The sequence below is a fragment of the Rhizobium sp. 10N414 genome, assembly GCF_056394785.1.
Genome location: NZ_JBFTIN010000009.1, coordinates 57,672 through 169,020 on the forward strand (window position 1 = coordinate 57,672; position 111,349 = coordinate 169,020).

At 60.7% G+C, this 111,349-nt stretch carries 107 protein-coding genes, 2 tRNA genes and 2 pseudogenes (2 of these 111 only partly in view); 65 read left to right on the top strand and 46 right to left on the bottom strand.

The annotated features are described in order from the left end of the window. Positions 1 to 229: the 3' end of an acetoacetate--CoA ligase gene (locus AC1DE4_RS11040; protein ID WP_025659497.1), read on the top strand. The gene continues 1,724 nt to the left of window position 1, outside the view; only the last 229 of its 1,953 coding nucleotides appear in the window; the start codon falls outside the window, past its left edge; its stop codon occupies positions 227 to 229. A gap of 223 nt (positions 230 to 452) precedes the next feature. Here the strand turns inward: AC1DE4_RS11040 and AC1DE4_RS11045 are convergent, their stop codons facing one another. Next, entirely contained in the window at positions 453 to 4,127 is a 3,675-nt protein-coding gene (locus tag AC1DE4_RS11045) for a PAS domain-containing sensor histidine kinase (RefSeq protein WP_025659496.1), read from the bottom strand. Positions 4,128 to 4,342: 215 nt separating this feature from the next. Between AC1DE4_RS11045 and AC1DE4_RS11050 the strand changes: the two genes are divergently transcribed. Then, positions 4,343 to 4,792 (top strand): phasin, encoded by a 450-nt coding sequence (locus tag AC1DE4_RS11050; protein WP_018856846.1) that lies wholly within the window; start codon positions 4,343 to 4,345, stop codon positions 4,790 to 4,792. A 127-nt stretch (positions 4,793 to 4,919) separates the two neighbouring features. Continuing rightward, a tRNA-His gene (locus tag AC1DE4_RS11055) sits at positions 4,920 to 4,996 on the top strand. A 152-nt stretch (positions 4,997 to 5,148) separates the two neighbouring features. Here AC1DE4_RS11055 and AC1DE4_RS11060 read toward each other — a convergent pair. Then, positions 5,149 to 5,892 (bottom strand): hypothetical protein, encoded by a 744-nt coding sequence (locus tag AC1DE4_RS11060; protein ID WP_037215587.1) that lies wholly within the window; start codon positions 5,890 to 5,892, stop codon positions 5,149 to 5,151. Between the two features lie 352 nt (positions 5,893 to 6,244). Here AC1DE4_RS11060 and AC1DE4_RS11065 point away from each other — a divergent pair, with 352 nt between their 5' ends. Further along, the gene (locus AC1DE4_RS11065) at positions 6,245 to 6,979 is read left to right on the top strand and encodes a polysaccharide pyruvyl transferase family protein (RefSeq protein WP_477881347.1); all 735 of its coding nucleotides are present in this window, start codon (positions 6,245 to 6,247) and stop codon (positions 6,977 to 6,979) included. Positions 6,980 to 7,136: 157 nt separating this feature from the next. Here the strand turns inward: AC1DE4_RS11065 and ppk2 are convergent, their stop codons facing one another. After that, positions 7,137 to 8,054, bottom strand: coding sequence for a polyphosphate kinase 2 (ppk2, locus tag AC1DE4_RS11070; RefSeq protein WP_477881349.1), 918 nt, complete (start codon positions 8,052 to 8,054; stop codon positions 7,137 to 7,139). 582 nt (positions 8,055 to 8,636) lie between these two features. Between ppk2 and AC1DE4_RS11075 the strand changes: the two genes are divergently transcribed. From AC1DE4_RS11075 to AC1DE4_RS11085, 3 genes are all read left to right on the top strand, one after another. Beyond that, positions 8,637 to 8,882 (top strand): helix-turn-helix domain-containing protein, encoded by a 246-nt coding sequence (locus AC1DE4_RS11075; protein WP_018856850.1) that lies wholly within the window; start codon positions 8,637 to 8,639, stop codon positions 8,880 to 8,882. A 245-nt stretch (positions 8,883 to 9,127) separates the two neighbouring features. Then, on the top strand, positions 9,128 to 9,400 hold the full coding sequence (locus AC1DE4_RS11080; RefSeq protein WP_245271654.1) for a hypothetical protein: 273 nt from the start codon (positions 9,128 to 9,130) through the stop codon (positions 9,398 to 9,400). A 221-nt stretch (positions 9,401 to 9,621) separates the two neighbouring features. Next, positions 9,622 to 10,056, top strand: coding sequence for a DUF4174 domain-containing protein (locus AC1DE4_RS11085; RefSeq protein ID WP_025659492.1), 435 nt, complete (start codon positions 9,622 to 9,624; stop codon positions 10,054 to 10,056). Positions 10,057 to 10,110: 54 nt separating this feature from the next. On the opposite strand, the gene AC1DE4_RS11090 is transcribed toward AC1DE4_RS11085, so the two are convergent. Both AC1DE4_RS11090 and AC1DE4_RS11095 read right to left on the bottom strand, forming a co-directional pair. Continuing rightward, positions 10,111 to 10,992, bottom strand: a complete 882-nt coding sequence (locus tag AC1DE4_RS11090) for a LysR family transcriptional regulator (RefSeq protein WP_477881351.1) — start codon at positions 10,990 to 10,992, stop codon at positions 10,111 to 10,113. Then, on the bottom strand, positions 10,989 to 11,303 hold the full coding sequence (locus AC1DE4_RS11095; protein WP_025659490.1) for a putative quinol monooxygenase: 315 nt from the start codon (positions 11,301 to 11,303) through the stop codon (positions 10,989 to 10,991). Before AC1DE4_RS11095 ends, AC1DE4_RS11090 begins: the two co-directional genes overlap by 4 nt. Positions 11,304 to 11,494: 191 nt before the next feature. Between AC1DE4_RS11095 and AC1DE4_RS11100 the strand changes: the two genes are divergently transcribed. From AC1DE4_RS11100 to AC1DE4_RS11135, 8 genes are all read left to right on the top strand, one after another. Further along, a complete protein-coding gene (locus AC1DE4_RS11100) occupies positions 11,495 to 12,991 on the top strand; it encodes a CoA-acylating methylmalonate-semialdehyde dehydrogenase (protein ID WP_018856855.1) in 1,497 nt (498 codons plus the stop codon). Between the two features lie 229 nt (positions 12,992 to 13,220). Then, positions 13,221 to 13,703, top strand: coding sequence for an iron-responsive transcriptional regulator RirA (gene rirA / locus AC1DE4_RS11105; RefSeq protein WP_018856856.1), 483 nt, complete (start codon positions 13,221 to 13,223; stop codon positions 13,701 to 13,703). 332 nt (positions 13,704 to 14,035) lie between these two features. After that, positions 14,036 to 15,631 (top strand): ABC transporter substrate-binding protein, encoded by a 1,596-nt coding sequence (locus AC1DE4_RS11110; RefSeq protein ID WP_477881353.1) that lies wholly within the window; start codon positions 14,036 to 14,038, stop codon positions 15,629 to 15,631. 90 nt (positions 15,632 to 15,721) lie between these two features. Beyond that, complete coding sequence (locus AC1DE4_RS11115; protein WP_016552833.1) at positions 15,722 to 16,726, top strand: ABC transporter permease subunit; 1,005 nt, start codon at positions 15,722 to 15,724, stop codon at positions 16,724 to 16,726. 9 nt (positions 16,727 to 16,735) lie between these two features. Beyond that, on the top strand, positions 16,736 to 17,626 hold the full coding sequence (locus tag AC1DE4_RS11120) for an ABC transporter permease subunit (RefSeq protein ID WP_018856858.1): 891 nt from the start codon (positions 16,736 to 16,738) through the stop codon (positions 17,624 to 17,626). Position 17,627: 1 nt separating this feature from the next. Further along, entirely contained in the window at positions 17,628 to 18,464 is an 837-nt protein-coding gene (locus AC1DE4_RS11125) for an ABC transporter ATP-binding protein (protein ID WP_018856859.1), read from the top strand. Further along, a complete protein-coding gene (locus tag AC1DE4_RS11130; protein ID WP_025659489.1) occupies positions 18,461 to 19,300 on the top strand; it encodes a dipeptide ABC transporter ATP-binding protein in 840 nt (279 codons plus the stop codon). The genes AC1DE4_RS11125 and AC1DE4_RS11130 overlap by 4 nt, the downstream gene beginning before the upstream one ends. A 52-nt stretch (positions 19,301 to 19,352) precedes the next feature. Beyond that, the gene (locus AC1DE4_RS11135) at positions 19,353 to 19,886 is read left to right on the top strand and encodes a gluconokinase (protein WP_025659488.1); all 534 of its coding nucleotides are present in this window, start codon (positions 19,353 to 19,355) and stop codon (positions 19,884 to 19,886) included. Here the strand turns inward: AC1DE4_RS11135 and AC1DE4_RS11140 are convergent. The 4 genes from AC1DE4_RS11140 to AC1DE4_RS11155 form a co-directional block, all read right to left on the bottom strand. Then, the gene (locus AC1DE4_RS11140; RefSeq protein WP_025659487.1) at positions 19,883 to 21,103 is read right to left on the bottom strand and encodes a YeeE/YedE family protein; all 1,221 of its coding nucleotides are present in this window, start codon (positions 21,101 to 21,103) and stop codon (positions 19,883 to 19,885) included. The genes AC1DE4_RS11135 and AC1DE4_RS11140 overlap by 4 nt on opposite strands. A gap of 131 nt (positions 21,104 to 21,234) precedes the next feature. Beyond that, the gene (locus AC1DE4_RS11145) at positions 21,235 to 22,482 is read right to left on the bottom strand and encodes an NAD(P)/FAD-dependent oxidoreductase (RefSeq protein ID WP_025659486.1); all 1,248 of its coding nucleotides are present in this window, start codon (positions 22,480 to 22,482) and stop codon (positions 21,235 to 21,237) included. A gap of 74 nt (positions 22,483 to 22,556) precedes the next feature. Beyond that, positions 22,557 to 23,057 (bottom strand): isoprenylcysteine carboxyl methyltransferase family protein, encoded by a 501-nt coding sequence (locus AC1DE4_RS11150; protein WP_025659485.1) that lies wholly within the window; start codon positions 23,055 to 23,057, stop codon positions 22,557 to 22,559. Position 23,058: 1 nt separating this feature from the next. After that, positions 23,059 to 24,111, bottom strand: a complete 1,053-nt coding sequence (locus AC1DE4_RS11155; protein WP_018856865.1) for a type III polyketide synthase — start codon at positions 24,109 to 24,111, stop codon at positions 23,059 to 23,061. A gap of 165 nt (positions 24,112 to 24,276) precedes the next feature. Between AC1DE4_RS11155 and AC1DE4_RS11160 the strand changes: the two genes are divergently transcribed. The 5 genes from AC1DE4_RS11160 (at position 24,277) to AC1DE4_RS11180 (ending at position 28,593) form a co-directional block, all read left to right on the top strand. Beyond that, positions 24,277 to 24,867: a tetratricopeptide repeat protein gene (locus AC1DE4_RS11160; RefSeq protein ID WP_025659484.1), complete on the top strand. Its 591-nt coding sequence runs from the start codon at positions 24,277 to 24,279 to the stop codon at positions 24,865 to 24,867. A gap of 51 nt (positions 24,868 to 24,918) precedes the next feature. Then, positions 24,919 to 25,524 (top strand): RNA polymerase sigma factor, encoded by a 606-nt coding sequence (locus AC1DE4_RS11165; RefSeq protein ID WP_025659483.1) that lies wholly within the window; start codon positions 24,919 to 24,921, stop codon positions 25,522 to 25,524. Continuing rightward, complete coding sequence (locus AC1DE4_RS11170; protein WP_025659482.1) at positions 25,521 to 26,303, top strand: anti-sigma factor family protein; 783 nt, start codon at positions 25,521 to 25,523, stop codon at positions 26,301 to 26,303. Before AC1DE4_RS11165 ends, AC1DE4_RS11170 begins: the two co-directional genes overlap by 4 nt. Positions 26,304 to 26,536: 233 nt before the next feature. Further along, entirely contained in the window at positions 26,537 to 27,931 is a 1,395-nt protein-coding gene (locus tag AC1DE4_RS11175; protein WP_025659481.1) for a selenium-binding family protein, read from the top strand. A gap of 29 nt (positions 27,932 to 27,960) precedes the next feature. Then, complete coding sequence (locus AC1DE4_RS11180; protein WP_025659480.1) at positions 27,961 to 28,593, top strand: hypothetical protein; 633 nt, start codon at positions 27,961 to 27,963, stop codon at positions 28,591 to 28,593. A gap of 142 nt (positions 28,594 to 28,735) precedes the next feature. Here the strand turns inward: AC1DE4_RS11180 and AC1DE4_RS11185 are convergent, their stop codons facing one another. The 5 genes and pseudogenes from AC1DE4_RS11185 to AC1DE4_RS11205 form a co-directional block, all read right to left on the bottom strand. After that, positions 28,736 to 28,954: a DUF982 domain-containing protein gene (locus AC1DE4_RS11185; protein WP_025659479.1), complete on the bottom strand. Its 219-nt coding sequence runs from the start codon at positions 28,952 to 28,954 to the stop codon at positions 28,736 to 28,738. A gap of 472 nt (positions 28,955 to 29,426) precedes the next feature. Further along, the gene (locus tag AC1DE4_RS11190; RefSeq protein ID WP_156932686.1) at positions 29,427 to 29,564 is read right to left on the bottom strand and encodes a hypothetical protein; all 138 of its coding nucleotides are present in this window, start codon (positions 29,562 to 29,564) and stop codon (positions 29,427 to 29,429) included. 1,007 nt (positions 29,565 to 30,571) lie between these two features. Beyond that, positions 30,572 to 30,670 (bottom strand): annotated as a pseudogene (locus AC1DE4_RS11195) (LysR family transcriptional regulator); the annotation flags it as partial. A gap of 223 nt (positions 30,671 to 30,893) precedes the next feature. After that, the gene (locus AC1DE4_RS11200; RefSeq protein WP_245271653.1) at positions 30,894 to 31,070 is read right to left on the bottom strand and encodes a hypothetical protein; all 177 of its coding nucleotides are present in this window, start codon (positions 31,068 to 31,070) and stop codon (positions 30,894 to 30,896) included. Positions 31,071 to 31,388: 318 nt separating this feature from the next. Beyond that, positions 31,389 to 31,462 (bottom strand) — tRNA-Gln (locus tag AC1DE4_RS11205). A gap of 256 nt (positions 31,463 to 31,718) precedes the next feature. On the opposite strand from AC1DE4_RS11205, the gene AC1DE4_RS11210 reads away from it, so the two are divergent. The 3 genes from AC1DE4_RS11210 to AC1DE4_RS11220 are packed head-to-tail and all read left to right on the top strand — an operon-like array spanning position 31,719 to position 34,426. Beyond that, entirely contained in the window at positions 31,719 to 33,254 is a 1,536-nt protein-coding gene (locus AC1DE4_RS11210) for a Ppx/GppA phosphatase family protein (protein ID WP_025659477.1), read from the top strand. A 9-nt stretch (positions 33,255 to 33,263) separates the two neighbouring features. Then, entirely contained in the window at positions 33,264 to 33,983 is a 720-nt protein-coding gene (locus tag AC1DE4_RS11215) for an RlmE family RNA methyltransferase (protein ID WP_018856877.1), read from the top strand. A gap of 59 nt (positions 33,984 to 34,042) precedes the next feature. Further along, the gene (locus AC1DE4_RS11220; protein WP_018856878.1) at positions 34,043 to 34,426 is read left to right on the top strand and encodes a VOC family protein; all 384 of its coding nucleotides are present in this window, start codon (positions 34,043 to 34,045) and stop codon (positions 34,424 to 34,426) included. 3 nt (positions 34,427 to 34,429) lie between these two features. On the opposite strand, the gene AC1DE4_RS11225 is transcribed toward AC1DE4_RS11220, so the two are convergent. After that, positions 34,430 to 35,854, bottom strand: a complete 1,425-nt coding sequence (locus AC1DE4_RS11225) for a DHA2 family efflux MFS transporter permease subunit (protein WP_025659476.1) — start codon at positions 35,852 to 35,854, stop codon at positions 34,430 to 34,432. Between the two features lie 251 nt (positions 35,855 to 36,105). Here AC1DE4_RS11225 and AC1DE4_RS11230 point away from each other — a divergent pair, with 251 nt between their 5' ends. From AC1DE4_RS11230 to AC1DE4_RS11240, 3 genes are all read left to right on the top strand, one after another. Beyond that, complete coding sequence (locus AC1DE4_RS11230) at positions 36,106 to 37,095, top strand: MBL fold metallo-hydrolase (RefSeq protein ID WP_025659475.1); 990 nt, start codon at positions 36,106 to 36,108, stop codon at positions 37,093 to 37,095. Between the two features lie 178 nt (positions 37,096 to 37,273). Next, positions 37,274 to 38,758 (top strand): IMP dehydrogenase, encoded by a 1,485-nt coding sequence (gene guaB, locus AC1DE4_RS11235; RefSeq protein ID WP_477881361.1) that lies wholly within the window; start codon positions 37,274 to 37,276, stop codon positions 38,756 to 38,758. A 2-nt stretch (positions 38,759 to 38,760) separates the two neighbouring features. Continuing rightward, a complete protein-coding gene (locus AC1DE4_RS11240) occupies positions 38,761 to 39,321 on the top strand; it encodes a hypothetical protein (RefSeq protein WP_477881363.1) in 561 nt (186 codons plus the stop codon). A 1-nt stretch (position 39,322) separates the two neighbouring features. Here AC1DE4_RS11240 and AC1DE4_RS11245 read toward each other — a convergent pair whose 3' ends face one another. Next, on the bottom strand, positions 39,323 to 40,240 hold the full coding sequence (locus AC1DE4_RS11245) for a LysR family transcriptional regulator (protein WP_025659473.1): 918 nt from the start codon (positions 40,238 to 40,240) through the stop codon (positions 39,323 to 39,325). Between the two features lie 95 nt (positions 40,241 to 40,335). Between AC1DE4_RS11245 and AC1DE4_RS11250 the strand changes: the two genes are divergently transcribed. The 3 genes from AC1DE4_RS11250 (at position 40,336) to AC1DE4_RS11260 (ending at position 42,593) form a co-directional block, all read left to right on the top strand. Further along, positions 40,336 to 41,091, top strand: coding sequence for an SDR family oxidoreductase (locus AC1DE4_RS11250; RefSeq protein ID WP_025659472.1), 756 nt, complete (start codon positions 40,336 to 40,338; stop codon positions 41,089 to 41,091). A 105-nt stretch (positions 41,092 to 41,196) separates the two neighbouring features. Further along, the gene (locus tag AC1DE4_RS11255) at positions 41,197 to 41,619 is read left to right on the top strand and encodes an MAPEG family protein (RefSeq protein ID WP_018116127.1); all 423 of its coding nucleotides are present in this window, start codon (positions 41,197 to 41,199) and stop codon (positions 41,617 to 41,619) included. Between the two features lie 98 nt (positions 41,620 to 41,717). Then, complete coding sequence (locus tag AC1DE4_RS11260) at positions 41,718 to 42,593, top strand: dienelactone hydrolase family protein (RefSeq protein WP_025659471.1); 876 nt, start codon at positions 41,718 to 41,720, stop codon at positions 42,591 to 42,593. Here AC1DE4_RS11260 and AC1DE4_RS11265 read toward each other — a convergent pair whose 3' ends face one another. Then, the gene (locus tag AC1DE4_RS11265) at positions 42,594 to 43,499 is read right to left on the bottom strand and encodes a hydrogen peroxide-inducible genes activator (protein WP_025659470.1); all 906 of its coding nucleotides are present in this window, start codon (positions 43,497 to 43,499) and stop codon (positions 42,594 to 42,596) included. A 389-nt stretch (positions 43,500 to 43,888) separates the two neighbouring features. Here AC1DE4_RS11265 and AC1DE4_RS11270 point away from each other — a divergent pair, with 389 nt between their 5' ends. Next, a complete protein-coding gene (locus AC1DE4_RS11270) occupies positions 43,889 to 44,521 on the top strand; it encodes a TetR family transcriptional regulator (protein ID WP_018856887.1) in 633 nt (210 codons plus the stop codon). A gap of 2 nt (positions 44,522 to 44,523) precedes the next feature. On the opposite strand, the gene AC1DE4_RS11275 is transcribed toward AC1DE4_RS11270, so the two are convergent. After that, positions 44,524 to 45,480, bottom strand: a complete 957-nt coding sequence (locus AC1DE4_RS11275) for a LysR substrate-binding domain-containing protein (RefSeq protein WP_018856888.1) — start codon at positions 45,478 to 45,480, stop codon at positions 44,524 to 44,526. A 202-nt stretch (positions 45,481 to 45,682) separates the two neighbouring features. On the opposite strand from AC1DE4_RS11275, the gene AC1DE4_RS11280 reads away from it, so the two are divergent. Further along, positions 45,683 to 45,982: a DUF1127 domain-containing protein gene (locus tag AC1DE4_RS11280; RefSeq protein WP_025659469.1), complete on the top strand. Its 300-nt coding sequence runs from the start codon at positions 45,683 to 45,685 to the stop codon at positions 45,980 to 45,982. Between the two features lie 87 nt (positions 45,983 to 46,069). On the opposite strand, the gene AC1DE4_RS11285 is transcribed toward AC1DE4_RS11280, so the two are convergent. From AC1DE4_RS11285 to AC1DE4_RS11305, 5 genes are all read right to left on the bottom strand, one after another. Next, complete coding sequence (locus AC1DE4_RS11285) at positions 46,070 to 46,930, bottom strand: DUF937 domain-containing protein (protein ID WP_018856890.1); 861 nt, start codon at positions 46,928 to 46,930, stop codon at positions 46,070 to 46,072. A gap of 98 nt (positions 46,931 to 47,028) precedes the next feature. Continuing rightward, positions 47,029 to 48,402 (bottom strand): glutamate--cysteine ligase, encoded by a 1,374-nt coding sequence (locus tag AC1DE4_RS11290; protein WP_018856891.1) that lies wholly within the window; start codon positions 48,400 to 48,402, stop codon positions 47,029 to 47,031. A 149-nt stretch (positions 48,403 to 48,551) separates the two neighbouring features. Further along, positions 48,552 to 49,289, bottom strand: coding sequence for a 16S rRNA (uracil(1498)-N(3))-methyltransferase (locus AC1DE4_RS11295; protein WP_025659468.1), 738 nt, complete (start codon positions 49,287 to 49,289; stop codon positions 48,552 to 48,554). 13 nt (positions 49,290 to 49,302) lie between these two features. Then, positions 49,303 to 50,802 (bottom strand): inorganic phosphate transporter, encoded by a 1,500-nt coding sequence (locus AC1DE4_RS11300; RefSeq protein ID WP_018116693.1) that lies wholly within the window; start codon positions 50,800 to 50,802, stop codon positions 49,303 to 49,305. Positions 50,803 to 50,864: 62 nt separating this feature from the next. Then, positions 50,865 to 51,377: an NUDIX hydrolase gene (locus AC1DE4_RS11305; protein WP_025659467.1), complete on the bottom strand. Its 513-nt coding sequence runs from the start codon at positions 51,375 to 51,377 to the stop codon at positions 50,865 to 50,867. A 255-nt stretch (positions 51,378 to 51,632) separates the two neighbouring features. Here AC1DE4_RS11305 and AC1DE4_RS11310 point away from each other — a divergent pair, with 255 nt between their 5' ends. Together AC1DE4_RS11310 and AC1DE4_RS11315 are read left to right on the top strand one after the other, a co-directional pair. Beyond that, the gene (locus tag AC1DE4_RS11310; protein WP_018856895.1) at positions 51,633 to 52,523 is read left to right on the top strand and encodes a LysR substrate-binding domain-containing protein; all 891 of its coding nucleotides are present in this window, start codon (positions 51,633 to 51,635) and stop codon (positions 52,521 to 52,523) included. Positions 52,524 to 52,615: 92 nt separating this feature from the next. Then, positions 52,616 to 53,773 (top strand): adenosylhomocysteinase, encoded by a 1,158-nt coding sequence (locus AC1DE4_RS11315; protein WP_025659465.1) that lies wholly within the window; start codon positions 52,616 to 52,618, stop codon positions 53,771 to 53,773. A 40-nt stretch (positions 53,774 to 53,813) separates the two neighbouring features. Here the strand turns inward: AC1DE4_RS11315 and AC1DE4_RS11320 are convergent, their stop codons facing one another. Continuing rightward, entirely contained in the window at positions 53,814 to 54,812 is a 999-nt protein-coding gene (locus AC1DE4_RS11320; RefSeq protein ID WP_018116689.1) for a zinc-dependent alcohol dehydrogenase family protein, read from the bottom strand. 106 nt (positions 54,813 to 54,918) lie between these two features. Here AC1DE4_RS11320 and AC1DE4_RS11325 point away from each other — a divergent pair, with 106 nt between their 5' ends. Then, on the top strand, positions 54,919 to 55,770 hold the full coding sequence (locus AC1DE4_RS11325; protein ID WP_025659464.1) for a LysR family transcriptional regulator: 852 nt from the start codon (positions 54,919 to 54,921) through the stop codon (positions 55,768 to 55,770). Positions 55,771 to 55,783: 13 nt separating this feature from the next. Here AC1DE4_RS11325 and AC1DE4_RS11330 read toward each other — a convergent pair. Continuing rightward, positions 55,784 to 55,888 (bottom strand): annotated as a pseudogene (locus AC1DE4_RS11330) (LysR family transcriptional regulator); the annotation flags it as partial. Between the two features lie 282 nt (positions 55,889 to 56,170). On the opposite strand from AC1DE4_RS11330, the gene AC1DE4_RS11335 reads away from it, so the two are divergent. Further along, positions 56,171 to 57,307, top strand: a complete 1,137-nt coding sequence (locus tag AC1DE4_RS11335) for a site-2 protease family protein (protein WP_025659463.1) — start codon at positions 56,171 to 56,173, stop codon at positions 57,305 to 57,307. Positions 57,308 to 57,513: 206 nt separating this feature from the next. Here the strand turns inward: AC1DE4_RS11335 and AC1DE4_RS11340 are convergent, their stop codons facing one another. Then, positions 57,514 to 58,410 carry a LysR family transcriptional regulator gene (locus AC1DE4_RS11340; RefSeq protein ID WP_018856900.1) on the bottom strand — a complete coding sequence of 299 codons (897 nt, stop codon included), beginning with the start codon at positions 58,408 to 58,410 and terminating at the stop codon, positions 57,514 to 57,516. Between the two features lie 132 nt (positions 58,411 to 58,542). Between AC1DE4_RS11340 and AC1DE4_RS11345 the strand changes: the two genes are divergently transcribed. From AC1DE4_RS11345 to glcF, 3 genes are read left to right on the top strand one after another with little or no spacing between them, the layout of a single operon-like run. Beyond that, complete coding sequence (locus AC1DE4_RS11345) at positions 58,543 to 59,982, top strand: FAD-linked oxidase C-terminal domain-containing protein (protein ID WP_018856901.1); 1,440 nt, start codon at positions 58,543 to 58,545, stop codon at positions 59,980 to 59,982. Then, entirely contained in the window at positions 59,979 to 61,184 is a 1,206-nt protein-coding gene (gene glcE / locus AC1DE4_RS11350; protein ID WP_025659462.1) for a glycolate oxidase subunit GlcE, read from the top strand. The genes AC1DE4_RS11345 and glcE overlap by 4 nt, the downstream gene beginning before the upstream one ends. 3 nt (positions 61,185 to 61,187) lie before the next feature. Beyond that, complete coding sequence (glcF, locus tag AC1DE4_RS11355) at positions 61,188 to 62,501, top strand: glycolate oxidase subunit GlcF (RefSeq protein ID WP_018116683.1); 1,314 nt, start codon at positions 61,188 to 61,190, stop codon at positions 62,499 to 62,501. A 118-nt stretch (positions 62,502 to 62,619) separates the two neighbouring features. Here the strand turns inward: glcF and AC1DE4_RS11360 are convergent, their stop codons facing one another. Together AC1DE4_RS11360 and AC1DE4_RS11365 are read right to left on the bottom strand one after the other, a co-directional pair. Then, a complete protein-coding gene (locus AC1DE4_RS11360) occupies positions 62,620 to 63,300 on the bottom strand; it encodes a L,D-transpeptidase (RefSeq protein ID WP_112667577.1) in 681 nt (226 codons plus the stop codon). Positions 63,301 to 63,435: 135 nt separating this feature from the next. Further along, positions 63,436 to 64,176: a L,D-transpeptidase gene (locus AC1DE4_RS11365; RefSeq protein WP_018116681.1), complete on the bottom strand. Its 741-nt coding sequence runs from the start codon at positions 64,174 to 64,176 to the stop codon at positions 63,436 to 63,438. A 210-nt stretch (positions 64,177 to 64,386) separates the two neighbouring features. Here AC1DE4_RS11365 and AC1DE4_RS11370 point away from each other — a divergent pair, with 210 nt between their 5' ends. Next, positions 64,387 to 65,016 carry a DNA-3-methyladenine glycosylase I gene (locus tag AC1DE4_RS11370; RefSeq protein ID WP_018116680.1) on the top strand — a complete coding sequence of 210 codons (630 nt, stop codon included), beginning with the start codon at positions 64,387 to 64,389 and terminating at the stop codon, positions 65,014 to 65,016. Next, positions 65,013 to 65,492: a hypothetical protein gene (locus tag AC1DE4_RS11375; RefSeq protein ID WP_025659460.1), complete on the top strand. Its 480-nt coding sequence runs from the start codon at positions 65,013 to 65,015 to the stop codon at positions 65,490 to 65,492. The genes AC1DE4_RS11370 and AC1DE4_RS11375 overlap by 4 nt, the downstream gene beginning before the upstream one ends. A 7-nt stretch (positions 65,493 to 65,499) precedes the next feature. Here AC1DE4_RS11375 and AC1DE4_RS11380 read toward each other — a convergent pair whose 3' ends face one another. Continuing rightward, the gene (locus AC1DE4_RS11380; RefSeq protein ID WP_018116678.1) at positions 65,500 to 66,204 is read right to left on the bottom strand and encodes an HAD family hydrolase; all 705 of its coding nucleotides are present in this window, start codon (positions 66,202 to 66,204) and stop codon (positions 65,500 to 65,502) included. Positions 66,205 to 66,441: 237 nt separating this feature from the next. Between AC1DE4_RS11380 and AC1DE4_RS11385 the strand changes: the two genes are divergently transcribed. After that, positions 66,442 to 67,491, top strand: coding sequence for an aldo/keto reductase (locus tag AC1DE4_RS11385; protein ID WP_025659459.1), 1,050 nt, complete (start codon positions 66,442 to 66,444; stop codon positions 67,489 to 67,491). A 54-nt stretch (positions 67,492 to 67,545) separates the two neighbouring features. On the opposite strand, the gene copM is transcribed toward AC1DE4_RS11385, so the two are convergent. The 3 genes from copM to AC1DE4_RS11400 all read right to left on the bottom strand — a co-directional run bounded on the left by copM (position 67,546) and on the right by AC1DE4_RS11400 (position 69,189). Beyond that, entirely contained in the window at positions 67,546 to 67,905 is a 360-nt protein-coding gene (copM, locus tag AC1DE4_RS11390; RefSeq protein ID WP_025659458.1) for a CopM family metallochaperone, read from the bottom strand. A 69-nt stretch (positions 67,906 to 67,974) separates the two neighbouring features. Then, the gene (locus AC1DE4_RS11395; protein WP_025659457.1) at positions 67,975 to 68,340 is read right to left on the bottom strand and encodes a hypothetical protein; all 366 of its coding nucleotides are present in this window, start codon (positions 68,338 to 68,340) and stop codon (positions 67,975 to 67,977) included. Between the two features lie 90 nt (positions 68,341 to 68,430). Beyond that, complete coding sequence (locus tag AC1DE4_RS11400) at positions 68,431 to 69,189, bottom strand: hypothetical protein (RefSeq protein WP_025659456.1); 759 nt, start codon at positions 69,187 to 69,189, stop codon at positions 68,431 to 68,433. A gap of 138 nt (positions 69,190 to 69,327) precedes the next feature. Here AC1DE4_RS11400 and hisS point away from each other — a divergent pair, with 138 nt between their 5' ends. From hisS to hisG, 3 genes are read left to right on the top strand one after another with little or no spacing between them, the layout of a single operon-like run. Beyond that, positions 69,328 to 70,842, top strand: coding sequence for a histidine--tRNA ligase (gene hisS, locus AC1DE4_RS11405; RefSeq protein WP_025659455.1), 1,515 nt, complete (start codon positions 69,328 to 69,330; stop codon positions 70,840 to 70,842). Position 70,843: 1 nt separating this feature from the next. Continuing rightward, positions 70,844 to 71,962 (top strand): ATP phosphoribosyltransferase regulatory subunit, encoded by a 1,119-nt coding sequence (locus AC1DE4_RS11410; protein WP_025659454.1) that lies wholly within the window; start codon positions 70,844 to 70,846, stop codon positions 71,960 to 71,962. Continuing rightward, a complete protein-coding gene (gene hisG / locus AC1DE4_RS11415) occupies positions 71,962 to 72,657 on the top strand; it encodes an ATP phosphoribosyltransferase (RefSeq protein ID WP_025659453.1) in 696 nt (231 codons plus the stop codon). The genes AC1DE4_RS11410 and hisG overlap by 1 nt, the downstream gene beginning before the upstream one ends. Before the next feature lie 79 nt (positions 72,658 to 72,736). Here hisG and AC1DE4_RS11420 read toward each other — a convergent pair whose 3' ends face one another. Further along, on the bottom strand, positions 72,737 to 73,180 hold the full coding sequence (locus tag AC1DE4_RS11420) for a DoxX family protein (protein ID WP_025659452.1): 444 nt from the start codon (positions 73,178 to 73,180) through the stop codon (positions 72,737 to 72,739). Positions 73,181 to 73,393: 213 nt separating this feature from the next. Here AC1DE4_RS11420 and AC1DE4_RS11425 point away from each other — a divergent pair, with 213 nt between their 5' ends. Beyond that, positions 73,394 to 74,104, top strand: a complete 711-nt coding sequence (locus AC1DE4_RS11425) for a glutathione binding-like protein (protein ID WP_018856915.1) — start codon at positions 73,394 to 73,396, stop codon at positions 74,102 to 74,104. Positions 74,105 to 74,166: 62 nt separating this feature from the next. Here the strand turns inward: AC1DE4_RS11425 and AC1DE4_RS11430 are convergent, their stop codons facing one another. The 3 genes from AC1DE4_RS11430 to groES form a co-directional block, all read right to left on the bottom strand. Then, positions 74,167 to 74,613 carry a hypothetical protein gene (locus AC1DE4_RS11430; protein ID WP_025659451.1) on the bottom strand — a complete coding sequence of 149 codons (447 nt, stop codon included), beginning with the start codon at positions 74,611 to 74,613 and terminating at the stop codon, positions 74,167 to 74,169. A gap of 701 nt (positions 74,614 to 75,314) precedes the next feature. Next, positions 75,315 to 76,955, bottom strand: a complete 1,641-nt coding sequence (groL, locus tag AC1DE4_RS11435) for a chaperonin GroEL (protein ID WP_018116667.1) — start codon at positions 76,953 to 76,955, stop codon at positions 75,315 to 75,317. A gap of 74 nt (positions 76,956 to 77,029) precedes the next feature. Further along, the gene (groES, locus tag AC1DE4_RS11440; RefSeq protein WP_004675403.1) at positions 77,030 to 77,326 is read right to left on the bottom strand and encodes a co-chaperone GroES; all 297 of its coding nucleotides are present in this window, start codon (positions 77,324 to 77,326) and stop codon (positions 77,030 to 77,032) included. Between the two features lie 345 nt (positions 77,327 to 77,671). On the opposite strand from groES, the gene chrA reads away from it, so the two are divergent. The 7 genes from chrA to AC1DE4_RS11475 all read left to right on the top strand — a co-directional run bounded on the left by chrA (position 77,672) and on the right by AC1DE4_RS11475 (position 86,786). Beyond that, positions 77,672 to 79,081, top strand: a complete 1,410-nt coding sequence (gene chrA, locus AC1DE4_RS11445; RefSeq protein ID WP_025659450.1) for a chromate efflux transporter — start codon at positions 77,672 to 77,674, stop codon at positions 79,079 to 79,081. Between the two features lie 101 nt (positions 79,082 to 79,182). Continuing rightward, positions 79,183 to 80,031 (top strand): TIGR01459 family HAD-type hydrolase, encoded by an 849-nt coding sequence (locus AC1DE4_RS11450; protein WP_025659449.1) that lies wholly within the window; start codon positions 79,183 to 79,185, stop codon positions 80,029 to 80,031. A gap of 27 nt (positions 80,032 to 80,058) precedes the next feature. Further along, entirely contained in the window at positions 80,059 to 81,042 is a 984-nt protein-coding gene (locus AC1DE4_RS11455; RefSeq protein ID WP_025659448.1) for a bifunctional riboflavin kinase/FAD synthetase, read from the top strand. Between the two features lie 133 nt (positions 81,043 to 81,175). Next, complete coding sequence (locus AC1DE4_RS11460) at positions 81,176 to 81,373, top strand: DUF3311 domain-containing protein (protein ID WP_018856919.1); 198 nt, start codon at positions 81,176 to 81,178, stop codon at positions 81,371 to 81,373. Continuing rightward, positions 81,363 to 82,838, top strand: coding sequence for a monocarboxylate uptake permease MctP (gene mctP, locus AC1DE4_RS11465; protein ID WP_025659447.1), 1,476 nt, complete (start codon positions 81,363 to 81,365; stop codon positions 82,836 to 82,838). The genes AC1DE4_RS11460 and mctP overlap by 11 nt, the downstream gene beginning before the upstream one ends. Positions 82,839 to 83,119: 281 nt before the next feature. Beyond that, positions 83,120 to 86,026, top strand: a complete 2,907-nt coding sequence (gene ileS, locus AC1DE4_RS11470; RefSeq protein ID WP_025659446.1) for an isoleucine--tRNA ligase — start codon at positions 83,120 to 83,122, stop codon at positions 86,024 to 86,026. A gap of 133 nt (positions 86,027 to 86,159) precedes the next feature. Continuing rightward, positions 86,160 to 86,786: a hypothetical protein gene (locus AC1DE4_RS11475; RefSeq protein ID WP_018856922.1), complete on the top strand. Its 627-nt coding sequence runs from the start codon at positions 86,160 to 86,162 to the stop codon at positions 86,784 to 86,786. A gap of 116 nt (positions 86,787 to 86,902) precedes the next feature. On the opposite strand, the gene AC1DE4_RS11480 is transcribed toward AC1DE4_RS11475, so the two are convergent. Continuing rightward, positions 86,903 to 87,340, bottom strand: coding sequence for a nucleoside deaminase (locus tag AC1DE4_RS11480; protein ID WP_025659444.1), 438 nt, complete (start codon positions 87,338 to 87,340; stop codon positions 86,903 to 86,905). 90 nt (positions 87,341 to 87,430) lie between these two features. Between AC1DE4_RS11480 and AC1DE4_RS11485 the strand changes: the two genes are divergently transcribed. The 3 genes from AC1DE4_RS11485 to AC1DE4_RS11495 are packed head-to-tail and all read left to right on the top strand — an operon-like array spanning position 87,431 to position 90,869. Then, positions 87,431 to 89,410, top strand: coding sequence for a pseudouridine synthase (locus AC1DE4_RS11485; protein WP_025659443.1), 1,980 nt, complete (start codon positions 87,431 to 87,433; stop codon positions 89,408 to 89,410). Then, positions 89,391 to 89,951, top strand: coding sequence for a 16S rRNA (guanine(966)-N(2))-methyltransferase RsmD (rsmD, locus tag AC1DE4_RS11490; protein ID WP_018116136.1), 561 nt, complete (start codon positions 89,391 to 89,393; stop codon positions 89,949 to 89,951). The genes AC1DE4_RS11485 and rsmD overlap by 20 nt, the downstream gene beginning before the upstream one ends. Positions 89,952 to 89,993: 42 nt before the next feature. Then, on the top strand, positions 89,994 to 90,869 hold the full coding sequence (locus AC1DE4_RS11495) for a patatin-like phospholipase family protein (RefSeq protein ID WP_100248240.1): 876 nt from the start codon (positions 89,994 to 89,996) through the stop codon (positions 90,867 to 90,869). A gap of 15 nt (positions 90,870 to 90,884) precedes the next feature. On the opposite strand, the gene AC1DE4_RS11500 is transcribed toward AC1DE4_RS11495, so the two are convergent. Together AC1DE4_RS11500 and AC1DE4_RS11505 are read right to left on the bottom strand one after the other, a co-directional pair. Next, complete coding sequence (locus AC1DE4_RS11500; RefSeq protein WP_167354932.1) at positions 90,885 to 91,034, bottom strand: hypothetical protein; 150 nt, start codon at positions 91,032 to 91,034, stop codon at positions 90,885 to 90,887. A gap of 1,563 nt (positions 91,035 to 92,597) precedes the next feature. Beyond that, positions 92,598 to 94,406 carry a monovalent cation:proton antiporter-2 (CPA2) family protein gene (locus AC1DE4_RS11505; RefSeq protein ID WP_025659439.1) on the bottom strand — a complete coding sequence of 603 codons (1,809 nt, stop codon included), beginning with the start codon at positions 94,404 to 94,406 and terminating at the stop codon, positions 92,598 to 92,600. A gap of 118 nt (positions 94,407 to 94,524) precedes the next feature. Here AC1DE4_RS11505 and AC1DE4_RS11510 point away from each other — a divergent pair, with 118 nt between their 5' ends. The 6 genes from AC1DE4_RS11510 (at position 94,525) to lpxK (ending at position 100,340) form a co-directional block, all read left to right on the top strand. Then, positions 94,525 to 95,871: a TldD/PmbA family protein gene (locus AC1DE4_RS11510; RefSeq protein ID WP_025659438.1), complete on the top strand. Its 1,347-nt coding sequence runs from the start codon at positions 94,525 to 94,527 to the stop codon at positions 95,869 to 95,871. 17 nt (positions 95,872 to 95,888) lie between these two features. Then, positions 95,889 to 96,698, top strand: a complete 810-nt coding sequence (locus AC1DE4_RS11515) for a 3'(2'),5'-bisphosphate nucleotidase CysQ (protein ID WP_025659437.1) — start codon at positions 95,889 to 95,891, stop codon at positions 96,696 to 96,698. 61 nt (positions 96,699 to 96,759) lie between these two features. Next, positions 96,760 to 97,005 (top strand): DUF4170 domain-containing protein, encoded by a 246-nt coding sequence (locus tag AC1DE4_RS11520; protein ID WP_018856931.1) that lies wholly within the window; start codon positions 96,760 to 96,762, stop codon positions 97,003 to 97,005. Positions 97,006 to 97,146: 141 nt separating this feature from the next. Then, the gene (gene waaA, locus AC1DE4_RS11525; RefSeq protein WP_025659436.1) at positions 97,147 to 98,466 is read left to right on the top strand and encodes a lipid IV(A) 3-deoxy-D-manno-octulosonic acid transferase; all 1,320 of its coding nucleotides are present in this window, start codon (positions 97,147 to 97,149) and stop codon (positions 98,464 to 98,466) included. A gap of 13 nt (positions 98,467 to 98,479) precedes the next feature. Then, the gene (locus tag AC1DE4_RS11530) at positions 98,480 to 99,193 is read left to right on the top strand and encodes an HAD family hydrolase (RefSeq protein WP_025659435.1); all 714 of its coding nucleotides are present in this window, start codon (positions 98,480 to 98,482) and stop codon (positions 99,191 to 99,193) included. A gap of 106 nt (positions 99,194 to 99,299) precedes the next feature. After that, positions 99,300 to 100,340: a tetraacyldisaccharide 4'-kinase gene (gene lpxK / locus AC1DE4_RS11535; RefSeq protein WP_025659434.1), complete on the top strand. Its 1,041-nt coding sequence runs from the start codon at positions 99,300 to 99,302 to the stop codon at positions 100,338 to 100,340. Between the two features lie 31 nt (positions 100,341 to 100,371). Here the strand turns inward: lpxK and AC1DE4_RS11540 are convergent, their stop codons facing one another. After that, positions 100,372 to 100,602 carry a DUF2093 domain-containing protein gene (locus AC1DE4_RS11540; RefSeq protein WP_007530431.1) on the bottom strand — a complete coding sequence of 77 codons (231 nt, stop codon included), beginning with the start codon at positions 100,600 to 100,602 and terminating at the stop codon, positions 100,372 to 100,374. A gap of 67 nt (positions 100,603 to 100,669) precedes the next feature. Further along, positions 100,670 to 102,484, bottom strand: coding sequence for a DNA mismatch repair endonuclease MutL (gene mutL, locus AC1DE4_RS11545; protein ID WP_025659433.1), 1,815 nt, complete (start codon positions 102,482 to 102,484; stop codon positions 100,670 to 100,672). A 176-nt stretch (positions 102,485 to 102,660) separates the two neighbouring features. Between mutL and AC1DE4_RS11550 the strand changes: the two genes are divergently transcribed. Continuing rightward, a complete protein-coding gene (locus AC1DE4_RS11550; RefSeq protein WP_477881379.1) occupies positions 102,661 to 104,382 on the top strand; it encodes a response regulator in 1,722 nt (573 codons plus the stop codon). 123 nt (positions 104,383 to 104,505) lie between these two features. Then, positions 104,506 to 105,864, top strand: coding sequence for a putative bifunctional diguanylate cyclase/phosphodiesterase (locus AC1DE4_RS11555; RefSeq protein WP_025659431.1), 1,359 nt, complete (start codon positions 104,506 to 104,508; stop codon positions 105,862 to 105,864). Positions 105,865 to 105,922: 58 nt separating this feature from the next. Here AC1DE4_RS11555 and AC1DE4_RS11560 read toward each other — a convergent pair whose 3' ends face one another. The 5 genes from AC1DE4_RS11560 to AC1DE4_RS11580 all read right to left on the bottom strand — a co-directional run bounded on the left by AC1DE4_RS11560 (position 105,923) and on the right by AC1DE4_RS11580 (position 109,990). Then, positions 105,923 to 106,531 carry a PRC-barrel domain-containing protein gene (locus AC1DE4_RS11560; protein ID WP_025659430.1) on the bottom strand — a complete coding sequence of 203 codons (609 nt, stop codon included), beginning with the start codon at positions 106,529 to 106,531 and terminating at the stop codon, positions 105,923 to 105,925. Between the two features lie 230 nt (positions 106,532 to 106,761). After that, entirely contained in the window at positions 106,762 to 107,649 is an 888-nt protein-coding gene (locus AC1DE4_RS11565) for an SMP-30/gluconolactonase/LRE family protein (RefSeq protein ID WP_025659429.1), read from the bottom strand. Between the two features lie 5 nt (positions 107,650 to 107,654). Further along, a complete protein-coding gene (locus AC1DE4_RS11570) occupies positions 107,655 to 108,287 on the bottom strand; it encodes a 2-dehydro-3-deoxy-6-phosphogalactonate aldolase (RefSeq protein ID WP_018856940.1) in 633 nt (210 codons plus the stop codon). Positions 108,288 to 108,302: 15 nt separating this feature from the next. Then, positions 108,303 to 109,220, bottom strand: a complete 918-nt coding sequence (locus AC1DE4_RS11575) for a 2-dehydro-3-deoxygalactonokinase (protein ID WP_025659428.1) — start codon at positions 109,218 to 109,220, stop codon at positions 108,303 to 108,305. Continuing rightward, the gene (locus AC1DE4_RS11580; RefSeq protein WP_018856942.1) at positions 109,220 to 109,990 is read right to left on the bottom strand and encodes an SDR family NAD(P)-dependent oxidoreductase; all 771 of its coding nucleotides are present in this window, start codon (positions 109,988 to 109,990) and stop codon (positions 109,220 to 109,222) included. The genes AC1DE4_RS11575 and AC1DE4_RS11580 overlap by 1 nt, the downstream gene beginning before the upstream one ends. A 103-nt stretch (positions 109,991 to 110,093) precedes the next feature. Here AC1DE4_RS11580 and AC1DE4_RS11585 point away from each other — a divergent pair, with 103 nt between their 5' ends. Beyond that, the gene (locus tag AC1DE4_RS11585) at positions 110,094 to 110,888 is read left to right on the top strand and encodes an IclR family transcriptional regulator (protein WP_025659427.1); all 795 of its coding nucleotides are present in this window, start codon (positions 110,094 to 110,096) and stop codon (positions 110,886 to 110,888) included. 190 nt (positions 110,889 to 111,078) lie between these two features. Further along, on the top strand, positions 111,079 to 111,349 hold the beginning of the coding sequence (locus AC1DE4_RS11590; protein WP_025659426.1) for a LuxR family transcriptional regulator. It continues 461 nt past the right edge of the window; only the first 271 of its 732 coding nucleotides appear in the window; the start codon lies at positions 111,079 to 111,081; the stop codon falls past the right edge of the window.

The following is a 111,349-nucleotide window of genomic DNA, read 5'->3' on the forward strand; positions in this document are numbered from 1 at the left end:
CGATGACCTGACGAAGGCGATCAAGAGCCGCATTCGCACAGGCGCCTCGCCACGGCATGTGCCGGCAAAGATCATTGCCGTCAGCGATATTCCTCGCACCAAATCGGGGAAAATCGTTGAACTTGCGGTGCGCGAGGTCGTCCACGGTCGGCCGGTCAAGAACAAGGAGGCGCTTGCCAATCCGGAGGCGTTGGATCTCTTCGCGGGGCTTGCCGAACTGCGCGCGTGAGCAACGGGTGCAACCGGCCACTACAAGCTTTCACCGTTAACAGATTGAAGGCGGCGGCAACTTTTCGTTAAGAAACGTTGGTCATGAATGAATTTAACTTGGGGCTGCAGATGAACGAGGCAGCCGGAGCCTTGGGCTCCTGAAACATGATGTTGCTTAACTAAGCCCTTGTTGAACAGCACACCCCAACTCTCAGGCAGCCCCTCCGGCTGCCTTTTTTGGTTCAGCCTGCAAGGACCCGCTGTGACGGGAAGGCGATCTCTACCAGCGTGCCTTCGTTGGGTGCGGAACTGATCGCGAAAATGGCCCGGTTGGCATCGACCATCGCCTTGGTCAGCGGCAGGCCGAGTCCCGTACCTTCGCCACGCGGCCGAGACTGTGCGGACACCTGACGGAACGGCTTCATGGCTTGGTCCAGTTCGCTCCGTGTCATGCCGACGCCGGTATCGCGCACCCGCAAGACGACGCTGCCGTTTGCCTCATAGGAGGTGGAGACGACAATCTGTCCGCCCGCCGGCGTGAACCGTATCGAGTTCGACAGGATGTTGAGTGCAATCTGCTTGACCGAACGGAGGTCGGCGACGACGTCAGGCACGGCCTGGGATAGGGCTGTGCGGATGATGACTCGCTGGCTGTTGGCCTGCGGCTGGAGGAGGGAGACCGCCTCCGAAACCGCCTCGTTCAGGTCGATGGCGCCGAAATCGAGGTCCATTTCGCCGGCCTCGATCTTCGAGATATCCAGCAGGTCGTTGACGATATCGAGGACATGGCGTCCGGAACGACCGATGTCGTTGGCATACTCGACATAGCGCGGATGCCCGATCGGGCCGAAGCGCTCGCTAGCCATCATGTCGGAAAAGCCGATGATCGCATTGAGGGGCGTACGGATCTCATGGCTGACGCGCGCGAGGAAGTCGGTCTTGTGTTCGCTCGCCGTCTCCGCTGCGCTCTTGGCGCTGCGCAGTTCATCCTCGGTACGCTTCCACTGGGTGATATCGCGGATGACCGCGCAATAGCCGCTCGAGGAGGTGAGGCGTCCCATCGTCATGAACAGCGGCACGAAGCCGCCGCCGGCTTCGCGTCCGATGACTTCACGGCCATCGTTAAGCACGCTTGCGACGCCGTGGCCCGAGAGGCCGCCGAGGTAATCGAGCACAGCTCTTTGGCTCTCATGCGCAAACAGCATGACGAAGGGCTTTCCGCGGGTCTCGTCCTCATCGTAGTTGAACAGCGCGCTTGCCGAGCGGTTCATCGAGCGGATGTCGCCTTCAGCGCCGATCACCACGACGCCGTCGGTCGCCGTTTCCAGGATCGAGCGCAGTTCTTCGACTTCCACCTGCAGCTTGGCGACCTTCTCCAGCATCCTTTCGAACGAACGAGGCTCTGCGGGCGGCGCAGGGCGCGCGCGAACTGCCGCGTCGCTTGCCGCCGGCATCAACGCCAGCATCAAGGCGCTGCTTTCCTCCCAGCGAATGGACTGCAGCCGCGCCGTGACCGGAACGAGACTATCATCGACCGTTACCAGCATCATCGAACCGGAGCGGCCGGCACTTCCTTCGAGCTCCGAGCGCTGCAGCAGCGCATCGATGCCACCGACCTCGCCCAGGGCTTCCAGCGACTTGTAGCCGGTCAGTCGCATGAATTCCGGGTTGGCGTGGATCAACTGGTCGCCCGCATGCACGAGGACGGCGACAGGCAGCTGGTCGATGGCAGCCGCGGACAGGCCGGCGCCCATCTTTGCGCGCGGCGGAATGAAGCTCGCCAGCATATCCATCTGGCTGACGGTTTCTTCCAACCCCTCGGTCACACCGTCGTCGGGTGCGGAGGCCGAAGTGACCGTCTCGGGTTCGTTGACAGAAGGCTGTGCCTCGTCACCCTCTTTCTGTTCAGGCGAGGCGTCTACCGAATCGTCCTCGAATGCGGAGGATCGATCATCATGCATACTGGCCTTCGGCGTTTCCGCTGCCGCGATGTCGCGCTTCCCGGTTTCGCTTACCCGAGGCTCGTCGTCGCTGTGCGGCTCGCGAACGCCGAAGGCTTCGAGACGCTTGGCGATCTCGCGGAAATTTGCCTGCTCGGCGGAGGTGAGCTGCGGCCCGGCCCCGTGGAGCTGTACGATCTTGTCGGTCAGGCGGCGGCTCGGACTTTCGACGATCCGCAGGGCCGGCGGCTCTGCTGATGGTTGTGGTTTCGTCGGCTCGGGTGTCGCCTCAATGTCAGCTTCGGTGGTTGCGGCCTCTTCTGCAGCCGGCTCGAAAGCCGGGGCGGCCGTCTCCACCACCGTCGGCTCGCTGGTCGCCACTTCATCGGCGAGCGCCGACAACGCTGCGTCTTCAGAGGTTTCCGCCTGCTGCTCGAGCGCTGCCGCGTCGATGCCGTTCGGGCCAAGTGTCAGGCCTAGCGCCAAAGGATCTTCGGCGGCATCGGACAGGCGCACGACACCGAAGCCGCGAAAACCGTCGAATTCCCGGCTTCGGGTGTAGGTGGGCAGGGCCGCGAGGTCGACCGGGACCGCCAGACTCGTCCCTTCGATCGGCCAGTTGATTGTCTTGCCCGACCATGTGTCGCGCCGCGCCAGAGCTTCGCTGATCTTGCCATCGGGATCGAGATTGAAGAGTGCCGAAATATCGCTGAAGGGCGTGCCGACGACGTCAGCCGCATGTGGTCCGACCGCCTCGGCAAATTCGCTCGACACCTCGCTGAACCGTCCCGCCGCGTCGATTTTCCAAACAAATCGGGTCGCGCGGCTATTTGGATTGAACACAAAGGTACCCGCCTTGGCGGCCCGGGCTGGCTCCGACTGCTCTATCTCAGGGGCGACGGCGGCATCCTGATCGGCGGCGGCTCCGACATGTTCGGTTGCTGGTGCTTCCGCAGGACTGTATGCGACGGCAGCGGCCACAGCGGGTTCATCCGTCACGCGTTCCGGCGTTGTCTCGGTTGCGTTCGGTTCCTCGGCAGCCTCGTCCGTCGGAGCCGGCAGCGGTTCGGCTTCCTGGCCCATCGCTTCAGCGCCGATCGCCTCCTCGGCGATTGCGGCAGCTTCCGTGGTCATGGCTTCGGGTTCGCCCTCATGATTGTTCTCCTCGGGAAGCTCTTCCATGTCCTCGATGCCAGCAATGGCATCGATCGCGTCGACAAAGCTCGCGACCTGCGGTGCCTCCTTATGGTTAACGGCGGCTGTGGAAAAGTCCTCTGCGGGCGCCTGAGAGTCGATCGGGTCGAGATGCCCGATGACGGTTTCAACGGCGAATAGGAGATTGAGGGCCGGCTCGTCACTCAGTCGTCCGACGGCGGCCGGAAGGAGGCCCTTGCCGGTGGCAACGGGCCGTTTCACCAATCGGTCCGCGTGGCCGCCCGCAAGCGTCGTCATGGCCTTGGCGGTTTGCTCCGTGACGCCCAGCGCGGCAAAACCGGGCGACGCGGCGATGATTTCGCCGTCGGCGCCGATCACAGCCATATGCGTATCCGGATCGTCGAGTCCCTTGAGCATCCGTTCGGCGGATGCCTTGATCGACAGGGCGTTGGTCGCAACCGGCAGGGACAGAAGAACCGCGCGCTCCCCGGAGGAAAGGCGGATCAGTTCGACAGTTGCCTGAACGGCAACACGTTGGAAGCCCCGGGCAATGCGGATCATAAAGTTGCGGCTGTCGCCGACATTCACGAGCTGCCGGGCTGTGGCTTCCAGCTGGCGAAAGGTGATGTCAGCCGCATTTATGCCTTGGTCGAGCAGATCGTAGACCGCCGATTGCCCGAAGAGCTCGGCGCCGGCGCCGTTCGCCCAGAGCGCGCGGCCGAGATCCGCCGACAGCAGCACCATCGCTTCGCCACGCGAAAAGCGTTCCCGTACCCGGGCATGCACGGCGATGTCGATGAACGGGTACTGCACTGCGGGCATGATCGAACCTTCGGCTTCGGTCATCGTGAAAATTAATAGTCTATTAATAACGATAGCCCGGAACGGGGTCCAGAACGGCGTCCGGCTTTCGGCTGGAAAGGTTAACGCATTGTGCGTCGCACAAGCATGTTGCAATGCACAAAAATCTGCGCTATATAATGGACATCTAACCTACGAGGCCATCACGCATGCCGAGGCAAAAGGAGCGCAAACCAATGGCTAACATAAAGATGGACGACGTTTTTTCAATGTCGTCGTTTGATCCTTCCAAGTTCACTGAATCTTTCCGCGACTTCGCGGAAAAGGGCGCACAGCAGTCGCGTGAAGCCTATGCCAAGATGAAGAGCGCCGGCGAAGAAGCGAGCAAGACGCTCGAAGTCACGGTTCAGACTGCCCAGGCCGGCGCTGTTGAAATCGGCCACAAGGCGATCGACGCTCTGCGCACGAACGCGGAAAACTCGCTGACCCACATGGAAGCGCTGCTTGCAGTCAAGTCGGTCGCCGAGCTCGTCGAACTCCAGACGACTTTCCTGCGCAAGCAGGTCGAGCTGACGATCGAGCAGGCGAAGACCATGCAGGAAACCTCCAAGCAGGTTGCCGAAAAGCTTGCGAAGCCTTCCAAGGAAGCAGCTGAAAAGGTCATGGCCTCCTTCAAGGCGGCCTGATTCTTTAACAGGACACACGAAGAGGCTGGACCATCTGTCCGGCCTTTTTGTATATTGGGGCGAGATAGGGCTTGAATTAATTTCCAAGTCCTCGTATGTGACCCCCGTCGCGTCGGACGCGACTTGTGCGGTTGTAGCTCAGTTGGTTAGAGCGCAGGTTTGTGGCACCTGAGGTCGGAGGTTCGAGACCCCCCAACCGTACCATTCTTCCACAATGAAATCAGAGTACAACCGACCCTGCCCGCCCGGGAACCATGTTCCGGGAATGCTACTTGGAACTTGTCTCGAACATCTGGCGCGTTGAAGGTCTAGGCGTTCTGCAATTGGCGTGGCAATACCGCCGAAAGCTCGTCGGGTCAGCTTCCGCCGTCCGCGCCCTCCCAAAAAGAGGTGGCATTGCGAATGTTTTTCGAGATCCCCCGTTCTTCCCGCCACGTGCGTCCGGTGTCCTCGACTATCGGCTTGCGGTCCGGAGAGAATATATAGTTATCGTAGCCTGCGACGGCGCGCTCCAAGGCCGAATTCACACCTGAATAGAATTGCTTCTCCGGATCGAAGAGCGGGTCCATAAGAACGGCGCTCATCCTGGCGAAATTGCCCTCAATAACCGAGGGAGATGTCGTGAATTTCGGATAAGTTCTAGGAAGCGGAAGCTTGATGCCTAAGATGGTCGTGTAGCGCCTGCGCCTATGAAGATATCCCCGCCTCGCTATGTCCCAGTTTTGATTGGCAGTGTGGAATGATGCCTGCTTGACCTTCTCAGACTCGAAACAAGCCTCGATGCGAGAGTCGATGTCATCCAACGCCAGCCAGTCGTCTTCCAGGTGCATGACGAAGCCGCTCGTCGTCGACGACCAGAGTCTTTTCACCGCGGAACCAAACCCCGCGTCAAAGGGCGTGAAAATAACAGGTGATGGGAAGTAGCGCCTTACGACTTCGACGCAGGCCCCTAAGTCAGCCTCGTCTCCGAATATGGGATCAATATTTACGAAGACGTTTTGCACATCGTGGTGGGCAAATGCTCGATGGGAGAAGCTGTCCAGTGTCGCGCGCAGGAGTTCCGGTCGACGACCGGCAATGATCGTTACGTCGATTTTCACTTTTGCGTCACCTACAGATTGCCACCAATTGGCTGGCTTTCGCCCAAGCAACCGTGTATGCGAACCCGACATGGATTTGGAGTCCGTAGCGAAAAAAATCATAAGAGAAAGGGCAAACTCAAGAACGCGACTGGGCTTTTCGTGGCATCTGAAAGGAGAAAATTCAGCGCCAATGAGATCGCGTCCCTTGGTGTTTTTCCGTTCGAAGCGTCAACCGCCGATTACCCCGATCTGCTTCAGATCGAAGTCTTTGGCTCTGCGAGCGTATGTGATGTCCCGGACTATTAATGTATATGCGGCTTCCGTAGGTAGCCGGTTCGGTCAGGAGGCGGAGAACTTCGGCGACAACCTAATGGCTGATTTGCTGGAGGGAATGTTTGGCCTCAAAGCCAACTACGTCAAGCATGGCTCCGCGGAACTCCTCGGCGTTGGCAGCATTCTGGACTCCTATTACAGAAGAAAGAAGGGCGCGAGTGTTCCGCTTCTTTCAAGACGTCCCTGGAGAACGCTGCATGTCTGGGGCTCGGGTTTCATGAACGAGAATTCTGCGGCCGTGTGGCCGCAACGATTGAAATTTCATGCCGTCCGCGGGCCGCTCACGGCCGCGAGAGTGAAGCAACGTTTGCCGTTGGGCGACCCGGCTCTCCTTCTCCCCAGGCTCTGGCCTATGCGGGGCATTAAGCAATTCGCTGTTGGAATTATCCCTCATTTTGCAACCCTTCCGCTTTTCAGGGACAGGTACGCGAGCAGCCTTCCGAAAGGATGGCAGATTATCGATCTCCTGCAGAAGCCGAAGGAGATTTGCGAGCTGATTTCGGCGTGTAACGTGATCGTCTCCAGCAGCTTGCACGGGCTCATTGTCGCCGATGCGTACGTTGTACCGTCAAGGTGGGTAGCGCCGGAAAACTCTATTAAAGGCGATGGCTTCAAGTTCAGAGACTATGAGGCACAGCGAGGAGTTGCGTTTTCGCCTCCGGTCGAGTTCCATGAAATATTGAGCAATGGAATCAAGGGCGAAGACCTAACTGTCTCCACGCCAAGCAACCAGTTGCTTGACCAGCTAGTTTCGTCTTTTCCTTTCAAGTGACTTCCAAGATTCTGGGCCATCCTGATCGCTCTCCAAGAATGGTCGGTCTCAAAGGCTTATCACCGGCGAACCCCGAAAGCTTAGCCAGAGCACCGCTTCGCCTGCCGCGCGAGTGGGGACAAGGCGAATGCCCCGTTCCCCCCCAAGCGCATACCAATCAATACTTCGATGGAACGTAGAGTTCTGGCGGCAGCACCTTGCGCTCGTAGTCCGGATTGAAGACGCGGTTGGGCAGGGTGATCTCCTCGTGCGGCACCTCAGTGTAAGGGATCTGACGCAACAGGTGATCGATGCAGTTCAGCCGTGCCCGCTTCTTGTCGTTGCCTTCGACGATATGCCACGGGGCTTCCGGAATGTTGGTGCGCGCGAAGGTCTCTTCCTTCGCCTTGGTATAGCCTTCCCAGCGGACGCGCGATTGCAGGTCCATCGGCGAATGCTTCCACTGCTTCAGCGGGTCGTGGATGCGCACGAGGAAGCGCATCTGCTGCTCTTCATCGGTGATCGAGAACCAGTATTTGACAAGCCGGATGCCTGAGCGAACGAGCATGCGTTCGAATTCCGGCACGTCGTTGAAGAACTCCTCGACCTGGTCCTCGCTCGCAAAGCCCATCACCCGCTCCACGCCCGAGCGATTGTACCAGGAGCGGTCGAAAAGAACGATTTCGCCCCCGGCAGGCAGATGCGGGACATAGCGCTGGAAGTACCACTGAGTCTTCTCGCGGTCGGAAGGCGCGGGCAGGGCGACGGCGCGGACAACGCGCGGATTGAGGCGTTGCGTGATGCGCTTGATCACGCCGCCCTTTCCGGCGGAGTCGCGACCCTCGAAGATCACGACGACCTTCTGCTTATTATAGACCACCCAATCCTGAAGCTTGATCAACTCCGCCTGAAGCGAAAGCAGCGCGCGAAAATAGTCGAGCCGCGGGATCGATGCCGGATGGGCGTTGCGATAGATTTTGCGGATCGCGTCTGACAGCGCCGGCTCCGAGAGTTCCAGCTCGTAGTCCTCATCGATGGTGTCGGCCAGTTCGGCTTCGAGCCAATCGGACTGGTTGATGTCGGATATGTTGTTCATAGGCGTTCACCCTCGATGCGTTCGTGGCGCGGTTTGAAACGTGGCGGCATGGCGACGATGTCTCTGAACAGTCGTCATCTTCCAGCAGATCCTTAGTCGGATTTATTCCCTTAGAATGAACCTCCTGTGACACTCGGCGTGGGCTTTGCTGCGTTCGAAGAGTGGTTGCTTTTTGCGTGCGCCCGCCGAGTGAATGAGGGCCGGGCAGTAACCTAGGGGCGGTGTCACATGAACCGCGGATGCGCTTTCATCGAGAACTCGTCTCCCGGCCTTTGTCGTCTCATTTGCCCAGTTTCGGCCGCAAATGATTCGCCCGAAACATGCGCCCATGCCTAAGAATAGGTGACAAATCGCCGCGTGCGAGAGGTTTTTTCAACAGGTGGCAACGTCCATGTGGCCGGCGAGGCGGTCAGGAAAATGTGCTTTGCTAACAAGGGGCAATCAGATTTTGCCCACTCGCCCGAGGCTCCGTTGCCGCGCTCTCGTTGATCACGGATTAACCGTACTGCATTGCAAATCGTGATCGGGGGTGTCATTTTCCGGTCGGGGGTTAATTCAGAGTGATTTCAGAAGGAGACGTAAATGTCCATTTCGCTCAGCAATCTGGATGCATCCAAGGCTACCGCCGTTTCGGCCGTGAATGTAGCCGCTGCTGTACGTGCCGCTCGAGAGGCCGTAGGCTATAGCCTCGACGACCTCGCAGTGACTTGTGGCCTGGTTGTTAATGAGATTGAGGAAATCGAGAGTGGTGAGGATGCTGATCCCGCCAAGCTCAAGCGGATCGCCTCTGCATTACAGGTGCCGCTCTCATCGTTTGCTCCGATGTGATAATGACCTCAGGGCCGGGCAGGCAGTCGCCCGCCTGGCCTTGCCTCTCCCAAAAAACGCCTGTAACACCGCCCTTCATCTTTTCTTAACCATCTCCTCCGAACCGCTGAACGCTCTTGCTCGCGAAGGGTTAATTTTACCGCCGCTGATTGTCCGGTGCGTTAGCAACTTCATCGCAAATGTCCGCCCTCGAACGAGCCGGGTGCCTGTGCACTTCGGCGGTTTTGTGTATAGAGGAGAGGGCAATGAGCCGGGCTCGACGCATTGGCGCCACGCGGATTGATTTGAACGAGCTCATCAAGCGTAGCGCGCTTGCCGTCCTTGCCATTCTTGCGGTCTTGCTCCCAGTCCTGAAAGTCAGCTTGGTCAGCGAGTCGGACGATATCGTTCTCGGGGATTTCCGGTTGCTGGGTCGGGCGGCCTATCTGCTGCTGGTGGCCTTTCTGTGCGGCCTTTCGCTTCATCGACATGGCCGGATTGATCATCGCGGTCGCGGCCGTCTCGCGCGCTGCCTATAGTCTCAGCGCGAGCCTTATACGCAATCCGATCGCGGTTGATGCACCTCCCCAGAGACTGGATCAGTTGGCGCAAGTCTCTTTGTCTTATGGCAGCGTTCCGCTGTTGCTCATCCTGTTCGGCGCCTTGTGGCAGTCGCGAAAATCCTGGCGCAGCTAAGCGATCGATTGGGGATGGAACCGCGCTCGCTCCTTGGACGTTCTAGTCGATAGGAGAAATGCGCATGTCGAAGACGCTTCTATATGGCGCGACCAAGGTGGATGAAGGCAACGAAGCCTATTCCGCCATTGCGAGCCTTGAGCAATTCCAGTGGCGGAACCGTGTCCTTGTCATCTTTGCAGACAAGGGAAACGTGCGGGCTGCTCGCCAGGAAAACCAGTTGCTTGCCGATCGCGATGCCTTGCAGGACCGCGATATGGTCATTCTCAAGATCGTCGGCGGCAGTGTCAGGGAGCTTTTCGGCGCTGGCGAAAAGCTGGACGCTGCGGCGATTGCCCGCGATTTGGGTGATCCGACTGCCGGAGAGTTCGCAGCCTTTCTCGTCGGCAAGGATGGAACGGTAAAGCTCAAGGTGAGCGAGCCGGTCACCAGCGCCGAACTGTTTGCGATCATCGACAGCATGCCGGTGCGCGCTGCCGAAGTTGCGGCAGAGAAGTAGCAGACGAGCGAAGAATCTGAGAAGCGCGACTGACCCTGCCGCGCTGACCCGATGTTACAGGAATATGTGGCGCTCGGCGGCCACGAGTTCCTGCAGGAAATCGGAAACGGTACGCACCCGCACGAGTTCGCGTGCGCTTTCATGAAACGTCGTCCAGTACGCTCGCCGGATCGAGATATCGGGCAGGATGCGCACGAGTTCGAGATTCTGCCGGGCAATATAGTCGTGCAGGATGCCGATCCCGGCGCCGGAAAGCACGGCTTCCGTCTGCCCCGTCGCCGAAGAAATCTCGAAGGCGGCGTTCCAGTTCCGCATCACCTCGCCGGTGAAGTTCAGCGATTGGGAAAAGATCAGGTCCTCAACATAGCCGATCCGCCGGTGCTGTTTCAGCGCCTCGACGTTGGCGGGCTGGCCATTAAGTTCGGCATAGCTTCGGGATGCATAAAGGCCGAGCGTGTAGTCGGTGAGCTTGGCCGACACGAGCCGGCCTTGTTCGGGCCGCTCCAGCGTGATGGCGATATCCGCCTCACGCTGTGAAAGCGAGAATGATCGCGGCACCGGCACAAGCTGGATCTTCAGTTCCGGATGACGCTCGATCAGTCGACCCATGCGGGGCGCGAGAAAGGAAACGCCGAAACCGTCGGGCGCTCCCACCCGCACCGTCCCGGCGATTGCCGTATCGGTACGGCCAAGATTTGCCTGCACGGACAGCATTTCGGTTTCCATCCGCTCCGCAGAGGCGAGGAAAACCTCGCCCTCGGCCGTCAGCTCGCAGCCACTTGTGCGGCGGACGAAGAGGCGGCTCTTCAGCGCCTCTTCCAACGAGGTGAGCCGTCGAGAGAGGGTGGCATGGTTGAGCCCCAGACGTTTCGAGGCGGCAAGGATCTGCCCGGTGCGGGCCACGGCCAGGAAAATGCGGACATCGTCCCAGTTCATGGCTTGCCACGCATCATGATCGGGTCGACGTCGATGAGCGTCAGGGACTTCACCATTCCCGCGGTTCTGTTCTTGTATTTGAGGAAATGCGGTGTCTGCAGGTGCGCTTCGTAGGCTGCCTGGTTCGCATAGACCTCGAGGATACGGATCTTTTGCGGACTGTCCTTGAGGGAAACGGCGTTCAGCGACAGAACGCCGGGCTCCAGTACGACAGAAGCCTCGATCTCCTCGGTCAACAGAAGGCGATAGATTTCAAGCTGGTCGGGATCGATTTCGACCTCGGCCATTCTGACAACCAGTTTCCTGCTCATCGAAGCACTATCTCCTCTTCAGTTTGCATCGACCGTGGTAGTCTAGCGGAGTCCTGCGTGGACCTTGAGAGAAGCATCAGCTCGATCAGCTGGGCTTCAATTTACGCACAACGGTTGCTTATCTCAGCGCATTGATTTGTGCAAATTGAAGTGTGATTGTTCGGCATCCAAAAACAGGAGGAGGCACATCCATGCGTGAGATCGGTCATTTCATCGGCGGTAAGCACGTCGCCGGCACCAGCGGCCGCACCAGCAACGTCTTCAACCCGGCAACCGGCGAAGTCCAGGCCACTGTGGCGCTGGCAAATGTCGAGGAACTGCGCGCCGCAGTCGAGAACGCCAAGGCCGCTCAGCCAAAGTGGGCGGCGACGAACCCGCAGCGCCGCGCCCGCGTCTTCTTCAAGTTCGTCGAATTGCTGAACAAGCACATGGATGAACTCGCTGTCCTCCTCTCGACCGAGCACGGCAAGACAGTCGAAGATTCCAAGGGCGACATCGTTCGTGGTCTTGAGGTCTGCGAATTCGTCTGCGGTATTCCGCATCTGCAGAAGGGCGAATTCACGGAAGGCGCCGGCCCGGCAATCGACATGTACTCCATGCGCCAGGCGGTCGGCATCGGTGCGGGCATCACCCCGTTCAACTTCCCGGCCATGATCCCGATGTGGATGTTTGCGCCGGCAATAGCCTGCGGCAACGCCTTCATCCTGAAGCCGTCCGAGCGCGACCCGTCCGTGCCGCTGCGTCTCGCCGAACTCATGATCGAAGCAGGCCTCCCGGCAGGCATCCTCAACGTCGTCAATGGCGACAAGGCTGCCGTCGACGCTATCCTGACGGATCCGGATATTGGCGCGGTCTCCTTCGTCGGCTCCACGCCGATTGCCCGCTACGTCTACGGAACGGCCGCCATGAACGGCAAGCGCGCCCAGTGCTTCGGCGGCGCGAAGAACCACATGATCATCATGCCTGATGCAGACATGGACCAGGCCGTCAACGCACTGATGGGCGCAGGTTACGGCTCTGCCGGCGAACGCTGTATGGCGATCTCGGTCGCCGTCCCGGTCGGCGAGGAAACCGCCAATCGCCTCGTCGAGAAGCTGACGCCGAAGATCGAATCGCTGCGTATCGGCCCCTACACGGACGAGAAGGCCGATATGGGTCCGCTCGTTACCAAGGAAGCCTACGCCCGCGTCAACGGACTGATCGATCGTGGCGTCGAGCAGGGTGCAAAGCTCGTCGTCGATGGCCGCGGCTTCAAGCTGCAGGGTTATGAAGACGGATATTTCGTCGGCGGTACGCTGTTCGATCATGTGACGCCGGACATGGATATCTACAAGACGGAGATCTTCGGGCCCGTTCTGTCCGTCGTCCGTGCCAAGAACTACGAGGAAGCGCTCGACCTGCCGATGAAGCACGAATACGGCAACGGTGTCGCGATCTACACCCGCGACGGCGATGCCGCCCGTGACTTCGCCTCGCGCATCAACATCGGCATGATCGGCATCAACGTCCCGATCCCGGTTCCTCTGGCCTATCATTCCTTCGGCGGCTGGAAGGCCTCGAGCTTCGGTGACCTCAACCAGCATGGTTCGGACTCGATCAAGTTCTGGACCAAGACGAAGACGATTACCGCCCGCTGGCCCTCGGGCATCAAGGACGGCGCCGAATTCGTCATGCCGACGATGAAGTAAGACGAACGAACGATGTTATTGAATTGGGGGCTTCGGCCCCCAATTTGCGTTGAACGTGGTTCTGGCCGTCACCGAAAGTCTCGCGTGACATGATCCCGGGTTCCGGACCAAATAACGTCGCGGCAATCCGTCTCACATAAGATGATTATGATTTTCATATTTTGGAATTGTTCAAAACTAGCAAAGCCACTATATAGACCACGTGTAACTGACGATTCTGGAGATCGGCATGCGTTTGACCAAGCAGACCAACTATGCGGTTCGCATGTTGATGTATTGTGCTGCCAATGAGGGGCAGCTGAGCCGGATTCCGGAGATTGCCAAGGCATACGGTGTTTCCGAACTCTTTCTGTTCAAGATCCTGCAGCCTCTGAACAAGGCAGGGTTGGTCGAGACGGTTCGCGGTCGCAACGGTGGCGTTCGGCTCGGCAAGCCTGCGAAAGACATCAGCCTCTTCGACGTGGTTCGCGTCACGGAAGACAGTTTTGCAATGGCAGAGTGTTTCGAGGATGACGGCATGGTCGAATGCCCGCTTGTCGACAGCTGCGGTTTGAACTCCGCCTTGCGCAAGGCCCTCAACGCTTTCTTCGACGTGCTGGCGCAATATTCGATTGACGACCTCGTCAAGGCGCGGCCGCAGATCAACTTCCTGCTGGGCCTGACCGGCGAGCACGAACGCCGCAAATCCCCCGTCGTGGCACCCGCTGCCTGATCGGCGATGACGAAATTTTGATCCGGCCGCGGCAGCGTCAAATGCCGCGGCCGTTCCGTTCTAAGGGAGTTTTTTGTCGGGAGTTTCGCGTGACGCGTGTGTGAAAAGGTCGCAGCTGGCGCGAAATTATACCAAATGCGACAAGAATCACGTTTATTCAGTCCGTTTATTTCTAAGTGCGGCCCATTTTTGGCGGAAAATTACTAAAGTTGCCCATCTGGAAGAATTTTCCACTTCGGTCGTTGATTTCAGCAAACAAATGTCGTTCCATCTGCCGTCATTCCGGGTTCCCCGGGATCTCAAATAAAAGAACAAACCTGGGAAACGATATCATGAAAAAGATGTCTGTCTTGCTGGCCGCGACGGTCCTGGCTTCGGCCATGGCATCCGCAGCCTGGTCTAAAACGCTCGTTTACTGCTCTGAAGGGTCGCCGGAAGGCTTCGATCCGGGCATTTATACCGCAGGCACCACCTTCGATGCCTCCTCGCGTACGGTTTACAGCCGTCTCGTCGAGTTCCAACATGGCAAGACCGAAATTGAGCCGGGCCTGGCCGAAAGCTGGACGGTTTCCGACGACGGTACGGTCTACACCTTCAAGCTGCGTCCGGGCGTCAAGTTCCAGACGACCGAATTCTTCACGCCGAGCCGCGATCTGAACGCTGACGACGTCGTCTTCTCGTTCGAGCGCCAGCTGAAGGCTGACGGCCCCTGGGCCAAGTACGTTGCCGGCGTTTCATACGAATATGCCGCGGGCATGGGCTTCCCGGAACTCATCAAGTCCGTCGAGAAGGTCGACGACCTGACCGTCAAGTTCACCCTGAACCATCCGGAAGCACCGTTCCTCGCCGACCTGGCAATGGACTTCGCGTCCGTCCTGTCGAAGGAATATGCTGACAAGCTGCAGGCTGACGGCAAGATGGAACAGATGAACCAGATGCCGCTCGGCACCGGTCCGTACACCTTCGTTGCCTACCAGCCGGATGCTGTCATCCGCTACAAGGCCAACGAAACCTACTTCAAGGGCAAGGAAAAGATCGACGATCTCGTGTTCGCGATCACCCCGGACGCTTCCGTCCGCGCTCAGAAGCTGAAGGCCGGCGAATGCCACATCATRCCGTATCCGAACGCGGCTGACATCAAGGACCTGCAGACGGACTCGAACCTGAAGGTTCTGGAACAGCCAGGCCTGAACGTTTCCTATCTCGCGTACAACACGCTCCAGGCTCCGTTCGACAAGGCCGAAGTGCGCAAGGCGCTGAACATGGCGATCAACAAGCAGGCGATTGTGCAGGCCGTCTTCCAGGGTGCTGGCCAGGTTGCCAAGAACCCGATCCCGCCGACCATGTGGTCGTATAACGACGACATCAAGGATGACGTATACAACCCGGACGAAGCAAAGAAGATGCTCGAAAAGGCTGGCGTCAAGGATCTCAGCATGAAGATCTGGGCTATGCCGGTTTCGCGTCCGTACATGCTGAACGCACGTCGCGCCGCTGAACTGATGCAGGCTGACCTTGCCAAGGTCGGCGTCAAGGTCGACATCGTCACCCACGAATGGGCTGAATACCTCAAGCTCTCCAAGGACAAGGCCCGTGACGGCGCTGCGATCCTCGGCTGGACCGGCGATAACGGCGACCCGGACAACTTCCTTGACACCCTGCTCGGCTGCGAAGCCGTCGGCGGCAACAACCGTGCACAGTGGTGCAACAAGGAATTCGACGATCTCGTGAAGAAGGCCAAGAAGACCGCTGACGTCGCAGAGCGCACCAAGCTCTACGAACAGGCGCAGGTCGTCTTCAAGAAGGAAGCTCCGTGGGCGACGATCGATCACTCCACGGAATTCGTACCGATGAGCGCCAAGGTTTCCGGCTACGTGCAGGATCCGGTTGGTGTTCACCGTTTCGACGGCGTTGATATCGCCGAGTAATCAAAATTATGCAAAGATGCCCGGCAATCCCGGGCTTGGCCGGCGGTCAGGTTTGATACCTGACCGCCGGAACACTATGGACACTTGCCAATGTTGCGATTTCTCATCGGACGCCTCGCGATCCTGATCCCAACCTTCATCGGCGTTTCACTCATCGCCTTCTCGTTCATCCGCCTGCTGCCCGGTGACCCGGTCATGCTGATGTCGGGCGAGCGCGTGATGGCGCCGGAACGCCATGCCCAGGTCATGCATGATCTCGGCCTCGATCGACCTGTCTATGTTCAATACCTGGACTACCTCGGTAACGTGGTGCAGGGTGATCTGGGCTCGTCGATCGTTACCAAGCGCCCGGTTCTGCAGGAGTTCGGCTCGCTCTTTCCGGCGACGCTTGAGCTTTCGCTTTGTGCGATCATTTTTGCCATCGTGCTTGGCATTCCCGCCGGCGTCTTCGCCGCGGTCAAGCGAGGAACCTGGTTCGACCAGAGCGTGATGGGCGTTGCCCTCGTCGGCTACTCGATGCCGATCTTCTGGTGGGGCCTGCTGCTCATCGTTCTCTTCTCGAACACGCTGCATTGGACACCCGTGTCCGGCCGCATTTCGCTGATGTATTTCTTCAAGCCGGTCACCGGCTTCATGCTGATCGACAGCCTGCTCTCCGGCCAGGCCGGTGCATTCAAGTCGGCGTTCGTCTCGCTCATTCTGCCGACGATCGTTCTCGGCACCATTCCGCTTGCGGTCATCGCGCGACAGACGCGCTCGGCCATGCTGGAAGTGCTCGGCGAAGATTATGTTCGCACCGCGCGCTCCAAGGGTCTCGCCCCCATCCGCGTCGTTGGCCTGCACGCGCTTCGCAACGCGATGATCCCGGTCGTGACGTCGATTGGTCTGCAGGTCGGCGTGTTGCTCGGCGGCGCGATCCTGACAGAAACGATCTTCTCCTGGCCTGGTATCGGCAAGTGGATGGTCGATGCGGTCTTCAAGCGCGACTACACCGTCGTTCAAGGTGGCCTGCTGCTCATCGCCGGCATCATCATGATCGTCAATCTGATCGTCGACCTCATGTACGGTCTGATCAACCCACGTATTCGTCACTAGGAGCGGCTTATGAGTGCGATAACCACCAAGTCGACCCAGCCGTCAGCGCTCTCTGAGTTCTGGTACTATTTCTCTCGCAACAAGGGTGCCGTCATCGGCTTCGGCATCTTCCTGCTCGTGCTTTTGACAGCGATCTTCGCGCCGTTGATTGCCCCGCATGATCCGAACGTTCCTTTCGACGGCATGCAGCGCGTCCCGCCGGTTTGGTCGGACAAGGGCAATCCGATGTTCCTGCTCGGAACGGATGCCGTCGGTCGCGATATGCTGTCGCGCCTCATCTATGGCACGCGCTTCTCGCTGTTCATCGGCCTCGTCGTCGCCTCGCTGTCGGCTGTCGCCGGCGTGCTGCTCGGCCTCGTTGCAGGCTATTTCCGCGGCCGCGTCGACACCTTCATCATGCGCGTCATGGATATCATCCTGGCATTCCCATCGCTGCTGCTGGCCCTCGTGCTGGTCGCCGTTCTGGGACCGGGCCTGCTCAATGCCATGATCGCCATCTCGATCGTCAACCAGCCGCATTTCGTGCGACTGACGCGCGCCGCCGTCATCAGCGAACGCGAAAAGGAATATGTCGTAGCGTCGCGTGTCGCGGGCGCCGGCACCTTCCGTCTGATGTTCAAGACGATCCTGCCGAACTGCCTGGCTCCGCTGATCGTTCAGGCAACGCTCGCATTCTCCGCCGCGATCCTTGATGCCGCAGCCCTCGGCTTCCTCGGCATGGGCGCCCAGCCTCCGACATCGGAGTGGGGCACGATGCTTGCCGATGCGCGCGAATTCTTCCAGAGCTCGCCGTGGCTCGTCACTTTCCCGGGTCTTTGCATCCTGATCACCGTTCTTGCCATCAATCTGATGGGCGACGGCCTGCGCGATGCGCTCGACCCCAAGCTGAAGAGGTCCTGATATGGCACTTCTTGAAATCGAAAATCTCGCCGTTGAGTTTCAGACGTCCACGGGCCCGTTTCGCGCAGTTGATGGCGTGTCGCTCAAGGTGGATGCGGGTGAAGTCCTGGCAATCGTCGGAGAATCCGGATCCGGCAAGTCGGTCTCCATGCTCGCGGCGATGGGCCTTCTGCCCTGGACGGCAAAAGTAACGGCCGACAAGATGGTCTTCGACGGCCGCAACCTGCTTGGCATGTCGGCGAGCGAGCGGCGCAAGATCATTGGCAAGGATATGTCGATGATCTTCCAGGAGCCGATCGCCAGCCTCAATCCCTGTTTTACCGTCGGCTTCCAGATCGAAGAAGTTCTGCGAATCCATCTGGGGCTGGACAAGGCTGCACGGCGCAAGCGCGCCATCGAGCTGTTCGAGGCCGTTGGTATTCCCAATCCTGCCGAGCGCCTCGGCCATTTCCCGCACCAGATGTCGGGTGGTCAGTGCCAGCGCGTCATGATCGCCATCGCAATCGCCTGCAATCCGAAGCTCTTGATTGCCGATGAGCCGACCACTGCGCTCGACGTCACCATTCAGAAGCAGATCCTCGATCTCCTGATGCGGCTGCAGACGGAGCACCGCATGGGCCTGATCATGATCACGCACAACATGGGCGTTGTCGCCGAGACAGCCGATCGCGTGATCGTGCAGTATAAGGGCCGCAAGATGGAAGAGGCCGACGTCCTGTCGCTCTTCGAGTCGCCCAAGAGCGATTACACGAGAGCGCTGCTTGCCGCCCTGCCGGAAAATGCCACCGGTGATCGACTGCCGACCATCGGCGAAATTTTCAAGGGAGCGGCCCAATGACGCCAGTCCTCGAAGCAAAGAACATTGTCCGCAACTATTATCTGCCGGGCGGTCTCTTCAAGAAGGAGAGAACCGTACACGCCGTCAAGGGTGTGAGCTTCAAGGTAGAGCAGGGCAAGACGCTGGCGATCGTCGGCGAAAGCGGTTGCGGCAAGTCGACGCTTGCCCGCATCGTCACGATGATCGATCCGGCGAGCGGTGGCGATCTCTTCATCGACGGCAAGAAGGTCGATATCGCTGCAGGCGATCTGACACCGGAAATTCGCCGCAAGGTGCAGATTGTCTTCCAGAACCCCTACGGCTCGCTGAACCCGCGCAAGAAGATCGGCGACATTCTGATGGAGCCCCTGATCATCAACACCGATACGGCCGCCGCTGAGCGGCGCGAATTGGCGATGGCGATGCTCAAGAAGGTCGGCCTGCAGGAGATCCATTTCAATCGCTATCCGCACATGTTCTCCGGCGGCCAGCGCCAGCGTATCGCGATCGCCCGCGCTTTGATGCTGAAGCCGCGGCTTCTGGTTCTCGATGAGCCAGTGTCTGCACTCGACCTTTCGGTCCAGGCTCAGGTTCTCAATCTGCTCGCGGATTTGCAGGACGAGCTGAACCTCACATATGTCTTCATCAGCCACGATCTCTCGGTCGTCCGCTATATGGCCGACGACGTCATGGTGATGTATTTCGGTGAAGCTGTGGAGTATGGCGCGCGGGATCAGGTTTTCAACGATCCGCAGCACAGCTATACGCAGACCTTGTTTGCGGCCACGCCGCGCGCGGATGTTGACACCATCAAGGCTCGCCTTGCGCGCAAGAGTGCGACACTCGCTGCTTCATAAGGTCGTCGTTCTCCCGTCCCCGGGAGTGCCGGAACGCTGAGAGAGACAAGCAATGCCAGAGACCAACGGAACCCCTTACGCCATCATCGTCATGGGGGTCAGTGGTTGCGGCAAGTCCTCGATCGGCCTGAAGATTTCGGACGCCCTCGGCATGCAATTTGTCGAGGGCGACCAGCTGCATCCTGCATCGAATGTCGAGAAGATGTCGAAGGGCATTCCCTTGACGGATGACGACCGGATGCCTTGGCTCGACCTCATCGGTCAGACAATGAAAGCGTCGCTTGATCGTGGGCAGGGCGTCATCGTTTCCTGCTCGGCGTTGAAGCGCATCTATCGCGACCGGCTGCGCAAGGCGGTGAATGGAAAACTCTGTTTTGTCTATCTGTCAGGCTCGAAGGAGCTGCTCACGAAGCGGATGGGTGAGCGCAAGGGTCACTTCATGCCTGCATCCTTGCTGGAAAGCCAACTCGCGACACTCGAAGTGCCGACCGGCGAGCTCGGCGTCGTGACCGTCGATATCGACAATACAATCGAAGGGATCGCGGAAACGGCTCTCCGCGATCTCAAGTCTTTGGGCGTTGTTTAGCCGTCGGTCCGCAGCAGGACCTTCATCTCGAAGAAGAAATAGGGCCGCAGGCGAACGCCGATGACATTGCCGGCAAATGCGGCCACGGCCCAGAGATAGCCATGCAGGCTGCCCGACGAGATGCCGGAGAAATAGGCGCCGATGTTACAACCGTAGGCGATGCGTGCGCCGTATCCGAGCAGCAGGCCGCCGATCACAGCAGCTAGAACCGAACGCAGCGGAATATCCCAGCTCGGTGCAAATCGACCGGCGAGCGACGAGGCGAGCATTGCACCTGCAATGATGCCGAAATCCATGACGGAGGTGATATCCGCAAAGACGCTGTCGGCCAGCGCCTTGGCATTGGCGGGCGTCTGCCAATAAGCCCAGGCKGTCGGGTCAATGCCGATGATCTGTGCGCCCTTGGCGCCCCAAAGTGCAAAAGCCGAGGTGATGCCCCAGGGGCGACCGGCGATCGACAGGGTCACGAAGTTCAGCAAGGCAAGGGCAACAGCGCCGAGGACAAGCGGCCACGGTCCGCGCAGGAAACGCGAAAAGCCGCGGCGCGGGGAGGGCGCTTCCTTTTCGAGCGAGCCGTGCCAGCGCTTCTCGACGACAACAGTCAGTACTGCGATCGCTGCAAAGATGATCAGCGAGACCGCGATGCCGCCGATGGCGCCAAAGCTCTGTACCAGCGAGGTCGGTGGAAGTGACGGCAGGCTCACCCACCAGTCGAAATTCACGGTGCCGAGCACCGAGCCGACGATAAAGAAGAACAGGGTGATGAGCATCCGCGCATTTCCGCCGCCGGCGGTAAACAGCGTACCGGAAGCGCAGCCGCCGCCGAGCTGCATGCCGATCCCGAACATGAAGGCGCCGACGAGCACGCCGATGCCTGCGGGCGACACCGAACCCTTGACCTCATGGCCGACCAGCGTGCCGCTCGCCAGGAACGGAAAGAACAGCACGACGGCGATCGCCAGCAGGATCATCTGCACGCGCAGGCCGCGTCCGCGACCATCCATGATGAAGACGCGCCATGCGGAGGTGAAGCCGAAGGCGGCGTGATAGAGGGCAATGCCGAGGGCGCCGCCGACAAGGAACAGTGCGCCCTGAGCCGGGCCGTGATAGTAGCCGAGCAGTAGTGTGCCGAGGACAAGAACGACGAGCGCGCCGAGACCCGGCGTGCCGAGCGGGGGCTGCCGTGTCTCGAGGGCGGGGGAGGAGGCAATAGACATGTTGGATTTCCTGAGAGTTTCCCTCGTCTTATAGGGAACTCGGCGTAAACGTTGGAGGAATCAGGTCCTCCTTTCCGCCGGTCTGGCGGATTGTTGTCCTTCTATGAGCCTGTTTGGTATGCGTGCGTTGCTTATGGGTTGAAGCGCTGCGGCGAATAGGCCGAAATATCGATGAACGGTGCCTCGCCAGTGATCGCTTCCGCCAGGGCGCGGCCGGTGACAGGCCCGAGCGTCAACCCGTGATGAGCGTGGCCGAATGCGAACCACAGTCCGTCGTGCCGGGGCGCCTTACCGATGATAGGCATCATGTCGGGCGTGCACGGTCGGGCGCCCATCCACGGCTCCGGATCGAGCCGCTCGCCGAGCGGAAAGACTGTGCGTGCCACCTTCTCGGCGCGATCGAGCTGCACCGGTGTCTTCGGCGCATCGAGTGCCGCGAATTCCGCACCTGTTGTCAGCCGGATGCCCCGGCTCATAGGTGCGAGGAAATAACCGCGCTCGGCATCGAGCGTCCAGTTGTTGAGGGTCGCATCGCCTGCCGCGGCATAATGCATGTGATAGCCTCGCTTGACGCCGAGCGGGAAGGCATAGCCGAGCCGGCGTGTTGCAACAGCAGCCCAGGGGCCGAGCGCCAAAACCGCATCTTCCGCGTCCAGAGCCCCCTCGCTGGTGACCACCCGCCAGCTCGAGCCGGAGCGACCGAGCGAATTGGCGTCGCCAGTGACACACCTTCCGCCCAGACTCTCGAAGTAGGTGCGGTAGGCCATCGTCAAACCGTGCGGATCGAGTACGGACCAAGGATCGCGCCACCGCAGGCCGCCGACGAAATCTCCCTTGATATGAGGCTCCAGCCGCGCGACGGCTGCGGCGTCCAACTGCTCGTGCATGACGCCGAACTCGGCTCTAAGGCGCTCTGCCTCGGCAAATTCCGCGTCGCGCCGGCCAGCCGTGCGGAAAATCTCCATCCAGCCGTTCTTGCGAATCAGGTGCTGTGCATTGGACGCTTCGATCAGATCATTGTGCTCCGAGATCGAGTGCTCGATCAGCGGGGCATAGGCGCGGGAGATCATCTCATGGCGTTTCGCGCCGGAATTCCACCAGTAGCGCGCAAGGAAGGCGAGCTGTCCGGGCAGCGCCTTGAGGTGGTAGTGAGCGTCGATCCGGTTGTTGAAAGCGTAGCGGATCAGAAGCCCGAGTTGCTGCGGAAAACCGTACGGCACGACGCCTTCGCGTTGGATGAGCCCGGCATTCCCGAACGAGGTCTCCTTGCCTGGGGCCTTGCGGTCGATCAGCGTCACCTGCCGACCCCTGCGCTGTAGGTGAATGGCCGTCGATACGCCGACGATACCGGCGCCCAGTACAATTGCATTCTTTGTCATTGCCGTGCATTCCAACTATTCCAAGCAATGAAAATGCAACTACGGCAGGCTGCACGCAAACGAAAAATGTCGTTTTATTTCAAAAACATTGTCGTTCTGAGCGCCTCGTTTTCGGCTTTGATGCGGACGTAAAGTACGGCCGCGTTCAGCATGGAAAATATCGCCGCGTAGAGCGGCATCCCGAAGGCCAGCGGAAGGACGGCGATTTCGCCAGCCACGACGGCATAGTTCGGATGAGCCATGAATCGGTAGGGTCCGCTGCTGACGAGCGGAGCGCCCGGCAGAACGATGATGCGCGTCGTCCACCGACCCTTGAGCGTGCCGATGACCCAGAGCCTACCAGCTTGCAAAACCATGAAAACGGCAAACCACATTGCGTCGACCGGACGACCGATCGCCAGCAGCCACAATCCGGCGATCCAGCAGCCGTGCAGCGCCACCATGAAAGGATAGTGCTGCGGCGCGACCTCCTTCGCGCCGCTGTTTACAAGCACCCGCGTATTGTGGCGGGCAAGGGCGAGTTCCGCGAGGCGCTGTGCCGTCACGAAGGCGAGCAGTGCAAAGGAGGGCCACATATCATGCCGCTCGCTTCAAGGTCACGCAGCTTGCGGAGAAACCCGGTCCTAGGGCGACCATCGCGCTGCGTTCCGGCAATCCCTCCTTCAGGGCGCGCTCCAGCACGAAGAGGATCGTGGGGGAGGACATGTTTCCGTATTCCGCAAGCACCGCGCGCTCGTGATCCAGGGTTCCCGATTCAAGCGACAGCGCGCTCTCCAGGGCCATAAGCACCCTCGCGCCGCCGGGATGGCAGATGAAGCGACCTATATCCCGGCGAGATAGACCGTTTCGCGCCAATATCCCGTCGACGGCCGGGCCGAGTTCCGTCTCGGCAAAGGGCGGTAGCGATTGAGCGAGAACCACGCCGAAGCCGGTGTCGTCGATCTTCCAGCCCATGATACCGAGCGTATCGGGGAAAAGATGCTCCCCCGTCGACTCGACTTCGGCCTTACCCTCTCGCCCCGCCCGGAGAATGCAGGCGGCCGCGCCATCGCCGAAAAGTGCCGTGGCGATGATGTTTGCGCGCGTCAGCTCGTCCAGCCGGAAAGCCAGAGTGCAAAGTTCTATTGCCACGAAAAGCACCGTTGCGCCCGGCCGATCGCGGGCAAATCGCGAGGCGATGGCGAACCCGGAAACACCTGCTGCGCAGCCGAGTCCGAAAACGGGAACGCGTTCGATGTCCGAGCGGAATCCCATTTTCTCTGCGAGCTGTGCATCGAGGCTCGGTGTAGCAATGCCCGTGGACGAGATGGTGACGATGCAGTCGACGTCGCATCCCTTTAGACCGGCCTGCTTGAGTGCATGGGTGGCCGTCTCGAAAAACAGGCTGCGCGCGACTTCGCCATAAGCCTCCATTCTGTCTTGCCAACCGTGCGGCTCGATGAACCATTCCAGCGGACGGGCGGCATAACGTCTCTTGATGCCGGCATTCTCGAAGACGCTTGCCAAATGCGAAAAATCCTTGAAGCGGGACGAAAACAGGCGCGCAGAGGTTTCCGCCGCCTCCTTTTGCGTGATGACGTGCTCCGGCGTCGCGACGGCAAGACTCAACAGTTTTACGGTATCACTCACGGGATGCTCCTTTTGCCCGGCGCGTGAGCGGCTAACACGTCAGACCCGCATTTATTCGCCCGCACCGAGATCGCAGGGTCGGAAAAAAGAAGAACACGCAATCGAATAAAGTGCCAGTCAACGGTGTTCATTCGCGGCCAACGTCATTTTCGTAGGAGATATCCCATGACGATCGCGACTGTTCGTATTGCTTCCATCCTGGTCGGCGGCTGCATTGCCGCGTTTGCACTCTCCACGCCCGCATTTTCGATTGGCGGCGGCAGCAGCAGCGGCGGCAGCAGTAGCGGATCCAGCGGGTCCAGCGGCTCCGGAGGCAGGAGCAGCGAAAGCACCATGCCGACCTGCAAGAAGGGCCAGATGTACGACAAGAGGACGAAGAGGTGCGTCAAACAGAGCAGCGCCAACGTGACGGAAGAAAACCGCACGGACTACGCCTATTCGCTGGCAAAGGCCGGACGCTATGAAGAAGCGCTCGCCATACTCGATACGCTGAAGGATCCGAATACCGCCGAGGCTCTGAACTATCGCGGCTATGCCACCCGCAAGCTCGGCCGCACGGATGAAGGCATTTCCTACTACCTGAAGTCCGTTGAGCTTGATCCCAAATACGCGCAGGTTCGTGAATATCTCGGCGAAGCCTACGTCATCAAGGGTCGGCTCGATCTTGCCAAGGAGCAGCTGGAAACAATCAAAACGATCTGCGGCACCGATTGCGAGGCGTATCACGATCTGAACGAAGCGATCCTCAAGCCTTGACCATTGAAGAACAGCGGGAATGCGCAACTACGGTTGAATAGGAACCTTCCAATGCCGGTCGCGTACACCACATTTCCTGCCTATAGTCGCGCAGTACCAGAGCCGTCGGTGCAACCGGCGGCTTTGGAAGGAAAAATCGTGGCGGAGGCTCTCATCGCAAGCGAAGCCGATATCAAAAGTGGCCTGGCGGACAATCTGCTGCGGCTGTGGCGCTATGGCCTTGTGCTCTCGCATCGCCGCGACGTTGCCGACGATCTCGTGCAACAGACCTGTGTTCGCGCTCTGGAGCGCGTCGAGCAGTTCGAGACGGGAACGCGGCTGGACCGCTGGCTGTTCTCCATCCTTCATTCCATTTGGTTGAACGAGATCCGGTCGCAACGCGTGCGCCTCGGTCAGGGCTTCGTCGATGCAGACGAGGCCCTTGTTGTCGATGGCGCCCGCGATGCAGAAACCCATCTCATGGCAAACCAGGTTCTGCGGCTGGTCAATGCGCTGCCGGATGCGCAACGTGCAGCGGTCTTTCTCGCCTATGTGGAAGGTCTTTCCTACAAGGAGGTCGCAAGCGTATTGGATATCCCGATCGGCACCGTGATGAGCCGCCTTGCCGCCGCGCGCGCCAAGATAGCCGCCAGTGTCTCGGGAGAGGGGGTTACATGAACGACAAGAACCAAATCCTCTCCGATGAGGAGTTGACGGCCTATATCGACGGTGAGCTGTCGGATACGGAGGTCTCGCGCATCGAGGCGCTTCTCGACTCGAACGCGCGTGCGGCCGCTAGGCTGGAGTTGCTGTCGCGGAGCAGTCTCCCCTTCAAGCAAGCCTTCGAGCCGCTGCTTGCCGAAGCTCCGAAGGCAAGGCTCGACACCTTGCTCGGTACGCCGGCCGACGCGAAGCCGGCTCCCGAACGCTTCGGTCGCCGCGGTTTCCTTGGTTCGCTTGCAGCCTGCCTCGTCGCCGGAATTGTGGCTGACCGGGCCTTCATCAGCATCCGCAATCGCGTTGATGCTCCTGATGAAAGCAGCGAATGGCGCGCCGTCGTTGCCGAATACCTCGCCCTCTATACTGTCGATACCCTGGCCGGCCCGTCGCCGTCAGGCGAAGCGCAGGCAGCCCAGCTCGCCAGGCTCATCGACAAACTTGGCATCTCCCTGTCACCCGAAGCGGTGTCGCTGCCCGGCATCGAGTTCAAGCGCGCCCAATTGCTGCAATACGACGAAAAGCCGCTCGCACAGATTGCCTATCTGGACCCGGAGACGGGGCCGCTGGCACTCTGCATCGTTCGCTCGGACGTCGGAAAGCAGGATCCCGACGTCGAAGGCCGACGCGGAATGAACGTCGTCTACTGGTCGAACGAAACGCACGCCTTCATGCTGATCGGACGCATTCCGATCGACCGGATGCAGGAACTGGCGGAGGATGTCCGCAAAAGGGCATGAGGTCTGAGGCGGAGTGGCGGCGAGAGCGGCTATGAAAAAAAGGACTGCCCAATCCCGCGATTTTTTGAGATAGTTGCGTGGGGAGGATAACCTCTACGGCTCGCGTGGCCGGTTCGAATTGGTATCCCTTGAACGTCCTTGGACCCGCCCCATCCGCAGCGTGAGTCGGCTGTCGGCAAGCATTTAGCGAGCATTTTTCACTGTTCAGCACACGCTAGCCAGGAGCAATTCACATGGAAACGTGGAAACCTGATCCGAGCTTTTATCCGTCGCCGCGCATGGCCATGAAGGCGGCGCCCGAGACGTTTGCCTATGTCGTCGCCTTCGATCCAACGCGAGCGGTTCCCGATGAACTTGCCGTCGTCGATGTCGATCCGACATCGGCCAGTTACGGGCAGATCATAAACAAGCTCGCGATGCCTAATGTCGGTGACGAACTGCATCATTTCGGCTGGAATGCCTGTTCGTCCTGTCTGTGCCCGAACGCGCCGCACCCGCACGCTGAACGCCGCTATCTGGTCGTGCCGGGACTGAAATCTTCCCGAATCCATATCATCGACACCAAGCCGGACGGCAAAAATCCTCAGATCGTCAAGGTGATTGAGCCCGCGGACGTGGCCGAACGAGCCGGCTATTCCCGGCCGCACACCATCCATTGCGGCCCCGAGGGCATCTATGTGGCCGCGTTGGGCAATGCCGAAGGCAAGGCCCCAGGCGGGATTTTTCTGATTGATCACAGGACTTTCGAGGTCCGCGGACAGTGGGAGATAGATCGGGGAGAGCAACAGCTCGCCTATGACGTATGGTGGCACCTTGGCCACGACACGCTCGTTACCAGCGAGTGGGGCACGCCCGATACCTTCGAAAACGGGCTCGTCCCCGACATCCTGCTCGGCGCGAAATACGGACGCCGTCTGCATTTCTGGGATCTGCACGCGCGCAAGCACCTGCAGACGATCGATTTCGGCGACAAGTACCAGCTCGTATTCGAGCTCAGGCCCGCGCACGACCCGACGAAAGCCTATGGCTTTGTCAACTGCGTGCTCAGCCTAGAGGATCTCTCCTCCTCGATTTGGGTCTGGCACCGTGACGGTGAAAAATGGGGGGTGACAAAGGTGATCGACATTCCGGCGGAGCCCGCCGATGCCGACCAACTCCCGCCAATGCTCAAAGGTTTCAAGGCCGTGCCGCCGCTTGTCACCGACATCGATCTCTCGATGGATGACAGATTTCTCTACGTGTCCTGCTGGGGAACCGGCGATCTCCTTCAGTACGATGTATCAGATCCGTTCAAACCGAAGCTGACCGGCAAGGTCCGCATTGGCGGTATCGTTTCGCGTGCGTCGCACCCAGGGGCCAAGAATGGCGCGCTGAACGGGGGCCCGCAGATGGTCGAGATCAGCCGCGATGGTCGTCGCATCTACTTCACCAACTCGCTTTACGGGGCGATCGATGAGCAGTTCTATCCCGATGGCATAACGGGCTGGATGGTGAAGCTCGATGCGAAGCCGGAAGGTGGCATTGCCTTCGACGAGAAATTCTTCGTCGAATGGCCCAAGTCACACCGTCCGCATCAGGTCCGCCTGCAAGGTGGAGACTGCTCGTCGGATTCCTATTGTTATCCCTAGGGAAACGACATCAGGCAAACGAGGCGCCGATGAACGAGCTCTGGCCCTGGATGCTGCTGGCGGGACTGGGCGCCTTTCACGGTCTCAATCCCGCGATGGGGTGGCTGTTTGCCGTTGCGCTCGGCGTTCACCGGCAGAGTTTTACGGCGGTGGTTCAGGCCGTACCCGCCATTGCCCTCGGGCATGCTGTCTCCATCGCGTTGGTGGCCGGAGCTGTAGTCGCCGCCGGCCTTTTCGTGAACCAGGATGCTGTGCGCATGGCCACCGGCGTGACGCTCGTTGCCTGGGCGATCTGCCATCAAGTCTTCGGGCACAGTCGCCGCGTTCGCGTCGGCTTGCGGACGGGACTCGCCGGCCTTGTGCTCTGGTCGTTCCTGATGGCCACGGCCCATGGCGCCGGCCTCATGATCCTGCCCGCCCTGATGCCCCTCTGTCTGACCCAGCCGCCATTGCCGAATGTTGGCGGCGCCGGTTCCGCCGCCATGGCGATTGCCGCAGTCGGCGTCCACACGCTCGCAATGTTGGCGGTCACAAGCCTCATTGCGCTGACGGTTTATCGCTGGGTCGGGCTCGAAATATTGCGCAGTGCCTGGATCAACGTCGACTTGCTGTGGACGGGGGTTCTGTTCGCCACCGGTGTCGGGCTGCTGATCATCAGGTGAAGGCGAGTAGAGCTGGCACACGCGCACCAGTAAGGACCAAACGCGCAGCCGTCCAGCTTGTATCAAGCAGAGGCAGCAGCCAAGACCTCGACCCGGCAGCCGCCTGAGGACCGGATCACCGAAATTGGTGCACTCGAACGACTTAGCGCGTGGCCGCGAGCTGAACGGCGGACTTGGCGTCTTCCGTTTTCATCCGACCTTCAACGACCGCTCGGCAGGCCTTCCAGGCTCGTTGCCACTTGGCCGCACTCTGGTTCGGTTCATGGACGAGCCAGGTCAATGCCTCCTCCGGGGAGCCGACGACAATACGAATGCGGTTGTCTCCCAGCACGAGAGGTGTTTCCCATCGGTGTACCAGCATGGCCACACTCCAATCATGTGAGGGTCCGTTATCGGCGCCATCGAGTACTCGTTCCGCCTTCAGATAGATGGGTATTCGCAGCAGGCAATCAAAGGGAAGAAATGGATGGCAGGTCGCCAAGTGCCTCAAACAGGAACGGTGATCGGTGTTTCTTGGGCGACGATAAGGCGACCGATACAGATGCCGATCGCCCTTCCGAACCTCAATTCTTCTTTGGGGCGCCTTGGCTGGCCTTCGGCTGAGAACTTAAAATGGGCGGGCCGCCTTTGTCGGCGGCCGCCTTTTCCTTCTTGGGCTTCCAAGAAGACGGAGCGGCTGAAGCTCCTCCGTCTGGAACGTGAGGCTTGCGCGCCCCACCGACGGCGAAACCAAAGCGCGGGCGGCACGCTTCTTGGTCTAAACAACAACGTGATGGAGATCAGTGATCTCGGGATCTTCATGGCGAAGACACGACCATCCTCACAGTAAGGAGTTAGGCCATCCGGAACACTGCCTCTGCGTCAAGAGCCGCTGCGAGAAATGCGGACTGCGCGTCTCCCTGAGTGACTGTTTCCGTCATCGTACCAGCGTAGGCCTGCATTGCCGAGAAGAAGGCGCGGTCGTTCGTCACCAGGCCAATTCGCAAAAAAGCATATCAAGGTCTTCTTCTGGAGATGCAACAGGATGCAGCACGCGGTTGCGTTCACAACGACTAAGACTAGCCAGCTCGGTACCGACACAGGGTCTCCGATTCCACATTCGAGAATAGTGGATCACACAGTTAGCCAGCGTAAGACATGAGGGAGAAACATTCCTCACCCGTGCGATCCACTCCCTCAATCCCCGCCTTGACGCGTTGTTCCATGGGCCTGCTACATCGGGAAGGCGGAGAGTCCTACAGCTCCAGGAAATTTCTACCGGGGAGGCCGTCCCTGAATGGAGGCGCGTGTCCGCTCGAAGCTTGGTGGAGATATTGCCGAAGTCACCCGGCCAAAATGCCTTTCCAGTTCCCTGGATAGGTCGTCGGGGGAGGTCATCCCATGTTGGAAACGTTCGAAAAGTAGCTTGGCTGCGATGTTGTATCGCTCAGGATGAGCAACACTACTGGCAGCACTGTATCCAGCCGCATCCAAGATGCCTTGCAGCATAGTAAGGTCCCTGGAATGTAAGACATAGCCGAATTCGGAAGACACTTCGGTCCTCCTTCAATTTGGGGCGAGGGCTCTGAGCCCCTGATGCAGCAGCGCCCGTGACATTGGCTGCTGAAGAAGCGAGCATGCCTGAGCGTGGCTCCGGATGCAACGCAATTCGTGCAATTTTTGTTTTTATCAGACTTCGAGAATAAAACCAAAAATTGCGCTTGCGTTTCGTGCAGCGAGTGCCTATATGCCTTTCATCGGCATTGCTGATGAGCGCTGGAATATGTCTGCCGCTCGCAATTTGCCGCAATCGCTTTCTACTTTTGACCACGGATGTACTGGCACTGGTATGAGTAGCGATGTGAGGAAGGTCGGTGCGGTTTCGCCCCGGCCTTTTTTGTTGGCTGCTCCGCTGGTCGACGTCTTGAGGCTCACTGCGAAAGACGAACCCTGCGCGCAGGTCCTACGACAGGTCATGACCGACCTTGGCGGAGTAGGAAAGCTTGCTGAGCGCGTCGTCAAGGAACGGTGCAACTGCGGCGGCACCGATCGCCGGGGCAACAGCGATATCGAGAATTCGGCGCCGGCCAAGCGTGGTCGGGCTTTCATACGTAATGATCGCTGATGGCGGATAGAAGGAAAGGCAGAGACGGRTCGAAACGAACGGGCGCCGACCGGCTGCAGACCGGTGCATCAGCATTCGGATGCCATCCTGGAAGCCGCGAGTGTTCGCCTCATGGAGCAGCTCTAGATAGTTCGATCTGATCGCAAAGGTATGAGATGCAGATACCCCGTTGTCGAGCCGCGAGCAGCTTGTCAGCTCAGCCATTCTCCAGATGGAGCTCCAGCACTTCGATGTCGGCGGGACGGCCGTTGCGTCTTGCGGCGATCGAGACGTCTTCAAGATGCAAGCGCATCACGTCGCGTTCATGTTCGCAAAGCTTTTGGAGCTGCGCCTTGGACATCGGTTCCTTCGAGTTCATCTTCAGCTCGGCCATGAGCGTGTTGAGCTTCCGACCGACTGCTTGAGCCTTTTTATGGTCCGAACAATGAAAGCCGGCTGCCCGGCTAGCATCGCGTGAAAGAACTGGGAACACGCGCCCGCCGGTAAAAGATGTTGCCGCGGCGAATAAGGTTCTGGACGTCGTGGCGGACCGCCATGGGATAGTTGCCCTTGCCTGCCACTGCGACGCCCCCGCGCTCATTAGGCAGGCATCACCTGTGTGCTACAGTTCTGGGCATCAGGTCGCGCATGATGCCAAAACGATATCCGGCAGGACCGGAAAATCAAGGAATTAAGGTGATTTAGGGAAAATTGGCTGGGGAACCTGGATTCGAACCAAGATCGACGGAGTCAGAGTCCGCTGTTCTACCATTGAACTATTCCCCAGCAGGTGCGGCGCTCGAAGCGGCTCCGCTGGTGTGCGGCGCTTATAAACAAAAGCTGGCGGATTGCAAATACCTGTTTCGAAAAAAATGAACAGGGGTTTTACGCTGGCTTTTGAGCTCGAAGAGAGGACCTATTTCGCTAACGCCAAAAAGAATTTGGTGATTTCGCCATGCGCTGGTATCTTCGCGCCAACGCAAAATCGAATGAGCGCCTGCTGCATACCTTTTGGACTTGCGCGGCGCGATGGAAAAAGAACGTGGAAGACCCCGAACGCGGCCAAAGGCCGCAAGGTAACGGGGCGTCGGCGGCAGGGCGCAGGGATGGCAAGAAATCCAGGCGCCGCAAGGGCAAGCGTGGCGGGCAATCCCGCAATGCGAACCAGTCCGCTCAGCATGTCCTGTCCGGCGATGCCGGAGAGGCGGCGCGCCCAATTGAAGCCGACAATGTCGCGCGCAAGCGCAAGCGTCGCCGTCGCGGCGCAGGCGCTCCAGGCGAAGCGGTTCAACAGCATCAGGCAAGCAACGAAAACGCCCTAAGCGCGACGCACGCTGTTCGCGGTGACGGCGAATCGGTGCCGAGTCGCCGCAATCGCCGCAAGCATCGCGGCAAGCGCGGCCTCCAGGGACGCCCACTGGTCCATGAAAAGCCGACCGGACGTCCGGCCCAGCCGCAGCAGCCAGCGCCCGCCGGGCGGGCGGGGGCAGCCGAATTGCGAACCGGCCAGAACGATAATCGTGGGGCGCGCCCGTCCGAAGGAGGGCAGCGCAGCCACGAATATCCGTGGCCGGATGAGCTTTACGCCGCTCTCGATCTCGGCACCAACAATTGCCGTCTTCTGATCGCGCAACCGACGCGGCCGGGTCAGTTTCGCGTTGTCGACGCCTTCTCCCGGATCGTACGCTTGGGCGAGGGACTGGCGGCAAGCGGCCGCCTCTCCGACGATGCGATGGATCGCGCCGTCGATGCGCTCCGCGTCTGCGCCTCCAAGTTGAAGAGCCGCGAAATCCGCCGTATGCGGCTGATCGCGACCGAGGCCTGCCGGCAGGCGAGCAACGGGGCCGTGTTCCTCGAACGCGTCATTGCCGAGACCGGCCTCGAACTCGAGATTATCGATCGGGAGACCGAAGCGCGGCTTGCCGTCTCGGGCTGCTCGTCGCTCGTCGGACGCGAGACCCGCTCCGTTGTCCTCTTCGATATCGGCGGCGGCTCCTCCGAAATCGCGGTCATTCGTATCGGCGACAACCGCTTCAATCGCCTCGCAAACCACATCACCCACTGGACCTCGCTTCCCGTCGGCGTCGTCACGCTATCGGAGCGTCATGGCGGGCGCGATGTCACCCCGGATGTTTTCGAGGGCATGGTGGTGGAGGTGGCGGGCATGCTCGACAACTTCGATTGCCCTGCGATCGACATCGGTCACGCGGATGATTTCCATCTCATCGGCACCTCGGGAACGGTGACGACGCTTGCAGGCGTCCACCTCGACCTGCCGCGCTACGACCGCCGCAAGGTCGACGGCATCTGGCTTTCGGACGACGAGGTCTCGGCGATGCAGGCAAAGCTGCTGTCGTGGGATTTCGCAAGCCGGGCCGCCAATCCCTGTATCGGACCGGATCGCGCCGATCTGGTGCTCGCCGGCTGCGCGATTCTGGAGGCGATCCGCCGCCGCTGGCCGAGCCCGCGCATGCGGGTTGCCGATCGCGGCTTGAGGGAAGGCCTGCTCACGGACATGATGGCGGACGACGGCGTCTGGCGGCGCCACCGCAACCGCCGCGGCCAGCGCGGCAAATAGGGGACAAGCATGGCGAAGCCAACGATTGCGGGTAGCCGCACCGGCCGCAAACTCGGCCAGCGCGTCAAGAACAAGAAGATGAAGGCGTCGTCGCGGCAATGGCTGCAGCGCCACATCAACGATCCCTATGTGCAGCGCGCCCAGCTCGAGGGCTATCGCGCTCGTGCCGCCTTCAAGCTGCTCGAGATCGACGAGAAGCACGGCATCCTGAAGGGCGCCCGCCGCATCATCGATCTGGGTGCCGCACCGGGAAGCTGGTCGCAGATCGCTGCCAAGGTCACGGGCTCGACGGATGAGGATATCCGTGTGGCGGCGATCGACTTCCTGGAGATGGATCAGCTGCCGGGCGTGAAGATCCTGCAGCTGGACTTCCTCGATCCGTCAGCGCCGGCACAGTTGATCGAGGCCGTCGGCGGCACGCCTGATCTGGTGATCTCGGACATGGCAGCCCCCACGACCGGCCACCACCGTACCGACCATTTGCGCACCATGCATCTCTGCGAAGTGGCGGCACACTTTGCCATCGAAGTGCTGGGGGAGGGTGGCCACTTCCTGGCAAAGACCTTCCAGGGAGGCACCGAACGCGATCTTCTCAACATGCTGAAGCGGCATTTCAAGCAGGTTGTCCACGTCAAGCCGCCGTCGTCGCGGGCCGAATCTGTGGAGATGTTCCTGCTGGCGAAAGGCTTCAAGGGCCGCCAGATGGAGCCCGATGTCACCGAAGCTTGATCTTTGGGCTGGTCTCGGGTGATGATCCGATCTCCCAAGACTTGGAATGCCCGGGTACCATGCTCCTATACGTCACCCTCGGAACCAACGACATTGATGAAGCGCGGCGGTTTTACGATATCGTGCTGCCGCTGCTCGGCTATCGCCGCCAGCGCTACTCCGAAGAGGAAATCGGCTACGCCGCAGATGGCGACACCCGATGCCGGCTCTGGATCGTAACCCCGTTCAACCGCAGGCGGGCATCAACTGGCAACGGCTCGATGGTCGCGCTTCATGCCGAGCGCCGTGCGGACGTCGATGCGTTTCATGCCGCAGCCCTTGCCGCGGGCGGCGTTGACGAAGGCGCCCCCGGATTGCGGCCGTTCCATGCCAATTTCTATGCCGCCTATGTGCGCGATCCGGATGGCAACAAGCTGAGCGCCGTCTGCGAGACTCCGGAATAGGCCTTACTTCACGGCCTGTTGTTCCGCCTCGATCGTCGCCGGGGTGATGCGCTTCGCACGGTGGCCGGAAACAAGCGCGCCGGCGCTCCTGTCCATTCGGATGAACGGGATGGTCGCCACGACAGTCAGGATCGCGATCACGTAGAAGGCGACGTGGAAGTCGGCCACCTGCAGCGCCTCGCCGCGGAAATAGATCGATGTTTCAAGGATTGCTGCGGCAACCGCGACGCCAAGCGCCAGGCTGATCTGCTGCATCACCGAGCTCATCGACGTTGCCTGGCTCGCCTGTGCATCGTCGATGTCGGCAAAGGCCAGCGCATTGACGCCGGTAAAGAAGAACGAGCGCGAGAAGCCGCCGACCAAAAGAATGGCGATGATGACGAGATGTGGCGTCTGTGGCGTGAAGAAGCCGGTCGCGACCGTAACCACGGTCGTCACCCCTGCTGCCGAAAGCAGTGTGGTGCGGAAGCCGGCAGCCGCGAAAACGCGACGCGCCATGAACTTGGTCGTGATCGCCCCGATCGCGCCGGCAAAAGTGATGAGACCCGATTGGAACGGCGTCAGGCCGAAGCCGAGTTGCAGCATCAGCGGCGTCAGGAAGGGCATGGCGCCGATACAGATGCGAAACAGCGTGCCGCCGGTTGTCGATGCGCGGAACGTCGGATTGCGGAAGAGGTTCAGATTGAGGATCGGCGCTGGATGCCGTTTGGCATGGCGCACATAGAGAAAACCGCAGACGAGGCCGATTGCCGTCGCCATGATGCCGATAACGGGCGGCAAGGCCGGGAGGCTGACGACGGAAAGGCCGAAGACGACGCCGGCGGCCGAAAACGATGTCAGCAAAAAGCCGGTGAAATCCAGCTTCGGCGGCGCCGTCGCCTCAACCTCCGGCAGGAAGATCGTTGCCAGCCAGACGCCGACAATGCCGACCGGCACGTTGATCAGGAAGATCCAGTGCCAGGTGAAATAGGTGGTGATGAAGCCGCCTAACGGCGGTCCGGCCAACGGTCCGACGAGCGCCGGGATGGTCAGCAAGGCCATCGCCGAGACAAGCTCGCTTCGCTTCGTCGTTCGCAGAAGCACAAGGCGGCCAACCGGCGTCATCATCGCCCCGCCCATGCCCTGCAGGAAGCGCGCAATGACGAACTCGATCAGGCCGGACGAGATTGCGCAGAAGATCGACCCGACGACGAAGACGCAGATAGCCAGGCGGAAAATGCGCTTGGCGCCAAACCGGTCCGCCATCCAGCCGCTGATCGGAATGAAGACCGCAAGCGACACCATGTAGGAGGTCAGTGCCAGCTTCAGCGTGATCGGCCCGACGTGGAGATCGTTGGCGATGGCGGGCAGGGCGGTCGATATGACGGTGGAGTCCATCTGCTCCATGAAGAGAGCAACGGCGAGGATCAGCGGAACGATGCGGTTCATACGCGAAATGCCTTGAAGGTCTTGCGAAGGCGGTGGAGGCCCGTGCTCTGTAGTCCTCGCGACAGGCTCTGCCAACCCTTCATTCCGCTTCCGAAGCACGTTTGCATCACGTCTGCGTGAGACCGCTTGCTCAGCAAATTCAACGGCCAAGATTGACATATGCTTGTTTTGGTCGAGTGCAACAAACGCGGCGGCTGCTGGTCATTTGGGGGTATGCGGCAGTGATGCTGCACGCTATTGGGAGGCGGGATATGGCACTACCGGGGATGAAACGGCGCACTTTGCTTGCTGCGGGCATCAGCCTGCTGGCGACGCCGATGATTTTGAAAGAGACGGCCGCTATGGCCGTAAGTGGAGACAAGACCAAGATGGATGCGACGCCGCAGCCCCAGTTCAATCAGTTTAAACTCGGCTCCTACAAATTTACCGTCTTCAAGGACGGCGCCACGATTGCCGAAAAGCCCTATGAAACCTTCGGAACCAACCAGACGCCGGAAACGGTTCAGGAGCTGCTTGCGAGGAATTTCCTGCCGACCGACAAGTTCGTCAATACTTACGCACCGACGCTGATCGACACAGGATCGGATGTCATCCTTGTCGATACGGGTTTTGGCGAAGGCGGTCGCGCCCGCGGCAGCGGGCTGCTTCGCGATGGGCTCAAGGCTGCCGGCTATTCGCCCGACGACATCACGCTGGTCGCGCTGACCCATCTGCATGGCGATCATATTGGCGGCCTGATGGAAGGGGGCGCACCGGCCTTCAAGAACGCGCGTTACGTCATCGGCCAGATCGAATACGATTTCTGGACGGACAAAGCGCGTGAAGGCACAGCCGCCGAAGGCGGTCACAAGACAGTTCTCGCCAACGTCGTGCCGCTTGCCGAGAAAGCGACGTTCATCGGCGATGGCGGCACTGTTGCAAGCGGCATCACCGCAATGCTGGCGCCGGGCCACACGCAGGGCCACATGGTTTTCCACATCGAATCCGAGGGTAAGCGCCTCGTGGCAACGGGCGACACCGCCAATCACTATATTCTGTCGCTGCAGAAGCCGGATTGGGAGGTTCGTTTCGATATGGACAAGGCGCAGGCAGCAGCAACGCGCCGCAAGGTCTTCGGCATGATCGCGGCCGACAAGATTGCCTTCCTAGGCTACCACATGCCGTTCCCCGCCGTCGGCTTTGTCGAGGCACACGACGACGGATATCGCTTCGTTCCGAAGACCTATCAGTTCGACCTGTGAGACCGCTGCATGGCAGCCATACCAAGCCCGGCGAACACGTCGGGCTTTTTGCTATTCACTTCCTGTCATAGACGTGTTACCAGCCCTCGCCAACTTCCAAAGCAACCCTTGCACACTGCCGGTGCGGACGATTCGTTCCGGGAGGCGTTGCATTTTTCTTAATTGAAGGAAATTGGCCATGGCTCGCATCACAGAAACGCCAACCGGTTTGGATGCACTCACCTTCGATGACGTGCTCCTGCAGCCCGGTCATTCCGAGGTCCTGCCCGGTCAGACGAGCGTTGCAACGCGCATCGCCACTGACTTCGAGCTGAATATCCCGATCATCTCTTCGGCCATGGACACCGTCACGGAAAGCCGCCTTGCCATCGCCATGGCTCAGGCCGGTGGCCTTGGCGTGATCCACAAGAACCTGACGCCGGCCGAGCAGGCCGAACAGGTCCGCCAGGTCAAGAAGTTCGAAAGCGGCATGGTCGTCAACCCGGTTACGATCGGTCCCGACGCGACGCTCGCCGATGCGCTCGGGCTGATGAAGACTTACAGCATCTCGGGCATCCCGGTCGTTGAAAAGTCCGGCCGTCTCGTCGGTATTCTAACCAACCGCGATGTTCGCTTCGCCTCCGATCCGAAGCAGAAGATCTACGAGTTGATGACGCGCGAGAATCTCGTCACGGTCAAGGAAAGCGTCGACCAGCAGGAAGCCAAGCGTCTGCTTCATGCGCATCGCATTGAGAAGCTGCTGGTGGTCGACGGAGAAGGCCGCTGCGTCGGTCTCATTACCGTCAAGGACATTGAAAAGTCGCAGCTCAACCCGAACGCATCCAAGGATGCGCAGGGCCGCCTTCGCGCCGCTGCCGCTGTCGGCGTCGGTGACGATGGTTTCGAGCGCGCCGAACGCCTGATCGAGGCAGGCGTCGATCTTCTCGTCGTCGATACCGCGCATGGTCATTCGCAGGGCGTTCTCAATGCCGTCGGACGAGTAAAGAAGCTGTCCAACTCCGTCCGCGTCATGGCCGGCAACGTCGCGACATCTGACGGCACCAAGGCGCTGATCGATGCAGGTGCCGATGCCGTCAAGGTCGGTATTGGCCCGGGCTCGATCTGCACGACGCGCATCGTCGCCGGTGTCGGCGTTCCGCAGCTCGCAGCCATCATGTCGGCGGTTGAGGCAGCACGGGCGCAGGATATCCCTGTCATCGCCGACGGTGGCATCAAGTTCTCGGGTGACGTCGCCAAGGCGATCGCATCCGGCGCTTCCGCTGTCATGATCGGTTCGCTGCTCGCCGGCACCGATGAGAGCCCGGGTGAAGTCTATCTCTACCAGGGCCGTTCCTTCAAAGCCTATCGCGGCATGGGTTCCGTCGGCGCCATGGCGCGCGGCTCGGCAGACCGCTACTTCCAGGCGGAAGTGCGCGATACGCTGAAGCTCGTGCCCGAGGGCATCGAAGGCCAAGTTCCCTACAAGGGCCCGGTTTCGTGCGTCCTGCATCAGCTTGCAGGCGGCCTCAAGGCAGCCATGGGTTATGTCGGCGGCAAGGACATCAAGGACTTCCAGGAGCGCGCGACCTTCGTGCGCATCTCCGGCGCCGGCCTTCGCGAAAGCCACCCTCACGATGTGACGATCACCCGCGAGAGCCCCAACTATCCGGGCTCCGGCGGCTGAAAATGAACGCGGGCAGCCGTATTCCGCTCTGGATTATTGCGCTGCTCGCGGCTATCTGCCTTGGTGTGCTTGCGTGGACGACGTTCGGCTTTGTTGTCCCCTTCAAGCACGAAACCGGGCAAGCCGTTCTCGATATCTATTTCGCCGGTTATGACGAATTCACCGTCGGCCGGATGCAGCGGCTCCTCGGCGAGAACGAGATTGCCAACAATCTGTTGCGGGCCATGTACGCTGGTCCCGAGCTGATCTTTCCGGCACTTCTGACGGCACTCCTCTTGCTGGTCTTGATCAAGCTGAGACCCGGCGGCTCATACTTCAACCGCCCGATTCGGCCGTTCTTCGCCAAGCTGATCTATGCGCTCCCCTTCATCTATGGCCTCGCCGACTACGGCGAGAATGTCTCCAGCTTGATCGCCTTCGGGGGCAGTGCCTGGGCGGATCAGGCCGCGCAGTTGTTGCCGTGGATGACACGGCTGAAATTCTCAAGCCTCGCCATCTGCCTCGTCGTCATCATCCGCTTCGCTGTCGTTCGTACGATGCGCGGCCAAGAGGGCGAGCAGTAGCTTACCGCGGCCACCGCCATGGCGGATTGGAAAGGCGAGCCGCCATGAACTCCGATAATACTTCGACCTTTGCCGGTCGTGCGCGTGCGGACGGCGTGACAAAATAAAGTGCCCCGCTGGGCAGGCTCCAATCGGTCAAGATCGCCTTCAAGCGCCCGTCAGCTAGATATTCGCTGGCCATGAACTCCGGCAGCTCGCAGATGCCGAGGCCGCGCAACGCCATTGGGATCAATGCTTCCGAATTGGTCGCCCGAAGTGGGCCGGTTGGGGTGACGAATTCCTCCTCGCCTGCCTTATTCGTCAGCCGCCATATGTCCTTGCGTGGCCGATAGGCATAGCCGAGGCAGTGATGCGCGGCCAGCTCTCGAGGATGCTCAGGACATCCGTATTTCTCGAGATAGGCAGGCGACGCCAGAATGAACGGCTTAACCGGCGCGAGCCGACGGGCAATTAGGGACGAGTCCGGCAAAACCGCGATACGAAGCGCAGCATCGAAACCTTCCCCCACGAGATCGACGCTCGCGTCGCTCATGTGAAGATCGATGCTGATGTCGGGGTAGAGTTCAAAGAACTCGGGCAGGATCGGTGCAATCCAATGCACGCCGAACGTCATTGGCGCTGCCAGCCGGATCAGACCGCGGGGACGACTGGACAGCTCGAGCGCCGCATTCTCGATCTCCTCCGCATCGGAGTAGATCCGCGACGCGCGCTCGGCGAGACGGAGGCCGAATTCCGTCAGCGACAGTTGGCGCGATGTCCGATTGAACAGCCGGGCGCCCAGTCTCTGTTCCAGGCGTGCGACGCCGCGCGAAACGGTTGCTACGGAAATACCCAGCGTCTTTGCCGCGCGGGCGAACGATCGCTCCTCCGCCACTTTGGCAAACATCGCGAGGCCTTCGAAGTCTGGCAGCTTCATCATTTCGTATTTGCAACAATGGTTTTCATTCCTTTCTATTTCGAAACGATCGGCTCGTCCATATCTTCTGCTCAGTCGAACAAAAGGAGACGACGACAATGACTCAGAAATTGAATGGCAAGATTGCAGTGATAACCGGCGCCACGTCGGGCATCGGTCTCGCCACGGCGAAGCGTTTCGTCGCCGAAGGCGCTCGCCTCTTCATCACCGGCCGCCGCGCAGATGTGCTCGCCGCGGCCGTCGACGAGATCGGCGGCAACGTCATCGGCATCCAGGCCGACTCCGCCAAGCAGGCCGATCTCGATCGTCTGTTCAATCGCGTGAAGGAAGAGGCCGGCCGCATCGACGTGCTCTTCGTCAACGCAGGTGGGGGCTCGTTCGCGCCGCTCGGTCAGATCACCGAAGAACAGTTTGACGACACGTTCAACCGCAACGTCAAGGGCGTGCTCTTTACCGTGCAAACGGCACTGCCGGTGCTCGGTAACGGCTCGTCGGTTATTCTGACGGGCTCGACGGCCGGTGCGACGGGCACGCCCGCTTTCAGCGTCTACGCTGCCTCGAAGGCGGCGATCCGCAACTTCGCGCGCAACTGGATCCTMGATCTCAAGGACCGCGGCATCCGCGTCAACACGCTGAGCCCCGGCCCGACGGAAACGACCGGCCTGGTCGAACTCGCAGGCAAGGACAAGGCTGACCAGCAGGGCCTTCTCGACTATCTCAGTTCGCAGGTTCCGATGGGCCGCGTCGGTCGCGCCGAAGAAATCGCCTCCGCAGCTCTGTTCCTGGCTTCGGATGAATCGAGCTTCGTCTCTGGCGCAGAACTCTTCGCCGATGGCGGCATCGCCCAGGTCTGATGCAGCAGCCATGCCCGTCGCACAATCGCGACGGGCATTTGCGGCGTCGGTTGTTTTCCTCTACAGCGTGGAAATCAAACGAAAAAACCGCAAGGAAGAGACAGCATGACCGGCTACGAGATGTTCTGGCCCATTATTGCCCACGTAGCCCTAGTCTATTTCCTCTACATGCTTCTCTCGTACCGCCGGCAAAAGCTGGTTCGGGGGGGCAAGATCCGGCGATCGAACTACCGGGAAAATCGCGACGAGCCAGCGGAAGGCCTTGTCGTCAAGCATTGCCTCGCCAACCAGTTCGAGTTGCCGGTGCTTTTCTACGCCTGTTGCGTCCTTCTTTACATGACGGAAGCCGATAACCTCGTCGCCGTTGTTCTTGCCTGGATCTTTGTCGCATCGCGCTATCTGCACGCCTTCATCCACGTGACCAGCAACAATCTGCGTTATCGCAGCCCGCTCTTTGCCTGCGGCTATGTGGTGCTCGGCGCCATGTGGATGTGGGTTGCCGCCTGGATGGCATTCGCGAACGGTTGAGCGACTTGAAGTAACGCAGTTTTGTTCCTGCGTTACTGGCCGCTGACCTATCTTCCCCGACAGGCGAAAGCCGACATGTAGGGAACGGGAGGCCTCAAATGAACAAGCCGGAAATCACGCAGGCGATGATCAACGCCTACGACGAATACACGCATCTGACACTCGATCGCCGCAACTTCATGGACAAGCTGACGAAACTGGCCGGTTCCGCCGGTGCCGCCGCTGTCATCGCACCGATGCTTGCGGCCAACAAGGCAAGCGCCGAAATGATCGCCGCCGACGACACGCGGGTGGTGGCCAAGGACGTCACCTATCCCGGTGGAGCTGGTGAGATGAAAGGTTACCTCGTCGAACCCAAGGATGCATCGGGAAAACTCGGCGCCGTGATTGTTATCCACGAGAACCGCGGTCTGAACCCGCACATCCGCGATGTCGCGCGCCGCATGGCGCTGGAGGGCTTCATCGCGCTGGCGCCAGACTTCCTCTCGCCCCAAGGCGGCACGCCGGAGAATGAGGACAAAGCCCGCGAGATGTTCAGCACGCTCGACCGACCCGCCACGGTGGCGAACGCGGAGGCGACGCTTACATATCTGAGCAAACTCGACAATTCCAATGGCAAGGTCGGCGTGATCGGTTTCTGCTGGGGTGGCGGGCTTGTTAACGATTTCGCTGTTGCCTCGCCGGACCTGAAGGCGGGTGTTGCCTATTACGGCGCCCAGCCGAAGGCGGCCGATGTGCCTGGTATCAAGGCTGCGCTGATGCTGCATTACGCCGGCCTCGACGACCGTATCAATGCCGGCATCGACGCCTACAAGAAGGCGCTGCAGGACAATGGCAAGAACTTCCAGATCTTCGTCTATGACGGCGTCAACCACGCCTTCAACAATGACACGTCGGCGGCTCGCTACGACAAGAAGGCGGCCGACCTCGCTTGGAGCAGGACTGTCGAATTCCTGAAGAAGAACCTGGCCTGATCAGGCCGCCAGCTCGCGCGGCGCAGGGGCGACAGCGATGATCGCCTCTGCCAGCGCCTCCATCTCCTTGCCACGATGGTTGCTGCGACGCCAGGCAAGGCAGATCTCGCGCGACGGCTGTGGATCGGTAAAGGGCACGATGCGGATCGAATTGCGGCTGGTCTCCGTCGGAATGGCGATCTCGGGAATGAGCGTCATGCCCATATCATGCGACACCATCTGCAGCAGCGTCGCCATTGAGGTCGCACCAAAGTTGACGAGGCTGCGCTTGCCGGCGCTGCAGACGGCAAGGGCCTGATCGCGCAGGCAATGTCCTTCCTCGAGCAGTAGTAGGCGATCGACATTTACTTCATGCTCGGTGAGCGGCGACATCAGCACCGCCTCGCCGTTGTCCGCTACGGCCATGAAGAAGCGGTCGGTGAAGAGCGGTCGCGTCTGGATGCCTTCGATATCGAGCGGCAAGGCCGCGATCACGGCATCGAGCTTTCCCGTCAGGAGGTCCGCCATCAACCGATCGGTGACCGCCTCCCGAAGTTCCACCTCAACGCTGGGGTAAGTCTTGCGCAAATGCGGAACGAACTGAGGGACGAGGTAGGGCGCGACTGTCGGAATAATTCCGATGCGGATCAGACCTTCGAGCGTGCCTTCGCCCTTTCGGGCCGTCTGCTCGAGCAGGTCGACCTGATGCAGGATGGCGCGGACATAGTGCAGAACCTCTTCGCCTTTCGGCGTCAGGATCGTGCTCTGCCGCGTTCGCTCGACTAGCTTGGCGCCGAGATATTCTTCCATTTCCATGATCTGGGTCGACAGCGCCGGCTGGCTGATGTGGACCATTTCGGCGGCCCTGCCGAAATGGCGCGTCGTTGCCAGCGCATCGAAATAACGCATCTGTCGTAAGGTCAGCATGATAATCTCTTCCAATCGATAATCTCATTAAATACGACTTGAGATTATCGAAGGTCAATGGAATTACGAGCAAGGCCGCTCTTCAGGCGGCATCTGAGTGGCCGCCGATTTGAGGGCACTTGAGGCACATGTAGCGTGCGCGAATCGGTGCGTGCAGCGACCGAGAAGCCACGGCCACAACGATTAACGTCCAACCCGTCGCAAGTGAGCAAAACAACACGCGGAGTTGACCAAATACGGGTGTATCACCCCGATTTTCTTATACTTTTCCCCATCCGTACAATCCGATGCATCTCGTTTACGAGTCGTGAAGACCTGCATGTCATATCGGCGAGATGGCGCCGGTATGAACCACCTCCGTCGCTCCACATAGAACAAATGGGAACGACATGAAGGTCGGAAGTTTGGATCGTATTGGCCTCCGCCGGAAGCCAAAGCAGGAACGCAGTATTCAGCGGCTCGACCACATCTTGTCGGCCGCAGCCGCACTCATCGCTGAAAAGGGTGTAAGCGCCATGCGGATGACGGAACTGGCCGTCGCCGCCAAGGTTCCGATTGGTTCCGTTTATCAGTATTTTCCCGAGAAGGCGGCGATCGTCAAAGCGCTCTTCGACCGCCATGCGCTGGCGCTCCAGACGCGCATCGCCGAGGCCTTTGCGTCCGTGCACTCCGTCGACCATGCGCTCGAGGTACTCGTCGCGACGATCGACTGGCACTACGCCGACTATCGCAACGATGCCGCCTATCTCGGCATCTGGATGGGTACCGAAACCGACCACGACCTGCTGCTGCTCAACATCGAGCATAGCAAGCGGATTGCCGACATCTTTCAGGATACCGTCCGCCGCGTCGCACCTGAGCTCTCCGCAGCCGACATGCAGGCCCGCAGCTATCTGTTCAGCCATCTGCTCGGGGCATCGATCCGCCTTGCGGTCGTCAGCGAGGATTCCCTTGCAAGACGCATCCTGGATGAGTGGAAGCGCGTGATCCGAACAGCCTTCCTCTCACCGGTTGCCGCCTGAGCCTACCAACTCGGGACGATGCCAGCGACCTTGAGGCGGGGCTGAGCCCGCCCATAGGCGTTCTTGACGTCAGCGTCGAGATTGTCGTCGACGACAGCGGGCGTGATGTTGTCGAGGCAGGCGGTGATATGCGCCGTGATCGCGTTCATCAGCGAGATGGAAACACCCGGCCGCTTCATGATGCCGATCTGGACCGGGGGCAGGGCAGGGAAGCCGTCCGCCTGGCTTAGCACCTTCATCCCCGTGCGCAGAGCCGATTCCGGCATGACGGAAACGGCCATGCCGGCGAGGACCGCGGCCGCGACGACGGTGCACGACCAGCTGGTGAACAGGATCTGGTGTTCGCGACCGACCGCGTCCAGCGCCGAGCAGGCGAGCTGCCGCCACTGGCAGTCGCGACGGCCGACGGCGAGCGGCACAGGGGCATCGTCGCGGATCGGATGGTTGGCAGAGCCGACCCAGCAGAGCGGTTCCGTTCGCACGACATCCGACATGCGTTCGCGCGGATTGTGGGTCACCAGCGCAATGTCGAGCTCGCCGCGATTCATGCGCTCGGCGAGGCCCACCGAGGGTTCGCAGACAATGTAAAGCTCCACGTTCGGATGCGTCTTGGCAAAGCGGCCGATGATCTCGGGCATGTAGCGGTCGGCGTAGTCATCGGGCGTGCCGATGCGCAGCGTGCCCTCGAGACGGTTGTCATCAAAGGCTGCGATCGCTTCGTTGTTGAGGCGAATGATTCGTCGCGCATAGTTCAAGAGCTTCTCGCCTTCGACGGTGAGGCGGTTGCCGCGCCCGTCCTTGATGAAAAGCTGCTTGCCGATGCGCTCTTCCAGTCGCCGCATCTGCATGGAGACAGCGGACTGCGTCTTGTAGACTCTGTCGGCAGCCTTGGTGAAGCTGCCGGAATCCACAATCGCAATGAAGGTCTGCAACTGATCAATATCGAGAGGCGCTGACATGAGTTCACCTATAAAGATCTCTGATGTTAATCATTAGAAACATTCGTTGGACTGATCAATAGGTGTTTGGCATCTTCGGGATGCAAATCAAGCAAAGTGAAGGACAGATACCCTGCCTGTCCGCTCCGATTTCAACCCGATGCCTTGCCGCTCGACCTCGCGGGAGGGGTGGGTTGTTGCGCGCCAATGAAAGGATCGTCCCATGCGCACGACAGACCGGATACTCGAACTCGACTGCAGCCAGACCTCGCTGACGTTCTTCCAGCGTCTCGTAAATGGCTTTGCAACGCTGTCATCCGTACTGCGCGTGATCCGCAACCGTATGGAGATCAACAAGCTGAACGAGCTCGATGACAATCAATTGAAGGATATCGGCCTTAGCAGGACCGATCTCACTTCCGCGTTCCTGGCGTCCACCTTCTTTGAAGATCCGTCGGAACACCTGACTAAATCCGCGCGCAACCGCGGACCGACGTCGCTCTTCCGGTCCCGAAAGGATTGAGACCGGCCCAGTTTTTCCCCGCAGGGTGATAGCCAATAGCCCTGCCTCTTACCCGGTGACCGGCCTCCCAGCCGTCTCCGGGTTTTTTTATGCCTTCGGGGGAGTGGAGGGCGCCTTCGGCATATAGGTCTCGAAGATCGCTTCCATGCTCTTCTGGTAGCTCTTCTGAACCTCGAGCCCGCTGTCGAACATGTTGTTCAGCATGTCGACGTAGCGTTCCGCCTCTGCCTTTGCCTGCTCTTTCGGGGCTTCGGCTCGTTTCGGCTCAACCGGCTTTCCGAGCGAGCCCATCATTTCCTGAAAGGCCTTTGCGAATGGATTGTCGAAAAACGGATTGGTGACCGTCTTCTCTGCCTCCGGCTTCTGCATGCCGAACATCTGCTGCATGGCCTGAGTGAAAGGATTGTCGAAGATGGTGGGCTCCGGAGCGGCCTTCTGCTTCGGCGCAAAGCCGGTGCTTTCCAGCCATTTCTGGATGGTTTCGCCCATGGCGGTGTTGATGAATGGATTGACGGGCGCGTTCATCTGCCCCATCGACTGCTTGAACAGGCCGCCCATCAAAGTATCGGCCATCACGGGCAGCATCTGCTTGTAGATCTCCTGGCCGATCCCGGTCATCTGGGCAGCCTGCGCCGCAACCGCCCGCGAGACCTCCTTGGAGCCGAACAGCTGACCGAGGATGGTGTTGCCATCATCGATTCCTTGCGGGGTGAAGGCCTTGCCCATGTCCTCGAAATATTTGGCGTAGTTGCCGGAGGCGACCGCCTGCATCAGCCCCATGAAGTCGTAGGGGTTGCTGCTGCTCCGTTTCAGGCTGGCGGAAAATGCCGGCATCAGCGCGGCCATCGCCTTTGTGGCCTGCTCCTGGGCAAGATTGAACTGCTTGGAGACCGCATCCATCGCCGCGCCGTTCTGGGCCTGCATCATCATGTCGAAGAGTGGCAGCATGGTAATCCCTTTCCCGGTTTCGCAACGCGTAATTGCGTTACTATAGCCGGAAAAAGGAATGCGCAAACCGCTTTTTGCAGAAGGGCTTAGGGTAGACCCTAGTATTGATACTCTTCGAAGACAGGCTCCACGGAACCGTTCCAGCGGCCGTGATACAGCGCCAGCAGATCCTCGGCCAAAGTCGCCTTCTTGGCCATGACTTCGTCGAGCGGCGCAAGGAAGATGGTTTCGTCCTGGCCTTCCTTGTTGAGCTTGTTGCGCGCTCGGAGACCGGACTTCGAAACGGCGATCACTTCGCGCGCCGTCTCATAAAGCTCATGGCCGCGGAACTTTGCCCTTAAACCCTGAGACGGGACGGCATCGCGCAACGCGTTGACCTCGTCGAATGTCCAGTCCTTGGTCAGCATATCCGCGTCTTCGAGTGCAGCATCGTTGTAGAGAAGCCCGACCCAGAAGGCCGGCAACCCGCAAATGCGCCGCCACGGGCCGCCATCGGCACCGCGCATCTCTAGGAAGCGCTTCAGGCGAACGTCGGGGAAGAGGGTCGAAAGGTGGTTCGTCCAGTCGCCCATCGTCGGCTCCCAGGCGGCAACCGCGCCCTTCAGCGCGCCGTTCATGAACTGGCGGAACGTGATGTGGGTACAGTCGTGATAGTGCCCGTCGCGCACGATGAAATACATCGGCACGTCGAGGGCCCATTCGGCATAATCATGAAAACCGAAATCGTCGCGGAAGGTGAAGTCCAGCAGACCGGAGCGATTGTTGTCGGTGTCGCGCCAAATGTCGCCTCGCCACGAGAGCAGGCCGTTGGGCTTGCCTTCGGTAAAGGGCGACGAGGCAAAGAGCGCAGTTGCCAGAGACTGAAGCTTCATCGAAACGCGCATCTTCTTGCGCATGTCGGCTTCGGAGGAAAAGTCGAGGTTCACCTGGATGGTGCAGGTGCGATACATCATGTCGAGACCCTTGGCGCCGACCTTCGGCATGTAGCGGGTCATGATCTCGTAGCGGGATTTCGGCATGACAGGCGTTTCGGCCAGTGTCCATTTGGGGCTGCCGCCAATGCCGAGGAAGCGGATGCCCATCGGCTCGGCGATCTCGCGCAACGTCGCCAGATGGGTATTCGATTCCTTGCAGGTCTCGTGGATCGTTTCCAGCGGCGCGCCGGACAGTTCGAACTGGCCGCCAGGCTCGATCGATATCGCGCCCATTCCGTTCGGCTCGCCCAGGCCGATGATGTTGTCGCCGTCCATGATCGGGTCCCAGCCGGATTTCTGCTGAAGGCCTTTCAACAGCGCCGAAATGCTGGCCTCGCCGAAATACGGCACAGGGCCGTTGTCCGCCCGGAAGAAGGCAAACTTCTCATGCTCGGTACCGATGCGGAATTTTTCCGCCGGCTTGTTCCCCGCGGCAAGATAATCGGTCAGCTCCTGAACCGAAGAGAGTGGCGTCTGGTCGGTGGTATCGCGAGCCATTCAAGTCTACCTGCAATGGGAGAGCGCCTGGAAAAACCCGGGCAATTGGAAGGGTGATTAGGACCGCTCCCACGTATGTTGCAAGTGAAATTGTTTCAACGGTCCATCAAAAAAATAGCAGGATATTTCGGCTGCGACCGATCCTAAGGTTAATTCCAGTCGCCGATCGACGCTTGAATGACTGCCATGGCAGCAACCGCAGCCGTATCGGCTCTGAGGATCCGCGGCCCAAGCGGGATTGCGGTCACGAAATCGAGGCCGCGCAGCCGCGCGCGCTCTTCCTCGGAGAAACCGCCCTCTGGGCCGACAAGGAGCGCCAGCTGTCGCTCGCTGATCTTGGACAGCAGTGGTAGCGGGTTCTGCCCCGCATCGCCCTCGTCGCAATAGATGATGCGGCGGTCGCTCGGCCAAGTGTCCAGCAGGTCGAACAGCTTCACGGGCTCGGCAACGTCGGGGATATCGAGTATGCCGCATTGCTCCGCTGCCTCGATGACGTTTGCCTTCAGCTTGTCGAGATTGGTGATCTTGCCCTGCACATGCTGGGTCATCACTGGACGCAGAAGGCCTGCGCCCATCTCGACGGCCTTCTGCACCAGGTAGTCGAGTCGCCCGACCTTCAGTGGTGCAAAGAGATAGTGCAGATCGGAGGCTGCCGGCTGCGGGCGGGTCTGCTCCTCGGCGACCACTACAATCCGTTTCCGCGTTGGAAAGGTGAGGCGCGCCTTCCACTCGCCATCGCGGCCATTGAAGACGAGCAGTTCGGCGCCATCAGTCATGCGCAGTACGTTGGCGAGATAGTTGAAGTGGTCGCCCGTCGTCTCGACCGTTGCTCCGGTGGCGAGAGGAGCGTCCACAAACAGCCGTTGCATCCGAAAATTGGCGCGCATCGAAAAGTCCTGCTCATACAAAGAGCGCGAACATAACCCAATAGATCATCGCTGCAAGCGCTGCCGAGGCCGGCACCGTGATGATCCAGGCGGCGATGATCGTCATGAAGTGCGAACGGCGAACGAGATAGCGGCGACGAACCTCATGCGTGTTCGGATCTTCCGGTTCATCAATCGCCCAGCTTTCCGCCTTGCGCCGCACGTACCGGATGCGTCGCTTCGAGTTCCGGGTGTACCACTCGCGGAAGAAGCCGACGCCAAACACGGAACCGACCGCGATATGCGTCGTACTGACGGGCATGCCGAGCCACGAGGCCACGATAACCGTGAAGGCCGTCGACAGCGCAACGCAATAGGCGCGCATGGGGTTGAGCTTGGTGATCTGTTCACCGACCAGCCGGATCAGGCGCGGCCCGAACAACAATAGGCCGACCGAGATACCGAAGGCGCCGATGAGCAGCACCCAGATCGGGGGCTGGCCATTCGGGCCGGCTGCGGATCCCGCGACCGCGCGCACGATTGCCGAAAGTGGGCCGACTGCGTTGGATACGTCGTTGGCACCATGTGCGAAGGAGAGCAGAGCTGCCGAGCCAATCAGGGGAATCTGGAAGAGGACGCGCAGCGAGCTGTTGCGGTTTTCCAGCCCTACGGCCTGCCTGTGAACGAATGAACGCGCGGCAAACCATCCGAGGCCGCCGGCCGCGACGCCGAAAAGGAGGATTGTGAACGAGGAAAACGCGCCAGCGGGCGTAAGCTGCAGCACCATGTAGGAAGCAAAGCCACCGAGCATCATAGCGATCAGAACGGGAACCCAACGCCGCGCCGCGGCAATCTTGTCGTCGCGGTAGATGATCAGGCTCTTCACTAGGAAAAGCAGGCCGGCCGCAATCACGCCGCCAAGCAGCGGCGAAGTCACCCAGGCCGATGTGATCTCGACCATCACCCGCCATTTCACCGGGTCCGGACCGACCGCGCCGATACCCGCTCCAATCACCGCGCCGACGATCGCGTGCGTGGTCGAGACCGGTGCGTTCATCCAGGTCGCGAGGTTGATCCACAATGCGGCGGCCATCAGTGCCGCTATCATGATCCAGCTGAGTGTGCCTGGTGGGACTTGCACGGCATCCACGATGCTGGAGGAGATCGTCTTGACGACCTCGCCGCCGGCAACTGTCGCCCCGAGAATTTCGAAGATGGCTGCGATGACAAGAGCTTGCCCCATCGTCATCGCTCGGGCGCCCACGGCGGCGCCGACGTTATTGGTAACGTCGTTTGCACCGATGTTCATGGCCATGTAGGCGGCGAGCGCCGCTGCCGCGATCACCAGCACGGCGCTTGGCCGGTCAAAGACATAGACGCCCGCGAAAAGCATGGCTAGCCCAAGGAAGATCAGCCCGAGGCCCGGCGCCACCAGTTTGCGCGAGACGAACTTCGTCGCATCCTCGACATGCGTAAGCTTGTCGAGGTCTTTGTCGAGGGTTCGTTTCGTGAGGACGGCTGATCGGTTGGGCATGCTATTCCTTCGTTGAATCCTGCTTTAGCGCCGCCAAGTTTAGCAGCGCAAGATGGCAGTATTCATTCCGCCGGAATTTGCTTTGGCATGCTTGCCGCAAGCTGTTCCGTCATGCGGCGCTTGAACAGCAGGATGAGATTGCGAAGTTCAGGCTCATGAACGCGCTTCACAGCCTCGTCGCAGGAGACCCACTCCACCTTGCGCTCGCCTTTTTCCTTGAAGTTCTTGGCGATCTCCAGAACCTCGAGAGCATAGACCTGCACTTTACAGGTGACCTTTAGGCCGTTCTTCAACACCTTAGGGTAGGAGTAGGAACCAAGGATCTCGTTCTCGACGGTTCCGCGCGCACCGGCTTCCTCGAATGCCTCGCGTGCGGCGACCTCATACGAGCACCTTCCGTCCATCGGCCATCCCTTGGGGATCACCCAGCGGCCGGTGTCGCGGCTGGTCAGTAAAAGTACTTCAACGTCGTTGGTTTTCTTTTTGACCCGATAGCAGAGCGCAGCATATTGTTGACGCGGAGGGCGCCGAAACATGAGCTGGACGTCTGCAGCGAGGCGGGCGAGAAGAGTCAACGGTCGGGTCACCTTGGCGTTCTGTTCGAGTGAGTCGTCTATATTAGTATCCGCTGGAAAGCTTGCGCGATCCATACGCATTTCATGCTTTTGGCTCGGATTTGATAACTATCAATAGGAACTTTTTGTTTCGCCGGGTAACAAAAAATCCGTCAGATACTATCCTGATTCCGCCAATGCACAGGCGTTCAATATGAGCGCGCCTTGCATTTCAATCAACGGCGGCGTCATCTCATACACTGTTATGTCAATACTATGGTAATCATGCGTCTTCCTCCCTTAAAAGCCATTCGCGCCTTTGAAGCCGTATACCGTCACGGCAGCATTCTTGGCGCCGCCGCCGAGCTTGGTGTTGTACGCGGCGCGGTGCGCCAGCAGATCTCGATCCTGGAGAACTATTTCGGTGAGAAACTGTTCGAACGCGATGGCAGAAAATTGGCTGCGACCGCGAAAGCTGCACTGTTCGCGGAGGCCTCCACCGCTGCCTTCGCGACGCTGGAACGCGCCGCTGCAGATTTTGTCGGTGGCGAGGATCGCCGCATTCGCCTCGGCGTACCTTCGGCCTTTGCTATATGGTGGCTGATGCCGCGGCTTGCAAACATGCAGGCTGAGCTTGGCGTCGTCGACGTCGATATCGTGCCGATGTCGGTCGTCGAGCCGCTGGCGCTGCACCCGGAACTCGACGCCGTCATCATGGGCGCCGAATACCGGCCAACGGCAGGGGTGACAGCGGTCAAGTTCATGGAGGACGAATTCGGACCCGTCGCGACACCGGATCTGGCAGAAAGGATCGCCGGCGATCCCGCGCGGATGGTGGAGATCACCGCTCTTGTCAGCCGCAGCGCGCCAACCCTTTGGCAGGAGTGGTTTGCCGAGAGCGGCACTCAGGCCGTGATGTTCCGGCGCAAGCAGGAATTCGAGGATCTGCTGCTGGTGCTCGGGGCGGTGCGATCGGGGATTGGTGTTGTGCTCGCGCCGCGCGCTGCCATCGAAGATGACTTGCAGCGCAATCTGCTTGCTGCACCCTATGGCTTCATTCGCCGACTGGCCGGCTATAGCCTGTGCTGTCGCAACGTCGACTCGCCGAAACCCGCGTTCGTCGCCCTTCGCGACTGGTTGCTCCGCTCTGGCGCGGCGACGCAATAGGGCAGATTTTCTGCCCTATTGCGCAGAATTATCTCCATGGTCGAAAGGCGCTGCCGAGCCTAACACTGCGTTGCGAGCAAAAGGACATGGATATGCAAAGAGTAGCAAGCCGCATCGAATGGATCGGCAACAGCTGCAGGTTGCTCAAGGCAACGGCGGCAGAATTCGAGAAGACCCAACCGTTCAACGGCTTGACCATCGGCACGGGGATTCATCTGGAGCCGAAGACCGTGGCGCTGCTGATGACCCTGAAAGCCGGCGGCGCACGGCTTGTCTGCACCGGAAATCTGAACAGCACGCAGCCTTCGACTGTCGAGTTTCTCCGTTCGCAGGGGATCACTGTGTTCGCGACCCAGACAACGGACCCAGTCGCGCATCATGAGAGCCTGCAGGCGGTCGTCGCGGAAAAGCCGGATCTTCTGCTCGACAACGGCGGCGACCTCTTGGCGATTGCGGCCGGGGCTCCTTACGCCAGCCTTCTCGGAGGCACCGAGGAGACTACGTCAGGCCGCACACGCCTGCTGCCGATACGGGCAAAATTGAACATGCCGATCCTGGTCATCAACGACAGCCCGATCAAGCAGTTCGCCGAAAACAGACATGCCGTCGGCCAGAGCCTTTTCGAAAGCTACATGCGCTTCACCAACCGCTCGACCAACGGCAAGCGTGTGACGGTTTTCGGCTACGGGGCCTGCGGCAAGGGAACCGCCGCCTGTTTCCGCAACGCGTTTTCAGCCGTCAGCGTCGTTGATATCGATCCGGTGACGGCGCTGGGGGCGCATCTTGACGGATTTTCCACGCCGCTGCGCAACGAGGCGATTGCCTCGGCCGACGTGCTCGTCACCGTTACGGGCTTTCCCGCGATCATCACCGCAGCCGACCTTCCGCTGATCAAGGATGGTGCAATCCTGATGAATGGCGGACATTTCCCGCATGAGATCGACGTTGCCGTATTCCGGCAGCACCCCGATGTCGTGCGGATCGATCGCTACGAGGCGGATCACATCGAGACCCTGCACCTGAAGGACGGTCGCTCTTTCCATGTTCTCGGCGGTGGCCACATGGCGAACCTCGCCGGTCCCAGGCCGCTCGGCAATTCCGTTGAATCGATGGATCTTGGTTTCACGCTGCAGGCGCGCTGCCTCGAGCGTGTCGCCAGACGCGAAGTCGGCGCCGAGAGCTGTCTCGTCCCGGTACCCGCGGATATCGATGCCATGGTGGCGAGCGCCTATCTCGATCTGGCGCGATAGGTGACGGGCGCGGCGAGATTCCGCCGCGCGCGTCTAGATTTCAGGCGATCTCCACCACCAGCTTGCCGTTTGCCTGACGGTTTTCGATCAACGCGTGCGCTTCGGCGGCGTCGGAAAGTCCGAAGCGGCGCGCGTCCAGCCTCGGCATCAGCTTGCCGGCCTCGACGAGCTTGCCCACCTCGCGCAGGATCTCGCCGTGGTGGCTTCGCCCTTCGCCGGTCAGAAGCGGCAGCAGCGTAAAGACGCCCGAATAGGTCGCCGCCTTGAACGACAGCGGGGCAAGCGCATGCGTCCCCCATCCGAGCGCGCTGACGACGTGGCCAAACCGGCCGACCGCCTGGAAGGCTGTATCGAGGCCCGGGCCGCCGACGGTATCGCAGACGATGTCGAAGCCCTTGCCGGCCGTGTGATTGCCGACATAGTCCGCCACGGTCTCTACCCTGTAGTCGATCGGCGTTGCTCCAAGGCTTCTGAGATAGCCAGCCTTGGAGCCACCGTCGACGGCAAACACATCAGCACCCGCGGCTTTTGCGATCTGTACGGCAATGTGCCCCACGCCACCGCCGGCGCCGAGGACAAGAACCTGCCGGCCTTCGCGGACATTGGCTCGATCGACCAATCCTTCCCAGGCGGTAATCGCGATCAGCGACAGGGCTGCTGCCTCCCGCATCGAGAGATTGTTGGGCTTCGGCGCGATCAGCCGGGCGTCGACCGCTGCGAATTCAGCCAACGAGCCCTGGATGCCGCCGACGCCACCGGTCATGCCATAGACTTCGTCGCCGCGATGGAACTCGGTGACGCCGGGACCGACCTGCTCGACGACGCCGGCAATGTCCATACCTAGAACGGCCGGGAACGGATGGCGCGCATGGGTGGCATTGCCGGCGCGGATCTTGGTGTCCAGCGGATTGACGCCGCTTCCCTTGATACGGACTAAAACCTCGCCTTCGCGCGGCGCCGGCCGGGCGATCTCGGCCAGGCGGAAATCCGCGTTCGGCGCGTCGATCAGGAGCGCCTTCATCGTTGTGATCTGTGACATGCAACTCTCCTTCGTCTGTTGTTGCCTGGAGAATGCGCCGTTGATATGAGAATGGAAATGAAAGACATTGCACGAAGTTCATACATTTTTGTATGGGAGTCGGCTTGTGGAATGGAGCGATCTCAAACTGTTTCTGGCGATCGCGCGCCAGGGAACTCTCGGCGCCGGCGCCCGCAGCCTCGGCCTGACGCAGCCGACGATGGGGCGTCGCCTTCGCGCCCTTGAAATCTCGCTCGGCCAGACCCTGTTTCAGCGGACAGCCGACGGGTTTGTGATGACCGACGAGGGCGCAGCCGTCTTTGCCCACGCCGAGCGGATGGAAGAGGAAGCACTCGGGCTCGAACGCGAACTTGCCGGACAGAGCCGGCAATTGAGCGGCTTCCTGCGCTTGTCCTCTTCGGAGTGGTTCGGTGCACATGTGCTGGCGCCGGTCCTTGCGGAATTCTCGCTGCGCTATCCGAAGATCGTCGTGGAATTGCTGACCGATAGCCGCCTGCTCAGTCTCTCCCGCCGGGAGGCGGATGTCGTCGTTCGGATCGCGCCCTTTACCGAGCCGGACGTGATATCGAGGAAGCTGCTGCATATCGACTACCGGCTTTACATCCGCCGAGGGGCGGAGCACCCGAAGGCAGGAGATGGCGCGGGCGCGCGCCTGGTAACGATGGACGAGGCGTTTGGCGGCATGCCTGATGTGACATGGCTGGCGCGTCTTCTGCCAAAGGCCGAGATTGCCATGCGCAGCAACAACCGCGATGTCCAGGCGACGCTGTGCAGGAATGGGGCCGGGCTCGCCGTCCTGCCGCGCCCCCTTGGCGATTCAATCGCTGATATCGAGCCGGTCGACCTCGGTGAAGCGCCGCCGGGGCGCGACACCTGGATTGGCTATCACCGGGATATGAAACGGCAGGCGCGCTTGCGGGCGCTGCTTAATCTCGTCATCGAGAGACTGGCGAATTGAGCGCTAGAAACCTCTAGCGTTCCCAGTAGGGAACCGGGCCGCAGATCTCGGCGAGATAATCGATGAACAGCCCTACCTTGGCCGGCAAGAACTGGCGGCGGGGAAAGACTGCGGAAAGCCCCCGCCTCGTGAGCAGGGCCTCAAGACTAAGCGGGCCAGTGGGTTTTGGGTGCCAAGTCCGCCGCGCCGGTCCTTAGGATCCGATCTCCCGGTTCGATCAACCCTGAAATTTTGCCTGTCGCGGTGACTGGAAAAGGCGACAAGGTATTGCGCATTAATCGCACTAGATCTCTATTAGGGGTAGTGAAGATTGTAAGCCACAGCTCGCTGTTTCATCCTGAGGTGCTCTGATCCCGGCAAGCGCTTATAGTGCACCCCCGCATTTCCTGGAGTTATAAAGATGGGTTGGTCTCTGAATCTCGGCACGATCGCTGGCACGACCATTCGCGTTCACTTCACCTTTCTGCTTTTGCTCGTCTGGATCTGGCTGATGCACTACCAGATCGGCGGCACGGCGGCCGCGTGGGAGGGCGTTATCTTTATCCTTGCCGTCTTTGTCTGCGTGGTCCTGCACGAATTCGGCCACATCACAGCCGCCCGGTATTTTGGCATTCGCACGCCCGACATCACGCTTCTGCCGATCGGCGGCGTGGCCAGGCTCGAACGCATGCCGGAAGAGCCGGGACAGGAGTTCGCAATCGCGATCGCGGGGCCGCTCGTGAACGTCGCGATCGCCGTGCTGATCTTCATCGCGTTGGGAGGGCCGGCGGCCGTCGAGCAGATGGCGGAGATCGAGGATCCACGCACGAATTTTCTCGTCAGGCTGGCGGGCGTCAATGTATTCTTGGTTCTCTTCAACATGATCCCGGCCTTTCCGATGGACGGCGGACGCGTCCTGCGCGCCGCCTTGGCCTCGCGCCTCTCCTGGTCACGCGCGACCCAGATCGCCGCCACGATCGGACAGGGGCTGGCCTTCGTCTTCGGTTTCGTCGGGCTCTTCTACAATCCGCTGCTGATCTTCATCGGCATCTTCGTCTATCTCGCCGCGGCGGCGGAAGCACAGAACGCGCAGATCCGGCAGGTGGCGACCAGCGTGCAGGTCGGGGATGTGATGGTCACGGAGTTCGCCCGGCTGGAACGGTCCGCAACGCTCGACGAGGCGGTCGAGATGCTGCTCGCCACCACGCAGCACGAGTTCCCGGTGGTCGACTCCGCCGGCCATCTCGAAGGATTGGTGACCCGCGACGACATGATCCGGGCGTTGAAGGAAAAGGGGCCAGCCGCTCCCGTCACCAGCGCAATGCGGAGCGACATTCCCAAGATACATTATCGGAAATCTCTGGAGGAAAGCCTGCGTCTTATGCAGGAGGCAAACGCTCCGGCCGTCGCCGCGACCGACAATACGGGACGGCTTGTCGGCCTCCTGACACACGAAACCATCGGTGAGATGCTGATGGTCCGTTCGGCCGTCCCGGATGCATTCCGCTTTGGCCGCCTGCGCGGGAACGGGCCAAGAACCGCTCGACCCAGCGGCTAACTATTCTTGAAGTGACGCGGTAAACCCTGCCGCCTGGGCTTTGGAACAACGGTCGTCGACGACGTTGCGCGCCATCTCCTCTCGACAAAGCGGCATCAAAACCGGCGTTCTCATGGATGTTCAGTCGGAGCGATCCTGCAAGGCTGAGTGTGTAACTCCAGTCTCCTTAATCCGCTCCGAATGGACAACCTCCTGAAAACCCACAGCTAGCGTTCCCAGTAGGGAACCGGTCCGTAGATCTCGGCGAGATAGTCGATGAACAGCCGTACCTTGGCCGGCAGGAACTGGCGGCTGGGATAGACCGCGGAAAGCGTCACGTTGCGCGATCCTTCGTAGGCAATAAGGATGTGCACCAACCGTCCGTCTTGGAGCTCCCTGCCGATGTCCCAGGTGGAGCGCAGCGCGATGCCGAGCCCCGATATGACGGCCTCCCTGATGACCTCGCTTGAATTGGTGACGAGCATTCCTTCCGGCCGCAGGGAAAGCGGACCCTCCGGCCCCTCCAGCCGCCAGGCATCGTTGTTGTGGGCGGGCAGGCAGCGGTGGTGCTTGAGATCTTCGATGGTCTGGGGCGTGCCGTTAGCGGCAAGATAGTCCGGCGATGCGCAGAGCAGGCGACGCACGGGGGCAAGGCGCCGCGCGACGAGGCTTGAGTCCGTCAGTTCCGCAATACGGATGGCAAGGTCGAAGCCTTCGCCGATGATATCGGTGAATTCGTCGCTGAGCACGAGATTGATCGCCAAACCGGCATGCATATCCATGAAGGATTTCAGGTGCGGGGCGACATGCATGCGTCCGAACGAGGTGGGCGCCGTCACCTTCAGCGTGCCCTGCATCTGCGCCGAGCGTCCGGAAATGTAGTATTCGGCCTCCTCGATGCCGGCGAGAATGCCAAGCACGCGATCGTAGAAGCCCTGGCCTGCCTCCGTCAGGGAGATCTGCCGCGTCGTGCGCTGCAGGAGCCGCGTGCCGAGCCGATCTTCAAGCCGTTTTATCCGCTTCGACACGACCGCCGGCGAAAAGCCGAGAGCCCGGCCGGCAAGCGACATGCTCCCCGTCGAAACGACCTTTGCGAAAATTTCGAGATCACCGAGATTGGTCATTCGTCAGATTGTTTATCCTTTTGGAATAAGTGCTTAGCATTTGCGCCGTAATCGGGAAAGTGCTAAGCCCGACTGAGCCGGCAGCGCAGAGGATGTCTCCGGTTTTCGCTGTCGGAGCGAAGGGAGAGAGTCATGTCCGATACTATTTCGTTTCTCGCCCCGCGTGCCGACGTGCTTGCCCGCCGCAGGCAGATCGTCGCAGATCTCATCGACCTGCTGCCGCCGGAATGCCTGGTGCACGAGGCGCGCGAGTTGATGCCGTTCGAGACCGATGCCTTCGTTTCCTATCGCCGGATGCCGCTTGCTGTTGCCCTGCCGCGGACGACCGCGGAAGTGGCTGCGGTCATGAAATACTGTCATCGCTATGGCGTGCCGGTGGTGCCGCGCGGCGCCGGAACGTCACTCTCGGGCGGAGCAATCCCACAGGAGGATGCGGTCGTCATTTGCGTTTCCAAGATGAACCGCATTCTCGAAATCGATCTGGCCAACCGCGTGGCGGTCGTCGAAGCCGGCGTGACCAACCTGAATATTTCAGAATCCGTCTCGGCGGACGGCTTCTTCTATGCGCCCGATCCGAGCTCACAGCTGGCCTGCACGATCGGCGGCAATATCGGCATGAATTCCGGTGGCGCGCATTGCCTGAAATATGGGGTGACGACCAACAACCTGCTCGGCGTCAAGATGGTGCTGACCGATGGCACCGTCATCGATTTCGGCGGCAAGGCATTGGACGCCGGAGGCTACGACTTGCTTGGCCTTGTCTGCGGACATGAGGGCCAGCTTGGGATAGTCACCGAAGCGACTGTCCGCCTGATCGCCAAACCGGAGGGCGCGCGGCCGGTCCTCTTCGGCTTTGATACGTCCGAGGAGGCGGGATCCTGTGTCGCCGACATCATCGCATCAGGGATCATTCCCGTCGCGATCGAATTCATGGACAAGCCAGCGATCGAAATCTGCGAGGCCTTCGCCAAGGCCGGCTATCCGCTGGATGTGGGGGCGCTATTGATCGTCGAGGTCGAAGGATCGGAGGCGGAAATGGACGACATGCTGAAGAGCATCGTCGAAATCGCGCGCAAGCATGGCGTGAAAACCGTCCGCGAATGCCAGTCGGCAACCGAGGCGGCGCTGATCTGGAAGGGCAGGAAATCCGCCTTCGGCGCGACTGGCCGGATAGCAGACTATATCTGCATGGACGGAACCGTCCCGCTCAGCCAGCTTTCTTATGTGCTGACGAAAACCTCTGAAATCATCGACAGCTATGGGCTTCGCGTCGCCAACGTCTTCCATGCCGGCGATGGCAATATGCATCCGCTGATCCTGTTCAATGCGAATGATCCGGAAGATGCCGCCCGTGCGGAAGCTGCGGGGATGGAGATCCTGAAGCTCTGTGTCGATGCGGGCGGCTGCCTCACGGGCGAGCATGGTGTCGGCATCGAAAAACGCGACCTGATGCGTCATCAGTATTCCGAGGCGGACCTGGAGCAGCAGATGGCGGCGCGCGCCGCCTTCGATCCGGCCTGGCTCCTGAACCCCTCCAAGGTTTTCCCGCTCGAGGGACGTCCGGCCGCATGATCGATCTATCGCCCACAACGGTCGAAGAGGCCGCGGCAATCGTCCGCAGCCACACCGAGGCCGGCGAGCCGCTGGCGATCTGCGGCGGCAACACTCGCTCGGGTTTCGGGAACGCCGTGGCGGCGGAAAGCCGCCTGCGGTCGTCCAATCTGCGGGGCATCACGGCCTATAATCCCGGCGAGATGGTTTTGACCGCTCGCTCGGGAACGCCGTTGTCCGAGATCGAAGCCGCACTCGCCGAGAACGGTCAAATGATGGCCTTTGAGCCCATGGACCATCGGCCGATCATGGGAACGACAGGTGAGCCGACAATCGGCGGCGTCTTTGCCGCCAATGTCTCGGGGCCGCGCCGTTTCGTCGCCGGCGCTGCGCGCGACAGCCTGCTTGGCGTGAGCTTCATCAACGGCAAGGGCGAGATCATCAAGGCAGGCGGCCGCGTGATGAAGAACGTCACCGGATTGGATCTCGTCAAGCTGATGGCTGGCTCGCACGGCACGCTGGGCTTCCTGACGGAAGTAACTTTCCGCGTGCCACCGCGGCCGAGAACCGAAGCAACGATCGTCATCTCGGGGCTGAACGATGCGGAGGCCGCCAACGCCATGGCGGCGGCGATGGCGCTGCCGGTCGAAGTCTCCGGCGCCGCACATCTGCCGATGACCGTCGCCTGGAAATTTCTCGACAGAACGCTCTCCGAAGGCGAGGGAACCTGTCTCAGGATCGAAGGCCTGCCCGGCTCAGTCGATGCCAGGGCAACCAAGCTCGCCGCAGCCATGGCTGCATTCGGATCCGTCACGCGCTTCGAGCAGGCAGACAGTGTCCGTCTCTGGAGAGATATCCGCAATGTCGCGCCCTATGCCGAAGGTACGGCTCGACCGGTGTGGCGCGTCTCCGTCGCCCCAGGGACCGGCCATCAGCTGGTCGCGGCACTTCGCCTCGAAGCCGGTGTTGACGCATACTATGACTGGCAGGGCGGCCTGATCTGGATGCGGATGGAGGCCGACGCGGATGCGGACCTTTTGCGCCGGTTCATCAAGGCGCTGGGCGGTGGCCATGCGACACTGATCCGCGCACCTGAAAAGATGCGATCTGGGATTGCGGCCTTTCAGCCCCAGCAGGAGGCTGTGGCCTTGCTATCGCAGCGACTGAAACTGAAATTCGATCCCGCCGGCATCTTCAATCCCGGGAAGATGGCAGGAGCTTGAGGCATGCAGACCAATTTCACCCCGGCCCAACTTGCCGACCCGCACGTTGCCGAATCCGAGAAGATCCTGCGCAAATGCGTGCATTGCGGCTTCTGCACCGCGACCTGTCCGACCTATGTCACGCTCGGCAATGAGCTCGATAGCCCCCGTGGGCGCATCTATCTGATCAAGGACATGCTGGAAAACGGGCGCCCGGCCGACGCCGAGGTCGTTACCCATATCGACCGCTGCCTCTCCTGTCTCGCCTGCGTAACGACCTGTCCCTCCGGTGTCGATTATATGCACCTTGTCGACCATGCGCGGGCGCACATCGAAAAGACCTACAAGCGTCCTTTCATGAACCGGCTCGTGCGCGCCATCCTTGCTGCTGTTCTGCCTTATCCCGATCGGTTTCGCCTCGCGATCAAGCTGTCGTCAGCGGGGCGGCCGTTCGCAGGTCTTTTAGCGCGCGCGCCCGCATTGAAACCATTTGCCGCGATGCTGGCGCTGGCGCCGCGTCGCATTCCTCCCGCCTCCGCCTATGCCGCGGCGGCAAGCCACCCGCCGGTCGGCGAGAAACGCGGTCGCGTCGCGATCTTGACTGGCTGCGCGCAGCCGGTTCTCGATCCCGGGATCAACGAGGCAACAATCAGGCTCCTGACACGGCTTGGTGTTGAAGTCGTCGTTCCCAAAGGAGAGGTTTGTTGCGGCTCGCTCGTCCACCACATGGGACGGGAAGAGCAGGCATTGGCGAGCGCACGTGCCAACGTCGATGTGTGGACGCGTGAACTCGAAGAAGGCGGGCTCGACGCAATCATCATCACCGCTTCCGGCTGCGGCACGACGATCAAGGACTATGGCCATATGCTGCGGCTGGATGCGGCCTATGCCGAAAGGGCGGCACGCGTTTCGTCCTTGGCGAAGGACATCACGGAATATCTCGCATCGCTCGAGCTCCCCGCGCAGATGCCGAAGGGCATCATCGTCGCCTATCACTCTGCCTGCTCGATGCAACACGGTCAGAAAATCACGATGGCGCCGAAGCAGCTGTTGAAGGCGGCCGGATTCAATGTCCGCGATCCTGCCGAAGGTCACCTCTGCTGTGGGTCGGCGGGTACCTACAACATCATGCAATCCGACATTTCCGATGCGCTCAAGACCCGCAAGGTCAAGAACCTCGAAGCAACGAAGCCGCGTGTGATCGCAACCGGAAATATCGGCTGCATGATGCAGATCGGGACAGGGACGGCGATTCCGATCGTTCACACGGTGCAATTGTTGGATTGGGCCTACGGCGGAGATATGCCGGAGAAACTAAAGGATCTGCCGCTGGCTTAGAGGTGCCGGATCGTCCGGTGGTCTCGAAAGCCCATGCATCGCATAGCCCTTGCGCTTGCGACCCCGCATCCGCGGTTTGAGATCGGCGACCGGTTGCCCGGCCGCCTAATTGCTTGGCTTAGCCGCCGAAAATCGTCCGCAGCACGTCGATGCCGCGATCTTCGAAGCTGATTTCGCCCTGCTTGTTGCCAGGGCCGACGACGATGACCTTCGTGCCGACGGGCGCACGATCGTAAAGATCGATCACATCCTTGTTCATCATGCGGATGCAGCCGGACGACATGTTGAGCCCAATCGACCACGGCTGGTTGGTGCCGTGGATGCGGAAGCTCGTATCGTTGCCGCCCTTGTAGAGATACATGGCGCGGGCGCCAAGCGGATTGTCCTCGCCGCCTTCCTGGAAGGTCGGGAGGATGTGGCCCTTCGCCGCCTCGCGAACACGCATCTCAGCCGGGGGCGTCCAGCCCGGCCATTCTGCCTTGCGGCCGATCTTCACCACGCCCGACCAGCCGAAGCCCTCGCGCCCGACGCCGATGCCATAGCGCGTCGCGCGGTCCTTGGTTTCGACGAGATACAGGAACTTGTGGTTGGTATCGATGATGATCGTGCCGGGTGCCTCGTTGGTGATGAGGTGCACGCGCTGGCGCTTGAACTGCGGCTTGACCGACTTCGGCGGTGCGGCGACCCGAACGACAGGCGCGCGATCGTGAGCGGGTGTAATCGGCTGCGCCGAGACCGATGCGGACATGGAAGTGACCAGAAGGCCGGTGGCCGCAAGAGCCGTCGCGAATTTCAGCATGGTTGATTCCCTCAAAGCAAAACCGGACCGAAGCTACCCTAACTTCGATCCAGTTCAAGATGTCGGCGCGGAATGAAACAGCTGCGATGTCTAATTGCAACTATTCTTGGCCGCGCGCCCGATATTCGGGAGCCTTTACATGACGATGACGCGGGTTCCAACCTTTACCCGCTCGTAAAGGTCAACGACATCCTCGTTGCGTAGCCGGATGCAGCCAGAGGAAACGGCGTTGCCGATCGTCCAGGGGGCGTTGGTACCGTGGATGCGGTAGAGCGTCGAACCGAGATACATGGCGCGCGCGCCAAGCGGGTTCTCGGGACCGCCGTCCATGCGCGCCGGGAGATAGTGGCCCTTGGCGGCTTCGCGGCCAACCATTTCGGCTGGCGGCGTCCAGTCCGGCCATTCGGACTTGCGGGTAATCTTGTGCACGCCGGCCCATTCGAAGCCTGGCTTGCCGACGCCCACTCCGTAACGCCGCGCCTTGCCGCCCTCCATTACCAGGTAAAGGAAGCGGCTGTTGGTATCGATGACGATCGCGCCGGGCCGTTCCTTGGTGTCGTAGGTGACGATCTGCGGCAGAAATTGCGGCTCAAGCTGGCGGCGGACGACTGGGACGCCGGGATTGATGGCGGACAGCGGTTGCGCCACGGCGGCCGGAGCGCGGCCGAAGACGCCGGATGTGAACAGACCGCGTTTCGGAAAGGCCGGTTGTCGGTAGACGACGGGACGAACCTTGCCGCCGAGCTGCATGACCCATGGGGCTGCAAGGTCCGGGCTTAGCACGACCGGCGGGCGCGTTGCATAACGGTCGTCGCCGAGCGCAGCGGTGGAAAAGACGCCGAGCATCGCTGCGGCGAGCAGAAGGGATTTCATCATCGGACGGACTCTCTACAAATGGCCGAAAATGCACGGACGGCAGCGGCCGCCTGCCGCCACGCTGCCACCGTTCCCGCCAGCGAATCGTAAATTTGAATTCATTCAAGTCCGAAGCGAGAGATAAACTTTTCGTCAGGGTTATCGTTCGGTTTGGAAAGAGAGTTTGCAAATGGTAAAGCCGGATTCGCAGCACGAAAGCGAAGCGGGATCATGAGCGATACGGGCATCATCATCGGCGAAGACGGCAAGAGCCGTTGTCACTGGCACGCCAACCTCCCGGATTACCTCAAGTATCACGACGAGGAATGGGGGCGGCCGGTAACGGATGACATCCGCCTCTTCGAGAAGATCTGCCTGGAGGGGTTCCAGTCCGGTCTCTCCTGGCTCACCATCCTGCGCAAGCGCGAGAATTTCCGCGCTGCCTTTGCCGGCTTCGACTTCGAGAAGGTTGCGCTCTTCGACGACAGCGATATCCAACGCTGCCTCGCCGATCCCGGCATCGTGCGCCATCGAGGCAAGATCGTCTCGACGATCAACAACGCCCGCCGTGCGATCGAACTGAGGCAGGAGTTCGGGTCGCTCGCCCGGTATTTCTGGAGCTTCGAGCCCGGTCATAACGATAGGCCAAAGGTGGTCGATCGTGCCACTGTCATGGCCAACCCGACAACGCCGACATCGGTTCTCATTTCCAAGAATCTGAAGAAGCGCGGCTGGACGTTTGTCGGCCCAACCACAGTTTATGCCTTTATGCAGGCAATGGGTCTCGTCAACGATCACATCGAAGGTTGCTTCTGCCGCGTCGAGGTAGAGGCGATGCGCAATGCGCTGGTGCGCCCATGAAGGCGCTCGCGGCAACCGTCGCATTCTGCCTGGTGGCATCCGTAGCGTTCGGCCAGTCACCGGAGCTGCAGCCCGGCGAGCGACTGGAGAAGCTGCAGTTTCCGGCTGCAACCATGGAGCTCAAGGGCTGGACGAAGCTCGGCAACGGGCGGGTTTACACACTTCCCGTCAAGGCTGGCCAGCAGGTGAAGATAAGCTTTGCGACCAAGAGCAAGTTTGCCTTCCTTTCGATCTTCGATCTGGCAACGCCCGACGAGGAGGCGATCTTTGGTACCGATGAGGATGGCACCAGCTACACCGTCACAGTGAAGGACAACACCACCTGGCTGCTGCGGCCCTATTATTCCAAGGCGTCGCCGCGCCGCGGCCTGGGCGCGCCCTACAGCATTCTCGTCGAGCCGCAGGCAACAGCGCCGCAGCCCACGGCTCCGGCTGAACAGCAATCGCCGTCGCCACTTTTCCCTTCAAGGCAGTAATGAGGGGCTAGCCCAGGCCTTCGATCAACCTGCGCAGTTCTCCGAGATGTTCGATCTTGCGAAAGCGCGGTGCGTCCTTCGGTTCCTCGACATGCTCGACGACCCAGGTGAGTTCGTGCGGCACGAAGACGCCGTAGCTGCCGGCGGCAATCGCGGGGACAATGTCTGATTTCAGCGAGTTGCCGACCATCATCGCCCGTTCCGGGCCACCGCCGACCTTGGAGAAGATCCGCCGGTAGGTCACGGCGGTCTTGTCGGAGACGATCTCGACGGCGTGGAAGAAGTCGCCAAGCCCGGATTGCGCGAGCTTACGCTCCTGATCGAAAAGATCACCCTTGGTGATCATCACCAGCAGGTAGTTTTCCGAGAGCGCCGCCAAGGTCTCCTGCACATGCGGCAGGGTCTCGACGGGGTGAGAAAGCAGGTCGCGGCCGGTGTCGAGGATATTGGCAATGACGCTGGCGGGCACCTTGCCCTCGGTGACCTCGATCGCCGTCTCGATCATGGACAGCGTAAATCCCTTGATGCCGAAACCGTACTGCCGGAGATTGCGCTTCTCTGCCTCCAGCAAGCGCTCGGAAATTCTTGGACCATTTGCAAAATCGGCCAGCAATTCCGTGAAATGCGCCTCGGTAAGCCGATAGTATTGCTCGTTCTGCCAGAGCGTGTCGTCGGCATCGAAACCGATGGTCGTCAGCATGCGCGTCGTCATCGCCCATCTCCGAGTAATCTGATTTGAATCTATTGAAAGATGGCCGCGAAACAAGAGCATCGCAAAGCCGTGAGGCGAGTACACGGCATGTTGAAATGCCGCCGCCTCGCCTTACATCGATAGTGCCTTCCACGCGGCCGCATTCCGGCTGCTCCTGTCATGTGCAGGCCAACAACCAAAAAATGAACTCATCTGTCCGTAGGCAAGCCTGCGGTCGTCACAAGGAAATTTTCGACCATGCGTTACAATCAACTTGGAAATACGGGACTATTCGTCTCGGAAATCTGCCTCGGTACGATGACATTCGGCGCCGCCGGCGAAAACAACCTTTGGGGCTCGATCGCCGACGTCGACCAGAAAGCCGCCGATGAAATCGTTGCGAAGTCGCTGGCATCGGGCGTCAACTTCATCGACACGGCCGACGTCTATTCCTTCGGCGAATCCGAAAAGCTGCTCGGCCAGGCCCTGAAGAACCTCAGCGTTCCCCGTAAGGACGTGGTCATCGCCACGAAAGTCTATAGCACCATGGGCGACAAGCCGAACGACCGCGGCGCCTCGCGTGGCCACATCATGGATTCGGTCGAGGCCAGTCTGAAGCGGTTGCAGACCGATCATATCGATCTTTACCAGATCCATGCCACCGATCCGGTCACGCCGATCGACGAGACGCTGCGAGCCCTGGACGATCTCGTATCCCGCGGTCTCGTGCGCTATGTGGGTGTCTCCAACTGGCAGGCGTGGCGCATCGCCAAAGCGCTCGGCATCTCGGAACGTCGCGGTCTTGCCCGGTTCGAGACGGTACAGGCGTACTATTCGATCGCCGGCCGCGATCTCGAGCGTGACATCGTGCCGATGATGCAGGAGGAAAAGCTTGGTCTAATGGTCTGGTCGCCGCTGGCGGGCGGTCTTCTCTCCGGCAAGTACGGGCCGGGAGCGCCGGGCAACGGGGAAGGACGCCGCGCCTCGTTCGACTTCCCGCCGGTCGACAAGGATCGCGCCTGGGCCTGCGTTGCCGTGATGCGCGAGATCGCCGCGAAACACGGCACAAGCGTCGCGACCGTCGCGCTTGCCTACATCCTGGCGAAACCTTTCGTGACGACTGTCATCATCGGCGCAAAACGCGTCGAGCAGCTCGACCAGAACCTGGCGGCCGTCAACCTGAAGCTCGATGCGGACGACCTGAAGAAGCTGGACGAGGTCAGCGAACTCGCGCCCGAATATCCGGGCTGGATGCTGGCCCGGCAGGGGGCAGCCCGACGGCCGGAACCTTTCGAACCGAAGGGCTGATCAAGGCCTTGTGAAGGCGGACGCCGGGGCTTCGTGCTCCGGCGTCCTTTGCGATTACTTGCCGTGAGCCTTCAGCCAGGCCTGCATATCGGCGATCTCAGCCTCCTGGGCCTTGATGACGGCTTCCGCGAGCTTGCGAATTTCCGGATCCTTGCCGTACTCCAGCTCGATTTTCGCCATGTCGATCGCACCTTGATGGTGCGGGATCATGCCGCGGACGAAGTCGACATCGGCGTCGCCGCTATACTTCATCGTCATGTCCTTGTGCATTTTAGCGTTCGCCTGCGCAAAGGCGTGGCTCGATGCGCCGTGGTCGCCCATTGGCTTGCTCATGTCCATTTTCATCTCCTCTGCGAAGACGGGTGCGGACGAGAGTGCGAGGGTGGCCGCTATGGCGAGAACTTTCAGAGACATGGGATTTCCTTCCTCGGTCTGATACTGGAATTCAATGCGCGGCCGAAGCCGCAGCGTTCATGAAGACCGTCAGACAAGCCGGGGAGGCGGCGCCAGCGGTGCTGGGCGGGCATCCTGCATGGCGTGAGCCGGTCCGGGTGCAGGATAGGAAAACATCTGCTTGCCGGTCGCGGCGATGACGCTCAATGGCGGAATGACCAGGCAGGCCGAACAGAAGGGCATGTGCACCATACCGGCGGCCGAACAAGGATCCTGCTGCGCCGGCGACGACTTGGCCTTCTCGCCCATATCCATGCCGGTCATATGCTGATGCTCGGTGCTGGGCGTCGCAGCGACCGGCTGCATGGACAGGCATGTCGGACAGCCGGCCCATGCGGACATGGTGCCGAAGGCAAACCAGCCGAAAACCATCGCTATGATTGCAAGAAACCGCATATCGTCAAAATAGGTGCAGCGCGCGAAGAAGCCAAGCCCGCTTTATACACGTTGGCGAGAGAAGCGTCGGCCGACGTGCGGAGGCTGGCGCTAGTACGCGGCAACGACCTGATGGACGATCTGATAGCCATTGCTCTCTTCGCCGAGTGGCGCCACGGGCCACTGCCAGTTGGCCCGAACCGATGACAGCGCCACGCCGTGCAGCAGATCAGTCTCGTCATGAACCTTCCCCTGTCGGTCTATCACGGCATAGGAAACATCGGTAACCAGGCATGTCTTGCAGGGCGCTGCCTCAAGCGCCGACCGGTGCGCCTCGATCAGTTGTGCGACGGTATCGGCGGGCATGGCGCCGGCCTGTTCCGCCTCGTAGCGGCGTTGTGCGCCGCGACCGATCTGGGAGAGGAGATTGGCCGAGACGACGAAGTCGAGATACGGAACGCTTCTCAGGAACGCCAGCGGCTCTGGTTGTTTGCCCGCGGCAAGCTCGTCGTAGCCGGAGAGATCGCGCTCGATCAGCCGAACATTGCTGTAGCGCTTGAGCCGCAGCCAGAGGCGCACCGAGGCAAGATGCACGAGATCGACGAGGACGACAGTGTCAAAGGTCCTGGCTAATTCCTCAATCGGCACGTCGCGGAGCAGGCCCGAGCCCAAAACGACCGCCGTCCTCCTCTGCCGCAACTCCGCAATGGCACTTCTCACAGCGTTCCGGCTTCGCTCCTCGTGCTCCGCCCATTGCCGGCTGCAACGGCCGGCGCGGGACCAGAGATTGACGGAGTATCGGATGAACCGGCGATGCGCCTTCAATGTCATCGGAACGGTGGCAGCATAGAGAAGCGCCTCGGCAATCATCGTGTAGCTCCCGCCATTCGATCCATTCTCTCTCGTTCAATCGATTCTGTGTTCCTGATCAAGGGCCTTCGCCCTTGCCGCACCCGGCCCTTTCCGCTAGGTAACCGCCACTGTCACAGCGAGCGGAATACCTTGGAAATGAACGACAAGCAGAAGAAACCACAAAAGCTCAAGGCCAGACTTCCCCGCGGCTTCGTCGATCGTTCGGCAGCCGACATTCGCGCCGTCAACGAAATGACCGCGAAGATCCGGGAAGTCTACGAGCATTATGGTTTCGATCCTGTCGAAACGCCGCTCTTCGAATACACCGACGCGCTCGGCAAGTTCCTGCCGGATGCCGACCGGCCGAACGAGGGCGTCTTCTCGCTGCAGGACGACGACGAGCAGTGGATGTCCTTGCGCTACGACCTGACGGCGCCGCTCGCCCGTCATGTTGCCGAGAATTTCAACGAGATCCAGCTGCCGTACCGCACCTATCGCGCCGGCTATGTCTTCCGCAATGAGAAGCCGGGCCCCGGTCGCTTCCGCCAGTTCATGCAGTTCGACGCCGATACGGTCGGTGCGCCGGGCGTGCAGGCCGATGCGGAAATGTGCATGATGATGGCCGATACGCTGGAAGCCCTCGGCATCAAGCGCGGCGACTACGTGATCCGCGTCAACAACCGCAAAGTTCTCGACGGTGTTCTCGAAGCAATCGGTCTCGGCGGCGATGACAAGGCCGGCCAGCGCCTCAACGTGCTACGCGCCATCGACAAGCTCGACAAGTTCGGTCTCGAGGGCGTTGCTCTCCTGCTTGGTCCCGGCCGCAAGGACGAGTCTGGCGACTTCACCAAGGGTGCTGGTCTCGACCAGGGACAGATCGACAAGGTTCTCTTCTTCGTCGGGATCAAGGACTATACCGAAAGCGCTGGGCAGCTTGCCGAGCTGGTTGCCGGAACGTCCAAGGGTGCGGAAGGCGTGGAGGAGCTGAACTTCATCGGCGCATTGGTGCGAAGCGCCGGCTATCAGTCGGATCGCGTCAAGATCGACCCCTCGGTTGTTCGCGGCCTCGAATATTACACCGGCCCGGTTTACGAAGCCGAGCTCCTCTTCGACGTGACTAACGAGAAGGGCGAGAAGGTCGTCTTCGGTTCCGTCGGTGGCGGCGGTCGCTACGACGGTCTCGTGTCCCGCTTCATGGGCCAGCCCGTGCCGGCCACTGGCTTCTCGATTGGCGTCTCTCGCCTGATGACGGCGCTGAAGAACCTCGGCAAGCTCGGCCAGGCCGAGGTCATCGAGCCGGTTCTGGTCACTGTCATGGACGGCGATGTCGAGTCGATGGGCCGCTACCAGCACATGACGCAGGAATTGCGCAAGGCTGGCATCCGCGCCGAGATGTTCCAGGGCAACTGGAAGAAGTTCGGCAATCAGCTGAAATATGCCGACCGCCGCGGCAGCCCCGTCGCCATTATCCAGGGCGGTGACGAGCGGGCGCAGGGCGTCGTGCAGATCAAGGACCTGATCGAAGGCAAGCGCCTGTCCGGCGAGATCGAGGACAACGCCAGCTGGCGCGAAGCGCGCGTCGCACAGGAGACAGTTGCCGAAGGCGACCTCGTCGCCAAGGTGAAGGAAATTCTGGCGGCGCAGGCCGAAGACCGCAACAGGGCGGGCTGAGATGGCCCTGATCAACCTGCCGGACTTCTCCGGCGAGCTCCTCTCAGAGTTTGCGGCGCGAAAGACGGAGCGGGTAGATACGCCCGTCATCCAGCCGGCCGAACCATTTCTTGACATCGCCGGCGAGGATCTTCGCCGGCGCATTTTCATGACCGAAAGCGAGACGGGCGACAGCCTTTGCCTGCGGCCGGAGTTCACGATCCCCGTCTGCCTGCGCCACATCGAGAGCGCGACCGGCACGCCGAAGCGCTATTCCTATCTCGGCGAAGTTTTCCGCCAGCGGCGTGAAGGCGGCAACGAGTTCTATCAAGCCGGGATCGAGGATCTTGGCGACATCAATATTGCCGCTGCCGACGCGCGTGCGATCGGCGATGCGATCGGCGTGCTGGAGCGCGTCGTTCCCGGCAAGCGTCTTGCGGTGACACTCGGCGATCAGGCTGTCTTCGAAGCAGTGGTGCAGGGGCTTGGCCTGCCGCTCGGCTGGCAGAAGCGCCTGATCCATGCCTTCGGCAACATGAGCCAGCTCGAAGCTCTGCTGGCAAGCCTCGTCAGCCCTCAGTTCGTAACTGGATTGAGTGACGAGATGGCACATCTGATTGCCGCCGACGATGAAGCAGCACTTGTTGCACACATAGATGCGACGATGCAGGCGACGGGCTATTCGACGAATGCCAGCCGTTCGCCGCTCGAAATCGCGCGCCGTCTGAAGGAAAAGCTGATCCTCTCCGAAACGCGCCTCGATGATGCGGCCTTCCGCGTGCTGGAAGAATTCCTGTCGCTGAACGTACCGCTGATCAATGCTTCGGCGGCCTTGGCCGGTTTTGCCGATGCCGCGGGCCTCAAGCTCGGCAACGCGCTGGCGCGTTTCGACGGCCGCGTGGCCGCTCTGGCCAATGCCGGCGTCGATTTGGCGCTGATCGATTACCGCGCAGCCTTCGGGCGTCCGCTGGATTACTACACCGGCCTGGTTTTCGAGATCGGCGCCCAGGGCACGTCGGCGGTTCTCGCCGGTGGGGGTCGTTTCGATCGCCTGATGACGTTCCTGGGCGCCAAGGAACGCATTCCCGCCGTCGGCTTCTCGCTCTGGCTGGATCGCATCGAAGCCGAGAGGACCGTATGATGACGATTACCATCGCATTGCCCTCCAAGGGCCGGATGAAGGACGATGCCTCGGCGATCTTCGAACGCGCCGGGATCAGGATCACCGCTGTCGGCAACGATCGCTCCTATCGCGGACGCGTCGAAGGTTGGGACGACGTCGAAGTTGCCTTCCTTTCCGCCTCCGAGATTTCCCGTGAACTCGGCAGCGGCACCGTCGATTTCGGTGTCACCGGCGAAGACCTTGTCCGCGAGGGCCTGGCGGAGGCGGACAAGCGCGTCGAGATCTGCGCGCGTCTCGGCTTCGGCCATGCCGATGTCGTGGTTGCCGTTCCTGAAATCTGGCTCGACGTCGACACTATGGCCGATCTCGGCGATGTTGCTTCCGACTTTCGCGCCCGTCACGGCCGGCGCCTGGCGATTGCCACGAAATACTGGCGGCTGACGCAACAATTCTTCTCCAGCCAGCACGGCATCCAGCTCTACCGGATCGTCGAAAGCCTTGGGGCAACGGAAGGGGCGCCTGCCTCGGGATCGGCCGATATCATCGTCGACATCACCTCGACTGGTTCGACTCTTCGCGCGAACAACCTGAAGATCTTGTCCGACGGCGTCATCCTTCGCTCCCAGGCCTGCTTCGTCAGGGCACGCAAGGAAAGCCACGCGAACGACGCGACCGTTCAGCGGCTGATCGACGCCGTTCGCTCGGCACTCTGACCATCGCCAAATCAACACACGAAAAAACCCGCCGTCTGGTGACGGCGGGTTTTTCCTGCTTGGGAGGATGCTTGATCGCTTAGGCGACTGCGTAGGCGCCGCGGCGTGCGTCGAGCGAGTAGAGGCCCGGGCCGACAATGGCGAGGAAGATGTAAGCGCCGGCCAGCGTGAAGTTCTTCATGACCATGATCTGGTTCAGGGCGTTGATCCAGCCGAGAGCGGCAGCCGGGAAATCCGGAACGTTGACCGTCGGCAGGTGGAAGACGACAGCGGTGAAGATACAAAAGGCGGCGAGCAGCCAGCCGACGATCTTCGTCTGGTAGCCGACGAGAACCGCGAGGCCAGTTACAAATTCAAAGGCGCCTGCGAGATAGGTCAGGGCAGTCGACGCCGGAAGGCCAGCACCGGCGATCATGCCAGCGGTTCCAGCCGGATCGGTCAGCTTGCCGAAGCCGGCAAGGATGAACATGAACGACAAGAGGACGCGAGCGACAAGAATGACAATATTGTTGGTATTCGACATGAACGTTGTCTCCGTTGAATGGCGTTTGAGGTTGTTGTGCCCCGGCACGGTTGCAACCTCGGATGCCACTTTGTCGCCTTTTTTTGCTGTTGTGGAAAGATGGACGGAAAGGGACACTTCGTTCTCTATTATTGAACGACCGATCTTGGCGAAGTCGGCTTGCCATCGATGGTGCGCCTCTTTTATGGTCGGCCGCCCAAGATGGAGACCCCGATGGCAGATCTTTCCGCATTTCCGATCACGACGCGCTGGCCAGCAGCGAACCCGGATATCATCCAGCTTTACTCGTTGCCAACCCCGAACGGCGTGAAGATATCGATTGCGCTTGAAGAGCTTGGCTTGTCCTATGAACCGCATCTGATCTCGTTCAGCACGAACGACCAGAAGTCGCCGGAATTCGTATCGCTCAATCCCAATGGCCGCATCCCGGCAATCATCGATCCCAATGGCCCCGATGGAAAGCCGATCGGCATTTTCGAATCCGGTGCCATCCTGCTCTATTTGGCAGAGAAGACAGGCAAACTCATTCCATCAGATACAGCCGGGCGCTACGAGACGATCCAGTGGGTCTTCTTCCAGATGGCCGGTATCGGACCGATGTTCGGACAGTTCGGGCACTTCTACAAATTCGCGGCCGATAAGGTTGCCAACAACTCGTATCCGATGGAGCGCTACCGCGACGAATCAAAGCGGCTTCTGAGCGTACTGGAAGCACGCCTCCAGGGTCGCCAGTGGATCATGGGCGATCTCTACACGATCGCCGATATCGCCACCTTCCCGTGGCTCCGCGGTGCCGACATCTTCTACGGCGGGCGTGAGGTGTTGGATTATAAGAGCTTCCCGGCCGTGATGGACTGGCTAGAGCGCTGCATCGCCCGGCCGGCCTCGGAAAAGGGGTTGAATATCCCGGCACGGCCTGCGTAAATCTGAGGCAAATATGCAAAAAGCCGGTCCAAAAGGCCGGCTTTTTTCATGTGCGGGAGCGTCTATTGGCGCCTGGCAAACTCGCCGCCGGTATTCGTCTTGAAACGAGGGAAGATGAAAACACCGAGCATGCTGCCGTGATTAGCATCGTCGTGGCCGTTCGACTCGCCCATGCAGAACAACGGCTGACGGAAGCCATTCGACATCATGATGGTGGTCGAGAAACAGAAGGATGAGGAGAGCGTCGCAGCCTGCTCGAAGAGTTCCAGGATGTGATCGCGATCCTTCGGATCGTAGCAGCGTATGAGGCTCAGGAGGCCGCATACCCGCGCCGGGAGTCCGTGCAGCAGGGCGCTCCATTCCTTGAGGCGGATCACGCCGCTGGACAGGTCTCCGACCCAGGTTTCCGAAATGGAAAACTGCGCCAGCATTTCAGGATCATGATTGCTGATATCCAGTGAGCCCGGCATAAGCGGTGCCGCGGCGTTGGTTCTCGCGATTTTGAACAAATTTTTCCCCAGCTTAGGTGCGGCTTCCCCCGCCGCACGTCCGGCAAAAATGAGCAGGTTCATGTTGCACCGCGCATCATGCTCGGGCGACCGGGAAATGGGGTCTGGATTGCCGGTTCTTCTCACGGAACCGCTTCCAATTTCACGGGGGCGTTACTCAACTTCTAATATATTTTTCGGGAAGGGGTTGTCCCGAATCCTACGTCGCATTCTCGTGGTCAGGATCGATGCGCATCGTGACCCATCGGCTGATGACACGCGCCGAATGCGCGGGGATTTATAGGCACTTTCATGCAAACGGCAATCCGCTTTTTGCATAATGCCGATCGCTACTGTGAGTGGAAAAACAACCGTGAAAGTATGGGGGACGCGAAAAAGAGCAAAAAAATGCGCGGCTGCCGAAGTGCAACCGGTTTCAATGCTCTCGTGAGCTCTGAAATGTGCATAAAATTGCAGCGAACGGATAACACAGCTTTTGGAAGAAATAATGCAGGCGCACAAGCTCTGCGAAAGCTTCGCCGAATGCGAGGCGCATTCAGATATCCGGTTAAACGTTTCACCTGACGATTGAAAAAGCTCACCTGGCGAATCATGCGCCGGAACGAAAAAGGGCGGTCCGAAGACCGCCCTTCCTATTCCGGGAAAACCAGGAGATAGATCGGTGAAGCTTTATGGACGCTTCAGCGATAGGCTTTCGCCTATCACATCATGTCCATGCCGCCCATGCCGCCCATGCCGCCCGGCATGCCAGCCGGAGCGTCCTTCTTCGGCAGCTCGGCGATCATGGCTTCGGTGGTGATCAGCAGCGAAGCAACCGAAGCTGCGTCTTGCAGAGCCGTGCGAACAACCTTGACCGGGTCGACGATACCCATGGCGATCATGTCGCCGTATTCGCCGGTCTGGGCGTTGTAACCGAAGTTGTCCTGACCCTTCTCGAGGATCTTGCCAACAACGATCGATGCTTCGTCACCAGCGTTCTCGGCGATCTGACGGGCCGGAGCCTGCAGAGCGCGGCGAACGATGTTGATGCCAGCTTCCTGGTCGTCGTTCTCGCCCTTGACGGAGATCTTGGCGGAGGAACGCAGCAGGGCAACGCCGCCGCCCGGTACGATACCTTCCTGAACAGCAGCGCGCGTCGCGTTGAGCGCGTCGTCGATGCGGTCCTTCTTTTCCTTCACTTCGACTTCCGTCGAACCGCCGACGCGGATGACTGCAACGCCACCAGCGAGCTTAGCAAGACGCTCCTGCAGCTTTTCGCGGTCGTAGTCGGAGGTGGTTTCTTCGATCTGGGCCTTGATCTGGGCAACGCGGCCTTCGATGTCGGACTTGGCGCCCGAACCGTCGACGATCGTCGTGTTTTCCTTGGAGATCGAAACCTTCTTGGCGCGGCCGAGCATGTCGAGGGTAACCGACTCGAGCTTGATGCCGAGGTCTTCGGAGATGACAGTGCCGCCCGTGAGGATCGCGATGTCTTCGAGCATGGCCTTGCGGCGATCGCCGAAGCCAGGAGCCTTGACAGCAGCAATCTTCAGGCCGCCACGCAGCTTGTTGACGACGAGCGTAGCAAGAGCTTCGCCTTCGACGTCTTCAGCGATGATGAGGAGCGGCTTGCCGGTCTGAACGACAGCTTCGAGAACCGGGAGCATGGCCTGGAGGTTCGAGAGCTTCTTCTCGTGCAGGAGGATGAAGGCGTCTTCGAGATCAGCGATCATCTTTTCCGGGTTGGTGACGAAGTACGGGCTGAGGTAACCGCGGTCGAACTGCATGCCTTCGACGACTTCGAGTTCGGTTTCAGCGGTCTTGGCTTCTTCGACGGTGATAACGCCTTCGTTGCCGACCTTCTGCATTGCTTCAGCAATGTCGAGACCGATCTGCTTTTCGCCGTTTGCGGAGATCGTGCCGACCTGGGCAACTTCTTCCGAGGTGTTGATCTTCTTGGCCTTGGCCTGGAGATCCTTCACGACTTCAGCAACAGCGAGGTCAATGCCGCGCTTCAGGTCCATCGGGTTCATGCCGGCTGCAACAGCCTTGGCGCCTTCGCGAACGATCGCCTGAGCGAGAACCGTTGCGGTCGTCGTGCCGTCGCCGGCGATGTCGTTGGTCTTCGAAGCAACTTCGCGGACCATCTGGGCGCCCATGTTTTCGAACTTGTCTTCCAGTTCGATTTCCTTGGCGACCGAAACGCCGTCCTTGGTGATGCGCGGAGCGCCGAAGGACTTGTCGATGATGACGTTACGACCCTTCGGGCCGAGCGTTACCTTCACTGCGTCAGCGAGAATGTCGACGCCACGCAGCATCTTTTCGCGCGCGGTGCGGCCGAACTTGATTTCTTTAGCTGCCATGATTGAAACTCCTGAATTCGAGTTGTCCGGGCTTTGGGCCCGTAGCTAAAATCGGAAAGGGGAAAAACGGCTGATTAGCCGATGATGCCCATGATGTCGGCTTCCTTCATGATCAGAAGGTCTTCGCCGTTGATCTTGACTTCAGTGCCGGACCACTTGCCGAACAGAACGCGATCGCCAGCCTTGACGTCGAGAGCGACGACCTTGCCGGACTCGTCACGAGCGCCGGAACCGACGGCGACGATTTCGCCTTCCTGCGGCTTTTCCTTGGCGGTGTCCGGAATGATGATGCCGCCCTTGGTCTTTTCTTCGGACTCAACGCGACGGACAACGACGCGATCGTGAAGGGGGCGGAAATTGGTGCTTGCCATTGTCTAATCCCTCGATCAAATGACACTAGCAGGCCGAGAGCGGCCCGCACGGATGGGTGTTAGCACTCGTGCTTGGTGAGTGCTAGCGAGGCAGCATTTAGGAGTGGCCCAACGGGGAGTCAAGAACGGCCGCAATTTTTCTTCGCCGTCCTCACAAACAGCCATAACAGCAAATCCTTGTCGGAAGTGCGACAGGCTGCGTTCTCTCCGAGATTTCCGAACGTCCTGAAGCTGGAGAGCTTTTGTAGCCCCGGAACGTTTGCGGCACCCGCGGGGCGAGTGGCGTCAGGATTGCCGCGCATACACGCCGATGGTATCGAGCAGCTTGGGGCAGGGGCGGCAACCGTGAACAAAACGATCGCGGCGGACGAAATCATAGCGGTACCGACACTTGGGGAGGCGGCGCGTGTATGGGCGCGCATCGGCTGCTTGGGCTTCGGCGGGCCGGCCGGTCAGATCGCCCTGATGCACACGACGATTGTCGATGAGAAGCGCTGGATTTCCGAGGAGCGCTTCCTACACGGATTGAATTTCTGCATGCTGCTGCCTGGCCCGGAGGCTCAGCAACTGGCCACCTATATCGGCTGGCTGATGCACGGCGTGCGCGGCGGCCTCATTGCCGGCTTGTTGTTTGTATTGCCGGGCTTCCTCGTCATCCTGATGCTGTCGAGCCTCTACGCCGTCTTTCAGGAGGCCGCGTGGCTTCCCGCGCTTTTCTTCGGAGTAAAGGCTGCCGTTTTGGCAATCGTCATCGAGGCCTTGCTCCGGGTGGGGCGCCGAGCGCTGAGGGAGCGCTTTCATTATTATGTGGCCGGAGCGTCGTTCCTGGCTCTCTTCTTCCTGAACTTGCCGTTTCCTCTGGTTATCATCCTGGCCGGAGCAGCAGGCTTGTTATGGATGAAGTATTCCAAGCGTCGATTGGCAGCGCCGGTCTTGCCGCAAGCCTCTTCGCGCACGCATTTTCCCGAGGTTACGCATGTGATCGCAAGGCCTCTTGTGGTGCTCGTGTTCTGGATCCTTGTCTGGCAGTCGCCACTCTTTTTCATTCGCGGCCTCGATGTACCGACGGACCTGATCGCCGAAACCCTGAGCGGCGAAACCAATGTTTTCGGCGCGGTCTTCATCTTCTTCTCCAAGATGGCCGTCATCACCTTCGGAGGCGCGTACGCCGTCCTCTCCTATGTCGGCCAGGTCGCCGTCGGCCATTACGCCTGGCTTCAGCCGGCCGAGATACTCGATGGACTGGCACTTGCCGAGACGACGCCCGGGCCACTTGTTCTTGTTCTCTGTTTTGTCGGATTTCTCGCCGGCTATCGCAACCCGCTCGCCATGGCGCCGCTTGCCGGGGGCTTCCTTGGCGCCTTCCTCGCCGCCTGGGCGACCTTCGTGCCGAGCTTCATCTGGATCTTCGCCGGGGCTCCCTACATCGAGAAGCTGCGCAGCAACGAAAACCTCTCGTCGGCCCTTTCGGCGATCACCGCGGCGGTAGTCGGCGTCATCCTCAACCTTGCCCTTTGGTTCGGTCTGCACGTGCTCTTCGCCGAAGTTGGCCGTGCCGCACTCCTGTCCGGGAAAACCGGTCTGCCAATCGTCAGCGTCGCATGGCCGGAGTGGCGGACCCTCGATATCGCGGCGCTTGGGATCTTTGTAATGGCGTGCGTGATGCTCTTCCGATTCGAGAAGGGCCTCCTGACGATACTTGCTGTGTCGACTGCCGCAGGCCTGCTAATCAAAACGGGCGAGGCCCTTCTCTAATCGACGGGCACAGTTTTTTGCCGTTGCTCACTGCAAAATGCCTTGCCATCCCGGCATGCCTTTGCGATGTCACCTTGACTTAACGACAGCGGGAAATCGGAATGGCCAAGCGGATCGAGAACTTTGCAGAAATCACCAGCCACTACGACGCGGTGTTCTGCGATGTCTGGGGCGTCTTGCACAATGGAGTCGATCCCTTTCCCAAGGCGGCTGCGGCGCTGGAAGCAGCGCGCGGCGAGGGGCTAACCGTCGTTCTCATCACCAATTCGCCGCGCATCGCTCCGCAGGTCGTGACGCAGCTTCGCCAGATCGGCATCCAGGATGGCGCCTATGACCGCATCGTCACATCGGGCGACGTCACGCGGGGCCTGATCGCCGAGGGTCCGAAGAAGGTATTTCTGCTTGGACCGGATCGCGACGAGGCGATCATCGAGGGCCTTGGTGTCGAGCGCGTCGAGGCCAAGGATGCGGACTCGGTCGTCTGCACGGGCTTCTTCGACGACGAAACCGAGACCCCGGAAGACTACACCAAGTTGCTGAAGGCATTTCAGGCGCGTGGCGTGCCGATGATCTGTGCCAATCCCGATCTGGTTGTCGAGCGAGGCCACAAGATCATCCCCTGCGCCGGCGCGATGGCGGCGTATTACAATCAGCTCGGTGGCCAAACGCGCATTGCCGGCAAGCCGCACAAGCCGATCTACGAGGCCGTGCTATCTGCCGCCCGCGAAGCCCACGGGGACTTTCCGCTGAACCGTGTGCTTGCGATCGGAGACGGTATGCCGACCGATGTTCGCGGCGCTCTCGATTACGGGCTTGATCTCCTCTATATCAGCGGCGGCATCCACGCGACGGAATATACGCTGAATGGAGTGACCGACGAGGCGATCCTCACCGCCTATCTGGAGCGCGAAAGAGCGACGCCGATGTGGTGGATGCCCCGCCTCGCATAACGAGCCTCGCAAGAGAAAAGCCAGCCGATGACCGTTTTTCACCGCAACGAAACCCGCGAACCCCTGCCGGCCCATCTGCATGGCGGCGTGATTGCCATCGGCAACTTCGACGGTGTGCATCGGGGCCATCAGTCCGTGCTCAACCGGGCCTTGGAGATATCGAGGCAGCGGGGCATTCCGGCACTGGTCCTGACGTTTGAGCCACATCCCCGCACTGTCTTCCGCCCGGAGCAGCCGGTCTTTCGCTTGACGCCGGCGCCGCTCAAGGCGCGCATCCTCGAAGCGATCGGCTTCAATGCCGTCATCGAATATCCCTTCGACCGGGAGTTCTCACAGCGCTCGGCGGACGATTTCATCCATTCGATCCTCAAGGATTGGCTCAGCGCATCCGAGGTCGTGACCGGCTTCAACTTTCATTTCGGCCGCAGCCGGGAAGGCGGCCCGGCCTTCCTGATGGATGCCGGCCAGAAATACGGCTTTGGCGTGACGCTGATCGACGCGTTTCGTGACGAGAATACCGACGTCGTCTCCTCGAGCCACGTTCGCGAATTGCTGAGGGATGGCAATGTCAGCGAGGCGGCGGCGATGCTCGGCTATCACTATACGGTGGAAGCGGAAGTCATCGGCGGCGAGAAGCTTGGCCGTCAGCTCGGCTTTCCGACCGCGAATATGCGGTTGCCCGCCGAAGCAGACATTCAGGCGGGCATCTATGCCGTGCGCTTCCGCCTTGCCGATGGCACGCTCTATGATGGTGTCGCCAGCTACGGTCGCCGACCGACGGTCACCGACAATGGCGCGCCACTGCTCGAGACGTATCTCTTCGATTTCAGCGGCGACCTCTACGGGCAGCTCTGCTCCGTGTCCTTCCTCGGCTATCTGCGCCCGGAACTGAAGTTCGATGGCCTCGACCCCCTCGTGGAGCAGATGAACCGCGACAAGGAGGAGGCGAGTGCGCTGCTGACAGGCGTACAGCCGCTCGGCGAGCTCGACCGCAAGATCTGCTTCGCCTGAAGGTTCAGACGCTTTCGAAAATTGCGGCCCTTTCGGGACGACGGCCGTTGCCGTGTGGGGGCAGGGGTCTATGTCATCTGTTTGATTAGACGCGGATTCGCTGCGCCCCCAAGCACCGAAAGGCAATCATCAAATGGATAAAAGGTTTGGAACAGCAGCCTGCTGGCTGCTCATCATTCCCTATATCGGGCTCCTTTGGGTTCCCTTCTACAACTTTCACGACCCGGTTCTCTTCGGTTTCCCATTCTTCTACTGGTATCAGCTCGCCTGGGTGCCGGTTACAGCTTTCCTGACCTGGATCGCCTACCGGAGCATGCGCAATGACGACTGAACTCAACACCACCGCGCTTGCCGTCTTCGTTTTCTTCTTCGTGCTCGTCACGGTGATGGGGTTTGTCGCCACCCACTGGCGAAGGCCGAAGACGCTTGCCCATATCGACGAGTGGGGCCTTGGTGGCCGCAGCTTCGGCATCTGGATCACCTGGTTTCTGGTCGGCGGCGACTTCTACACTGCCTACACGGTCATCGCTGTTCCGGCGCTGGTCTATACGGTTGGCGCCTACGGTTTCTTCGCGCTGCCCTACACCATTATTGTCTATCCCTTCGTCTTCATGGTCATGCCGCTCCTTTGGCAGCGGGCGAAAGACTTCGGCTACGTGACCGCCGGTGACGTGGTTCACGGCCAATTTGGTTCGCGCGGGCTGGAGCTTGCCGTCGCTGTAACCGGTGTCATCGCCACGATGCCATACATCGCGCTGCAGCTCGTCGGCATGACCGCCGCGCTGAAGGCGCTGGGGCTGCATGGCGAGGTACCGCTGGCGATCGCCTTCATTGTGCTGGCGCTCTACACCTATTCGGCCGGCCTGCGGGCGCCGGCATTGATCGCCTTCGTCAAGGACATCATGATCTACATCGTGGTGATCGCCGCCGTGGCGCTCATTCCCTCGAAGCTTGGCGGCTATGCCAATGTCTTTGCTGCCGCTGATGCCGCGTTCCAGGCAAAGGGCTCCGGCAGCCTGCTTCTTCAGCCCAACCAGTATGTCGCCTATGCGACGCTGGCCCTCGGCTCGGCGCTTGCGGCCTTCATGTATCCGCATACGCTGACTGGCATCTTCGCCTCCAACAGCGGCAACACCATCCGCAAGAATGCTGCGTTGCTGCCGGCCTATACACTGCTGCTCGGCCTTCTGGCACTGCTCGGCTACATGGGACATGCCGCAGGCTTGAAGCTGGACAACGCCAACGATGTCGTGCCGGCGCTCTTCCAGACGCTGTTCCCGAGTTGGTTCGCGGGCTTCGCCTTCGCGGCGATTGCGATCGGCGCGCTGGTACCGGCGGCGGTGATGAGCATCGGCGCGTCCAACCTCTTCACCCGCAATTTCTGGAAGGCCTATGTCAATCCTCAGGTGACGGATGCCGGCGAGGCAAAGGTCGCGAAGGTGACGTCGCTCGTCGTCAAGGTCGGCGCGCTTCTTGTCATCCTTTTCCTGCCGACCCAATTCGCGCTCGACCTTCAGCTTCTCGGCGGCGTCTGGATCCTCCAGACGTTTCCGGCGCTGGTCTTCGGCCTCTACACCAATTGGTTCCGCGCGCCCGGTCTGATCGCGGGCTGGTTCGTCGGCTTCGTCGGTGGCACGCTCTTCGTTTGGATCAACGGCCTGAAACCGCTGCAGCCTGTCACGATCGGAGAGACCTCGTTCACCGTCTATATCGGCCTGCTGGCATTGGCGTTGAACGTCATCGTCGCCGTCATCGTCAACGTGCTGATCCCGGCAAAAGTGACGGCGCGCGCCTGATCGTCCCCCGAAAACAGAAGCCGCGGGCGGGCAAGTTCGCGGCTTTTCCATGCGATGACCTCATGGAATCCCTCTTCCTTTTCCCTGCAAAAGCGCCTATGAACCGGCGCGATGAACAAGTTCCGGCTGGCGATCACGATACGAATTATCGGCCCGGCCTTCCGCGCGCGCTAAGCGGCCGGAAGGTCCGGGTTTTCGGCGCTTGGACGACGAGCGCCTCCGTCACCAATTTTCAAGCCCGTTGCGCCCGCTCCCGTGGCGCCTAGAGACGATTGCTAGACATGACCGATACAGCCGAAAAAGTTGACTATTCGAAGACCCTCTATCTGCCGGAAACAGACTTCCCGATGCGCGCCGGTCTGCCGCAGAAGGAGCCGGAAACCGTTGCCCGCTGGCAGCAGATGGGCCTCTACAAGAAGTTGCGCGCTTCCGCCGCCGGCCGCGAAAAGTTCGTGCTCCACGATGGCCCTCCCTATGCCAACGGCAACATCCACATCGGCCACGCGCTGAACAAGATCCTCAAGGACGTCATCAACCGCTCGTTCCAGATGCGCGGTTTCGACGCCAACTACGTTCCCGGCTGGGACTGCCATGGCCTCCCGATCGAATGGAAGATCGAGGAAAAGTACCGCGAGAAGGGCAAGAACAAGGACGAGGTTCCGGTCAACGAATTCCGCCAGGAATGTCGTGACTTTGCCGCCAGCTGGATCAAGGTGCAGTCGGAAGAATTCAAGCGCCTAGGCATCGAGGGAGACTTCGACAACCCCTACACCACGATGAACTTCCACGCTGAATCGCGCATCGCCGGCGAACTGCTGAAGATCGCGAAGTCCGGCCAGCTCTATCGCGGCTCCAAGCCGATCATGTGGTCGGTCGTCGAGCGCACGGCGCTCGCGGAAGCCGAAGTCGAATACGCCGATGTCGAAAGCGACATGATCTGGGTGAAGTTCCCGGTGGCTGACGGCCCCAACGAACTCAAGGACGCCTTCGTGGTGATCTGGACGACGACGCCATGGACGATCCCGGGCAACCGCGCGATCGCCTATTCCTCGCGGTATAGCTACGGCCTCTACGAGGTCGAAACGGCCGAGAACGACTTCGGACCGCAGCCCGGTGAACGGCTGATCTTCGCCAAGCGTCTCGCAGAAGAGTCGGCCGCGAAGGCGAAGGTGACCCTCAAGTTCGTCCGCGATGTCGCGGCGGCGGAATTTGCCGCGATCACCTGCGCACACCCTCTGCATGGCCTTGGCGGTGGCTATCACTTTGAAGTGCCGCTCCTCGACGGCGACCATGTCACCGACGAGACGGGCACCGGCTTCGTCCACACCGCGCCGAGCCATGGTCGCGAAGACTTTGACGCCTGGATGGACAACGCCCGGGCACTCGAAGCGCGCGGCATTTCGTCCGCGATCCCGTTCCCGGTCGACGATGCCGGCTTCTTCACGGCCGACGCGCCCGGCTTCGGTCCGGACGCCGAGGGCGGTGCTGCTCGCGTCATCGACGACAAGGGCAAGAAGGGCGATGCCAACGAGCGTGTCATCAAGGGGCTGATCGGTCGCCATGCGCTGTTTGCGCGCGGCCGCCTCAAGCACTCCTATCCGCATTCCTGGCGTTCGAAGAAGCCGGTCATCTTTCGCAACACGCCGCAGTGGTTTGTCTACATGGACAAGGAACTCGGCGACGGCTCGACGCTGCGTTCGCGCGCATTGAACGCGATCGACGCAACCCGCTTTGTGCCGGGAGCCGGCCAGAACCGCCTGCGCGCCATGATCGAACAGCGGCCCGATTGGGTCCTGTCGCGTCAGCGCGCCTGGGGCGTGCCGATCTGCCTGTTCGTCGATGATGACGGCGGCATCCTGCAGGATGATGCCGTCAACGCCCGCATCCTGAAAGCCTTCGAGAACGAGGGCGCCGATGCCTGGTTCGCCAATGGTGCTCGCGAGCGCTTCCTGGGCGAGAAGGCGAATCAGCCCTGGACGCAGGTGATGGACATCCTCGACGTCTGGTTTGACTCGGGCTCGACCCACACCTTCACGCTGGAAGATCGTCCCGACCTGAAATGGCCGGCCGATGTCTATCTCGAGGGATCGGACCAGCACCGTGGCTGGTTCCACTCGTCACTGCTGGAAAGCTGCGCGACGCGCGGCCGTGCGCCTTACAATGCCGTCGTCACCCATGGCTTCACCATGGATGAGAAGGGCGAAAAGATGTCGAAGTCCAAGGGCAACACCGTCACCCCGCAGGAGGTGATGAAGGATGCCGGCGCAGACATCCTGCGTCTTTGGGTCATGACGACGGACTATTGGGAAGACCAGCGCCTCGGCAAGGCGATCATTCAGACGAATATCGACGCCTATCGCAAGCTGCGCAACACGATCCGCTGGATGCTCGGCACGCTGGCACACGACAAGGGCGAGGTTATTGCGCTTGCCGATCTGCCGGAACTCGAGCAGCTGATGCTGCATCGTCTGGCGGAACTCGATCAGCTCGTCCGCGAAAGCTACGACGCCTTCGAGTTCAAGAAGATTGCCCGCGCGCTCATCGACTTCGCCAACGTCGAGCTGTCGGCCTTCTACTTCGACGTCCGCAAGGATGCGCTCTACTGTGATGCGCCGTCGAGCCTGCGCCGTCGATCAGCCCTGCATGTCATTCGCACCATCTTCGAATGCATGGTGACCTGGCTGGCGCCGATGCTGCCGTTTACGACGGAAGAGGCCTGGCTGTCGCGCAATTCTTCGGCTGTATCGGTTCACCTCGAGCTGTTCCCGACCATTCCGGCCGAATGGAAGAACGAGGCACTCGCCGAGAAGTGGAAGAAGATCCGCGCCGTTCGTACGGTCGTTACCGGCGCGTTGGAAATCGAGCGCAAGGACAAGCGCATCGGCTCTTCGCTGGAGGCTGCCCCGGTTGTCCACGTCGCCGATGCGGAGCTCCTGAAGGCACTTGAGGGTCAGGACTTCGAGGAAATCTGCATCACTTCGGGCATCGTCGTAGACAGCGCCGAAGGACCGGCAGATGCCTTCCGTCTACTCGAGGTTTCAGGTGTCAGCGTCGAGCCGAAACTGGCCGAAGGCACCAAGTGCGCTCGCTCCTGGCGGATCACCACGGATGTCGGCTCCGACCCCGCCTATCCGGACGTCTCGGCCCGTGATGCGGCTGCATTGCGCGAACTATCGGTGCAAAACTGAAGAATATTGCCGGGTGAATTGCCTAACGGTGGTTCATCCGGTAAAAGCTGCCTGAAAATGGCCGGATTTTTGCGTCAGGGGGACGATTGTCCGGTAGGGCGAAGATTGCACCGGCATGGCTGGAAGGGTTTTCATGTTATCAACGCGTTGGTTCCGTTTGGGCGTCTGCCTGACCGTCGCCGTGGCAGGCGGCTCGCTGATTTCCGGCTGCGTGGGGAGCCCGCGCTACGGAACAGACAAGACCGCCATGGAACAGCTGACCGACGACATTGGTCAGTCCGTTTCTCTCACCGGCGACGGTCCGAAGAACAAGGGCGTCAAGTACAGCGCTCGTCCGGGCCTCGTTCTGCCGTCCGCAGCAGCCAAGCAAACCCTCGCCGAGCCGCAGCAGACCATCGCCAGCAAGGACAATCCGCAGTGGATCGAATCCCCGGAAGAAACGCGCGCCCGTCTGGTCAAGGAAGCTGACGAAAACAGCGACAACCCGAACTATCGCTCGCCGCTCGCAAGCGACAAGGTTGAAGGTGGTCGGCAAACGACTGAGGCCCAGACCAAGGCTTATCGCGAGGCTCGCGCCGCCCAGAAGGGTACCTATACAGATCGCCGCTACATCTCGGATCCGCCAACCGAATATCGCGCGGTCGACGATCCGGCAAAGCTGGACGATCTCGGCGAACCGGAGCTGAAGAAGGCGAAGAAGAAGAAAAAGGAAGCTGCGATCGCCGGTACCGGCAAGCAGTGGTGGAATTTCCTCCAGTAAGGTTTCAAGCGGGGCAGTCAGCCCCGCTTTGCTTTTGCCCACCTGTCAATCAGCAAGGCGTCCAGATACTGGCAGGCTAGGAAGATCCTGCGGGCGGCCCGATCTTCGTGCTCCTGTTACGGCATATCCCGCTTCTGCGCGAAGAATGTCCGAAGGATTTCGGCGGATGTCGTTTCCTGCAAGCCGGAATACACGTCCGGGGCGTGATGGCAGGTAGGTTGCTGGTAGAAGCGCACGCCGTTGTCGACGGCGCCACCCTTAGGGTCTTCCGCGCCATAATAGAGCCTGCGAATGCGCGCGAAGGATATGGCCGCCGCGCACATCGTACAGGGTTCCAGCGTGACGTAGAGGTCGGCGCCGGTCAGCCGTTCCTGACCAAGCTCTTCGCAAGCCATTCGAATGACGGCGACTTCGGCATGGGCGGTCACGTCGTTAAGCTCGCGCGTACGGTTGCCTGACGCGGCGACCACGGCCCCGTCAATCACCAGAACCGCTCCGATCGGCACCTCGCCGCGCTCTCGGGCGGCGCGGGCCTGGTCCAGCGCCAGCTCCATAAATTGATTTGTCTTCACGATCCGACAATTTCCACTTAACCGCAGGGGCGCGACCTGATAGGAAGGCCCGAAAAGGCAGGCAAACAACAAATGACATTCAAAGACAAGCCAAAACGGCCAGGCGGCAAGCCATCCCCGCGCAATGCCGGCCCAAAATCCGGTGCCAAGCCGGCAAAGGCGCTCGTCGAGACCGAGGCGGACGACGTCGCCGAGGGCGATGCCAAGGCCGAGCGCATCTCGAAAGTGATGGCGCGCGCCGGCGTCGCATCACGCCGCGATATCGAGCGCATGATCATGGACGGCCGCGTCAAGCTGAACGGCAAGCTCCTCGACACGCCCGTCGTCAACGTCACCTTGGCCGACAAGATCGAGGTGGACGGCGTTCCGATCCGCGGGATCGAGCGCACACGACTCTGGCTTTATCACAAGCCCGCTGGCCTCGTGACCACCAACATGGACCCGGAGGGACGGCCGACGGTTTTCGATAACCTGCCGGAAGACCTGCCGCGCGTCATGTCGATTGGCCGCCTCGACATCAACACCGAGGGTCTGCTGCTTCTGACCAACGATGGTGGTCTCGCCCGCGCGCTGGAACTGCCGACGACGGGCTGGCTACGCCGCTACCGCGTGCGCGCCCACGGCGAGATCGACCAGGACGCGCTGGACAAGCTCAAGGACGGCATTGCCGTCGATGGTGTCCTCTACGGCGCAATCGAAGCGACCCTCGATCGCACGCAGGGCTCGAACGTCTGGCTCACCATGGGCCTGCGCGAAGGCAAAAACCGCGAAATCAAGAACGTGCTCGGCGCGCTCGGTCTCGACGTCAACCGTCTGATCCGCATTTCTTACGGCCCCTTCCAGCTCGGTGACCTGCCGGAGCGCGACGTCGTCGAAGTGCGTGGCCGCACCTTGCGCGACCAGCTCGGCCCTCGCCTGATCGAGGACGCGAAGGCCAATTTCGACGCGCCGATCTACAACACGCCTGCTGTTGTTGCCGAGGAAGAGCCGGAAGCGAAGCCGGAGCGCCGCGAACGCCCGCGCAAGCCTGAGGACAAGCGCGAGCGTGCGCTGAGCCGCCTCGACACCAAGCGGGACGACCGCCGTGATGACCGTCGCGATGGTGGCCGCATGGACGATGATCGCCCGAAGCGCCCCGCGCTCGGCAGCCGCCGCAATGCCAATGTCTGGATGGCGCCGGGCGCCCGACCGCTCGGCGAAAAGGCGGCCGCCAAGGCCGAGAAGAATGCGAAGACCGCGCGCAAACGCGGCGAGGCTCCGGGTTCCGCAAAGCCCGAGCGCTCGAGCCACGGCGACGACCGGCCGCGCGTTCAGATCAACCGCGCCCGCGATGACGAGGGCGAGTGGATCCGTTCCAGCGAGATCGTTCGCAAGCCGAAGGATGAAGGCGACGAGGGCTTCGGCCGGAAGCGCTCTTTCGGGGATCGTCCGGCTCGCGGTGAGCGGTCCTTTGGTGACCGCCCGGCGCGCGGCGAACGTTCGTTTGGCGACCGTCCCGCCCGCAGCGACAGACCGCACGGCGATCGCCCTTCGCGTGGCGACCGTCCCTTCGGTGACCGCCCTCGCGGGGATCGCAAGCCGCGCGAAGAGGGTGACGAGCGTCCGCGCTCGTTCGGAGACCGTCCTCGCGGCGACCGACCGTTCGGGGACCGTCCTCCACGTGGTGACCGTCCCTTCGGTGACCGCCCTCGCGGGGATCGCAAGCCGCGCGAAGAGGGCGACGAGCGTCCGCGTTCATTTGGGGATCGTCCCCGTGGCGACCGCCCGTTTGGCGACAAGCCACGCGGCGATCGGCGCCCCCGCGCCGAGGGCGACGAGCGTCCTCGCGCCAAGAACTTCTCGGGCGAGGCCCGTTCGGAGCGTCCGGCCGGCAAGTCCTTTGGTGACAAGCCGCGCGGCAAGAGCTTCGGCGGCAAACCCGGCGGCGGCAAGAATTTCTCCGGCAAGCCGAAGGGCGACAGGCCGGGCGGCGGTGGCAAGCCTTCGGGCGGGCCGTCGCGGGGTGGACCGAAAGGAAAGGGAATGACGCGCGGTGCGGATCGTCGGCGGTGAATTTCGCGGACGGCCGCTTGCCGTACCGAAGTCAAACGACATCCGGCCGACAGCCGACCGGACGCGTGAGAGCCTGTTCAATATTCTGAGCCATGCCTATCCGGAATGCGTCGACGGCACCCGGATACTGGATCTCTTTGCCGGCACCGGCGCCGTCGGCCTCGAAGCCGTCTCCCGCGGCTGCCGCCATGCGCTATTCGTCGAAAACAGTGTCGAGGGCAGGGGCCTGCTTTGGGAAAACATCGATGCGCTCGGCCTGCATGGCAGGACGCGCATCCTGAGGCGCGACGCGACCGATCTCGGCAGCGTCGGCAATCTCGAGCCGTTCCAGATGCTGTTTGCCGACCCGCCCTATGGCAAGGGTCTCGGCGAAAAGGCGATGGCCGCCGCCGCCAAGGGCGGTTGGCTGCAACCTGGCGCGATTGCGGTTCTTGAGGAACGCGCAGACGTTGCCGTTTCGGTCGATCCTTCCTATCTGTTTTTGGAAAACCGAACGTTCGGCGATACCAAGGTTCATTTCTTCCGCTATCAGCCCGAATAAGGGCTGAGGAAATCGGGGGCAGCGGTGCAGCAGGCAGGGACGATGGAAACCGAGTTGCCTGCCCCACGCAGCACATCACGAGCTATGCCCACTGTTGCTGTTGCCTTCGGCGGAGGCGGCGCGCGCGGCCTCTCCCACATCCACATCATCGAAACGCTGGATGAGCTCGGCATTCGCCCCGTGGCGATTGCCGGATCCTCGATCGGCTCGATCATGGGCGCGGGGATGGCGGCCGGAATGACCGGCGAAGCCATCCGCGAACATGTGATGATGACGGTAGGCAACAAGGCTGCCGTTGTCAGCCGCCTGTGGGGCCTGCGACCGCAGACGGTGCGCGATGCCGTTGCCAACGGCGTGCGCATCGGCCAGTTCAATCTCGAGCGTATCCTGAAAGCCTTCCTGCCCGCCGATCTGCCGGATCGTTTCGAGGACCTCTCAATCCCGATGACAGTGACGGCGACCGATTACTACGGCCAGTGCGAGGTGCTGACGAGCGGGGGAGCGCTGCTCCCGGCGCTGGCGGCTTCCTCCGCGATTCCCGCCGTCTTCATGCCGGTGCGGCTGCACGGTCGGGTGATGATCGATGGCGGCATCAGCAATCCCGTGCCTTACGAATGCCTGATGGATCGCGCCGACATCGTCATCGGCATCGACGTCGTAGGCGCGCCGGAAGGAGATGGCGCCCACATTCCAAACCGGATGGAAAGTATCTTCGGCTCCGGCCAGCTGATGATGCAGACCGCGATTTCCCTGAAGCTGCGGCTGCAGGCGCCGCACATCTTCCTTCGCCCCGCAGTCGGGCGCATCGGCGTGATGGATTTCCTCAAGGCGCGCCAAGTCCTGTCCAAGTCGGTCGGCGTCAAGGACGAACTGAAATACGCACTCGATCGGGAGATCGAGGCGCGGATCGCCTCCTAGAAGCTTCGCCCAGGCTTAGTAGCCGTTAATGCCGGCCCCACGAACCGGGCCAATCCCCGCGGGAGTTGCGTAGGTGGTATTCCCTGCGCCCGAGCCGGTGGTTGCACACCCGGAAAGGGCAAGGATCGCGATGGCCGCGACGGCCAGAAGACAGCGTAGAGGCATGGCATTGTCCTATCATCGAAGACTGCGCGGGCCTCAGGGGCCGGAGCGGATACTCCCGCAAATCAATGGCGATGGCAACGGGTAGCTAAGAGCGTAGGTTCGATGCGCTGCCCGGATTGATCTCCGGATGCATCCTCACTCGTCCGGGCCATGGCTCGGACATCAACACAGCCCGCCCGGTTCGCCGTGGCGGGCTTTGTCGCAGCCAGCATTCGTGGGTGCCCGGCAGGAAAAGGTTACCACCGTCGGCTAGTGCGGCGCACGTCGACGATGCGCCCATCCCTTTGACGGACCCCTATCTCGTAGCGGTTCCCATTGCGGATTGCGCGATAGGTAAAGTACCTCCCGCGGCAATTATCCCGAATGACGTCGCGAAATCCCCGGGTACGAAGCAGCCTCGCACCCTGAGGGCAGGTTATCGGTCGCCCGTGGTTCAGGCTGCTGCCGGAGCCGATGATGATCTGAGCGCTCGCTTCCTGGGGAAGCGCGACCGGTGAGACGAATACGACCAGAGCAAGTGCACATGAGAGAAGCGAAGATCCGAGTATAGCCTTGAGACTCATAACATCCTCCGGGTTAGCCCGCCTGAGAAAGGCAGGGCATGAGAAAATCGCCTAAGTTGTGGCTCAATACAAGTGATGGCTCGACAACCCAGCCGGGGGAGCACGCTCATCACCTCTAACGAACCTGCCACGCCTCTCAACGCGCTTTACAAGGTGGCAAAACGCCCCCGCGATTTCTAACTAGAACGGATAACTTAACACGGCCCGATTGCAAGAGCATGCTTGCTTCGATGGTGAACGGGACAAACACTAGTAGTTTCTGGCAGGGGGGCGTCTGCGGCGCCGCCGGCAGCCTGTTGTTCAATGCCTGGATCGTGCCTTTCCTCACACGAGCCTTCGACAAAGTCGGTGCCGGGCCCGAAGAGGTGGCTGATGCGGTTTTCCGATGGATCGAGCAATACATAGACCTCGGTATCTCGAGTGGGGGCAACTTGTGGAGTGCTCCCGACCCGGATTTCCTTCGACTTGTCTACTACGCGTTGCAGATTGCGTTCCCGGCTACAGCAATCCTCATCGGTCTGCAGATAAGGCGTCTAGTTGTACGCTTCTGGCCCCAAGGGCCATAAATATGATCGCGCCAGAGAGCCCGTCGCCTGTCCTCTTTCCAACGGGCGAGTACAGGTTCATCATGCCATGGGATGCTTGCCGCCGCTTAGCTGTTGCAGTAGACCCCCGAGCCCGGAACTTGGCATCGGAACTTTGGCGGTCAGGCTTTGTAGGATGCTCAATTGGAGAGTTCCCATGACCCGCTTGCACAAGCCAATCGCGGCACTCGCTTTTCTCTTGCTCACTGCAATCAGTTCGTCATGTACCACCGGTGGGCCGGGAGCCCGCTCGCTAAATGAACCAGCGAACCCCGCCTGCGCAGATGGCTTCACGCCCAAAGGCGGCGGTTCATGTGACTTTTGAGATCTGGGAAAGATGGAGATTGCCCACTACATCGTCGCTCACGCGGGCATCCTTTGAGCAAGCAGAACGTTTCAATCTAACGTGAAGGGTTCTAAGCGTCGGCCGTCACTTCTGCCGTGCCCGCCAGCGGGTCCTCGTCGAAGCTAGCGGCGCGCTTTGGCTTCATGAGCGGCTCCGGTTTGACCGGCTGCGAGAAAAGCATGTCGCGGCCGGCCTGCAGTCCTTCGGTGACCTGGAGCACGAGGCGCGCCTCGTCGCGCTTGCGGATATCCTCGCCGATTTCATAGGCCTCCGCTTCGCCGACGCCCAAGGCCTCGAGCGTTCGCCGGCCGAAGAGCAGGCCTGACTCCAGCGTTTCGCGCAGTTCGTAGTCGACGTTGAGGTTGCGCAGCGCTATCGAGTGGATGCGGTCGTAGGAGCGCACGAAGAGCTTTGCGTGTGGATAATCCGCCTGCACCAGTTCGACGATCTTGTCGGTGATCTCGCGCTTCTGCGTGCAAACAACAACGATCTTCGCCCGGTCGATGCCGGCGGCCCTGAGCACGTCCTTTCGGGTGCCGTCGCCGAAGTAAATCCGGAAACCGAAAGAGGAAGCCTGCCGGATGCGATCGGCTGAAAAGTCGATGACGGTCACGGCGCGCCCGCCGGCGAGCAGAATCTGGGCGGCGATCTGTCCGAAACGCGAAAATCCGACCATCAGAACATCCGCGCCGGCACCTTCGAAATCCTCGTCCAGTTGTTCTTCCTGATTTCCCGACAGCAGCCGCTTGGCGAGCATCGTTCCGATCGGCGTGAGGGCCATCGACAGGGTGACGATCGCAATCAGCAGCGAGGCGGTACTCGTCGGCATCAGGCCGGAAACGGCAGCGGCCGAAAACAGGACGAAGCCGAATTCGCCGCCCTGCGGCAGCAGAAAAGCGATCCTGATCGCGTCGTCATGCGGCGAGCCGGTTGCGCGGCAGAGTACGTAGATCACCAAGGCCTTCGCTGCCATGACAACAGGCACGGCGACGATGATGAAGAGTGCGTTGTCTCTGAGTACCTCGAGCTGGATCGAAAGCCCGACGGCGATGAAGAAGATAGCGAGCAACACGCCGCGGAAGGGCTCGATGTCCGCTTCCAGCTCGTGGCGATAGGAGGATTCGGCCAGCATCACGCCAGAAAGGAAGGCGCCCATGGCCATCGACAGTCCGGCAAGCTGCATCAGGCTCGCCGATCCCATCACCACGAAGAGGGCGGCGGCGATCATCGCCTCGCGGGCCCCGGTGCGGGCGATGATCTGAAAGAGCGGTGTCAGCAAGTAGCGTCCCATGACGATCATCGCGCCGACAGCACCAATGGCGATCGCGAAGTCCAGCAGGGGCGTTCCGCTGCCCTTGCCACCGTTGAGAATACTGATCAGGGCCAACAGCGGCACGATCGCAAGGTCCTGAAACAGCAGCATTGAGAACGAGCGCTGCCCGTAGCGCGTATTCACCTCGCCTTCATCCTCGAGGATCTGCATCGCGAAGGCGGTGGAGGAGAGAGCAAGCCCGAAACCCGCAACGATGCTGCCACGCCAGTCGAGAACGCCGGAAAGGCCGCTCAACAGCGTCAGCAGTAGACCGGTCGCCACCACCTGCGCGGTTCCGAGCCCGAAGATGTCACGCCGCATTTGCCAGAGGCGCGAAGGCTTCAGCTCAAGCCCGATGATGAACAGGAGGAAGACGACGCCGAGTTCGGCAACATCCAGGATCTCTTCGCCATCCGTCAATCCATGGAAGATCGGGCCGATGACGACGCCGGCAGCCAGGTAACCGAGCACCGTTCCGAGACCAAGGCGCTTGAAGATGGGCGCCGAAACCACGGCGCCGCCGAGGAGCAGGATCGTCTCGGCGAAGAGAGTGTTGGGCTCTGACATCAGGCGAGTTTCTTTCAATGCTGGGAGGCATACAAGCGGCGGGCAAAAGAATCGGCTCACGCGACCTTGATGCTTTTCGTAGTGCACAATAAATGGAACGCGAAGGAAAGGCCAAATCATGTCTTCAGAAATCGACTCCTCGACGCTTCTTTCCCGCGCAAGCCAATTGATCGACCTGGCAAAAAAGGCTGGCGCCGATGCCGCGGATGCGGTGGTCGTGCGCTCGCGATCGCAATCGGTCAGCGTACGCCTCGGCAAGGTCGAGAGCACGGAATCATCAGAAAGCGATGATTTCTCGCTGCGCGTCTTCATCGGTAAGCGCGTTGCCAGTGTCTCGGCAAATCCGGGCTTCGATCTTTCTGCTTTGGCCGAGCGGGCCGTGGCGATGGCCAAGGTGTCGCCGGAAGACCCGTTCGCCTGCCTGGCAGACGAGGACAGGCTTGCGAATTCCTATCCGGATCTCGAGCTCCTCGATACGACCGAGGTGTCGTCCGACCAACTCCGCGAAGCCGCCCTCGAGGCGGAAGCCGCGGCCCTTGCAGTCAATGGCGTGACCAATTCGTCCGGCGCCGGAGCCTCAGCCGGCATGGGTGGCCTTGTCCTTGTCACCTCCCACGGTTTCCAGGGCAGCTACATGGCCTCGCGTTTCGGCCGATCCGTCAGCGTCATCGCCGGCGAAGGCACGGCGATGGAACGCGACTATGATTTCGACAGCCGCATCTATTTCGGCGAGCTGGATAATGCCGCCGAGATCGGCCGCCGGGCCGGCGAGCGCACGGTCAAGCGCATCAACCCGCGCCAGGTGGATACTGGCAAGGATATCACCGTCGTTTTTGATCCCCGTGTTGCTCGTGGCTTCGTCGGACATATTGCCGGGGCCATCAATGGCGCCTCGGTTGCACGCAAGACCAGTTTCCTGCGCGACAAGATGGGGCAACAGGTCTTGAAGGCGGGGCTTTCGATCTCCGACGATCCGCTGATTGTCCGTGGCCCGTCGTCGCGCCCCTTCGATGGCGAGGGCGTATCCGGCGAACGACTGCTGATGATCGAGGATGGTGTTCTCAAGCACTGGTTCCTCTCCACCTCGACGGCCCGCGAGATTGGAATGGAGACCAACGGCCGCGGGGTGCGCGGCGGCAATTCGGTGACGCCATCCGCGACGAACCTCGCTCTCGAGCCGGGCGACATTTCACCCGAGGACCTGATCCGCGGTGTCGGTAACGGCTTCTATGTGACCGAGCTGATCGGCCAGGGCGTCAACATGATCACCGGCGAATACAGCCGCGGCGCGACTGGCTTCTGGATCGAGAATGGCGAACTGACCTTTGCCGTGTCTGAAGTGACGATCGCTTCGAACCTCAAGGACATGTTCATGCGGGTTACGCCGGCAAACGACATCGACCGCAAGTTTGGTGTCGCCGCTCCGACGCTTGCGATCGAGGGAATGACGCTCGCCGGGCGCTGATGGATTGGATTGCCGAAATGACTGACGTGGACACAGCCCTCTGGCGGAGCGATCTGGAATTGATCGCAGATGCTGCCAGGCAGGCCGGCAAAGTCGCACTCGGCTATTTCAATCAAGCGCCTGAGGTCTGGTGGAAGAACGAGGGGCGATCGCCCGTCAGCGCCGCCGATTTCGCGGCCAACCGGACGCTTGAATCCATTCTCCGCGCAGCCCGGCCGGATTATGGCTGGCTTTCGGAAGAAACTGAGGACAGCGGTGATCGGCTCTCACGGGACACGCTGTTCATCATCGACCCGATCGACGGCACGCGGGCATTCCTGGCGGGAATGGACCTGTGGTGCGTGAGCGTCGCGGTCGTGCGCCACGGGCGACCTGTCGCCGGCGTTCTCTACGCTCCTGCTCTGGATGAACTCTTCGAGGCGGTCAAAGGTGGCGTGGCCCTGAAGAACGGGCGGCCGATTACTGTATCGACAAAACCGCTCGATGCACCAGGGCGCTTTGCCATCGCGGAGGATGTGCTCAAGGCATTCCCGGAACCGTTCAAGCATCGCATCGAGCGCGTGAAGCACGTGCCGTCCCTTGCCTATCGCATTGCCATGGTTGCCGACGGTCAAATTGATGGCACTTTCATCAAGCACAATTCACATGATTGGGATCTCGCGGCCGCGGATCTCATACTCGAGCGCGCCGGAGGCCGGCTGGTTGATCTCCGCGGTGACGTGCCGCTCTATAACCGCATGCAGGTCAGCCATGGCGAACTCTGCGCCGCCGCTGGGCCGCGACTCGCCGATCTTATAACCCGGATCGGTGAGCGACGAGGCAGTTGACGTTTCCGTCAAAATCCCTCAGATGAAGCGGCGGAGGAGAATAGAGCAGAAAGAGAAGAAAATGACGGAATCCGGCGGCAAAAAGCAGCTCTTGCATCTCGTATTCGGCGGCGAACTGGAAAGCTTGGACGATGTTCAGTTCAGGGACCTGAAGGATCTCGATATCGTCGGCATTTATCCGGACTATGCCACGGCATTGACGGCCTGGAAGTCAAAGGCGCAATCGACTGTGGATAATGCGCATATGCGCTACTTCATCGTCCACATGCACCGTTTGCTGGACCCGGAAAGCAAGTCTGCGCAGTAACCCTCCCCCGGGCGCGGCTCGCTAAGAGCCGTGAGCCGACTGACTGCCTGACGCATTCTGAACAAACTGATCGGCCATTGCGGCCGCAACAATAATTAGGAATGGGTTGATGTCGATCATTTGTGATCGGAGATTTGGCAGATGAGCGGTCGCATGGCGCGGTTTGCGCTGGGCGCCTATCAGGCAACGGGAACGTTGCTGACGCCGTTCGTCGGAGGGTATCTCGCCTATCGGGCCGCGAAGGGCAAGGAAGACCGTGCGCGCCGTTTGGAGCGCTCGGGCTATGCCAGCGCCGACCGTCCGGCCGGACCGCTGGTCTGGTTCCATGCCGCAAGCGTCGGTGAAACCAATGCAGTCATTCCGCTGATCCGCGAAATTCGCCGCCGCGACATCCACGTCATTCTGACCACCGGAACCATCACGTCCGCCAAGCTGGCCGCTGAGCGCATCGGCAATGAAGCGATCCATCAGTACGTGCCGCTCGACCTCAAGCCCGCCGTCAGCCGTTTCCTTGAATATTGGCAGCCGGACTGCGTACTGATCGCTGAGTCCGAAATCTGGCCGGCGACCCTGATGGAACTTGGCCGCCGCCGCATCCCGCAGATCCTCGTCAACGCGCGCATGTCGGACCGCTCCTTCGCGCGATGGAGTCGGCGTCCGGCACTTGCGGAAGCCCTGTTCGAGAACCTGGCGCTTGTTATTGCGCAATCGGATGTCGATGCCGAGCGCTTCCGCGATCTCGGCGCGCGCCACGTCATGATGTCGGGCAATCTCAAGGTCGATACCGACGCCCCGCCTTACGATGCTGCGGTATTCGCCGACTACAAGAAGCAGCTCGGCGGCCGCAAGACCTGGGCAGCGATCTCCACCTTCGACGGTGAGGAAAAGGCCGCAGGCATCGTCCATCGGGCGCTGAAGGAGCGGGACGAGCAGTTGACGATCATCGTGCCGCGGCATCCGGAACGCGCCGACGACATCGAAGCCGAGCTCGTCAAGCTGGGTCTCAAGGTCGCCCGCCGCACGCGCGGTGATGCGCTGACCCCTGATGTCGATATCTTCCTAGGCGATACGATCGGCGAAATGGGCCTCTACCTGCGCCTGACGGAGGTTGCTTTTGTCGGGCGCTCGCTGTTTGCCGAAGGTGGGCAAAATCCGCTGGAGCCGGCGATGCTCGGTTGCGCGGTGCTGTCGGGCAGCAACGTGCAGAACTTCCGCGAAGCCTATCAGAAGCTGGCGCGGCGCGGCAGCGCGCGCATGGTCCGCGATACGGAGATGCTTGCCAAGGGCGTCCACTATTTGCTCACCAACGACGGAGCGCGTCGCACCATGATCGAAGCCGGGATCGGCGCCGTGCAAGAAATGCGGGGCGCRTTGACGGCGACGGTGAAGGGCTTGGAGCCCTATATCAATCCGCTCACCGTCAAGGCGAGGCTGCTGCCGAAGGCGGCTTTGCAGCGCTGAGGGCAGGGCGGCTATGAAGGCAATCAAGGGAATACTTTTCGACAAGGACGGCACGCTTCTCGACTACGACGAGAGCTGGCTGCCGGTGAACCGCGAGCTAGCGCGCATCGCATCGGAAGGCGATCCCGAACTTGCGGACCGGCTGCTTCTGGCTTGCGGCATGGATCCCGTCAGCGGCCACATCGTTCCCGACAGTCTGCTGGCGGCCGGCAACACGCGCCAGATTTCGGAGGGGCTCGTCGCGGCCGGCTCGATGCTCGACGTGATCGAGCTGACGATCAAGCTGGACGAGCTCTTTTCTCATGCCGCCGAGTTTTCCGTAGCGGTCACTGATCTGGCCGCCTTTTTCGGTCGGCTGCATGCACGCGGCTTTCGCCTCGGTGTCGCCTCGAGCGACAACGAGCGCTCGATCAGGCAAACCGCCCAGCGCTTTGGCTTTGCGCCCTTCATCGACTATGTGGCCGGATACGATAGCGGCTTCGGCACCAAGCCGGAACCGGGCATGGTGTTTGGTTTCTGCGCGGCGACGGGCCTTGATCCCTCCGAGGTCGCCATTGTCGGCGATAACAACCACGATCTGCACATGGGCCGCAACGCCAAGGTCGGCGTGACCGTGGCCGTACTGACTGGCACCGGATCGCGTGAAACGCTCGCTGCCGCATCCGATTACTGCCTGAACGACATCACCGAGCTTGAAGGCCTGCTGCCCGACCGCCAGCTTGCTTGATTGACCAAGGGCTTGCTTTTTCTTGAAATTTACCTTCTCTTTCCGCCCGGTCGAGGACACAGCCCGTCAGCATGACGCTCGGGGTCCGAAAGGCAGGGCGGGGAAAATGGTATCCGAAGCGCCACCCTTCTGGTGGTCGAAAGCCGATTGGCGTGCCTGGGCGCTCTATCCGATTTCCTTCCTGTATGGGCGTGCGGCCGGCTATCGGATGGCCAACGCCAAGCGTGCTTCGGTTCCCGTGCCCGTTATCTGCGTCGGCAATTTCACCGTCGGCGGCGCCGGCAAGACGCCGACGGCGCTGACGATCGCCCGCGCGGCAAAGGCAAAGGGGCTGAAGCCTGGTTTTCTGAGCCGTGGCTATGGCGGTTCCCTCGATGTCACGACTGTTGTCGATCCGGTTCATCACCGCGCCCTGGCTGTCGGGGACGAACCTCTGCTTCTCGCTCGAGAGGCGCTCACCGTGATTTCCCGCCGCCGTGTCGAAGGGGCCCAGCGCCTCGTCAAGGAAGGCGTGGACCTGATCATCATGGATGACGGTTTTCAGAGCGCTCGCCTGGCGATCGACTATGCGTTGCTGGTCATCGACGCCACGCGTGGCCTCGGCAATGGCCACATCGTTCCCGGTGGTCCTGTACGCGCGCCCATCCGTCAGCAGTTGCGCTACGCGACAGCCCTTTTGAAGGTTGGCGGGGGCGAAGCGGCCGACAATATCGTTCGGATCGCGGCGCGCGCCGCCAAACCCTATTTCACGGCTTCCCTGAAGGTGTGCGACAGCGCCGATCTTTCCGGCCGCAACGTGCTGGCCTTTGCCGGTATTGCCGATCCGTCGAAATTCTTCCGCACCGTCGAATCCGTCGGCGCGCATATCGCCGCTCGCCGCTCGTTCGGTGATCACGAGCATCTGACCGATGACGAGATCGACGACATTCTGACAACGGCAGAGAGCGACGGCCTTCAGATTGTCACGACGTCGAAGGATTTCGTCCGGCTCGCCGGCCATCATGGCAAAGCCGAGGAACTCGCGGCAAAATGCCGGGTGATTGAGGTGGAGATGGCCTTCGAGGATGCTCTGGCGCCAAGTCTCATCATCGACCGGGCCATCAATGCCTGCCGCGATCGGCGCTTGAAGGAAGGGCGGAAGGCCTAATCGGAAAATCTCGGGGTGCCGGTGTTCAGCGTCAGCGCTTCTGGTTCGGCAAAACGCCAGCGCGCTTGTCAGCCTCCAGCGAGGCTACGGCATCGGCGTAGGGCTCCTGGCGCGCGACGCTCCAATAGCGCAGCTCGTCGAGCGGGATCTGCTTGCCGGTAATTGCACATACGACGTAGGAGCCCGGCGACAGGATCTGAAAATCCGCATCGAGATAGCGTATCTGCGCTTCGCGGTTTCCATTTCCTTCGAACAAGTTCATGCGCTCCATTCCTTGCAGGCTGTCATCCCCCTGCCATAACGCGCCGCAGCGGCCTTTTCCAGCTTTTTCAGCTACGGCCGAACAACCGCTCAATATCCGAGAGCTTGAGCTCGATATAGGTCGGTCGTCCGTGGTTGCACTGCCCTGAGCCGGGAGTAACTTCCATTTGACGGAGAAGGGCGTTCATTTCTTCGGGTCGCAGCCGTCGGCCCGAACGCACGGATCCGTGGCAGGCCATGGTCGCTGCAACATATTCCAGCTTGGCCGACAGGCCGGAGGCGGTATCCCATTCGGCGATCTCGTCCGCCAGCTGACGGATAAGTCCCGTGGCGTCCACCTCTCCCAGCATGGCAGGTGTCTCACGCACGGCGATCGCGCCGGGGCCGAAGCGCTCGATGGCCAGCCCCAGCTCGCCAAGCTCGGTGGCAAACTGCATAAGCCGATCGCAATCCTCTTCCGGCAGATCGACGATTTCGGGGATGAGGAGCACCTGCGAGGCGAGCCGTTTCGAATGCAGCGCCTTGCGCATCGCCTCGAATACCAGGCGCTCATGCGCGGCGTGCTGATCGACGATTACGAGGCCATCATCCGTCTGCGCCACGATATAATTTTCGTGAATCTGCGCCCGGGCGGCACCCAGCGGATAGCGCTGTGGCGGCTCTTCCGGCGCAATCGGCATTCTTGGGGTAGGGGCGATGTCGCTGCGGGCCGTCGGCGTCGCAAGGCCGTCGAAGGAGGCCTGCGGCCGTTCGCTGAAGCTGCCGTTTGCAGCCTTGTGGAATGGAAGCGATGGCGAGGTCGCCGCCGACCAAGGCTGTTGGGGCCGTTGGGCGCCAGGCTGGAAACCGGGCCGGAAGGAGCGCAGCATGCCGTCTGCACCCGTTGTGGCCGTCCGGCTGCCGTCACGCGCCAGCGCCTCGCGCACGGCGCCGACGATCAGGCCGCGCACCAGTTGCGGGTCGCGGAAGCGCACATCCGATTTGGCCGGGTGTACGTTGACGTCGACAAGAGCCGGATCGAGCCTGATCGACAGTACTGCGACCGGATAACGCCCGGCTGGGATGGTCTCGGCATAGGCGCCGCGGATCGCCGACAGGATCAGCTTGTCCTGCACCGGACGTCCGTTGACGAAGGCATATTGGTGGGCCGAGTTTCCGCGATTGAAGGTCGGCACGCCGGTAAAGCCTGTCAGCGATATGCCCTCCCGCTCCGCATCGATCTCGATCGCATTGTCGCGAAAATCCTTGCCAAGGATCTGCGCCATCCGCGCCAGATGATCGTCACCCGTCGCCGGCAACTCCAGCGTCGTTCGATCAGTCCCCGAGAGCACGAAGCGCACCCCGGGGAAGGCAATCGCCATGCGCTTGACGACCTCGGTGATCGCCGCGGCCTCGGCCTTTTCCGTCTTGAGGAATTTCAGGCGGGCCGGCGTCGCGAAGAAGAGATCGCGAACTTCGACGATCGTGCCCGGATTGCCGGGTGAGGGGCGAAGATGTGTAATTCTTCCGCCCTCGACGGCGATTTCGTTGCCGCCTGCGCTGTCCCGGCGGCGGCTCGAAATGCTGAGCCTGGCTACCGAGCCAATCGATGGCAGCGCTTCGCCGCGAAAACCCAGCGTGCGGATATCGTCCAGCGTATCTGAGATCTTCGAGGTGCAGTGGCGTCGTACGGCAAGCTCCAGATCCGCAACATCCATGCCAGAGCCGTTGTCCGAAACCCGCAGCAGGCTCTTGCCGCCGCCCGACGTCGCAACCTCAATGCGCGTCGCGCCTGCGTCGAGGGCGTTTTCGATCAACTCCTTAGCGGCGCTCGCGGGCCGCTCGATGACTTCACCGGCGGCGATTTGATTGATGAGGGTCTCTGAAAGCTGTCTGATGGCCATGCGCCTATTCTCTTGGATTCGCGGGTCCGAGGGAAGGGCGAAAGCGCCACCGCCTTTCCGTTCTGCGCGCCCTAATTCCGGCTGCTTAATATTAAGCGCGCCTTAAGACAAAGGTGCCATTTTGCGACTTATTCCGAGGACTGGGTTTAAATCGGACAGATGTGGGACGCGTAGGAATGAGTGCCGGCTTCGAACAAGCGGACACATCATCTGTAAGCAGCGAAATGCCGGCTGAATCAAGCCTGCAGACGGTGCTGTTTGACGCGGTATGCGAGAGCTTGGGCGCCGCATTCATCGTCTGTGACAAGACCGACCACATGGTCTTTGCGAGCCGCCAGGTTCTCGATTTCTTTCCGATATCGGCGGCGATGCTGAAGCCGGGGAGGCGGTTGCGTGACTTCCTGGGCGCCATCTACGACACCGGCATCCGCACGCAGTCGGCCAGCAACCAAGGTGCGATGAGCCGTGAGGATTGGCTGTCCCAGAAGATCGCCTCGCACTGGCGCGAGCGCTTCGAGGCCGTCGAGCGGCATGGTGCGGATCGGTGGATCAGGTTTGGCAAGCGGCGCCTTGCGAGCGGCTACGGCGTCTGCGTCATCCAGGACATTTCCGAGAACAAGAAGCGCGAGGAACAGTGGCGCTCCGATCTCGAGCGTGTGCAGCTCACGGAGGATATCCTCGACAACCTGCCGTTCCCACTCTTCGTCAAGGACCGAAATCTGAATTACGTCGCCGTCAACATCGCCTTCTGCGACAAGTATCAGACGACGGTCGATGAAGTGCTTGGCCGCAAGAGCAGCGACCTGTTCTCCGAGGATGTCGCCCAGCGTTTCGAGGAAAGCGACCGTCATGTTCTGGAGACGGGCGAAATGTCGATTTCCCGCCAGCGGCAGGTCTCCCGCGACGGCGTCGAACGCGACATCGTCACGCGCAAGCACCGGATCGGCAAGCCGGGGCGCTATTTTCTTGTCTCGACCATGCAGGATCTGCCGCGCGACGGCGACGATCTAGAAGAGTTCCGGTTCGCATCGACGGTCACGACGTCAAGCAAGAATTCCTATCGGCGCGCCTATGTTCCGATGAGCGGAAACGGCGAACGGCGCGAGCCGGCGGCAATGGAGGCGATCGTCCCGGAGAACTTCTCCGGTCGCAAGATCCTCGTCGTGACATCGGATGTCGTGGCAGAAGGCGCGGCCCTGCGGACCCTCGCCAAATACGGTTTCGAGGCCTGTTCGGTTCGCGGCGAGGACGAGGAGGAACATTTCCTGGAAATCGCGAGCTCTTCCGGCATCGCGCTCGACCTGCTCGTGATCGACAACCAGCTCGGCATGCGCTGCCTCGAGCTCGCCGAGCAATACGGCATCCCGGCACTGGCGATGGACGGCTTCCAGCTCGCCAATGAGCTCACCTTCCAGATCGCCCGTCATTTCAACCGCAGCAACCGCGGCCAGATGGCCGAAGGCATTGACACCGACTGGGAAATCACTGCCGTGGAGGAGGCGAACACGCTCGACGTGCTCGTTGCCGAAGATAACGACATCAACCAAATCGTTTTCTCGCAGATTCTCGAAGGCCTCGGCTACCGTTACATGATCGCCCCAAGCGGCGATGAAGCCGTTCGCCTCTGGACAGAGCACCAGCCGAAAATCATCCTGATGGATATCTCTCTGCCGGGCTTCAACGGTTTCGAAGCGGCGCGGCTGATCCGCCAGACAGAGGAAGGCGGCAGTACAAGAACGCCGATCATCGGTGTTCTGACGCAAGCCTTCGAGCGCGATCGAGCTGAGTGCGCAAAGGCTGGAATGGACGACGTAATTATGAAGCCGGTAAGCCCAGATATTCTTCAAGGGATCTTTCAACAGTACCTTGCCCAGGACATCAGACAGGCCAGCATGTGACGAACAAAGCTCGTCAACTCCCTAAATCTTGGGACAAAACACGGTTCCAACGTGACCGATCCACTATCGAATTCTTAAGACTTGCCCGCCATCCTTCCTGCCGTTGGTGCAGTCTGGGTCTGAATGATGATGTCGGCTGAAATGCCTCTGGTGCCCGTAAGTCAGAATGAACTTCAGACAATGGCCTATACCGACCCACTGACCGGGCTCGGCAACCGCTACCGCATGCGCGACCGGATTGCCCAGATCTCAGCCGAACGCGCGAGCGATCCAGCACCATTTACGATCGGCATCGCCAATCTCGATTCCTTCAAGCCGATCAACGATCTTTTCGGCTCATCGGCGGGAGACGAAATTCTCTGCCAGGTCGCCCATCGATTGAAGGCCTGCATTCCCGACGGTGCTCTCGTGACGCGTCATGACGGCGATGAATTTGCCTTTGTCCTGCCGCTGGTGTTCGAGCGGGCCAGCGCCGAGAAGTTCGGCCAGATGATACGCGAAGTCCTGTCGGCGCCGTACGATCTCGGCGACCGCAATGTGCGGCTGTCGGCATCCTTCGGCTTTTCGATCTATCCCTTCGCGGGCGAGGAATTCGACGAACTGCTGAAAAGCGCCGAAACCGCGCTCTACCGTTCAAAACGCCGCGGCCGTGGCCAGATCACCGTCTATTCCCGCGAGATCGCCCAGGAAATGAAGCGCGCGACGCAATTGGAACAGGCGCTGCGCAATGCCATCATTTCCGATGTGATCGACGTGCATTTCCAGCCGATCGTCGCACTTTCCAATAACCAGGTCGTGGGCTTTGAAGCTCTGGCGCGATGGAACGATCCTGATCTGGGCTTTGTGTCACCGGGCGTTTTCGTCCCGCTGGCGGAGGAGCGCGGCTTCATTGATGCGCTGTCCGAGGCGCTCCTGCGCAAGGCGGCCGAGGCTGCCCTTTCCTGGCCGCGCGAACTTTTCCTCTCCTTCAATCTCTCCTCGGCGCAGTTGATGGATCCGGGGACGAGCAGCAGCATCCTGTCGATCCTCGGTCGTGTCGGCTTCGATCCGCACCGGCTCGAACTCGAAATCACCGAGACTGCGGTGATGGGCTCGGCCGACACGGCAAACCGGATCATTGCCGATCTCCGTCAGGCCGGCGTGCGCATCTCGCTGGATGACTTCGGGACGGGTCAATCGAGCCTCGGCCGCCTCCGCGACTTTATGTTCGACAAGATCAAGATCGATCGCGCCTTCGTGTCGCGCATCAATTCCGATCGCGCCTCGGAGCACATCATCAAGGCGATCCTAACCATGTGCGAGGGGCTCGACCTGGAAGTGGTCGCCGAAGGGATCGAGGACTATCTGGAAGCCGTCAAGCTGCGTTCGCTCGGCTGCGGTATGGGGCAGGGCTACCATTTCGGCAAGCCCGCTGACAGCATTGCCACGCTCCGGTTCTTGCACGAGAACTACTACGACACGTCTGATCGCGTCAGCGCCTGAAACTCCGATGGCGCCCTTTCGGACGCCACCGGTTACGCGGTACTCACTGCGCAGTATCTTACTTGTTCGTCGTTGAACCCGTGGCGGTGGTATCCGTTGTACCGCCAGGCGCAGGGGCCCTCTCGGCTGCAATCATCTGAAGCGTCTTGAACTGCGGAGCCGCCTTCAGCGTTTCTGCGGTCTCGGACGTGGTCAGCTTCACTGTGCCGTCCTGCGTGTTCTGAGCGACGGTGATCTTATCCATCGGAACGGCAACATCCTTTTCGCCGATTCCAAGGAAGCCGCCGACGCCGATGATCGCTGCGACCAGGCCGCCGTCCTTCTTCATGATCAGGTCGTTGACCTCACCGATGCTCTCGTTCTGGCCGGTGTAGACCGACCGGCCAATATAGGTGTTGGCACTGATCTGATCGGCGGCCTGCTCCGTTAGATATCCACCACTCGCCTGCGCGGTGTCAGCCGTTGCGGCCGGCGCCGGAGCCTGAGCGGCGTTGTCCATCGGTGCTGTGGCGTCCGGGACCTTCGGCGGAGCTGCCGGGTCGGCCGGCGCGGCCTGTGTTGCCGGAGCGCCTGGTGTTGCCGGCTGAGTCTGTGAGAATGTCGCCGGTGCAAAAGCCGTGGCAAACAGCGCGCTAGCGGCAACAGTCTTCAGGAGTTTGCTTGTCATTTTGAACCTACCTTTGCGTTCCTGAGGGATCTTTAGCCCGCTCCCGCCATGCTCGGCGTTTGCGGCCGGTTCCCTATTGAAATGAACGGGATTTCAATTGGTTCCCGAAAAAAATCGCGCAAAAATTGCTAATTCCACGGACCTTTTAGCTCACGATGTATGGCCACGCGGGGTTCGGTCGACAAAAAAAGGGCGCCAAATGGCGCCCCGGGAAGCCTGATTATGGTTCTTCACATCACGTAAACCGGGTCGAAAACGCCCTTCACCGTAACATCCAGTTCGAGCAGGGAACCCGCCTGCGGTTGCATCGAGCGGGCATGCTCATCGAGCCCCTCCCACGCCGTGGTGACGGCAAGGCGGTCACCGTTTGTCCCGATGAAGGCAGGGCATGACGGCTGTGACGCCGGCACCTTGTAGCGTGCAATGCGCAGTCCATCAGGGCTGTAGCGATCGACGGTACCGGCACCCCAACGGGCATTCCAGATGTATCCGTCGGCATCCACCACCGAGCCGTCGATGCCACCCGGCTCATCCATCGTGTCCACAAGCACGATCGGCTCGCCTGTCGGGAGACCGGTCTGCGGATCGACCATCACACGCATCAGCCGGCTGATGCGTGTATCGGTGAAGTAGCCCATCGTTCCATCCGGCGAGAAGCAGATCGAATTCGGGATGCTGATGCCATCGAATATCTTGGTTACGCGACCGCCGGCGACATGGTAGATGGCGCCTGCACGGCTTTCCGCCCGCTTGCTCATCGTGCCGATCCAGAGCGAGCCGGAGGGGTGGGTGCGGCCGTCGTTCGAGCGGTTTTCCGGTTTGTCGCTTTCAAGAGCTGCATAGAAGGTCAGATTGCCGCTCTTGATATCGCGAATGAAAAGGCCTTGTTCGGTCGCAAGCAGCTGCCGGTCAGGATCGACCCGGGCGAGCACGCTCGCCATCATCGGCAGCGCATGCACCTTCTTCTCTTCCGTCGAAAGGTTCAGCTCGTGCAACTCCTTGCCAAGAATATTGAACCACCAGACCGTGTTGGTGTCCGGATCGTAGGTCGGCCCCTCACCAAGCACGGAGTTGGTGCTGCAGAGTGTCCTGCCCGCGAACTCATGAATTTCCGTCATATGCCTTAAGCTCCTACGGCTGCGTCATAGGCGTAAATGGTCGCCTTGGCACGCTCGGCAACCTCTGCGGCGGTCATTCCCGGCTTGTAGAGGCTGGTGCCGAGGCCGAAGGCATTTATGCCAGCCTTGGTGTAATCGGAGAAATTCTTGTCCGAAACACCACCAACGGCCGCAATCACGAGCTCCGGCGGCAGAATTGCGCGGATAGCGGTGATGCCCGACGGTCCGAGAACGCTGGCGGGGAAAAACTTCAACCCCGTTGCGCCGGCGCGGGCAGCCGCCAATGCCTCCGTCGGCGTGAAGACGCCCGGCATCGTCACCATACCGTAGTTGCGGGCGAGAATAATGACCTCGGGCTCGACGTTCGGCGTGACCAGCAGCTTGCCGCCTGCCGAATGGAGGCTGTCGACGGCCTCGGTCGTCAGCACGGTCCCGGCCCCGATGAGGCAATCGGCCGGCGCCATCTTTGCGGCAATCTCGATCGACTTGAACGGCTCGGGCGAGTTCAGCGGGATTTCGATGGCGGTCAGACCGTTTTCGATCAGTGCGCCGACCACGCCTTCGGTTTCTTCAGGCTTGATGCCACGTAGAATGGCAATCAGTGGACGCTTCATCGTAGGAAAGGGGATGCGGTTCATCGCTTTGGTACTTTCTCAGTTCGGCCAAATAGTTTTGGCGGCGGCAGCAAGGCCGCCACGGACGGCCGTGTCAGCATCAATGGTGTTGTAGGATAAAGATAATGCCTTGAAGGCCGCTTCATAAAGGCCCTGCAGCCGGCCGGCGGCGACGAGAGTGACGTCGACGCCCGTCCCCGCATCTGACATCGCGCCCGCGATTTCCAGGCCGATCAGGGTCCCGGATATCTTCGCCTGCGCAGCCGCAGCGGTCAGACCATGCAGCAACTGGCCCGAGCGCGCGGTAAAGAAGAGGTTGGTCGCCATCGCGGGTCGGTCATAGGCCGTTTTTACGGCGCTCTCGAAGGCTGCCTCGTCCGCCGGGCTCTGATCGGCACCGGCGATTGCATGCGACAGGATCGTGTGCTTGGAGATCGCGTCGAAAAGTTCGCCGGTCATGAAGCTGGAGAAACCGGTGACACGACCATTCTTGACATGCACCCATTTCGAATGCGTTCCGGGCATGCAGACCGCCTGCGACCCAGTGCTTTGCGGACCAAGCGCACCGAGGAGCTGTGTTTCCTCGCCGCGCATGACATCTGGCCGCGCCGGATCCCTCTGTGCAAGTCCGGGCAGGATGCGGACGTCCCGGGTCTGGCCGGGGACGGATACGGCGCCGGTCAGGATCGAGGATAGCGATGCCGGGACATCGACATAGCCCGCTTCGACCCATCCCTGTTTCGCACCTGCCATGCCGCAGATGATGACCGGAAGATTTTCCGGCGGATTTACCTTGCCCAAGTGCGAGGCGAGAACCTCGGCAAATCCGGTCTTCGCTGCCGTCGTCATACCTTCATTGCCACGGCTTTCGGCCAGGACGCTGTCATCCTTGCCGATCAGCCAGAGCCGAAAACTGCTCGTTCCCCAATCCACCGCGACATAAGCGGGATCCGCCATCAGAAAATGCCTCCATCGACAATAAGAGATTGTGCGCTCATCGCCGCCGCGCAGCTAGACGCCAGAAACAGGCACGGACCGACGATCGCATCGGCGTGCAGAACCTTCTTGATGCATTGGCGCTGCACCGTTTGCGCAATGCCGTCCTCGGTCAGCCAAAGCTTCATCTGGCGATCCGTGACGATCATGCCGGGCAGAATGCAATTGACGCGGATGTTATCCGGTCCGAGCTTGCCGGCCAGGCTTTTCGTCAGCCCGATCACGCCGGCCTTCGCGGTCGTGTAGGCCGGGAATTCGGGCATGTTGAGGAGAAAGGCGATCGACGACATGTTGATCACCGCGCCGCCGCCAGCGGCACGCATCGAGGGCGCGACGGCTTGCGTGGTGAAGAAGACGTGCCGCAGGTTGGTCGCCTGGTTGTTGTCCCAATATTCCTCGGTCACCGTTTCGAAATCGTGTCGGTCGTCGCGGGCGGCATTGTTGACGAGCACGCTGATCGGACCGGAGTGAGCGACAACCTCGTCGACTGTCCTGCGGATGGCGGCGACATCGCGAAGGTCGGCCTTATGAAAGCGAACGGGATGCAAGGTGTCGCGCGACAGCCTCGCGACGAGGTCATGGCTTTCTGTTTCCGCGATGTCGATGAAGGAAACCTTGGCGCCTTGTCGGGCGAAGCCTTCGACAATCGCTGCCCCGATGCCTGATCCGCCTCCCGTGATCAGGACCGTGCGGTCCCTGAATTCCGGAAACTGCGCAACAATACCCGTCACTATTTCCTCCCGGCTTTCGGTTGTTCTATTATTTAGAACTTAATTTGACTATGTGGAATTATCCGACTACCCTGGCATTTCTGTCAAGGCGTTTGGGGCAACAATGAGTGCGGCAAAAGGGAGTGCGCCCGAGAGGCGCGACACGGGCACCCTCGGCAAGCTGATGGTCCTTCTCGACCTGGTGACCCACGCCGACGGTCCCATGCGCTTCACGGATATACTGGCAGTTGCCGATCAGCCGCGTGGTACGGTCCACCGCCAACTCAGCCATCTCGTGGAGGAGGGCCTACTCGAGATCGATGCGGAGGGCAGATACTCGCCGGGCTTACGGCTTTTGGACTTCGCGTCTCGCAGTTGGGCGCGCAACGAGTTTCGTCTGGTTGCGGAGCCGCATCTTAAGGCTCTCCAGAATTTGACTGGTGAAACGGTCCATCTCGGCGTGCTGCGCGACACCTCGATCATCTACCTCGACAAGTTCGAAGGGCAGCAGCCCGTCAGAATGTATTCGCAGATTGGTAACGCCTCACCGGTCTATTGCACCGGCGTCGGCAAGGCGGCCCTTTCCATCCTGCCCAGAGAGCGGGTCAAGGCCTTGGTGGCGGACCTCTCCTTCCATCGGTTCACGGCAAACACCCATACGGCCGAGTCACTTCTTGCTGAGATCGAGCAGATACGGAAACAGGGCCATGCCTTCGACCGTGAGGAGCACGAGGTCGGGATTCGCTGTATTGCTGCGCCGATCTGGTCGGAAACTCAGTCGCTTGTTGGCGGCGTTTCCGTGACTGGTCCGGCTTACAGGCTCACGATGGAAAAGCTTTCGGAATGGGCGGCTCCGATCCAGCAGTCGGCTGAACGGATCATGGAGGCGATGCGCATCGGGCTTGGTCCGCGTCGCTGAACTGCTGACGGCCGGCTTGGCCTAAAGCACAATATTGAGATTTTCTGACGAATCGTCACAATTGATGCTCGTCAATCCCCCGTCTTGGGGTGTATGTGCTGGTAGATCGTCACCGGCGATACAAACTAGGGACGGCGCGGAGGCGTCGCCGCCCATCAGGCTTCCATCTTTTTTTGAGTTGAACAAGTAAATGACTTCATCGCAGCCAGGATCTTCCGTGGACGTACACGTTAGCGAGATCGCCGGACTGAAAACGCAGTTCGATATTTTCCGCTTCATGAAGAAGGTAACGGAAGCCTATCGGGCGCGGGCCTTTATGGTTTTCAATCTTCCTTCCGTGACAGCACGGGACCTGCAGAGCAGCACGGTCATCTCGAGCTGGCCGGTGGAACTTCTGGCTGCCTACGACCACGAGGGGCTTGTGGCCAATAGCCCGGTCATGAAGCGGCTTCGGACTTCGA

Bases quoted from the DNA above. Each gene is read 5' to 3' on its own strand.
- AC1DE4_RS11505 (WP_025659439.1), bottom strand. From the start codon at position 94,406: ATGTCAGAGCCCAACACTCTCTTCGCCGAGACGATCCTGCTCCTCGGC.
- AC1DE4_RS11500 (WP_167354932.1), bottom strand. From the start codon at position 91,034: ATGCCTCTACGCTGTCTTCTGGCCGTCGCGGCCATCGCGATCCTTGCC.
- AC1DE4_RS11515 (WP_025659437.1), top strand. From the start codon at position 95,889: ATGACTGACGTGGACACAGCCCTCTGGCGGAGCGATCTGGAATTGATC.
- AC1DE4_RS11115 (WP_016552833.1), top strand. From the start codon at position 15,722: ATGTTGCGATTTCTCATCGGACGCCTCGCGATCCTGATCCCAACCTTC.
- AC1DE4_RS11095 (WP_025659490.1), bottom strand. From the start codon at position 11,303: ATGAGCAGGAAACTGGTTGTCAGAATGGCCGAGGTCGAAATCGATCCC.
- AC1DE4_RS11320 (WP_018116689.1), bottom strand. From the start codon at position 54,812: ATGTCACAGATCACAACGATGAAGGCGCTCCTGATCGACGCGCCGAAC.
- AC1DE4_RS11255 (WP_018116127.1), top strand. From the start codon at position 41,197: ATGACCGGCTACGAGATGTTCTGGCCCATTATTGCCCACGTAGCCCTA.
- hisS (WP_025659455.1), top strand. From the start codon at position 69,328: ATGAACGACAAGCAGAAGAAACCACAAAAGCTCAAGGCCAGACTTCCC.
- AC1DE4_RS11230 (WP_025659475.1), top strand. From the start codon at position 36,106: ATGGCACTACCGGGGATGAAACGGCGCACTTTGCTTGCTGCGGGCATC.
- AC1DE4_RS11395 (WP_025659457.1), bottom strand. From the start codon at position 68,340: ATGCGGTTTCTTGCAATCATAGCGATGGTTTTCGGCTGGTTTGCCTTC.
- AC1DE4_RS11420 (WP_025659452.1), bottom strand. From the start codon at position 73,180: ATGTCGAATACCAACAATATTGTCATTCTTGTCGCTCGCGTCCTCTTG.
- AC1DE4_RS11345 (WP_018856901.1), top strand. From the start codon at position 58,543: ATGTCCGATACTATTTCGTTTCTCGCCCCGCGTGCCGACGTGCTTGCC.
- AC1DE4_RS11475 (WP_018856922.1), top strand. From the start codon at position 86,160: ATGTTATCAACGCGTTGGTTCCGTTTGGGCGTCTGCCTGACCGTCGCC.
- AC1DE4_RS11400 (WP_025659456.1), bottom strand. From the start codon at position 69,189: ATGATTGCCGAGGCGCTTCTCTATGCTGCCACCGTTCCGATGACATTG.
- AC1DE4_RS11045 (WP_025659496.1), bottom strand. From the start codon at position 4,127: ATGCCCGCAGTGCAGTACCCGTTCATCGACATCGCCGTGCATGCCCGG.
- AC1DE4_RS11270 (WP_018856887.1), top strand. From the start codon at position 43,889: ATGAAGGTCGGAAGTTTGGATCGTATTGGCCTCCGCCGGAAGCCAAAG.
- ileS (WP_025659446.1), top strand. From the start codon at position 83,120: ATGACCGATACAGCCGAAAAAGTTGACTATTCGAAGACCCTCTATCTG.
- AC1DE4_RS11135 (WP_025659488.1), top strand. From the start codon at position 19,353: ATGCCAGAGACCAACGGAACCCCTTACGCCATCATCGTCATGGGGGTC.
- AC1DE4_RS11085 (WP_025659492.1), top strand. From the start codon at position 9,622: ATGTCGAAGACGCTTCTATATGGCGCGACCAAGGTGGATGAAGGCAAC.
- AC1DE4_RS11575 (WP_025659428.1), bottom strand. From the start codon at position 109,220: ATGGCGGATCCCGCTTATGTCGCGGTGGATTGGGGAACGAGCAGTTTT.
- guaB (WP_477881361.1), top strand. From the start codon at position 37,274: ATGGCTCGCATCACAGAAACGCCAACCGGTTTGGATGCACTCACCTTC.
- hisG (WP_025659453.1), top strand. From the start codon at position 71,962: ATGACGATTACCATCGCATTGCCCTCCAAGGGCCGGATGAAGGACGAT.
- AC1DE4_RS11315 (WP_025659465.1), top strand. From the start codon at position 52,616: ATGCAAAGAGTAGCAAGCCGCATCGAATGGATCGGCAACAGCTGCAGG.
- AC1DE4_RS11275 (WP_018856888.1), bottom strand. From the start codon at position 45,480: ATGTCAGCGCCTCTCGATATTGATCAGTTGCAGACCTTCATTGCGATT.
- AC1DE4_RS11175 (WP_025659481.1), top strand. From the start codon at position 26,537: ATGGAAACGTGGAAACCTGATCCGAGCTTTTATCCGTCGCCGCGCATG.
- AC1DE4_RS11555 (WP_025659431.1), top strand. From the start codon at position 104,506: ATGATGATGTCGGCTGAAATGCCTCTGGTGCCCGTAAGTCAGAATGAA.
- AC1DE4_RS11565 (WP_025659429.1), bottom strand. From the start codon at position 107,649: ATGACGGAAATTCATGAGTTCGCGGGCAGGACACTCTGCAGCACCAAC.
- glcF (WP_018116683.1), top strand. From the start codon at position 61,188: ATGCAGACCAATTTCACCCCGGCCCAACTTGCCGACCCGCACGTTGCC.
- groES (WP_004675403.1), bottom strand. From the start codon at position 77,326: ATGGCAAGCACCAATTTCCGCCCCCTTCACGATCGCGTCGTTGTCCGT.
- AC1DE4_RS11185 (WP_025659479.1), bottom strand. From the start codon at position 28,954: ATGCTGGTACACCGATGGGAAACACCTCTCGTGCTGGGAGACAACCGC.
- AC1DE4_RS11550 (WP_477881379.1), top strand. From the start codon at position 102,661: ATGAGTGCCGGCTTCGAACAAGCGGACACATCATCTGTAAGCAGCGAA.
- AC1DE4_RS11050 (WP_018856846.1), top strand. From the start codon at position 4,343: ATGGCTAACATAAAGATGGACGACGTTTTTTCAATGTCGTCGTTTGAT.
- AC1DE4_RS11290 (WP_018856891.1), bottom strand. From the start codon at position 48,402: ATGGCTCGCGATACCACCGACCAGACGCCACTCTCTTCGGTTCAGGAG.
- AC1DE4_RS11200 (WP_245271653.1), bottom strand. From the start codon at position 31,070: ATGGCCGAGCTGAAGATGAACTCGAAGGAACCGATGTCCAAGGCGCAG.
- AC1DE4_RS11410 (WP_025659454.1), top strand. From the start codon at position 70,844: ATGGCCCTGATCAACCTGCCGGACTTCTCCGGCGAGCTCCTCTCAGAG.
- AC1DE4_RS11460 (WP_018856919.1), top strand. From the start codon at position 81,176: ATGGATAAAAGGTTTGGAACAGCAGCCTGCTGGCTGCTCATCATTCCC.
- copM (WP_025659458.1), bottom strand. From the start codon at position 67,905: ATGTCTCTGAAAGTTCTCGCCATAGCGGCCACCCTCGCACTCTCGTCC.
- AC1DE4_RS11245 (WP_025659473.1), bottom strand. From the start codon at position 40,240: ATGATGAAGCTGCCAGACTTCGAAGGCCTCGCGATGTTTGCCAAAGTG.
- AC1DE4_RS11180 (WP_025659480.1), top strand. From the start codon at position 27,961: ATGAACGAGCTCTGGCCCTGGATGCTGCTGGCGGGACTGGGCGCCTTT.
- AC1DE4_RS11455 (WP_025659448.1), top strand. From the start codon at position 80,059: ATGACCGTTTTTCACCGCAACGAAACCCGCGAACCCCTGCCGGCCCAT.
- glcE (WP_025659462.1), top strand. From the start codon at position 59,979: ATGATCGATCTATCGCCCACAACGGTCGAAGAGGCCGCGGCAATCGTC.
- AC1DE4_RS11495 (WP_100248240.1), top strand. From the start codon at position 89,994: ATGGAAACCGAGTTGCCTGCCCCACGCAGCACATCACGAGCTATGCCC.
- lpxK (WP_025659434.1), top strand. From the start codon at position 99,300: ATGGTATCCGAAGCGCCACCCTTCTGGTGGTCGAAAGCCGATTGGCGT.
- AC1DE4_RS11385 (WP_025659459.1), top strand. From the start codon at position 66,442: ATGCGTTACAATCAACTTGGAAATACGGGACTATTCGTCTCGGAAATC.
- AC1DE4_RS11365 (WP_018116681.1), bottom strand. From the start codon at position 64,176: ATGATGAAATCCCTTCTGCTCGCCGCAGCGATGCTCGGCGTCTTTTCC.
- AC1DE4_RS11340 (WP_018856900.1), bottom strand. From the start codon at position 58,410: ATGACCAATCTCGGTGATCTCGAAATTTTCGCAAAGGTCGTTTCGACG.
- mutL (WP_025659433.1), bottom strand. From the start codon at position 102,484: ATGGCCATCAGACAGCTTTCAGAGACCCTCATCAATCAAATCGCCGCC.
- AC1DE4_RS11100 (WP_018856855.1), top strand. From the start codon at position 11,495: ATGCGTGAGATCGGTCATTTCATCGGCGGTAAGCACGTCGCCGGCACC.
- AC1DE4_RS11090 (WP_477881351.1), bottom strand. From the start codon at position 10,992: ATGAACTGGGACGATGTCCGCATTTTCCTGGCCGTGGCCCGCACCGGG.
- AC1DE4_RS11360 (WP_112667577.1), bottom strand. From the start codon at position 63,300: ATGCTGAAATTCGCGACGGCTCTTGCGGCCACCGGCCTTCTGGTCACT.
- AC1DE4_RS11240 (WP_477881363.1), top strand. From the start codon at position 38,761: ATGAACGCGGGCAGCCGTATTCCGCTCTGGATTATTGCGCTGCTCGCG.
- AC1DE4_RS11310 (WP_018856895.1), top strand. From the start codon at position 51,633: ATGGTAATCATGCGTCTTCCTCCCTTAAAAGCCATTCGCGCCTTTGAA.
- AC1DE4_RS11375 (WP_025659460.1), top strand. From the start codon at position 65,013: ATGAAGGCGCTCGCGGCAACCGTCGCATTCTGCCTGGTGGCATCCGTA.
- AC1DE4_RS11130 (WP_025659489.1), top strand. From the start codon at position 18,461: ATGACGCCAGTCCTCGAAGCAAAGAACATTGTCCGCAACTATTATCTG.
- AC1DE4_RS11075 (WP_018856850.1), top strand. From the start codon at position 8,637: ATGTCCATTTCGCTCAGCAATCTGGATGCATCCAAGGCTACCGCCGTT.
- AC1DE4_RS11150 (WP_025659485.1), bottom strand. From the start codon at position 23,057: ATGTGGCCCTCCTTTGCACTGCTCGCCTTCGTGACGGCACAGCGCCTC.
- AC1DE4_RS11295 (WP_025659468.1), bottom strand. From the start codon at position 49,289: ATGCGCGCCAATTTTCGGATGCAACGGCTGTTTGTGGACGCTCCTCTC.
- mctP (WP_025659447.1), top strand. From the start codon at position 81,363: ATGACGACTGAACTCAACACCACCGCGCTTGCCGTCTTCGTTTTCTTC.
- rirA (WP_018856856.1), top strand. From the start codon at position 13,221: ATGCGTTTGACCAAGCAGACCAACTATGCGGTTCGCATGTTGATGTAT.
- AC1DE4_RS11160 (WP_025659484.1), top strand. From the start codon at position 24,277: ATGACGATCGCGACTGTTCGTATTGCTTCCATCCTGGTCGGCGGCTGC.
- AC1DE4_RS11380 (WP_018116678.1), bottom strand. From the start codon at position 66,204: ATGACGACGCGCATGCTGACGACCATCGGTTTCGATGCCGACGACACG.
- AC1DE4_RS11560 (WP_025659430.1), bottom strand. From the start codon at position 106,531: ATGACAAGCAAACTCCTGAAGACTGTTGCCGCTAGCGCGCTGTTTGCC.
- AC1DE4_RS11120 (WP_018856858.1), top strand. From the start codon at position 16,736: ATGAGTGCGATAACCACCAAGTCGACCCAGCCGTCAGCGCTCTCTGAG.
- AC1DE4_RS11260 (WP_025659471.1), top strand. From the start codon at position 41,718: ATGAACAAGCCGGAAATCACGCAGGCGATGATCAACGCCTACGACGAA.
- AC1DE4_RS11480 (WP_025659444.1), bottom strand. From the start codon at position 87,340: ATGGAGCTGGCGCTGGACCAGGCCCGCGCCGCCCGAGAGCGCGGCGAG.
- AC1DE4_RS11450 (WP_025659449.1), top strand. From the start codon at position 79,183: ATGGCCAAGCGGATCGAGAACTTTGCAGAAATCACCAGCCACTACGAC.
- AC1DE4_RS11540 (WP_007530431.1), bottom strand. From the start codon at position 100,602: ATGAACTTGTTCGAAGGAAATGGAAACCGCGAAGCGCAGATACGCTAT.
- AC1DE4_RS11485 (WP_025659443.1), top strand. From the start codon at position 87,431: ATGACATTCAAAGACAAGCCAAAACGGCCAGGCGGCAAGCCATCCCCG.
- AC1DE4_RS11530 (WP_025659435.1), top strand. From the start codon at position 98,480: ATGAAGGCAATCAAGGGAATACTTTTCGACAAGGACGGCACGCTTCTC.
- AC1DE4_RS11225 (WP_025659476.1), bottom strand. From the start codon at position 35,854: ATGAACCGCATCGTTCCGCTGATCCTCGCCGTTGCTCTCTTCATGGAG.
- AC1DE4_RS11165 (WP_025659483.1), top strand. From the start codon at position 24,919: ATGCCGGTCGCGTACACCACATTTCCTGCCTATAGTCGCGCAGTACCA.
- AC1DE4_RS11425 (WP_018856915.1), top strand. From the start codon at position 73,394: ATGGCAGATCTTTCCGCATTTCCGATCACGACGCGCTGGCCAGCAGCG.
- AC1DE4_RS11370 (WP_018116680.1), top strand. From the start codon at position 64,387: ATGAGCGATACGGGCATCATCATCGGCGAAGACGGCAAGAGCCGTTGT.
- AC1DE4_RS11510 (WP_025659438.1), top strand. From the start codon at position 94,525: ATGTCTTCAGAAATCGACTCCTCGACGCTTCTTTCCCGCGCAAGCCAA.
- AC1DE4_RS11285 (WP_018856890.1), bottom strand. From the start codon at position 46,930: ATGCTGCCACTCTTCGACATGATGATGCAGGCCCAGAACGGCGCGGCG.
- ppk2 (WP_477881349.1), bottom strand. From the start codon at position 8,054: ATGAACAACATATCCGACATCAACCAGTCCGATTGGCTCGAAGCCGAA.
- AC1DE4_RS11125 (WP_018856859.1), top strand. From the start codon at position 17,628: ATGGCACTTCTTGAAATCGAAAATCTCGCCGTTGAGTTTCAGACGTCC.
- AC1DE4_RS11145 (WP_025659486.1), bottom strand. From the start codon at position 22,482: ATGACAAAGAATGCAATTGTACTGGGCGCCGGTATCGTCGGCGTATCG.
- AC1DE4_RS11065 (WP_477881347.1), top strand. From the start codon at position 6,245: ATGGCTGATTTGCTGGAGGGAATGTTTGGCCTCAAAGCCAACTACGTC.
- AC1DE4_RS11220 (WP_018856878.1), top strand. From the start codon at position 34,043: ATGCTCCTATACGTCACCCTCGGAACCAACGACATTGATGAAGCGCGG.
- AC1DE4_RS11215 (WP_018856877.1), top strand. From the start codon at position 33,264: ATGGCGAAGCCAACGATTGCGGGTAGCCGCACCGGCCGCAAACTCGGC.
- AC1DE4_RS11280 (WP_025659469.1), top strand. From the start codon at position 45,683: ATGCGCACGACAGACCGGATACTCGAACTCGACTGCAGCCAGACCTCG.
- AC1DE4_RS11520 (WP_018856931.1), top strand. From the start codon at position 96,760: ATGACGGAATCCGGCGGCAAAAAGCAGCTCTTGCATCTCGTATTCGGC.
- AC1DE4_RS11170 (WP_025659482.1), top strand. From the start codon at position 25,521: ATGAACGACAAGAACCAAATCCTCTCCGATGAGGAGTTGACGGCCTAT.
- AC1DE4_RS11335 (WP_025659463.1), top strand. From the start codon at position 56,171: ATGGGTTGGTCTCTGAATCTCGGCACGATCGCTGGCACGACCATTCGC.
- AC1DE4_RS11570 (WP_018856940.1), bottom strand. From the start codon at position 108,287: ATGAACCGCATCCCCTTTCCTACGATGAAGCGTCCACTGATTGCCATT.
- AC1DE4_RS11265 (WP_025659470.1), bottom strand. From the start codon at position 43,499: ATGCTGACCTTACGACAGATGCGTTATTTCGATGCGCTGGCAACGACG.
- groL (WP_018116667.1), bottom strand. From the start codon at position 76,955: ATGGCAGCTAAAGAAATCAAGTTCGGCCGCACCGCGCGCGAAAAGATG.
- AC1DE4_RS11300 (WP_018116693.1), bottom strand. From the start codon at position 50,802: ATGCCCAACCGATCAGCCGTCCTCACGAAACGAACCCTCGACAAAGAC.
- AC1DE4_RS11080 (WP_245271654.1), top strand. From the start codon at position 9,128: ATGAGCCGGGCTCGACGCATTGGCGCCACGCGGATTGATTTGAACGAG.
- AC1DE4_RS11585 (WP_025659427.1), top strand. From the start codon at position 110,094: ATGAGTGCGGCAAAAGGGAGTGCGCCCGAGAGGCGCGACACGGGCACC.